At 60.9% G+C, this 113,095-nt stretch carries 112 protein-coding genes and 2 pseudogenes (2 of these 114 cut by a window edge); 61 read left to right on the forward strand and 53 right to left on the reverse strand.

Annotation, left to right across the window (positions count from 1 at the left end; all coding sequences use genetic code 11):
* The 3 genes in view from G9X67_RS27985 to G9X67_RS27995 are tightly spaced (at most 14 nt apart) and all read left to right on the forward strand, a layout consistent with a single transcriptional unit that may run on beyond the window.
* A protein-coding gene (locus tag G9X67_RS27985; protein WP_171600166.1) for an IlvD/Edd family dehydratase crosses the window boundary here: on the forward strand, positions 1-1,286 show its 3' portion. It extends 427 nt beyond the left edge of the window; the window shows 1,286 of its 1,713 coding nt (coding positions 428-1,713); its start codon lies off the left edge, out of view; the stop codon is at positions 1,284-1,286.
* Positions 1,283-2,152, forward strand: a complete 870-nt coding sequence (locus G9X67_RS27990) for an amidohydrolase family protein (RefSeq protein WP_171600167.1) — start codon at positions 1,283-1,285, stop codon at positions 2,150-2,152. Before G9X67_RS27985 ends, G9X67_RS27990 begins: the two co-directional genes overlap by 4 nt.
* 14 nt (positions 2,153-2,166) lie before the next feature.
* Positions 2,167-3,099 (forward strand): dihydrodipicolinate synthase family protein, encoded by a 933-nt coding sequence (locus tag G9X67_RS27995; RefSeq protein WP_171600168.1) that lies wholly within the window; start codon positions 2,167-2,169, stop codon positions 3,097-3,099.
* On the opposite strand, the gene G9X67_RS28000 is transcribed toward G9X67_RS27995, so the two are convergent.
* The gene (locus tag G9X67_RS28000; protein WP_171600169.1) at positions 3,080-3,577 is read right to left on the reverse strand and encodes a GNAT family N-acetyltransferase; all 498 of its coding nucleotides are present in this window, start codon (positions 3,575-3,577) and stop codon (positions 3,080-3,082) included. The genes G9X67_RS27995 and G9X67_RS28000 overlap by 20 nt on opposite strands.
* A gap of 14 nt (positions 3,578-3,591) precedes the next feature.
* Entirely contained in the window at positions 3,592-4,542 is a 951-nt protein-coding gene (locus G9X67_RS28005) for a GNAT family N-acetyltransferase (protein ID WP_171600170.1), read from the reverse strand.
* A 139-nt stretch (positions 4,543-4,681) separates the two neighbouring features.
* On the opposite strand from G9X67_RS28005, the gene G9X67_RS28010 reads away from it, so the two are divergent.
* Together G9X67_RS28010 and G9X67_RS28015 are read left to right on the forward strand one after the other, a co-directional pair.
* A complete protein-coding gene (locus tag G9X67_RS28010) occupies positions 4,682-5,617 on the forward strand; it encodes a tyrosine recombinase XerC (protein WP_171600171.1) in 936 nt (311 codons plus the stop codon).
* Between the two features lie 191 nt (positions 5,618-5,808).
* Positions 5,809-6,885, forward strand: coding sequence for a TraB/GumN family protein (locus G9X67_RS28015; RefSeq protein ID WP_171600172.1), 1,077 nt, complete (start codon positions 5,809-5,811; stop codon positions 6,883-6,885).
* A 12-nt stretch (positions 6,886-6,897) separates the two neighbouring features.
* Here G9X67_RS28015 and G9X67_RS28020 read toward each other — a convergent pair whose 3' ends face one another.
* From G9X67_RS28020 to sdhC, 18 genes are all read right to left on the reverse strand, one after another.
* The gene (locus tag G9X67_RS28020; RefSeq protein ID WP_171600173.1) at positions 6,898-7,398 is read right to left on the reverse strand and encodes a cytochrome b/b6 domain-containing protein; all 501 of its coding nucleotides are present in this window, start codon (positions 7,396-7,398) and stop codon (positions 6,898-6,900) included.
* Between the two features lie 103 nt (positions 7,399-7,501).
* On the reverse strand, positions 7,502-8,908 hold the full coding sequence (gene lpdA / locus G9X67_RS28025) for a dihydrolipoyl dehydrogenase (RefSeq protein WP_171600174.1): 1,407 nt from the start codon (positions 8,906-8,908) through the stop codon (positions 7,502-7,504).
* A 26-nt stretch (positions 8,909-8,934) separates the two neighbouring features.
* Positions 8,935-9,573, reverse strand: a complete 639-nt coding sequence (locus G9X67_RS28030; RefSeq protein WP_138331765.1) for a LysE family transporter — start codon at positions 9,571-9,573, stop codon at positions 8,935-8,937.
* 21 nt (positions 9,574-9,594) lie between these two features.
* Complete coding sequence (locus G9X67_RS28035) at positions 9,595-10,347, reverse strand: SDR family oxidoreductase (protein WP_171600175.1); 753 nt, start codon at positions 10,345-10,347, stop codon at positions 9,595-9,597.
* Complete coding sequence (locus G9X67_RS28040) at positions 10,344-10,874, reverse strand: hypothetical protein (RefSeq protein WP_171600176.1); 531 nt, start codon at positions 10,872-10,874, stop codon at positions 10,344-10,346. Before G9X67_RS28040 ends, G9X67_RS28035 begins: the two co-directional genes overlap by 4 nt.
* Positions 10,871-11,620, reverse strand: coding sequence for a DUF4241 domain-containing protein (locus G9X67_RS28045; protein WP_171600177.1), 750 nt, complete (start codon positions 11,618-11,620; stop codon positions 10,871-10,873). The genes G9X67_RS28040 and G9X67_RS28045 overlap by 4 nt, the downstream gene beginning before the upstream one ends.
* Positions 11,621-11,633: 13 nt before the next feature.
* Positions 11,634-12,896: a 2-oxoglutarate dehydrogenase complex dihydrolipoyllysine-residue succinyltransferase gene (gene odhB / locus G9X67_RS28050; protein ID WP_171600178.1), complete on the reverse strand. Its 1,263-nt coding sequence runs from the start codon at positions 12,894-12,896 to the stop codon at positions 11,634-11,636.
* A gap of 39 nt (positions 12,897-12,935) precedes the next feature.
* Entirely contained in the window at positions 12,936-13,244 is a 309-nt protein-coding gene (locus tag G9X67_RS28055; protein WP_033181816.1) for a YciI family protein, read from the reverse strand.
* Between the two features lie 14 nt (positions 13,245-13,258).
* Entirely contained in the window at positions 13,259-16,243 is a 2,985-nt protein-coding gene (locus G9X67_RS28060) for a 2-oxoglutarate dehydrogenase E1 component (RefSeq protein ID WP_138389501.1), read from the reverse strand.
* Positions 16,244-16,416: 173 nt separating this feature from the next.
* Positions 16,417-17,319 carry a succinate--CoA ligase subunit alpha gene (sucD, locus tag G9X67_RS28065; protein ID WP_020051980.1) on the reverse strand — a complete coding sequence of 301 codons (903 nt, stop codon included), beginning with the start codon at positions 17,317-17,319 and terminating at the stop codon, positions 16,417-16,419.
* 19 nt (positions 17,320-17,338) lie between these two features.
* Entirely contained in the window at positions 17,339-18,532 is a 1,194-nt protein-coding gene (gene sucC / locus G9X67_RS28070; protein ID WP_138389500.1) for an ADP-forming succinate--CoA ligase subunit beta, read from the reverse strand.
* Between the two features lie 36 nt (positions 18,533-18,568).
* Positions 18,569-19,531, reverse strand: a complete 963-nt coding sequence (gene mdh, locus G9X67_RS28075; protein ID WP_003543522.1) for a malate dehydrogenase — start codon at positions 19,529-19,531, stop codon at positions 18,569-18,571.
* Between the two features lie 177 nt (positions 19,532-19,708).
* Positions 19,709-20,872 (reverse strand): cell division protein ZapE, encoded by a 1,164-nt coding sequence (zapE, locus tag G9X67_RS28080; protein ID WP_171600179.1) that lies wholly within the window; start codon positions 20,870-20,872, stop codon positions 19,709-19,711.
* 47 nt (positions 20,873-20,919) lie between these two features.
* Positions 20,920-21,435 (reverse strand): protease inhibitor Inh/omp19 family protein, encoded by a 516-nt coding sequence (locus tag G9X67_RS28085; protein WP_011653815.1) that lies wholly within the window; start codon positions 21,433-21,435, stop codon positions 20,920-20,922.
* A gap of 385 nt (positions 21,436-21,820) precedes the next feature.
* Complete coding sequence (locus G9X67_RS28090; protein WP_003567268.1) at positions 21,821-22,600, reverse strand: succinate dehydrogenase iron-sulfur subunit; 780 nt, start codon at positions 22,598-22,600, stop codon at positions 21,821-21,823.
* 18 nt (positions 22,601-22,618) lie between these two features.
* On the reverse strand, positions 22,619-24,460 hold the full coding sequence (gene sdhA / locus G9X67_RS28095) for a succinate dehydrogenase flavoprotein subunit (RefSeq protein ID WP_028743656.1): 1,842 nt from the start codon (positions 24,458-24,460) through the stop codon (positions 22,619-22,621).
* A 6-nt stretch (positions 24,461-24,466) separates the two neighbouring features.
* Positions 24,467-24,847, reverse strand: coding sequence for a succinate dehydrogenase, hydrophobic membrane anchor protein (gene sdhD / locus G9X67_RS28100; protein ID WP_018448193.1), 381 nt, complete (start codon positions 24,845-24,847; stop codon positions 24,467-24,469).
* A 10-nt stretch (positions 24,848-24,857) separates the two neighbouring features.
* On the reverse strand, positions 24,858-25,253 hold the full coding sequence (sdhC, locus tag G9X67_RS28105; protein ID WP_138331774.1) for a succinate dehydrogenase, cytochrome b556 subunit: 396 nt from the start codon (positions 25,251-25,253) through the stop codon (positions 24,858-24,860).
* Positions 25,254-25,568: 315 nt separating this feature from the next.
* On the opposite strand from sdhC, the gene G9X67_RS28110 reads away from it, so the two are divergent.
* Positions 25,569-26,060 (forward strand): hypothetical protein, encoded by a 492-nt coding sequence (locus G9X67_RS28110; protein ID WP_171600180.1) that lies wholly within the window; start codon positions 25,569-25,571, stop codon positions 26,058-26,060.
* A gap of 128 nt (positions 26,061-26,188) precedes the next feature.
* On the opposite strand, the gene G9X67_RS28115 is transcribed toward G9X67_RS28110, so the two are convergent.
* The 6 genes from G9X67_RS28115 to G9X67_RS28140 all read right to left on the reverse strand — a co-directional run bounded on the left by G9X67_RS28115 (position 26,189) and on the right by G9X67_RS28140 (position 31,636).
* Complete coding sequence (locus G9X67_RS28115; RefSeq protein WP_138331776.1) at positions 26,189-26,542, reverse strand: RidA family protein; 354 nt, start codon at positions 26,540-26,542, stop codon at positions 26,189-26,191.
* Positions 26,543-26,668: 126 nt separating this feature from the next.
* Positions 26,669-27,526, reverse strand: coding sequence for a LysR substrate-binding domain-containing protein (locus G9X67_RS28120; protein ID WP_043294771.1), 858 nt, complete (start codon positions 27,524-27,526; stop codon positions 26,669-26,671).
* Positions 27,527-27,670: 144 nt separating this feature from the next.
* A complete protein-coding gene (locus G9X67_RS28125; RefSeq protein ID WP_138331777.1) occupies positions 27,671-28,735 on the reverse strand; it encodes an ABC transporter ATP-binding protein in 1,065 nt (354 codons plus the stop codon).
* 10 nt (positions 28,736-28,745) lie between these two features.
* Complete coding sequence (locus G9X67_RS28130; RefSeq protein ID WP_138331778.1) at positions 28,746-29,585, reverse strand: ABC transporter permease; 840 nt, start codon at positions 29,583-29,585, stop codon at positions 28,746-28,748.
* Positions 29,582-30,466: an ABC transporter permease gene (locus G9X67_RS28135; RefSeq protein ID WP_164048436.1), complete on the reverse strand. Its 885-nt coding sequence runs from the start codon at positions 30,464-30,466 to the stop codon at positions 29,582-29,584. Before G9X67_RS28135 ends, G9X67_RS28130 begins: the two co-directional genes overlap by 4 nt.
* A gap of 93 nt (positions 30,467-30,559) precedes the next feature.
* Complete coding sequence (locus tag G9X67_RS28140) at positions 30,560-31,636, reverse strand: extracellular solute-binding protein (protein ID WP_138331780.1); 1,077 nt, start codon at positions 31,634-31,636, stop codon at positions 30,560-30,562.
* 261 nt (positions 31,637-31,897) lie between these two features.
* On the opposite strand from G9X67_RS28140, the gene speB reads away from it, so the two are divergent.
* The 19 genes from speB (at position 31,898) to G9X67_RS28235 (ending at position 53,179) form a co-directional block, all read left to right on the forward strand.
* Positions 31,898-32,959: an agmatinase gene (speB, locus tag G9X67_RS28145; RefSeq protein ID WP_171600181.1), complete on the forward strand. Its 1,062-nt coding sequence runs from the start codon at positions 31,898-31,900 to the stop codon at positions 32,957-32,959.
* A gap of 84 nt (positions 32,960-33,043) precedes the next feature.
* Entirely contained in the window at positions 33,044-33,841 is a 798-nt protein-coding gene (locus tag G9X67_RS28150) for a transporter substrate-binding domain-containing protein (protein ID WP_171600182.1), read from the forward strand.
* 144 nt (positions 33,842-33,985) lie between these two features.
* Positions 33,986-34,654 (forward strand): amino acid ABC transporter permease, encoded by a 669-nt coding sequence (locus tag G9X67_RS28155; RefSeq protein WP_011653827.1) that lies wholly within the window; start codon positions 33,986-33,988, stop codon positions 34,652-34,654.
* Positions 34,651-35,298: an amino acid ABC transporter permease gene (locus G9X67_RS28160; protein ID WP_138331783.1), complete on the forward strand. Its 648-nt coding sequence runs from the start codon at positions 34,651-34,653 to the stop codon at positions 35,296-35,298. Before G9X67_RS28155 ends, G9X67_RS28160 begins: the two co-directional genes overlap by 4 nt.
* 156 nt (positions 35,299-35,454) lie before the next feature.
* Positions 35,455-36,426 carry an ornithine cyclodeaminase family protein gene (locus G9X67_RS28165; RefSeq protein ID WP_138331784.1) on the forward strand — a complete coding sequence of 324 codons (972 nt, stop codon included), beginning with the start codon at positions 35,455-35,457 and terminating at the stop codon, positions 36,424-36,426.
* A 278-nt stretch (positions 36,427-36,704) separates the two neighbouring features.
* Positions 36,705-38,555: a LysR family transcriptional regulator gene (locus G9X67_RS28170; RefSeq protein ID WP_171600183.1), complete on the forward strand. Its 1,851-nt coding sequence runs from the start codon at positions 36,705-36,707 to the stop codon at positions 38,553-38,555.
* A gap of 156 nt (positions 38,556-38,711) precedes the next feature.
* The gene (locus G9X67_RS28175) at positions 38,712-40,154 is read left to right on the forward strand and encodes a UbiD family decarboxylase (protein ID WP_171600184.1); all 1,443 of its coding nucleotides are present in this window, start codon (positions 38,712-38,714) and stop codon (positions 40,152-40,154) included.
* Complete coding sequence (locus G9X67_RS28180) at positions 40,151-40,726, forward strand: UbiX family flavin prenyltransferase (RefSeq protein WP_003543560.1); 576 nt, start codon at positions 40,151-40,153, stop codon at positions 40,724-40,726. Before G9X67_RS28175 ends, G9X67_RS28180 begins: the two co-directional genes overlap by 4 nt.
* Positions 40,727-40,834: 108 nt before the next feature.
* The gene (locus G9X67_RS28185; protein ID WP_171600185.1) at positions 40,835-42,445 is read left to right on the forward strand and encodes an ABC transporter substrate-binding protein; all 1,611 of its coding nucleotides are present in this window, start codon (positions 40,835-40,837) and stop codon (positions 42,443-42,445) included.
* 145 nt (positions 42,446-42,590) lie between these two features.
* Positions 42,591-43,529: an isocitrate lyase/PEP mutase family protein gene (locus tag G9X67_RS28190; protein ID WP_171600186.1), complete on the forward strand. Its 939-nt coding sequence runs from the start codon at positions 42,591-42,593 to the stop codon at positions 43,527-43,529.
* Positions 43,530-43,596: 67 nt separating this feature from the next.
* Complete coding sequence (locus G9X67_RS28195) at positions 43,597-44,592, forward strand: ABC transporter permease (RefSeq protein WP_171600187.1); 996 nt, start codon at positions 43,597-43,599, stop codon at positions 44,590-44,592.
* Positions 44,589-45,512, forward strand: coding sequence for an ABC transporter permease (locus tag G9X67_RS28200; protein WP_171600188.1), 924 nt, complete (start codon positions 44,589-44,591; stop codon positions 45,510-45,512). The genes G9X67_RS28195 and G9X67_RS28200 overlap by 4 nt, the downstream gene beginning before the upstream one ends.
* A 1-nt stretch (position 45,513) precedes the next feature.
* Positions 45,514-46,545 carry an ABC transporter ATP-binding protein gene (locus G9X67_RS28205; protein WP_138331790.1) on the forward strand — a complete coding sequence of 344 codons (1,032 nt, stop codon included), beginning with the start codon at positions 45,514-45,516 and terminating at the stop codon, positions 46,543-46,545.
* Positions 46,542-47,609: an ABC transporter ATP-binding protein gene (locus G9X67_RS28210; RefSeq protein ID WP_171600189.1), complete on the forward strand. Its 1,068-nt coding sequence runs from the start codon at positions 46,542-46,544 to the stop codon at positions 47,607-47,609. The genes G9X67_RS28205 and G9X67_RS28210 overlap by 4 nt, the downstream gene beginning before the upstream one ends.
* Complete coding sequence (locus G9X67_RS28215; RefSeq protein ID WP_171600190.1) at positions 47,609-48,205, forward strand: TIGR02444 family protein; 597 nt, start codon at positions 47,609-47,611, stop codon at positions 48,203-48,205. The genes G9X67_RS28210 and G9X67_RS28215 overlap by 1 nt, the downstream gene beginning before the upstream one ends.
* The gene (locus G9X67_RS28220) at positions 48,202-48,384 is read left to right on the forward strand and encodes a hypothetical protein (RefSeq protein ID WP_171600191.1); all 183 of its coding nucleotides are present in this window, start codon (positions 48,202-48,204) and stop codon (positions 48,382-48,384) included. The genes G9X67_RS28215 and G9X67_RS28220 overlap by 4 nt, the downstream gene beginning before the upstream one ends.
* Positions 48,381-49,994 (forward strand): histidine ammonia-lyase, encoded by a 1,614-nt coding sequence (hutH, locus tag G9X67_RS28225; protein WP_138331793.1) that lies wholly within the window; start codon positions 48,381-48,383, stop codon positions 49,992-49,994. Before G9X67_RS28220 ends, hutH begins: the two co-directional genes overlap by 4 nt.
* Positions 49,995-50,078: 84 nt before the next feature.
* Entirely contained in the window at positions 50,079-51,269 is a 1,191-nt protein-coding gene (locus G9X67_RS28230; protein WP_171600192.1) for an amino acid aminotransferase, read from the forward strand.
* Positions 51,270-51,376: 107 nt separating this feature from the next.
* A complete protein-coding gene (locus G9X67_RS28235) occupies positions 51,377-53,179 on the forward strand; it encodes an adenine deaminase C-terminal domain-containing protein (protein WP_171600193.1) in 1,803 nt (600 codons plus the stop codon).
* Between the two features lie 85 nt (positions 53,180-53,264).
* On the opposite strand, the gene G9X67_RS28240 is transcribed toward G9X67_RS28235, so the two are convergent.
* Positions 53,265-53,522 (reverse strand): CrpP-related protein, encoded by a 258-nt coding sequence (locus tag G9X67_RS28240; RefSeq protein ID WP_011653840.1) that lies wholly within the window; start codon positions 53,520-53,522, stop codon positions 53,265-53,267.
* Between the two features lie 222 nt (positions 53,523-53,744).
* Between G9X67_RS28240 and G9X67_RS28245 the strand changes: the two genes are divergently transcribed.
* The 4 genes from G9X67_RS28245 to G9X67_RS28260 all read left to right on the forward strand — a co-directional run bounded on the left by G9X67_RS28245 (position 53,745) and on the right by G9X67_RS28260 (position 57,855).
* Positions 53,745-54,743, forward strand: a complete 999-nt coding sequence (locus G9X67_RS28245; protein ID WP_138331797.1) for a TRAP transporter substrate-binding protein — start codon at positions 53,745-53,747, stop codon at positions 54,741-54,743.
* A gap of 93 nt (positions 54,744-54,836) precedes the next feature.
* Positions 54,837-55,301, forward strand: a complete 465-nt coding sequence (locus G9X67_RS28250) for a TRAP transporter small permease (protein WP_062941283.1) — start codon at positions 54,837-54,839, stop codon at positions 55,299-55,301.
* Positions 55,298-56,584, forward strand: coding sequence for a TRAP transporter large permease (locus tag G9X67_RS28255; RefSeq protein WP_171600194.1), 1,287 nt, complete (start codon positions 55,298-55,300; stop codon positions 56,582-56,584). Before G9X67_RS28250 ends, G9X67_RS28255 begins: the two co-directional genes overlap by 4 nt.
* A complete protein-coding gene (locus tag G9X67_RS28260; protein WP_171600195.1) occupies positions 56,557-57,855 on the forward strand; it encodes an aminotransferase class III-fold pyridoxal phosphate-dependent enzyme in 1,299 nt (432 codons plus the stop codon). Before G9X67_RS28255 ends, G9X67_RS28260 begins: the two co-directional genes overlap by 28 nt.
* A gap of 93 nt (positions 57,856-57,948) precedes the next feature.
* Here G9X67_RS28260 and G9X67_RS28270 read toward each other — a convergent pair whose 3' ends face one another.
* Both G9X67_RS28270 and G9X67_RS28275 read right to left on the reverse strand, forming a co-directional pair.
* The gene (locus G9X67_RS28270) at positions 57,949-58,806 is read right to left on the reverse strand and encodes a LysR substrate-binding domain-containing protein (protein ID WP_138331800.1); all 858 of its coding nucleotides are present in this window, start codon (positions 58,804-58,806) and stop codon (positions 57,949-57,951) included.
* Positions 58,807-59,121: 315 nt separating this feature from the next.
* Complete coding sequence (locus G9X67_RS28275; protein ID WP_171600196.1) at positions 59,122-59,805, reverse strand: FCD domain-containing protein; 684 nt, start codon at positions 59,803-59,805, stop codon at positions 59,122-59,124.
* A 112-nt stretch (positions 59,806-59,917) separates the two neighbouring features.
* Between G9X67_RS28275 and G9X67_RS28280 the strand changes: the two genes are divergently transcribed.
* From G9X67_RS28280 to G9X67_RS28315, 8 genes and pseudogenes are all read left to right on the forward strand, one after another.
* Positions 59,918-60,571, forward strand: coding sequence for an FCD domain-containing protein (locus tag G9X67_RS28280; protein ID WP_171600197.1), 654 nt, complete (start codon positions 59,918-59,920; stop codon positions 60,569-60,571).
* 115 nt (positions 60,572-60,686) lie between these two features.
* Positions 60,687-61,523, forward strand: a complete 837-nt coding sequence (locus tag G9X67_RS28285) for an ABC transporter substrate-binding protein (RefSeq protein WP_062941288.1) — start codon at positions 60,687-60,689, stop codon at positions 61,521-61,523.
* A 77-nt stretch (positions 61,524-61,600) separates the two neighbouring features.
* Positions 61,601-62,293 (forward strand): amino acid ABC transporter permease, encoded by a 693-nt coding sequence (locus G9X67_RS28290; RefSeq protein WP_138331804.1) that lies wholly within the window; start codon positions 61,601-61,603, stop codon positions 62,291-62,293.
* Between the two features lie 15 nt (positions 62,294-62,308).
* On the forward strand, positions 62,309-63,199 hold the full coding sequence (gene dapA / locus G9X67_RS28295) for a 4-hydroxy-tetrahydrodipicolinate synthase (RefSeq protein ID WP_105007601.1): 891 nt from the start codon (positions 62,309-62,311) through the stop codon (positions 63,197-63,199).
* Entirely contained in the window at positions 63,196-66,144 is a 2,949-nt protein-coding gene (locus tag G9X67_RS28300; RefSeq protein ID WP_171600320.1) for an FAD-dependent oxidoreductase, read from the forward strand. Before dapA ends, G9X67_RS28300 begins: the two co-directional genes overlap by 4 nt.
* Positions 66,141-66,869: an amino acid ABC transporter ATP-binding protein gene (locus G9X67_RS28305; RefSeq protein WP_171600198.1), complete on the forward strand. Its 729-nt coding sequence runs from the start codon at positions 66,141-66,143 to the stop codon at positions 66,867-66,869. The genes G9X67_RS28300 and G9X67_RS28305 overlap by 4 nt, the downstream gene beginning before the upstream one ends.
* A 157-nt stretch (positions 66,870-67,026) precedes the next feature.
* Positions 67,027-67,302 (forward strand): annotated as a pseudogene (locus G9X67_RS35150) (hypothetical protein); the annotation flags it as partial.
* On the forward strand, positions 67,299-67,712 hold the full coding sequence (locus G9X67_RS28315; protein ID WP_171600199.1) for a DUF3830 family protein: 414 nt from the start codon (positions 67,299-67,301) through the stop codon (positions 67,710-67,712). The pseudogene G9X67_RS35150 and the gene G9X67_RS28315, both read left to right, overlap by 4 nt.
* A 606-nt stretch (positions 67,713-68,318) precedes the next feature.
* Here G9X67_RS28315 and G9X67_RS28320 read toward each other — a convergent pair.
* The 6 genes from G9X67_RS28320 to tsaD all read right to left on the reverse strand — a co-directional run bounded on the left by G9X67_RS28320 (position 68,319) and on the right by tsaD (position 73,582).
* Positions 68,319-69,998: a glycoside hydrolase family 3 N-terminal domain-containing protein gene (locus G9X67_RS28320; RefSeq protein ID WP_171600200.1), complete on the reverse strand. Its 1,680-nt coding sequence runs from the start codon at positions 69,996-69,998 to the stop codon at positions 68,319-68,321.
* A gap of 80 nt (positions 69,999-70,078) precedes the next feature.
* The gene (locus tag G9X67_RS28325) at positions 70,079-70,771 is read right to left on the reverse strand and encodes a methyltransferase (protein ID WP_138331807.1); all 693 of its coding nucleotides are present in this window, start codon (positions 70,769-70,771) and stop codon (positions 70,079-70,081) included.
* The gene (locus G9X67_RS28330) at positions 70,768-71,199 is read right to left on the reverse strand and encodes an EVE domain-containing protein (RefSeq protein WP_138331808.1); all 432 of its coding nucleotides are present in this window, start codon (positions 71,197-71,199) and stop codon (positions 70,768-70,770) included. The genes G9X67_RS28325 and G9X67_RS28330 overlap by 4 nt, the downstream gene beginning before the upstream one ends.
* Positions 71,200-71,201: 2 nt before the next feature.
* Positions 71,202-71,495 (reverse strand): YciI-like protein, encoded by a 294-nt coding sequence (locus tag G9X67_RS28335; protein WP_138331809.1) that lies wholly within the window; start codon positions 71,493-71,495, stop codon positions 71,202-71,204.
* Between the two features lie 9 nt (positions 71,496-71,504).
* Complete coding sequence (locus G9X67_RS28340) at positions 71,505-72,488, reverse strand: NAD(P)H-dependent glycerol-3-phosphate dehydrogenase (protein WP_138331810.1); 984 nt, start codon at positions 72,486-72,488, stop codon at positions 71,505-71,507.
* Complete coding sequence (gene tsaD / locus G9X67_RS28345; RefSeq protein WP_171600201.1) at positions 72,485-73,582, reverse strand: tRNA (adenosine(37)-N6)-threonylcarbamoyltransferase complex transferase subunit TsaD; 1,098 nt, start codon at positions 73,580-73,582, stop codon at positions 72,485-72,487. Before tsaD ends, G9X67_RS28340 begins: the two co-directional genes overlap by 4 nt.
* Positions 73,583-73,654: 72 nt before the next feature.
* Between tsaD and hemC the strand changes: the two genes are divergently transcribed.
* From hemC to G9X67_RS28375, 6 genes are all read left to right on the forward strand, one after another.
* Positions 73,655-74,584, forward strand: a complete 930-nt coding sequence (hemC, locus tag G9X67_RS28350) for a hydroxymethylbilane synthase (protein ID WP_138389465.1) — start codon at positions 73,655-73,657, stop codon at positions 74,582-74,584.
* A 7-nt stretch (positions 74,585-74,591) separates the two neighbouring features.
* The gene (locus tag G9X67_RS28355; RefSeq protein ID WP_171600202.1) at positions 74,592-75,299 is read left to right on the forward strand and encodes a uroporphyrinogen-III synthase; all 708 of its coding nucleotides are present in this window, start codon (positions 74,592-74,594) and stop codon (positions 75,297-75,299) included.
* Between the two features lie 68 nt (positions 75,300-75,367).
* Positions 75,368-76,636 (forward strand): COG4223 family protein, encoded by a 1,269-nt coding sequence (locus tag G9X67_RS28360; RefSeq protein WP_171600203.1) that lies wholly within the window; start codon positions 75,368-75,370, stop codon positions 76,634-76,636.
* 4 nt (positions 76,637-76,640) lie between these two features.
* The gene (locus tag G9X67_RS28365) at positions 76,641-78,269 is read left to right on the forward strand and encodes a heme biosynthesis protein HemY (RefSeq protein WP_171600204.1); all 1,629 of its coding nucleotides are present in this window, start codon (positions 76,641-76,643) and stop codon (positions 78,267-78,269) included.
* Positions 78,270-78,286: 17 nt separating this feature from the next.
* Positions 78,287-78,772, forward strand: coding sequence for a TerB family tellurite resistance protein (locus G9X67_RS28370; protein ID WP_062941301.1), 486 nt, complete (start codon positions 78,287-78,289; stop codon positions 78,770-78,772).
* Complete coding sequence (locus tag G9X67_RS28375; protein ID WP_171600205.1) at positions 78,741-79,514, forward strand: glutamine amidotransferase; 774 nt, start codon at positions 78,741-78,743, stop codon at positions 79,512-79,514. Before G9X67_RS28370 ends, G9X67_RS28375 begins: the two co-directional genes overlap by 32 nt.
* 3 nt (positions 79,515-79,517) lie before the next feature.
* Here the strand turns inward: G9X67_RS28375 and G9X67_RS28380 are convergent, their stop codons facing one another.
* On the reverse strand, positions 79,518-80,765 hold the full coding sequence (locus G9X67_RS28380) for an MFS transporter (protein ID WP_171600206.1): 1,248 nt from the start codon (positions 80,763-80,765) through the stop codon (positions 79,518-79,520).
* Between the two features lie 139 nt (positions 80,766-80,904).
* Between G9X67_RS28380 and G9X67_RS28385 the strand changes: the two genes are divergently transcribed.
* Together G9X67_RS28385 and G9X67_RS28390 are read left to right on the forward strand one after the other, a co-directional pair.
* The gene (locus tag G9X67_RS28385; protein ID WP_018448228.1) at positions 80,905-81,195 is read left to right on the forward strand and encodes a YggT family protein; all 291 of its coding nucleotides are present in this window, start codon (positions 80,905-80,907) and stop codon (positions 81,193-81,195) included.
* Positions 81,192-81,503 (forward strand): DUF167 domain-containing protein, encoded by a 312-nt coding sequence (locus G9X67_RS28390; RefSeq protein ID WP_171600207.1) that lies wholly within the window; start codon positions 81,192-81,194, stop codon positions 81,501-81,503. The genes G9X67_RS28385 and G9X67_RS28390 overlap by 4 nt, the downstream gene beginning before the upstream one ends.
* A 4-nt stretch (positions 81,504-81,507) precedes the next feature.
* Here the strand turns inward: G9X67_RS28390 and ppa are convergent, their stop codons facing one another.
* From ppa to G9X67_RS28410, 4 genes are all read right to left on the reverse strand, one after another.
* Positions 81,508-82,041 (reverse strand): inorganic diphosphatase, encoded by a 534-nt coding sequence (ppa, locus tag G9X67_RS28395; protein ID WP_171600208.1) that lies wholly within the window; start codon positions 82,039-82,041, stop codon positions 81,508-81,510.
* A gap of 200 nt (positions 82,042-82,241) precedes the next feature.
* The gene (locus G9X67_RS28400; protein WP_003543622.1) at positions 82,242-82,748 is read right to left on the reverse strand and encodes a GNAT family N-acetyltransferase; all 507 of its coding nucleotides are present in this window, start codon (positions 82,746-82,748) and stop codon (positions 82,242-82,244) included.
* 248 nt (positions 82,749-82,996) lie between these two features.
* Positions 82,997-84,817, reverse strand: a complete 1,821-nt coding sequence (typA, locus tag G9X67_RS28405; RefSeq protein WP_062941305.1) for a translational GTPase TypA — start codon at positions 84,815-84,817, stop codon at positions 82,997-82,999.
* Between the two features lie 157 nt (positions 84,818-84,974).
* Complete coding sequence (locus G9X67_RS28410; protein ID WP_138331818.1) at positions 84,975-87,062, reverse strand: M3 family metallopeptidase; 2,088 nt, start codon at positions 87,060-87,062, stop codon at positions 84,975-84,977.
* Positions 87,063-87,290: 228 nt separating this feature from the next.
* On the opposite strand from G9X67_RS28410, the gene G9X67_RS28415 reads away from it, so the two are divergent.
* Complete coding sequence (locus tag G9X67_RS28415; protein ID WP_138331819.1) at positions 87,291-87,722, forward strand: hypothetical protein; 432 nt, start codon at positions 87,291-87,293, stop codon at positions 87,720-87,722.
* A gap of 26 nt (positions 87,723-87,748) precedes the next feature.
* On the opposite strand, the gene G9X67_RS28420 is transcribed toward G9X67_RS28415, so the two are convergent.
* Positions 87,749-88,390 carry a LysE family translocator gene (locus G9X67_RS28420; RefSeq protein WP_003543626.1) on the reverse strand — a complete coding sequence of 214 codons (642 nt, stop codon included), beginning with the start codon at positions 88,388-88,390 and terminating at the stop codon, positions 87,749-87,751.
* Between the two features lie 156 nt (positions 88,391-88,546).
* Between G9X67_RS28420 and G9X67_RS35155 the strand changes: the two are divergent.
* Positions 88,547-88,688, forward strand: a pseudogene (locus G9X67_RS35155) (integrase); the annotation flags it as partial.
* Between the two features lie 175 nt (positions 88,689-88,863).
* Here the strand turns inward: G9X67_RS35155 and G9X67_RS28425 are convergent.
* Positions 88,864-89,556, reverse strand: coding sequence for a helix-turn-helix domain-containing protein (locus tag G9X67_RS28425; protein WP_138331820.1), 693 nt, complete (start codon positions 89,554-89,556; stop codon positions 88,864-88,866).
* A 165-nt stretch (positions 89,557-89,721) separates the two neighbouring features.
* Between G9X67_RS28425 and G9X67_RS28430 the strand changes: the two genes are divergently transcribed.
* From G9X67_RS28430 to G9X67_RS28450, 5 genes are all read left to right on the forward strand, one after another.
* The gene (locus G9X67_RS28430; RefSeq protein WP_138331821.1) at positions 89,722-90,879 is read left to right on the forward strand and encodes an acyl-CoA dehydrogenase family protein; all 1,158 of its coding nucleotides are present in this window, start codon (positions 89,722-89,724) and stop codon (positions 90,877-90,879) included.
* Positions 90,880-91,487: 608 nt separating this feature from the next.
* Positions 91,488-92,618 carry a TRAP transporter substrate-binding protein gene (locus G9X67_RS28435; RefSeq protein ID WP_138331822.1) on the forward strand — a complete coding sequence of 377 codons (1,131 nt, stop codon included), beginning with the start codon at positions 91,488-91,490 and terminating at the stop codon, positions 92,616-92,618.
* A gap of 58 nt (positions 92,619-92,676) precedes the next feature.
* On the forward strand, positions 92,677-93,324 hold the full coding sequence (locus G9X67_RS28440; protein ID WP_011649261.1) for a TRAP transporter small permease subunit: 648 nt from the start codon (positions 92,677-92,679) through the stop codon (positions 93,322-93,324).
* Entirely contained in the window at positions 93,321-94,748 is a 1,428-nt protein-coding gene (locus tag G9X67_RS28445) for a TRAP transporter large permease subunit (protein WP_138331823.1), read from the forward strand. The genes G9X67_RS28440 and G9X67_RS28445 overlap by 4 nt, the downstream gene beginning before the upstream one ends.
* Before the next feature lie 34 nt (positions 94,749-94,782).
* A complete protein-coding gene (locus tag G9X67_RS28450) occupies positions 94,783-94,965 on the forward strand; it encodes a hypothetical protein (protein ID WP_025397033.1) in 183 nt (60 codons plus the stop codon).
* A 485-nt stretch (positions 94,966-95,450) separates the two neighbouring features.
* On the opposite strand, the gene G9X67_RS28455 is transcribed toward G9X67_RS28450, so the two are convergent.
* Positions 95,451-96,674: an argininosuccinate synthase gene (locus tag G9X67_RS28455; protein ID WP_138331824.1), complete on the reverse strand. Its 1,224-nt coding sequence runs from the start codon at positions 96,672-96,674 to the stop codon at positions 95,451-95,453.
* Between the two features lie 174 nt (positions 96,675-96,848).
* Between G9X67_RS28455 and G9X67_RS28460 the strand changes: the two genes are divergently transcribed.
* The 3 genes from G9X67_RS28460 to G9X67_RS28470 all read left to right on the forward strand — a co-directional run bounded on the left by G9X67_RS28460 (position 96,849) and on the right by G9X67_RS28470 (position 99,175).
* Positions 96,849-97,700, forward strand: coding sequence for an SDR family NAD(P)-dependent oxidoreductase (locus G9X67_RS28460; RefSeq protein WP_138331825.1), 852 nt, complete (start codon positions 96,849-96,851; stop codon positions 97,698-97,700).
* Positions 97,701-97,891: 191 nt separating this feature from the next.
* A complete protein-coding gene (locus tag G9X67_RS28465; RefSeq protein WP_017962425.1) occupies positions 97,892-98,533 on the forward strand; it encodes a LysE family translocator in 642 nt (213 codons plus the stop codon).
* 276 nt (positions 98,534-98,809) lie between these two features.
* Positions 98,810-99,175, forward strand: coding sequence for a hypothetical protein (locus G9X67_RS28470; RefSeq protein WP_138331826.1), 366 nt, complete (start codon positions 98,810-98,812; stop codon positions 99,173-99,175).
* A gap of 482 nt (positions 99,176-99,657) precedes the next feature.
* On the opposite strand, the gene G9X67_RS28475 is transcribed toward G9X67_RS28470, so the two are convergent.
* The 5 genes from G9X67_RS28475 to G9X67_RS28495 form a co-directional block, all read right to left on the reverse strand.
* Positions 99,658-100,452 (reverse strand): ABC transporter ATP-binding protein, encoded by a 795-nt coding sequence (locus G9X67_RS28475; protein WP_105007624.1) that lies wholly within the window; start codon positions 100,450-100,452, stop codon positions 99,658-99,660.
* Positions 100,449-101,327, reverse strand: a complete 879-nt coding sequence (locus G9X67_RS28480) for an ABC transporter permease (RefSeq protein ID WP_138331827.1) — start codon at positions 101,325-101,327, stop codon at positions 100,449-100,451. Before G9X67_RS28480 ends, G9X67_RS28475 begins: the two co-directional genes overlap by 4 nt.
* Before the next feature lie 129 nt (positions 101,328-101,456).
* The gene (locus G9X67_RS28485) at positions 101,457-102,410 is read right to left on the reverse strand and encodes an ABC transporter substrate-binding protein (RefSeq protein WP_171600209.1); all 954 of its coding nucleotides are present in this window, start codon (positions 102,408-102,410) and stop codon (positions 101,457-101,459) included.
* Positions 102,411-102,503: 93 nt separating this feature from the next.
* Positions 102,504-103,733, reverse strand: coding sequence for a 23S rRNA (adenine(2503)-C(2))-methyltransferase RlmN (gene rlmN / locus G9X67_RS28490; protein ID WP_138331829.1), 1,230 nt, complete (start codon positions 103,731-103,733; stop codon positions 102,504-102,506).
* A gap of 245 nt (positions 103,734-103,978) precedes the next feature.
* The gene (locus G9X67_RS28495) at positions 103,979-104,488 is read right to left on the reverse strand and encodes an invasion associated locus B family protein (protein ID WP_171600210.1); all 510 of its coding nucleotides are present in this window, start codon (positions 104,486-104,488) and stop codon (positions 103,979-103,981) included.
* Positions 104,489-104,824: 336 nt separating this feature from the next.
* Between G9X67_RS28495 and G9X67_RS28500 the strand changes: the two genes are divergently transcribed.
* On the forward strand, positions 104,825-105,385 hold the full coding sequence (locus G9X67_RS28500) for a sigma-70 family RNA polymerase sigma factor (RefSeq protein ID WP_025396333.1): 561 nt from the start codon (positions 104,825-104,827) through the stop codon (positions 105,383-105,385).
* A gap of 34 nt (positions 105,386-105,419) precedes the next feature.
* On the opposite strand, the gene G9X67_RS28505 is transcribed toward G9X67_RS28500, so the two are convergent.
* Entirely contained in the window at positions 105,420-105,812 is a 393-nt protein-coding gene (locus G9X67_RS28505) for a YkvA family protein (protein WP_138331831.1), read from the reverse strand.
* 80 nt (positions 105,813-105,892) lie between these two features.
* Positions 105,893-106,198, reverse strand: a complete 306-nt coding sequence (locus tag G9X67_RS28510) for a 4a-hydroxytetrahydrobiopterin dehydratase (protein ID WP_171600211.1) — start codon at positions 106,196-106,198, stop codon at positions 105,893-105,895.
* Positions 106,199-106,232: 34 nt separating this feature from the next.
* Here G9X67_RS28510 and G9X67_RS28515 point away from each other — a divergent pair, with 34 nt between their 5' ends.
* A complete protein-coding gene (locus G9X67_RS28515) occupies positions 106,233-106,733 on the forward strand; it encodes a low molecular weight protein-tyrosine-phosphatase (protein WP_171600212.1) in 501 nt (166 codons plus the stop codon).
* Here G9X67_RS28515 and thpR read toward each other — a convergent pair.
* Entirely contained in the window at positions 106,640-107,233 is a 594-nt protein-coding gene (gene thpR, locus G9X67_RS28520) for an RNA 2',3'-cyclic phosphodiesterase (RefSeq protein WP_003543644.1), read from the reverse strand. The two genes, G9X67_RS28515 and thpR, sit on opposite strands and share 94 nt — an antisense overlap.
* 68 nt (positions 107,234-107,301) lie before the next feature.
* Entirely contained in the window at positions 107,302-107,946 is a 645-nt protein-coding gene (locus G9X67_RS28525) for an arylesterase (RefSeq protein ID WP_138331834.1), read from the reverse strand.
* 72 nt (positions 107,947-108,018) lie between these two features.
* On the opposite strand from G9X67_RS28525, the gene G9X67_RS28530 reads away from it, so the two are divergent.
* The 4 genes from G9X67_RS28530 (at position 108,019) to G9X67_RS28545 (ending at position 112,843) form a co-directional block, all read left to right on the forward strand.
* Positions 108,019-108,726, forward strand: a complete 708-nt coding sequence (locus G9X67_RS28530) for an ABC transporter ATP-binding protein (protein WP_138331835.1) — start codon at positions 108,019-108,021, stop codon at positions 108,724-108,726.
* Positions 108,723-111,266, forward strand: a complete 2,544-nt coding sequence (locus G9X67_RS28535) for an ABC transporter permease (RefSeq protein ID WP_171600213.1) — start codon at positions 108,723-108,725, stop codon at positions 111,264-111,266. Before G9X67_RS28530 ends, G9X67_RS28535 begins: the two co-directional genes overlap by 4 nt.
* A 180-nt stretch (positions 111,267-111,446) precedes the next feature.
* A complete protein-coding gene (locus G9X67_RS28540; protein ID WP_012759353.1) occupies positions 111,447-112,175 on the forward strand; it encodes a Bax inhibitor-1/YccA family protein in 729 nt (242 codons plus the stop codon).
* A gap of 110 nt (positions 112,176-112,285) precedes the next feature.
* Positions 112,286-112,843 carry a GNAT family N-acetyltransferase gene (locus tag G9X67_RS28545; protein WP_138389445.1) on the forward strand — a complete coding sequence of 186 codons (558 nt, stop codon included), beginning with the start codon at positions 112,286-112,288 and terminating at the stop codon, positions 112,841-112,843.
* 6 nt (positions 112,844-112,849) lie between these two features.
* Here the strand turns inward: G9X67_RS28545 and G9X67_RS28550 are convergent, their stop codons facing one another.
* Positions 112,850-113,095, reverse strand: partial view of a DUF2794 domain-containing protein gene (locus G9X67_RS28550; protein ID WP_129422205.1) — the 3' portion only. 156 nt of this gene lie beyond the right edge of the window; the window shows 246 of its 402 coding nt (coding positions 157-402); the start codon falls outside the window, past its right edge — the gene reads right to left on this strand; the stop codon is at positions 112,850-112,852.

Genomic DNA, 113,095 nt, shown 5'->3' on the forward strand with positions numbered 1-113,095 from the left:
CGACCGGGCCGATGGCCGTCGGCCACCACAAGGGCGAACGGCTTGGCGCCTGCACGGATTGTCGCCGTTTCTGGGGACGCTTCCGCGCCGGAGAGATCGACGAGGCCGAGATCGCCGAGGTCAACAACAAGCTGGCCAGCTCGATCGGCACCTGCACGGTGATGGGCACGGCGAGCACCATGGCGAACCTGACCGAAGTCATGGGTCTCTGCCTCCCTCGCGCCGGTTCGGCGCCCGCCGTCGAATCCGAACGTGTCCGCCTCGCCGAGGAGACGGGGCGTGTGGCCGCGCGTCTCGCCATGGATGAGGCTGCCCCGACGGTGCGCGATATCCTGACGCCGCAGGCAATCCGCAACGGTCTCGTCGCGCTGCAGGCAATGGGCGGCTCGACCAATGCCGTCGTCCATCTTGCCGCAATCACCGGCCGCCTCGGCCTGCGCCTCGACATGGCCGAACTCGACCGGCTGGGCCGGAGCATTCCCCTGCTCGTCGACCTGCAGCCCTCCGGCCAGCATTATATGGAGCAGTTCCACGAGGCTGGCGGCGTCCCCGCATTGTTGAAGGCGGTGCGCCATGAAATCGACGGCAGCGCCCCGACGGTCTACGGCAGAACGATCGGCGAGATCATCGACGATGTCGTCGACGAGCCGGGCCAGACCATCATCCGCACCGTCGAGAAGCCGTTGAAGCCGATCGGAACGATCGCCGTCCTGCACGGCAATCTTGCGCCGCGCGGCGCCGTCATCAAACAATCGGCTGCCTCCAAGGAACTGCTGCAGCATATCGGACGCGCCGTCGTCTTCGATTCCGTCGAGGATATGACGCTGCGCATCGACAGCGACGATCTCGACGTCCATGCCGATGACGTTCTGGTTCTGCGCAATGCCGGACCAAAAGGTGCGCCCGGCATGCCGGAAGCCGGCTATCTACCCATCCCCCGCAAGCTCGCGCGGCAGGGTGTGAAGGACATGGTGCGGATTTCCGATGCCCGCATGAGCGGCACGGCCTTCGGCACGATCATCCTCCATATCGCGCCTGAGGCGGCCGATGGCGGGCCTCTGGCGATCGTCCGCACCGGCGATCGCATTCGCCTCGACGTCGAGGGCCGGCGTATCGATCTCGATATCGACCAGGCGGAATTCGATCGCCGCATGCTTGAAGTCGTCAACCGGCCCTCCCCGGCCCCGGCGCGCGGCTATGCGAAGCTCTACCAGGAGCGCGTGCTCCAGGCCGACGAAGGCGCCGACTTCGACTTCCTGCAAAGCGAGGAGCTCGACGCGCGATGAGCGCCGCTGAGATGGAGGCACCGCTTTGCCTGCCCCGCCGGCCGCTAACGCGGCTGCCGCGGGCAACACTGCCGCAAGGTACGGTCGATACGCATTTCCACGTCTTTCGCGCCGGCGCTCCGCTCAACACCCCACGCAGCTACACGCCTGACCTAGCGACGATTGCCGATTGGATCGAATTCTCCGGCAGTCTTGGCATCGCCAGGGGCGTATTGGTGCAGCCAAGCGTCTATGGCCTCGACAACAGGGTGCTACTCGATGCGCTGGCCGCCTATCCAGATCGGCTGCGCGGCATCGTCGTCATCGATCCCGAAACCGCAGAAACCGAGATAGAGCGGCTTGACCGGCTCGGCGTGCGCGGCGTGCGGATCAATACGCGCAACAAGGGCGGCCTCCCACTCGCCGCCGCCAGGACACTGGCGGAAAGCATTGCCCCTCTCGGCTGGTCGCTGCAGTTGCAGATCAATCCCGAACAACTTCCCGATATTGCGGCAACGCTGTCCGGCATCCGCCTGCCCATCATCATCGATCATCTCGGCTTCATTCCGCTTGCCAGAGAGACGAGATCGTTGCATGTCGATGCCCTGAAAAGGCTGATGGACAAAGCCGAGGCCTACGTCAAAGTGACCGCGCCCTATCGTCTGAAGGATGTGAATTACGACGGTTTCACCGAGGTCGGCCGCGCCCTTGCCGCCAGCCATACGGAAAGGCTGCTCTGGGGCAGCGATTGGCCGCACACCGAATTGTGGGACGGCATGCCCGATGACGCTGAGCTGATAGAAACCATGCAGGCCGCCATCGACGACTCCGCGATTGCCGAAAAGATTTTTGTTCGAAATGCCGAAGCGCTGTTCTTCGGCCGCTGAATTGGAGAGCACCAATGGCCAGACTGACTGAAGATGCCAAGGGCGTCTATGTGATCGCCGTAACCCCGTTCACCGATGACGGCTCGCTCGATCTCGCCAGCATCGACAGCATGGTCGATTTCTACGAAGGTGCCGGCGTTACCGGCCTGACCGTGCTCGGCCAACTGGGCGAGGCGCCGAAGCTGACGGCCGAAGAATCGCGAATCGTGGTCGAGCGCGTGCTGAAGCGCCTCGACGGGCGCCTTCCCGTCGTCGTCGGCGTGTCGGCGCCTGGGCTTGCGCCGATGAGCGAACTCGCCGAAGCCGTCATGGGCGGGGGTGCCGCCGGCGTCATGGTCGCGCCACCCTGGACCGTCAAGACCGACGATCAGGCTTTCGCCTTCTACCAGTCGGTCGGCGAGGCCCTGGGCGATACGCCCTTCGTGCTGCAGGATTATCCGCTCACCACCAACGTGACGATCGCGCCCAAGGTCATCGAGCGCATCGTCAACGAGGTACCGAATTGCGTCATGCTCAAGCATGAAGATTGGCCGGGGCTGTCGAAAATCTCAGCACTTCGCGCCGCCAGCGACAAGGGCGCCATGCGGCGTATCTCCATCCTCTGCGGCAATGGCGGGCTTTTCCTGCCCGAAGAGATGGGCCGCGGCGCCGATGGCGCCATGACCGGCTTTTGTTATCCCGAGATGATGGTTGGTGTCGTCGAGGCCTATGCAGCCGGAAATCCCGATCGCGCCCATGCGATCTTCGATGCCTATCTGCCGCTCGCCCGCTATGAACAGCAACAGGGCATCGGCCTTGCCTCGCGCAAATATGTGCTTGCCAAGCGCGGTGTGATCAAGTCCGCCACCCTGCGCAAGCCGGGCGCCAAGCTCTCGACACTGGATATTGCCGATGTCGAGCGCTTGCTGGCGCGCCAGGCCATCCGCCTCAAGGAGATCGGGGCGTAACGCGCTGACGCAAATCCGAAGCTGCTGGATCATCGCTACGACGCTGCAGCTCAAGCAGATGGGTATGTCCATCTCGTCCGTGGGGCTGAAACCCGAGCGATTCCCAGAACCTCGCCGCACCCTCGTTTCCCGCATGAACGGTGACGACAGTGCAGAAGGAACACGCGCGGTCAAGCAGAGCCATGGCAAGCATCCGGCCGATGCCGCGCCCGCGCATTGCGGGACGAATGTAGAAACGCCGCATGCGCAGCGCCCCTGATATGTCGGAGTCGACGGTCATGCCGCCGATGCCGACGAGCGCGTCATCGGCATAGGCGCCAAGCAGCCTTTCGCCGTCACGCTGGAACCTGTTGTCGCCGATCGACCATTCGTCGATAAGGCGGGCGACATGGCGATAGCCTTCCTGTCGAGCTTCGCTTTCGAGATCTGCGATCTCCCGCGGCAATCGATCGCTGAGCCTGCGGATATCGATTGTCATGGCGGTGCCGGTGGTTAGATAGCAGGAACCGGCATCTCGCGGTGCGTAGCCGCAACCGGCAGGCCGACCGGCACGAAACTCGCGTCACCATCTCTAGCCATGTCATGCACCGTATGTTTCTCCAGCGCCTTCGTCACCTCGTTGAGGTCGCCGTCCAGCTGTTCGGCCGGAATGAGATTGCCGATGACGAAATCGAAGCGGTCGCCGCGTTTGTTCAGCAGTTCGTGAAAGACCGTCATGTCGCGAAGCTCCGTCGACCATTTCGCCAGCCAGTAGAACAGGCCGGAATTGCGCGCCGTCATATGGACGGGAAGGATCGGCAGATTGTATTTGCGCGCCAGCCCGACAGCCGAGGTCTTCCATGGACGCTCATTCAGCCGGCCGTTCGCCCAATAGGCGATGCGGCCTGAGGGAAAGAGCACTGTCGCCTTGCCTTCCTTCACCGCATGGTTGGTTAGCTGCAGCGTTTCGCGCGCTTTCAGCTTGCTCTTATGCTCCTCCCGCCATTCGACGGGAATGATCATCTCGGCAAAGCGCGGATTGACGCGGATAGCATCGCGATTGGCAAAGAACATCATGTCCGGCCGGCGCGTTTTCAAAAGATCGAACACGGCAACGCCGTCGGCGATGCCGGTCGGATGGTTGCTGACGAGGATGAAGCCGCCGGTATCAGGAATGCGTTCGCCATTGGTGATGCCGATGTCGAGCTTCAGCACATCGCTCAGATATTCGAACGACTGGAAGCCCGGCATTTTGGCGACCGCATTGGCGAATTCGAGCGCCTTGTTATAGCGCAGCAGCGTGTAGAGGAACGGCCGCATAACCGGCCAAAGCGGATTTTTCACGATCCTCTGGCCGCGTTCAGCAATCAGCGTATCGACGATATGACCGGGCTTTCCCTGTGAAATGAGAGCGATCGCTTCCGCGAGCTGTCCGAAAGCCGTCATGGAATCGCGCCGTGCCATGAAAGATCCTGTCTATGGGGTATAAGCTATCGCAGTTGAATATGATCGAAGGATGACAAAGGCTTGGCCGGCATTATCAATTCCATAACTGTTCCTGCTCCAAATTGGCGGACTTGAAGGCAAAATCAAGGCCCGCAACGTGAACGAACTGCTTGTTATCGCCGATCAGCGCCTGATGGCGGAACGGGCCGCGTGGCTCGAAAACCTCGCGAGTGAGCGCCGTCTTTCCGAGCACACGCTCGACGCTTACGAGCGTGATACCCGCCAGTTCCTGACCTTTCTGACCGGCCATCTCGCCGGCCCGGTGACGCTTGGCGATATCAGGGAGTTGCGCTCCGCCGATTTCCGCGCCTTCCTGGCGGCCCGGCGCAAGCAGGGCTCCGGCGCTCGCTCGCTCGGCCGCAATCTCGCGGGTCTTCGTTCGCTGCTGCGCCACCTCGAAAAGAAAGGCTTGGTCAATGCCGCCGGCGCTGGCGCGGTGCGCTCGCCGAAACAACCGAAATCGCTGCCCAAGCCGCTGTCGGACACCCAGGCGATCACCGTCGTCAGCGACGACGCCCAGCTCCATGACGAACCCTGGATCGCGGCGCGCGACGCGGCGGTCATGACGCTGCTCTACGGCTGCGGCCTGCGCATCTCCGAAGCGCTGGATCTGACTCCCGCCGACCTGCAGAAGGGCGCGACGACGCTCCGCATCACCGGCAAGGGCAACAAGACGCGGCTGGTGCCGCTGCTGTCTGTGGTCTTCGATGCCGTCGAGAGATACCGAGCGCTCTGCCCATATCATCTCGAAAGCGGAGAACCGCTGTTTCGCGGCGCTCGCGGCGGCAAGCTGCAAGCGGCGATCATCCAGCGCACCATGCAGAAGATGCGCAGCGCCTTCGGTCTGCCGGAGACGGCGACACCGCATGCACTGCGCCACTCCTTCGCCACCCACCTGCTTGCCGGCGGCGGTGATCTGCGCACCATCCAGGAATTGCTCGGCCATGCCAGCCTGTCCACAACGCAGGTCTATACCGGCGTCGATGCATCGCGGCTGCTCGAGGTGTATGATCGGGCGCATCCGCGAGCGTAATGGATGTCGCCCAAAAGTGCGCAGCGGTTTTGGGGCAACGACATGCATAAACGATAGGCTTAAAGCGTATCGCATGGATGCGATTGAATGTGAGGCGCTTTAAGCTCTCGTTAAGGCATTCTCTTAAAGGAATATGCGCAAGCCGGGCGTAGAGCATGAAGCCTATAGAGCATGTGATCGGAACACCCATCATGACGACATCAATCGGCCGCCGGACGTCTTACCTCGCAGTGCCGGCCAATCTGTTGCTCTGGCTGATCGCAGCCTTTCACATGCTGCTTCTTGCCGCCCTGTTTGCCGCCTTCCTGACTGCAAGGCCGGCAGCGGCCGAAGACGTCGCCTGCACCGGCCGCAATCTGATGGTCGAGCTGCAGCAGAACGACCCTGCCCGCTACGCAGAGGCGCTGAAGGAAGCCGACGCCACGCCGAACGGCAAGGGCATCTTCTGGAAGATCGAGAAGCCGGGACTTGCACCGTCGTGGCTGCTCGGCAGCATGCATGTCACCGATCCGCGCGTGCTTGCCCTGCCGCCGCGCGCCCAGGCAGCCCACGACGCCGCCGACACGATCATCATCGAATCCGACGAGATCCTCGATGAGCGGAAGGCGACCGCCGCCCTGCTCGCAAAGCCGGAACTGACGATGTTCACCGACGGCACGACGATCGACAAGCTGCTTTCCCCCGAGGATTACACGCGTCTCGAAACCGGCCTCAAGCAGCGCGGTATCCCGATCAGCGCCGTTTCCCGGATGCGGCCCTGGATGATTTCCAGCGCCGTCGCCCTGCCGGCCTGCGAAATCGCCCGCAAGGCAAAAGGCGCGCAGTTCCTCGACCAGAAGATCGCCACCGATGCCATTGCTCAGGGCAAGCAGGTCAAGGGGCTGGAAACCCTTGCCGAACAGATCCAGGCCATGGCCGATCTGCCGGTCGAATTCCATCTGAAATCACTGATCGAAACGTTGGAACTCGGCGACAAGATGAGCGACGTCGTCGAGACGATGACCGACCTCTACCTCTCCGGCAACATCGGCATGACCATGCCGATGCTGAAAACCGTGACACCGGAGGAAGAAGGCGAAAACAGCGATTATGCCGCCTTCGAACAGCGCGTCATCCTTGACCGCAACAAGGTGATGGCTGAGCGCGCAGCGCCCATCCTCGACAGCGGCAACGTCTTCATGGCCGTCGGCGCCCTGCATCTGCCCGGCAAGGACGGTGTCATCGAACTGCTGCGCCAGCAGGGCTTCACCGTGACGGCGGTGAATTAAGGCCGCCGGGGGTCAGCCGAGCGTCATGCGGCGCAGAGCATTGCTTTTCCAATAGAACTGATGGACGAGGGCGCCGGCGACATGCGCCGCGATCAACGCCCAGACAATGATCTTCAGCACATCCGCGTGGAACGAACCGGCGGGATCGATACCGAAATAGTAGGCGGCGATGCCCGAAAGCGGCATCGCGAAGATCAGGATATAGAGGCCAGCATGGGCAAGCCTCGCTGCAAGACGGAAGATCGCCGGCTCCTGCGCGACCTCGTCCGGAACGCCCTTGGCAAAACGCAGCCCGAGCCTGAGGACGGCAAGCAGCAGGATGGCGATGCCGACATAGGCATGGATATTTGCCGACGAAATCTGCTCCGGTGTCGGTACCTGGCCTCTGCGCATCAGCCGATGCCAGATATTCATGCCGTCGGGAAACAGCAGGTTGAAGAAGATCAGCAGCGCTACGGCCCAGTGAAGAAGACGCTGGCTCAGGCTGTAACTCACGATGGACGGCTGCTGCATTTTCTGGACCTTCGCGGATGCTTGAACTCTATGATACGCAACAACTAAAACAGCCGCCTGCCTTCCGGCAAGCGGCTGTATGCTTTGTTACGGATATGTAAGATTACATATGGATCGGCTTGAAGAAGGTTGCGAGCGCAGCCTCTTTCACCGCTTCCGACATGGTCGGATGCGCGTGGCAGGTCCGGCCGAGATCTTCCGACGAACCGCCGAATTCCATCAGTACGGCGATCTCGTGGATCATCTCGCCGGCGCCGAAGCCGACGATATGGCCGCCGAGCACCCGGTCGGTTTCCTTGTCGGCAAGGATCTTGACGAAGCCGTCGGTCGCCAGCATCGCACGCGCCCGGCCGTTCGCCGTGAACGGGAACTTGCCGACCTTGTAGGCGACGCCTGCCGCCTTCAGCTCTTCCTCGGTCTTGCCGACGGAAGCGATTTCCGGCTGGGTGTAGACGACACTCGGAATGACCTCATAATTCACATGGCCATGCTGTCCGGCGAGGATTTCGGCAAGCGCCACGCCCTCGTCTTCCGCCTTGTGCGCCAGCATCGGACCCTTGACCACATCGCCGATCGCATAGATGCCGGCGACATTGGTCTTGTAGTGACCGTCGATCTCGACACGGCCGCGATTGTCGAGCGTAACACCGGCTTCTTCGAGGCCGAGGCCCGCCGTATAGGGCTTGCGGCCGGTGGCGATCAGCACGACCTCGGCGTCGAGCGTTACCTTGTCACCGCCCTTGACCGGCTCGAAGGTGACCTTGGCGCCCTTGTCACCCTTTTCGACGCCGGTGACCTTGGCGCTGAGATTGAAATCGATGCCCTGCTTGGCGAGCATGCGCTGGAACTGCTTGGAGACTTCGCCGTCCATGCCGCCAAGGATGGTGTCGAGATATTCGACGACGGTGACCTTGGCGCCGAGACGCGACCAGACCGAACCGAGTTCGAGGCCGATGACGCCGCCACCGACGACGATCAGCGTTTCCGGCACCTTCTCCAGCGCGATGCCGCCGGTGGACGAGATGATGGTCTTTTCATCGATCTCGACCTGTACGCCGGGAATGCCGGCGACGTCGGAGCCGGTGGCGATGACGATGTTCCTGCCCTCGATCTCCTGCACCTTGCCGTCATCGGCGGTGACGGAAACCTTGCCGGCCGAAACGACCTTGCCGATGCCCTGGAAGGTATCGATCTTGTTCTTCTTGAAGAGGAAGGCGACGCCGTCGACATTCGACTTCACCGTCGCATCCTTATGGGCCATCATATTGCCGAGATTGAGCGTCGGCGCCGGGACGTCGATACCGAGCGCGCTCATCCCGTGGCCGGCCTGATGGAACATTTCGGAGGCATGCAGCAGCGCCTTCGACGGAATGCAGCCGACGTTCAGGCAGGTGCCGCCATAGGTCGCCCGCTTTTCGACGACGGCGACCTTGAGGCCAAGCTGGGCCGCCTTGACGGCGCAGACATAGCCGCCCGGGCCGGTTCCGATAATGATCACATCGTAGGACATTGCTTCTTTCCCTTTGGATTTTTCGTTTAATCGGCCGCGCGCGACAAAGCGAGGCGGAAGCCGAAGCCGACGAGTGCCGCTCCGGTGATGCGGTTGAACCATTTGCCGCTGGCGATGAAGCGGTCACGGATCGCCTTGACCGTGAAGAAATAGGAGACGCCGGCAAACCAGGCAACCAGCGCCGTCGCCATGCCGATGCCGTAAGAGAACTGGATCAGCGCCGGCGTGTCGTGATGCACGAGCGTCGAAAACAGCGACAGGAAGAACAGCACCGGCTTCGGGTTCAGCGCATTGGTGATGAAGCCCATGCCGAGGCATTTCAGCATCGAGACCGGCTTGCGGTCCTCAGCCGTCACCTCGATATCCTGCACCTTGAAGCCCGGCTCGCGGAACGACTTGATGCCGAGATAAACCAGATAGGCGACGCCCGCCCATTTGATGGCGGCAAACAGCATCAGTGATTTCGACACGATCAGGCCGAGGCCGAGGATGGTGTAGCTGATGTGGAAGAGCAGGGAGAAGCCCATGCCGAGCCCGGTCATGATGGCGGCGCGTCGACCATGCACGATGCTCTGGCGCAGTATAACGGCAAAATCGGCGCCCGGCACGACGATGAAGATCGAAAAGACGGCCATCAGGCCGAGGAATTCGAGAATATATTGCATGCTGTTTTTCGCCCTGTCGATCTAGCGGCCGCCGCTCACATTGAGGATCGCGCCGGTTACATAGGAAGCCGAAGGTGACAGAAGATAGAGGATCGCATCCGCCACCTCCTCGGGCGTGCCCGCGCGCTGCATCGGGATCGACGGCGCCAGCTCGCGCGGCCGATCCGGCAAACCGCCGGAGGCATGCAGGTCGGTTTCGATGACGCCTGGCCTTATCGCATTCACGCGGATACCCTCGGCAGCGACCTCGCGTGCCAGCCCGACGGTGAACGTGTCGATCGCTGCCTTCGAAGCGGCATAATCGACATACTGCGTCGCCGAACCGAGAATCGCCGCCATCGACGAGATGTTGACGATCGCCCCGCCCTGGCCGCCATGCCGGCTCGACATGCGGCGTATGGCCTCTGCGGCGCAGAGTATCGAGCCTGTCACATTGACGCGCAGCATGCGCTCGATCCGCTCCACCGACATCTCGTCGACGCGCTGGGGATAGTCGACGATACCGGCATTGTTGACGAGCCCGTCGAGCCGGCCGAAATGCCGGTCGACTGCCGTAAACATCGAGACAATATCCGCAGCCTTGCCGACATCGCCCTGGATCGCCACGGCCTCGCCGCCATCCCCAACGACCGCCGCAACGACGGCATCCGCGGCTTGGCGGTTGGCGGCGTAGTTCACCGCGACACGCCAGCCCTGGCGCGCGGCGAGCCGTGAAGCCGCGGCGCCGATACCCCGGCTTCCGCCGGTAATGAGAACAACAGGTGCATCGCTCATGTCGCACACTCCTTAAATGTCAGCACGTCCCAGGGTGCCACCGTAGCCTTGCCCTCGCCCCAGGCGCTGGATTCGCGGATGGCAGGACCAAGGCCGGGAAGCACGAGTTTTTCAGCCGCCGCCGCACCTTCGGGCTGCAGATTGTCCATCTCGCCCTCGGCATCCATGCCATAGACGGCGCCCTGCCAGACCGTGCAGGCATTGAGATCGGCGCCGGTCGCATCACCCTCGGGACAGTTGAACATCAGGATGCCGATGGCGCGCACCGGATCTTCCGACGGCATGACATAACCTTCCATCACGACAGGTGTCTTCAGCGCGCTGACCTTGAACTGGTTGCTGGCGGCAGCCGATGGAGAATTCAGCGGTGAAAAGCGCGATTCATAGGCACCGTCGCGATCGGCGTAGACAGCCTGTTCCTGCTTGCATGCGGCACCGAAGGTGGACGCCGGAACGACAAAAAACGCGGCGGCTGCGATTGCAGCCACGCCTGTCCGTCTCGTCGTGATCCCGGTCCTTCCGCTCATTGCAGCTTCGGCTCCTTCCGCCCGTCGGCATTCTCGACAACGCTGAAATCCGTCAGCAGCACCAGCGCGCGGCCATCCCTGTCGAGCCCCCAGAAGACCGGATAGAAACCGTCGCCCCAGCCGCTCCAGAACACCGCGACATTGCCTCGTCTGCCGGCGACCGGCCGGTGCAGCGCATAGATGCCCTTGTTGGCGTCGAGGTCCGACGCCAGCACGTCGTCGTAATAGTTGACGTCGGAATCCGGTTTCTGCACCTGCACCTGGGCCTCACGCTCTCCGATCAAATCAAGCGTATCGGCATCCATGTAGCAGCCGAGGCCGGCATCGACGGGGTAGCCGAAGATCTCGCCGTCCTTCAGCGTCGCCAGGTCCTGCCCTGGCAGGACCGCAAGCTCCCAACGATCCGGCTTGCCCTCGGCAAACCGCATGCTGGCAGCGGCGATGCGCCCGAAGGCCTGGTAGAGCGTCACCGGATACTCGCCAGGCGCAACCGTTCTTGCGAGTGCCGGACGGTCGGGCTGAGCGAGGGGATCGGCTGCAACGATGCGCCCCGATGTCAGCTCGACATTGCCCATATGGATCACGCCGATCGACCGGCCGGAAAGCTCGGCATCACCAAGCGCCACCAGCTCGAAATTGCTGCTTGCCTTGGCGATATCCCAGCCGGCAGCCGATGCGGCGACCGGGACATGCGCGGCGGCAGCGCAAAGAAGAAGACGCGCCGCTCGCATGATCCGGTTCCGCATCGAAAGCGCTCCCTTAGAGATCGAGAACCAGACGTTCAGGATCTTCCAGGCTTTCCTTGACGCGCACGAGGAAGGTGACCGCTTCCTTGCCGTCGACCATGCGGTGATCATAGGACAGCGCCAGATACATCATCGGGCGGATGACGACCTGACCGCCGATCGCAACCGGCCGCTCCTGGATCTTGTGCATGCCGAGAATGCCGGACTGCGGTGCGTTGAGGATCGGCGAAGACATCAGCGAACCGTAGACGCCGCCATTGGTGATGGTGAAAGTGCCGCCCTGCATGTCGGCCATAGAGAGCGAGCCATCACGGGCTGCCTTGGCAAGACGGCCGAGCTCCTTCTCAATTTCGGCGATCGACATCTGGTCGGCGTCGCGGATGACGGGAACGACGAGGCCTTTGTCCGTGCCGACGGCCATGCCGACATGGCAGTAGTTCTTGTAGATGACGTCAGTGCCGTCAATTTCGGCGTTGACGGCCGGCAATTCCTTCAGCGCATGCGTCACCGCCTTGGTGAAGAAGCCCATGAAGCCGAGCTTGACGCCGTGCTTCTTCTCGAAAATGTCCTTGTACTTGTTGCGCAGGTCCATGACCGCCTTCATGTCCACCTCGTTGTAGGTGGTCAGCATGGCGGCGGTGTTCTGCGCATCCTTGAGGCGCTTGGCGATCGTCTGGCGCAGGCGCGTCATCTTCACGCGCTCTTCGCGCGAGGCATCCTCGACCGTCGACGGGCCGCGCGCGGCGGCAGGCGTCGCCGCAGGTGCGGCCGCCGGAGCGGAAATGCCCTTGGCGACGGCGGCGATGACATCGCCCTTCAGCACCTGGCCGCGCTTGCCGCTACCGTCGACCTGATCGGCGGAAAGGTTGTTTTCGGCAAGCATCTTCGAAGCCGCAGGCGCCGGCGGCATGGTGGAGACGGAGGCGCTCGATGACGACGCAGCGGCGGCGGCAACCGCCGGCTGGGCCGGAGCAGCAGCGGCCGGCTGGGCGGGAGCCGGAGCAGCAGGAGCGGCAGCCGGCGCGGCGGCAGCGGCGGCACCTTCGGCGATCTGGCCGAGCAGCGCGCCGAGGCCGACGGTCTCGCCGGCGGCAACGACGATTTCCGAAAGCGTGCCGGAGGCGGGTGCTGGAACTTCGATGGTCACCTTGTCGGTTTCAAGCTCGAGAATCGGCTCGTCGGCCTTGATGGCGTCGCCGACCTTCTTGAACCAGGTGCCGACGGTTGCCTCGCTGACGGATTCACCGAGAGTTGGAACGCGGATTTCTGTGGCCATTGTTCAGATCCTGATTTCGTGTGTTTTCGTTTATGCGTTTCAGACGGCGGGCGGCCGCGAGATGATCGAGGGCATCGGCAGGATATCGAAGCGGAAACCGAAACCGGAAGCGATGATCGGATCGCCGTCGGCAAGAAGCTGCGCCGCCGCCTGATCCTCGACCTCGACGATCGCCATGCCCCAGGCGCCTTCACCCTCGAAGACGGGGCCGACGATGATCGCCGATCCCGCAAGAGCGTTCCGATGCCAGTATTCGGCATGGCGTTTCATCGCCGCCATTTCCTCCCCGGTCCCGTCATGCGGGAAAGTGGGGCGCGGCGGCTGCAGTCTCAGAAAGAAATAAGCCATTGCGCCCCCTTGTTTTAACCGCCCAATGCATCCTCGAGGAATGCGGCGAGCTGCGACAGATGCTTGGACATCAGGCCCGTCGCCGGCGAGGCGGCGGCCGGACGGCCGGTATAACGGACGCGCTGGTACTTCGCGTCGATATGGGCGAGCACCCATTCGAGGAAGGGGTCGATGAACGACCATGCGCCCATGTTCTTCGGCTCTTCCTGGCACCAGACCATCTCGGCATTGCGGAAGCGCGACAGCTCGTTGATCAGCGCCTTTGCCGGGAACGGATAGAGCTGTTCGACACGTAAGAGATAGATGTCGTCGATGCCGCGCTTTTCACGCTCTTCGAGGAGATCGTAATAGACCTTGCCGGAGCACATGACGACGCGGCGGATCTTGTTGTCCTTTTGCAGCTTGATCGGGCCGTCCTTGATCACCTCGGCATCGTCCCAGAGAAGGCGATGGAAGGCGGATTCGCCGGCCATTTCGGCAAGCGTCGAGACCGCCCGCTTGTGGCGCAGCAGCGACTTCGGCGTCATCAGGATCAGCGGCTTGCGGAAGTCGCGCTTCAGCTGCCGGCGCAGGATGTGGAAGTAGTTCGCCGGCGTCGTCACGTTGGCGACCTGCATGTTGTCTTCGGCGCAAAGCTGCAGGAAACGCTCGAGGCGGGCCGAGGAATGTTCCGGACCCTGACCTTCATAGCCATGCGGCAGCAGGCAGACGAGGCCCGACATGCGCAGCCACTTGCGTTCGCCCGACGAGATGAACTGGTCGAAGACCACCTGCGCGCCGTTGGCGAAATCGCCGAACTGCGCTTCCCAGAGCGTCAGCGCATTCGGGCGGGCAAGCGAATAGCCGTATTCGAAACCGAGCACGGCCTCTTCCGAAAGCATCGAATTGATGACTTCGTAGCGCCCCTGCGTCGGCGAAAGATTGGCGAGCGGGATGTAGCGTTCTTCGGTTTCCTGATCATAGAGAACCGAGTGGCGCTGCGAGAAGGTGCCGCGTTCGCAATCCTGGCCGGAGAGGCGGATCTTGCTGCCTTCGACGCAGAGCGCGCCGAAGGAGAGCGCTTCGGCCATCGCCCAGTCGATACCCTCGCCGGTGGTGATCATATTGGCGCGGTTTTCCATGAAGCGCTGGATCGTCCGGTGCGCATTGAAGCCCGCCGGGATCTCGGACAGCTTGCGGCCGATCTCCTTCAGCGTCTTCATCGGCACAGCGGTCTTGCCGCGGCGCTGCTCGTCGGCATTGTCGGCCGTGCGCAGGCCCGACCACTCGCCGTCCAGCCAATCGGCCTTGTTCGGCTTGTACTGCTGGCCGGCTTCGAACTCCTGCTCGAGGTGGAGGCGCCAATCGGCCTTCATCTTCTCGACCTCACCTTCGGTGAGCAGGCCCTCGGCGACGAGACGGGCCGCGTAGAGCTGCAGCACGGTCTTGTGGGCGCGGATCACCTTGTACATCTTCGGCTGCGTGAAGGACGGTTCGTCGCCTTCATTGTGGCCGTAGCGGCGATAGCAGAACAGGTCGAGCACCACAGGCTTGTGGAACTTCATACGGAATTCGGTGGCGATCTTCGCCCCATAGACCACCGCTTCCGGATCGTCGCCGTTGACGTGCAGGATCGGCGCCTCGATCATCTTGGCGACGTCGGACGGATAGGGCGACGAGCGCGAGAAGGCCGGGTTCGTGGTGAAGCCGATCTGGTTGTTGATGATCACATGCATGGTGCCGGCGACACGATGGCCGCGCAGACCGGAAAGGCCGAGGATTTCGGCAATGACACCCTGGCCGGCAAAGGCCGCGTCGCCGTGGATCAGCAGCGGCAGAACCTTGGCGCGTTCGGAAAGCGGGATGATGTCACCGTCCCAGACCGTGGCATTCATGTCCTGCTTGGCGCGGGCCTTGCCCATGACGACAGGATCGACGATTTCGAGATGCGACGGGTTCGCCGTCAGCGAAACGTGGATCTTATTGCCGTCGAATTCGCGGTCTGAGGAAGCGCCGAGATGGTACTTGACGTCACCCGAGCCCTCGACCTCGTCGGGAGCGGCCGAGCCGCCCTTGAACTCGTGGAAGATCGCCCGGTGCGGCTTGCCCATGACCTGGGAGAGCACGTTCAGGCGGCCGCGATGGGCCATGCCGAACAGGGCCTCCTTGAGGCCGAGCTGGCTGCCACGCTTGAGGATCTGTTCCAGCGCCGGGATCAGCGATTCGCCGCCGTCGAGGCCGAAACGCTTCGTGCCCTTGAACTTGACGTCGAGGAACTGCTCGTAGCCTTCGGCTTCGACGAGCTTGGCAAGGATCGCCTTCTTGCCTTCCGGCGTGAAGGCCACACCCTTGTCCGGTCCTTCGATGCGCTCCTGGATCCAGGCCTTCTCTTCAGGATTGGAGATATGCATGAATTCGACGCCGAGCGTCGAGCAATAGGTGCGCTCGAGGATTTCGATCATCTCGCGGATGGTCGCGTATTCCAGGCCGAGCACGTTGTCGATGAAGATCTTACGGTCGTAATCGGCAGCCGTGAAGCCGTAATTCTCCGCCGAGAGCTCGTGATAGTCGTCAACGGGAGCGGCGATGCCGAGCGGGTCGAGCTTGGCGTGCAAGTGGCCGCGCATGCGGTAGGCGCGGATCATCATGATGGCGCGCACGGAATCGCGCGTCGCCTGCAGCACCTCGGTGCTGTCAGCAGGCTTGCCCTGAGCTTCGGCCTTGGCCTTGACCTTGGTCTCGATCACCTTCTCGACGATGCCCCAGTCGCCATCGAGAGCCGATACCAGATCGCCGCTTGCCTGAAGCGGCCAGTTCTTCTTGCGCCAGGAAGCGCCCTTGGCCGCCCTTTTCACATCGCTGGGATCCTCCTCCAGCGCCTTGAAGAAGGACCGCCACTGATCGTCGACCGATGCGGGATCTTCTTCGTACCGCGCGTAGAGCTGCTCGATATAGGCAGCGTTGGCGCCATCCAGAAACGAGGTGATCTGAAACTGCTCGTTGGCTTCTTGCCGTGCCATGGTGATATGCGGACGCTTCCGTCCGCCTCCTGACTTTGATGAATTTGCCGGCTTGATGGCCGGCTGCCGCATTCCGATTGCCGCCTGTCCGCGGCGCATCTGCTGAGTCTCGTGTTGTCGAGGCCGGGCGGAAGACGCAGATGCCGTTCCTCCGCCCGATCTATATAGGTGGCTTAGCCCTTAAGGACTTCAACCAGCGTCTTGCCGAGGCGGGCCGGAGAGGGCGATACTTTGATGCCTGCCGATTCCATCGCCGCGATCTTCGATTCCGCATCGCCCTTGCCGCCGGAAACCACAGCGCCGGCATGGCCCATGGTGCGGCCCTTCGGCGCCGTACGGCCGGCAATGAAGCCAGCCATCGGCTTCTTGCGGCCCTTCTTGGCTTCGTCCTTGAGGAACTGCGCTGCGTCTTCTTCAGCCGCACCACCAATTTCGCCGATCATAATGATCGACTGGGTCGCTTCATCGGCCAGGAACATTTCCAGGACGTCGATGAACTCGGTGCCCTTGACCGGGTCGCCGCCGATGCCGACGGCCGTCGTCTGGCCGAGACCTTCATTGGAGGTCTGGAACACGGCTTCATAGGTCAGCGTGCCCGAGCGGGAAACGATACCGACCGAACCCTTGCGGAAGATCGAGCCCGGCATGATGCCGATCTTGCATTCTTCCGGCGTCATGATACCCGGGCAGTTCGGACCGAGCAGGCGCGACGTGGAGCGGTCGAGGCGAGCCTTGACCCGCACCATGTCCATGACCGGGATGCCTTCGGTGATGCAGGTGATGAACGGGATCTCGGCGTCGATCGCCTCGATGATCGCATCGGCGGCTCCTGCCGGCGGAACATAGATGACGGTCGCGTTGGCGCCGGTCTTTTCCTTGCCCTCGGCAACGGTTGCAAAGATCGGCAGGCTTTCGCCCTTTGCGCCGGTCCAGGTTTCGCCACCCTTCTTCGGATGGATACCGCCGACCATCTGGGTGCCGTAGTAAGCAAGCGCCTGTTCGGTGTGGAACGTGCCGGTCTTGCCGGTCAGACCCTGAACGAGGACCTTGGTGTCTTTATTGACGAGAATAGACATTCTTTCAGATCCTTCAAAATTAGCCGTTGATCGCCGCGACGATCTTCTTGGCCGCATCGTCCAAGTCGTCGGCCGCCGTGATCGCCAGACCCGACTCGTTCAGGATCTTCTTGCCGAGCTCGACATTGGTGCCTTCAAGACGCACGACGAGCGGAACCTTGAGGCCGACTTCCTTGACCGCGGCAATGACACCCTCGGCAATGACGTCGCACTTCATGATGCCGCCGAAGATGTTGACGAGAATGCCTTCGACCTTGGGGTCCGCGGTGATGATCTTGAAAGCTGCAGCAACCTTCTCCTTGCCGGCGCCGCCGCCGACGTCGCAGAAGTTAGCCGGCTCCTTGCCGTAGAGCTTGATGATGTCCATCGTCGCCATGGCAAGGCCTGCACCGTTGACCATGCAGCCGATGTTGCCGTCGAGCGCGACATAGGCGAGGTCCCACTTCGAGGCCTCGATTTCCTTGGCGTCTTCTTCGGTCTCGTCGCGCAGCGTCTTGACGTCGTCGTGACGGAAGAGCGCATTGCCATCGAAAGACATCTTGGCATCGAGGACGCGCAGGTGGCCATCCTTCATGACGATCAGCGGATTGATCTCCAGCAGAGCCATGTCCTTCTCGCCGAAGGCCTTGTAGAGCAATGGGAAAAGCGTCTTGGCGTCTTCGGCGGCAGCACCCTCGAGCTGAAAAGCCTTGGAGATCGCAGCAACGTCGGCAGCCGTCACGCCGGCTTCCGGATCGATGGCGATCGTCTGGATCTTCTCAGGCGTGTCGTGAGCGACAGCTTCGATGTCCATGCCGCCTTCAGTGGAGACCACGAAAGCCACGCGACCGACCGAGCGGTCGACCAGCAGCGAGCAATAGAGTTCGCGAGCGATGTCGGCGCCGTCTTCGATGTAAAGGCGGTTGACCTGCTTGCCGGCTTCGCCGGTCTGCGCCGTCACCAGCGTGTTGCCCAGCATTTCCTTGGCATGGGCGACCACTTCGTCGATCGACTTGGCGAGACGCACGCCGCCCTTGGCTTCCGGCGACAGTTCCTTGAACTTGCCCTTGCCGCGGCCGCCGGCATGGATCTGGCTCTTGACCACGTAAAGCGGACCGGGAAGCGACTTGGCGGCAGCCTCTGCTTCTTCAACCTTGAGAATAGCGACACCTTCGGCAACCGGCGCGCCATAGCCCTTCAGCAGAGCCTTGGCCTGATATTCATGAATGTTCATGGGTGTATCCCTGTTTCGATTACTTCAGCCCATCGACTACTTGAGCGCAGGCGCGATGTTGATGCAGGCTTCGCAGAGACCGGCGACGGCGCCGACGGACTTGTCGAAGGCTTCCTTCTCGGTCTTGTTGAGATCGATCTCGATGATGCGCTCGACGCCGCCGGCGCCGATGACGGTGGGAACGCCGACATACATGTCCTTGACGCCGTACTGACCGGAGAGGTGGGCCGCGCAGGGCAGAACGCGCTTCTTGTCCTTGAGGTAGGATTCGGCCATCTCGATCGCCGAGGCGGCCGGGGCGTAATAGGCCGAGCCGGTCTTCAGCAGGCCAACGATTTCGGCGCCGCCGTCACGGGTGCGCTGGATGATCTCTTCGAGGCGCTCCTTGGTGACCCAGCCCATGGTGACGAGATCGGTGAGCGGAATGCCGCCAACCGTCGAATAGCGGGCGAGCGGCACCATCGTGTCGCCATGGCCGCCGAGAACGAAGGCCGTGACGTCCTGGACGGACACGTTGAATTCCTTGGCGAGGAAGAGGCGAAAGCGCGAGGAGTCGAGAACGCCGGCCATGCCGACGACCTTGTTGGCAGGAAGGCCGGAAAACTTCTGCAGCGCCCAGACCATGGCGTCGAGCGGATTGGTGATGCAGATCACGAAGGCGTTGGGGGCATATTTCTTGATGCCGGCACCGACCTGCTCCATGACCTTGAGGTTGATGCCGAGAAGGTCATCGCGGCTCATGCCGGGCTTGCGGGCGACGCCCGCCGTGACGATGCAGACGTCAGCGCCTTCGATCGCGGAATAGTCGCTGGCGCCTGTCAGATTGACGTCGAAGCCTTCGACCGGCGACGACTGGGAAATATCGAGACCCTTGCCCTGGGGAATGCCGTCCGCGATGTCGAAGAGAACGATGTCGCCCAGTTCCTTCAGGCCGGCGAGGTGCGCCAGCGTGCCACCAATCATGCCAGAACCAATGAGTGCGATCTTGTTACGCGCCATTTTCGCTGTTTCCTTTGCGATCAAATTCGTCGAACGGACGCGCAAGGCACCGCCCAATGACGCAATCGCATAGACCCAAAGCCAAAAAATGGCAATTCATTATTTTTGATGCAGCGTTTTCAATCGTTTAGATACAAAAATTCTTACGTAAACGTAAGGTATTCTGTCACCGAATTGTTACTCTGCGGCGCGTTTCTCATGGTGCAGCGCAAGATATTCCGCACTGCGCATCTCGAACAGGCGCGACGCCGTGCGGTCGAATTCGAAGCCCTCGGTGCCCCGACGTTGCAGCAGCAGTTCCTCCGGCATCGCCGCTGCGGAAATGTAAAGCCGCACGGCATGATCGTAGAACGTATCGACCATAATGATGAACCGTTTGATCTGGTTCCGCTTTTCCGGCCCGAGCAAGGGAATGTGATCGACGAAGACCGTATCGAAACGCTCGGCGATGGCCAGAAAGTCGACCGCCCCGAGCGGTTTGTCGCAAAGATCGGCGAAAGAAAACCGCGCCATGCGGTCGACGGCGAGCGGCACATGGATGTGGCGCCCCTTCATCGGGATATCCAGCGGCTGCGCCTTGCGCCCATGCAGCGCCTGCGTCCAGGACGCATCCATCGCCATGTCGTTATGCTCGTTGATCGGCACCAGATAGACCGGCTGGCTGCTCAGCCTCTCCATCCGGTAGTCGGTCGGTGAATCCAGGCTGACGACATCGACATGCTGCTTGAGCAAGGCGACGAAGGGCAGGAAGAGGCCGCGATTGAGACCATCCGTGTAGAGATTGTCGGGCTCGACGTTCGAGGTCGCGACCAGCACGCATCCGCGCGCAAAAAGCTCGGAGAACAGCCGCGACAGGATCATCGCGTCGGCGATGTCGGTGACCGTGAACTCGTCGAAGCAGAGCAGTTCTGCCTCGTCGTAAAGCGCTGCGGCGACCGGCGGCATCGGATCGGCCTGCCTCGTCTCGCCGTTCTTGAGCTTCAGCCGGTGCGCTGCAATGCGGTTGTGCACATCCGCCATAAATTGGTGGAAATGCGCCCGCCGTTTCTTCCTGCACGGCGCCATCGCGAAGAACATGTCCATCAGCATGGTCTTGCCGCGCCCGACGCTGCCGTGGATGTAAAGCCCCTTAATGCCGTCGGCGGATTTCTTCTTGGCGGCAAACAGCCAGCCGAGCGCGCTCGATTTTGCCGCCGGCCGCCGCTGCTTCAGGCCGGCAAGCACCCGGTCGAGGCTCTTTGCCACGTCCATCTGGGCGGAATCGACCTGGAGCGCGCCCGATGCGGTCAGCGCTTTAAGCTGTTCGCAGACGCTGAGCGCATAATCCGGCATTGGTTGCATGAGGGCATATCCGCCTGTCAGTCAACGGCGGAGACCCGCCGGAACATTTACCGGCTGAGACTGATCGACTGGCCTGTGCTCGTCTGTCCCTGGAAGCGGTTGTCGGCCGTCTTGTAGACGCTGCCGAGCTGGTTGCCCGAGCGGTCCTTGAGCAGCACCTGCTTGCCGGCGACCTCCCAGGAGCCCATCGCCGTCAGCTCGCCGACACAGCCACGCGTTCCGCCGCGCGAACCGCTGCCGAGATTGGTGAGCGTCAGGAACATGTCGCAACTGCCGTTAACACGCCAGCTTCCTACCATCGATTCCTTGGTGATATCGAGCGCATTCGCGGCCATTGCACCAGGCTCAGCGCCCGGCATCGGCGCCGTCGTCGTCGGCGCGGCCGGAAACTGCGAGCCGCCGGTCGGCGGCGGAAGCTGCCCGCCCTGCACCGAGGGCACCGGCTGCGCCGTCAACGGCGCCGGGCCGGCACTGGCGTTGGAGCTGTAATCATATGCCGTACGCTGACAACCGGCTAGCGACAGAACCACCACCAGACCTGTCATCGCATATCGCAACTGCATCATCATACTCCTGAATTCGGCTATCGCCGTAGAGAAACGGGCGTGAGACAAGTCCGATTATCGTAATTCGATTTGGTTAATCAAGTCGTGCTGCATAAATTGCCCGTGACAACAACTAACCGAAAAACGATACAGTTCAACTGTCCCGCTGCAAAACTTCCTGCACACAGAATTTGTCAGCAAGGTGTTATGCGCGTTCATCTCTATCAGTATCCCTGTCGAACTCGCGCAATGTCTCGGAATAGCGCTCCGGGCGAACCCCGCCGAAGGATTGCACCAGCACCGATGCGGAGGCCCTGCTCGCGCACCGAGGCGAGCCTCGACCTGATCTCGGTGACGGCTTCGGGATCGAAGCCGTCTATTCCGCCATCGGTACCGAGGCTGATCAAACCCGGCGCTCGACCATCATCTTCTTGATTTCGGCGATCGCCTTGGCCGGGTTGAGGCCCTTCGGGCAGGTCTGCGCACAGTTCATGATCGTGTGGCAGCGATAGAGGCGGAACGGGTCCTCGAGATTGTCGAGGCGCTCGCCGGTCGCCTCGTCTCTGGAATCGATCAGCCAGCGATAGGCCTGCAGCAGAACGGCCGGGCCGAGATAACGGTCGCCATTCCACCAGTAGCTCGGACAGGAGGTCGAGCAGCAGGCGCAAAGGATACATTCATAGAGGCCGTCCAGCTTCTGCCGGTCCTCGTGGCTCTGCTTCCACTCCTTGGCGGGCGCCGGCGACACCGTCTTCAGCCATGGCTCGATCGAACGATGCTGGGCATAGAAGTTGGTGAGGTCGGGAACCAGATCCTTGACGACGGGCAGATGCGGCAACGGATAGATTTTCACCGCGCCCTTGATATCGTCAAGGCCCTTGGTGCAGGCGAGCGTGTTCGTGCCGTCGATATTCATCGCGCAGGAGCCGCAGATGCCCTCGCGACAGGAGCGGCGCAGCGTCAGCGTCGGGTCGATCTTGTTCTTGATGTAGAGAAGACCGTCGAGCACCATCGGCCCGCAATCGTCGACATCGATATAGAAGGTATCGATCGACGGGTTCTGACCATCGTCCGGGCTCCAGCGGTAGACGCGGAACTCGCGGGTGTTTTTGGCACCCGCCGGCTTCGGCCAGACCTTGCCTTCGCGCATCTGAGAATTCTTGGGGAGAGCGAGTTCAACCATGTCCGGTTCCTCTTGAGATCAGTACACGCGAGCCTTCGGCTCGATCTTGTGCGGATCGATGCCTTCGGCAATGAGCTCGGTGTGAACAGGACGATAGTCGAGTTTCACATCGCCTGCCTCGTTCACCCAGGCGAGTGTGTGCTTGCGCCAGTTGACGTCGTCGCGGCCAGCGAATGCACCCTCGGTATAGTCTTCGCGGGCATGCGAACCGCGGCTCTCCTTGCGGGCCTCGGCGCCGTAGATCGTCGTGATGGCGTTGGCCATCAGGTTCTGCAGCTCCAGCGTCTCGACCAGATCCGAGTTCCAGATCATCGAGCGGTCGGTGACCTTGATGTCCTTCATCTCGCCCCAGATTGCCGAGATGCGCCGGCAACCGGATTCCAGCGATTCCTGCGTCCGGAACACCGCGGCGTCTTCCTGCATGGCGCGCTGCATCTTCTCGCGCAGTTCCGCCGTCGGCGTGCCGCCGCTGGCGTGACGCAAACCGTCGAAACGGTCCATGATCTTGTCGCAGGCTGCGACGTTGAGATGTGGGATCGGCGCTGCGCGGTCGATCACCTCGCCGGCACGGATCGCAGCGGCACGGCCGAAGACCACAAGGTCGATCAGCGAATTGGAGCCGAGGCGGTTGGCGCCGTGCACCGAAGCGCAGCCGGCCTCACCCACAGCCATCAGGCCGGGGATGATCCGTTCCGGATTGGCGCCGTCGGCGTTCAGCACTTCGCCCCAATAATTCGTGGGAATGCCGCCCATATTGTAGTGAACGGTCGGCAGAACCGGGATCGGTTCGCGCGTGACGTCGACGCCGGCGAAGATCTTGGCGCTCTCGGAAATCCCCGGCAGGCGTTCATGAAGAACGGCCGGATCGAGATGGTCGAGATGCAGGAAGATGTGGTCCTTCGCCTTGCCGACACCGCGGCCCTCGCGGATTTCCAGAGTCATGCAGCGCGAAACGACGTCGCGCGAGGCAAGGTCCTTGGCCGAAGGCGCGTAACGCTCCATGAAGCGCTCGCCCTCGGAGTTGACGAGATAACCGCCTTCGCCGCGCGCTCCTTCGGTGATCAGACAGCCCGAACCATAGATGCCGGTCGGGTGGAACTGAACGAATTCCATGTCCTGCAGCGGTAGGCCGGCACGCGCCACCATGCCGCCGCCGTCGCCGGTGCAGGTATGGGCTGACGTTGCCGAGAAATAGGCGCGGCCGTAGCCACCGGTCGCCAGCACCACCATCTTGGCGGCGAAGCGATGGATCGTGCCGTCATCCAGGCACCAGGCGATGACGCCGGTGCAGCGGCTGCCGTCTTCCGACATGATCAGGTCGAGCGCAAAATACTCGATGAAGAACTCGGCATTGTTGCGCAGCGACTGGCCGTAGAGCGTATGCAGGATGGCGTGGCCGGTACGGTCGGCAACGGCGCAGGTGCGCTGTACCGGCGGGCCTTCGCCGTAATTCTGCATATGGCCGCCGAACGGGCGCTGATAGATCTTGCCTTCCTCGTTGCGCGAGAACGGCACGCCGTAATGCTCGAGCTCATAGACCGCCTTCGGCGCTTCCATGGTGAGATACTGCATGGCGTCGACGTCGCCGAGCCAGTCGGAACCTTTGACGGTGTCGTAGAGGTGCCACTGCCAGCTATCCGGCGTCATGTTGCGCAGCGAGGCGGCGATGCCGCCCTGGGCGGCGACCGTATGCGAGCGGGTCGGAAATACCTTGGTGATGCAGGCCGTGCGGAAACCCTGCTCGGCCATGCCGAGCGTGGCGCGCAGCCCGGCGCCGCCGGCGCCGACGACGATCACGTCGTAGGAGTGATCGACATATTTGTAGGCTTTGCCATTCTGGGCGGGTGAAGTCGGTGCCATGTCAGTCTATCCTACGAATGCGATTTTCAGAATGGCGAAGAGACAGAGGCCGGCAATCAGGATCGCAAAGAACGTGTTCAGCATCAGGAGAACGATCTTGCCGAATTCGCCGTGCACGTAATCCTCGATGATGACCTGCATGCCGAGCTTCATGTGGATGACGCCCGAGATCACCATCAGCCCCATGACGACCGCGACGAAGGGGTTCGACAGCGCGCGAACCACATCCGCATAGGGCGCGCCGGCATAGGCGAGCATGAAGATGACGAAGAAGAGGATGAGCGGAACATTGGCGACGGCCGTCAGCCGCTGGCGCCAGAAATGATCCGTGCCGTCCTTGGCGGAGCCGAGCCCGCGAACCTTGCCGAGGGGGGTGCGCATATCCATGAGAGGACCTTCAGAAGCGAATGAGGAAGCCGATCACCCAGACCAGCACGGTCAGACAGAGCGACCCGATGATGTTGGCGATGGCGAGCTTGGTCGAGAACTCTTTCCCGAAGCCATAGCCGAGATCCCACATGAAGTGGCGGAAGCCGCCGAGCATGTGGTGCATCAGCGCCCAGGTATAGCCGAGAAGCACGAGCTTGCCGAGAAGGCTGCCGAGCACCCAGTTGGCCCAGTCATAGGAGCCCTGGCCACTTGCCGCCGCGATCAGCCACCAGGCGACGAGCAGCGTGCCAACGTAGAGCGCGCCACCGGTGATGCGGTGGACGATGGACATGACCATGGTGGGGATAGGTTTGTAGATTTGCAGATGCGGCGATAGGGGCCGGTTATTTGTCACGTTCGCCATCAGAACCTCGCGGCGGCTTCTCTGCGCTCCCGGATTTCGGAGCATGCTCAGTCAACCACACGAATGACAAAATTCTCTGTGTGCGTTGCATCAATTGCGACGTTTAATCACCGGAACCGCCGACGACAAGCACAATCGCTGTCTGCTTTTAATTTAATCGATTCGCGTTACCGGGAAGTTTGCAGGCTAAAGAAACTGGTCTCTTCCGCTCAAATTTTGTGCCGGTTGTCCGACCTGAATGGACAAGCTCCGCCTTTTGGCGCAATCTGGCGTTAACGATTTGTTAGGGATCGGAATTCCGGAGGCCGGCTACCCATGTTTCGCAGTCTGTCCGCAGTCGCCCTGCTTGCCCTGTCCGCACTCGCTGCACTTCCCGCCGAAGCCGGCGACCGCCGTCATGATCGTCGCTTTTCCGACCATCGCCATGCTTTTCATGGCGGACTGCTTCTCGACGAGCGTGTGAACTGGCGCAATCGCAGCATCCGTTTCGACAACGCCTATCGATATCGGAGCCGCAAAGAACGGATGCCGTTCCTGAAACATTTTTCATCGCCGGCGACCAATCGCGTCACCCGCAACAATATCATCGTCGTCGCACCCCAGGCGCAGAGTGACGGTGGCGACACCTATGCCGGCACGTCTTACGTCTATCAGGCCGATGGCGGAACCTATGTCGGCGGCGAGCGCTACGGTTTTTATCCTCCCGCGCGGCCTGAGCCGCTAGCCCCGAAAGCGAAAGTCATCGATATTGCAGTGCAGGACGATCCCTGCGTCTATGAGGCCAATGTCTGCGTCATCCGGCCTTAGAGCATGTCGCGCAAAAGTGTGCCGCGGTTTTGCGACAACGACATGCGTAAAAACAAAGGCTTAAAGCGCGAGGAGCGAGTCTGAAAGATCGCGACGCGCTTTAGAGCATGATGCCGAACGCAGGCGGCTCAAATTTGCCCGGTCCCACGCTTTCGCGACGCGGCTACGTCAATACGGACGGCGCACATCGGCGGGAGATTCTTGTCCTCAAACGTCGCCCGCCGTGGCGTTCCGCTATCCGGCATCCAAGCATCCCAGGCTCTGTTCATTTCCTCGAATGAGGCAAGGTCCCTGAGCCAGATATTGGCGAGAATGATCTCTGACTTGTCAGTACCTTCGCGCAGTAGCATGTCATTGATGCGCTCCAGTATTTCGTTGGTCTGCGCCGTCACGCTCGCTCCCCTCGTCAGGTTTGCGACCTGGCCGGGCAGATAGGCGGCATCTGCGAGGAGAGTTTCGTCAACTTTGGCTTGCCCCATCATCGTATTCGCAGACTTCCATCAATGCTTGAGATTGGGTCGTCGACCCTCATGGATCACTGTGGGGCTTCGCTCGCCACTCCGGTAGAGGGAATTAAATTGACCCGATATAATGGAAGCTGAACGCTCCTAGCTGGACAATATGGCCGTATGCCGCGAAATGAAGTCCACAAGGTAGCGCGCACCTTCGGCCGTCTCGGGTTGAGCATAGAGACCGATCTCGATACGCACCGGACCGGGCAGATCCGCCGATCTGTCAAGCGTCCGGCAACCCTCCGGTTTCGTGGTGAGCATCATTGGCGCGATACCGATACCGACGCGAACCGCGGTCGCCATGGCCACCAGCGTCGATGCGACGCACGCCGTCTTCCACTTGACGTTCCGCTGGGACAGAGCCGCAATCGTCGGGAGCGTCCAGGGACACTCCTCCTCGAACATAATGATGGGAAGCGGTTTTTCCGCATCCACCACGAAGTCGGATCTGACCGTCCACATCAAATATTCGGTCCAGATCAGGGTCGGTTTTCGCGAGAGGCAGGTGATGTCGCAAACCACGAGATCCAGCTTCCTGTCTTCAAACAGTTTGGCGAGGCGGCGATTCGGCTCGACAATGATGTCGATCTCGACCTTCGGGTTCTGGGCTCTGAAGGCACTAAGAATGTCGATCAGGTGGCCGGCTGCGAAGTCCTCAACGACGCCGAGGCGAATGCGGTCCTCGATCATCTTGCCTGTCAGCCTTTTCCCGACCTCGTCGCTGAGGGCGACCATTTCGCGGGCATAAGCCAGCATGATCTGCCCATGGCTCGTGAGCTCGAGGCCCTTTGACGAACGCGAAAACAGCGTAACGCCGACAAGCTCCTCCAGCTTGCGGATCTGCATGCTCACGGCCGCCTGCGTTCTGTTCAGCTTGACGGCAGCTCCATTGACGGTGCCGATCTCCGCGACGGTCAGAAATGCACGCAGCAGATAGGAATCAAGATCAAGCATCAAAAGCCCGCATTCCATACTTTGTGTCGCTCGAGAGCCGAGGGCCTCTCCGCCTTTGAGCGGATATTGGACGAACCATGTCCTTCCGGCAACTGGTGACCCTTAGCCCGGGCGCAGTGCAGGCTGCGCCCCATCAATGCCAGCTTATCGCGCGAAGAGAACGCATGCCTCGGGTGGAATGGAAACGCTGATCTCCTGCCCGCGAGCGAAAGCTATGTCTGGACGATTCGGGCAAGCCGAGATTATGCGGTCGCCACTGGCGAGGTCCAGAACGATATGCCTGAAGGCGCCGAGCGTCACGACGTCGGCAACACGTCCGGGCATGGCTCCAACAGCCGGAGCGCCGGACGACATCTCGACGCTTTCCGGCCTCACGCAAATCTCGGCGGCGCCTGAAAGACTTCCCGTGGACGCGACCGGAAACTCCCAGCCGGATTCGGAGCGAAATTTCCGGACCGTTCCGCCCGCAGCCGAAATCGAGCCATGAATCCAATTCGTCCGACCCATGAAATCCGCGACGAAATGCGAGTCTGGACGCCAATACACATCATCCGGTCTGCCGGATTGCATGATTGCTCCACGGTTCATCACGAATATGCGCTCTCCCAGGCTCATCGCTTCCTCCTGGTCATGGGTTACCACGATGGCGGTCGAGCCGACCGCGGCGAGCACATCCTTCAATTCGGTGCGCAGCTCATGGCGAAGCTTGGCGTCGAGGGCCGACAGGGGCTCATCCAGAAGAAGGAGGCTCGGATGGGTGGCGAGCGCCCGCGCAAGCGCAACACGCTGCTGCTGGCCGCCGCTCAACTGGTGCGGCCGCCGCTGTCCGAAACCGGTGAGCCGGACGAGCTCAAGCATCTCGGCAATGCGGCGCGGTATTTGCCCCGGCGGATGGTTGCGATGGCGAAGTCCGTAGCCGATGTTCTGTTCGACGGTCATATGCGGGAAAAGAGCGTAGTGCTGAAACAGCAGCCCGACATTGCGCTCATAGGGTTTCAATCCCGCCATCGGCTCGCCGTCGATCAGGATCGAGCCTTTGTCGGGCCGCTCGAATCCGGCAATGAGCCGAAGAATGGTGGTCTTGCCGCAGCCGCTCGGTCCAAGCAGTGCGATTGTTTCACCTGGGTTCACCGAGAAGGAGATATCACCGAGGGCGACCGTTTCGCCGAAGCGCTTGCTGACCCCTCGAAATTCCACGGCAGAATTCATCGTATTGTCCTCATGAACGAAACAGACCCTGGCCGACGACGGTATCGAAGCCGACGACACGGTCCAGCACGACGATCAGCAACGCGGTGACGGCAATCAGGACCACGGCCGCCGCGGCGATCGTCAGATCGAAAGCCGCCCGCATGTTGCTGACCAGCGTAACAGGCAAGGTTGTTGCGGACGGATCGCTCAGAAAGAGACTGATCGATACGTCATCCATCGAAATTGCGAAGGCGAAGATCGCGCCGGTGACGACGCCGGTCCGCATGAGCGGCAGGGTAATGGTCCAGAAGGCCTGGCGCTCGGTGGCGCCGAGAACCATTGCGGCTTCCGTCAATCGTTGGTCGCTGCCGAGAAGGCTGGCGAGACTGGTCCTTATGCAATAGGGCAACGTGATGATCACGTGGCCGAGGAGCAGGCGTGCCATACCATTTGTGATACCGGCCTTGGAAAGGAAAAGCAGCAGGCCGAATCCAATCACGACCGGCGGGACGATGAGTGGCGAGAGAAAGGCCGAAGTCAGCGCTGCCTTTCCTGGAAAATTGCCCCGGGCAAGACCGACAGCCGCCGCAGTTCCGATGGTGACGGACAGAACCGTCGTGAGTACCGCCAAGATGAGGCTGGTGCGCAGGCTGGCAAGGATATCCGCCTGGGAGACGAGCCGTTCGAACCAGTGAAGCGACAGCGTAGGTGGCGGCATCGGGCCGAGGTAGGTCCTGGCGTCGAAAGCCATGAGGCAGGTTATCACCAACGGGATGGCGAGGAACGCCAATCCAAGGCCGATGACACCGTAGGCAAGGGAAGCGGCGATCCGGTCTCCGGTTCGCGCTGCAAGAGACTGTCTGCTCATCGGGAAACCTTCCAGGCCTGCGCAAACGTTATGACAGCGACGACCGCCAAGGCCGCGGCAAGCATGACGAGCGAGATCGCCGCGCCGCTCGGATAGTTGGCGATATCGCTGAACCGGGTGTAAATGACGTTCGACATGAAAAGCACCCTGCCCCTCCCGAGCACCATGGGGATGACGAAGGCGCTGATCGCGAAAGTCAGCGACACAAGCGTGCTTGAGATCAGAGCCGGGAAGCTCAGGGGAAGCGTAATCGACAGATGGGCTTTCCATCCCGGCGCGCCCAGCGACTGGGCCGCATCGAGCAGACGCGGATCGATCGATTGCATCGCGCCAATCAGCGTTAGCGTTGCGACCGGTATGATCGAGTGAACCAGACCCGCAATAACGACGATATTGATATATTCGCGGCTGTTGGGAGAAAGGCCAAGTGTCAAGAGGAAGGGGCGGAAGATGCCGACCGACCCGAAGGTCAGTTCGATCGCATATGTCTTGATCAGGACGCTGGAAAGAACAAGCGTAATCAAAAAGCCGAGGGTGAGCGTGCGCATCCGCGGCGAAATGCGCCGCACGATGAAATAGGCCAGCGGGAATGCCACAAGCTGGCCGATGATCGCGGCAACTCCACCGATCCAGAAGGTCGTCAGCAGGACACTTGCAAACGCCTGGTTTGCAAGCTCGTAATAGTTCTGGACCGTTGCTGCGGCATTTTCAACGGAGCCGACGCGCCCCGGCGTAAACTCCTTCAAGCTTTCGATTGCCAGGTTGATGAGCGGTGACAGAAAACCGAATGCGAACACCAGGAGGGCTGGCCCCAGCGTCAGGGCCGCATCTCGGCGATCCGGAATAGAAATGGCAACGGGTTGCCGCCTTACCTTGGTCATGGTGGAACAGCCTTTTCCTCGCCCTTGCGGGCCATGAGAAAGGGAGATTGCCGAAGCCGCGCCCGCGCCTTCGGCAACCTGCCGCGACACGCTTTAGAGCAACGGGGCGATGTCCTGCTCCCAGCGCTTGGACCAGGCATCCTGCTGTTCGAGAACGACATTGTAGTCCGGCACATAGACGAAGCTCGAAAACTCGTCCGACGTGAAGGACAGATGCTTGAGGTTGTCGGGCGTGACCGCCTTGCTGTTCAACGGCGCTTCGCCAGCCACCTTGGCGTAGAGCGAATTCATGTCTGGGCTGATCGCGAAGTTGACGAAATCGAGCGTTGCCTTGGTGCTCGGTCTATTCTTCAGCACGCCGAAACCGCTCTGGTAGAGGAAGGCCTTGAAGTTGCTGTCCTTGGTGAAACGCGTAACTGGGAAGTTCTTCGCCACGGCCGCCCAGCCGGGCTCAGCGAAGAAGCCGACGGAGGTCTCGCCCGACGTTAGCGAATTGGTGAAGTCAATATCGGTGATGGCGACGCGGCCGATATTGCCGGATTTCGCCAATTCCGTCATGAGCTTCCACCCGGGTTCCATATTCGTTTCACTGCCGCCGGCGTGAAGGGCGAGCGCGACAATCTGGAGCATCATGCTCTGTGTCGGGCCCGGCCAGCAGATCGCACCCTTGAGATCGGGGCTCAGCAGATCATCGATGGTCTTCACAGCGATCGGAGCCGTGTCGGTTCGGGCGCCGAAATACATGCCGCCAACTGCGCGCGGGACCGCTTTGATGTTGCCCTTGCCGTCACGAATGATGATTTTCTCGGGAATATTCGCAAGATTGGGAATATCGGCAGGATTGATGGTCTCGAGCCAATCCTCCTTCACCATGCTGTTGAACGAGCCTTCCCAGCCGGCGACGTAGTCGTAGTCGACATTCGGCCAGACGGCCTTGATCTTTGGCAGGATCGCGCCCGCGCCGCCCTGATGAAGAACCCAGTTGAATGTCGCCGCATTCTGGTCGGCGGCAATCTGTTTCATCGCTTCGACGACATCGCCGCCCCATTCGACGGCGGTCAGATTGCCGCTGCCGGCTGCGGCGGATCTCGCAAACCCGGTCATCGTGCCGGCAATCCCCGCGGCAGCGGCGGATCCGAGGAAGCGGCGGCGTGTCATATCGTGCAACATGGTAGGTCCCCTTTGTTGTCGGCCCTCTGCCGGACCGTTCGCATCGGAGACTGCTTGGAGGTTACCAACCGCGGTAGTGGGAAAATTCTCGCCGGGTTATAAAGTTTTCTGAACGTCCGGATGAACGCACTACCCGCTTCGCGGAGCCTCGGCAGGCCTGGTCTATCAAGAATCGTTATATCCCCTCTCGAATTTTCGCGGTTCCAAGAGAAGCGGGCGGCGCCGATGATGATGGCAGCATCAATACCGTGGGAGCCTGCCTTGACCATTGACCGGGATTTTCTGGAAGACTTGAGAAAGCGCTTCGGCAGCGCTGCAGGCGGGGAGATGGAAGATCCGCACTTCCGCGCCGTGGCGGCGAGCGTATTCAAGGACGGCGACAGCCGCAAATGGCCCTTCGCCGATCCTGCGACCTTTCTGGATGCCCGTTTCATCGAGAACGGCTTGCAGCCCGAGGTGCTTGAGGCGCTTGACGTGGCTTTGATCGGCGTGCCGATGGACCTCGGCGTCACCAATCGCGCCGGCGCGCGGCTGGGGCCGCGGGCCGTCCGGGCTGTCGAGCGTATAGGCCCTTACGAGCATGTTCTGCGTGTCGCGCCAATGGGAGGGCTAAAGGTCGCCGATGTCGGCGACGTGCCGATGCGCAGCCGGTTCGACCTGGCCGAATGCCATGCCGACATCGAGGCCTGCTACCGGATGATCGCGGCAACCGGGGTCATCCCGCTGTCGGTCGGCGGCGACCATTCGATCTCCGGCGCCATCCTCAAGGGCCTGGCGGCCGGCCAGCCGGTAGGCATGATCCACATCGACGCTCATTGCGACACCGCTGGTCCCTATGAGGGCTCGAAGTTCCATCACGGCGCGCCCTTCCGCGAGGCGGTTCTGGCGGGTGTGCTCGATCCGAAGCGTACGATCCAGATCGGCATCCGCGGCGGCGGCGAATATCTCTGGGAGTTCTCCTTTGCCTCCGGCATGACCGTCATTCACGCCGAAGAGGTGGTGGAGATGGGGCTCAAGGCGGTGATCGCAAAGGCTCTGGAGGTTGTCGGTGCCGGTCCGACCTATCTCAGTTTCGACGTGGACAGCCTCGATCCGGCCTTCGCCCCGGGAACCGGCACGCCGGAAGTCGGCGGGCTTCAGCCGAGGGAGGCCCTGACCTTGCTGCGCGGCTTCAAGGGCATCAACCTCGTCGGTGGCGACGTCGTGGAAATCGCGCCGCAATACGACAACACCACCAACACCGCGCAGATCGCCGCCCAGGTCCTGTTCGAACTCCTGTGCCTCGCGATGTTCAGTCCCGCGGTCAGGACAAGGCTGACCTGAGAACCAGCTCCACAATGGCAGCGGGCCTCGCGCCCGCTGCCATCCATCACCTGTCGCACAACACGTCTCAAAAAGGGGAACGACATGACTGCTCTTATGAAATTGCGCTACACCGCCACCGCGGCAATTGCCGTATTCGGCATCCTGGCAGGGGCCGCGCAGGCCGACGAACTTGCCGATATCAAGGCCGCAGGCGAGATCAACATCGGCATCTTCTCCGATTTCCCGCCCTTCTCTTCGGCAAGCGCCGATATGAGCATCAAGGGCTATGACGTCGACGTCGCCCAGAAGATCGCCGACGGGCTCGGCGTGAAACTCAATCTCGTCAGCGTTACTGGCCAGAACAGGATCGCCTACCTGAACGACGACCGCGTCGACCTGCTGATGAGCGTCGGCTATTCGAAGGAGCGCGCCGAGGTTATCGATTATGCCGCCCCGTACGCCCCCTACTATATCGCCGTCATCGGTCCGGCTGCGCTGAAGGTGAGCGGCAAGGAAGACCTCGCCGACAAGACCGTTGCCGTCAATCGTGGGACGCTCGAAGACACGTCGCTGACGGCCGTCGCCCCCGGCTCGGCTGCGATCCAGCGTTTCGAGAACTATAATTCGGTCATCCAGGCCTTCATCTCCGGCCAGACCCAGCTGATGGTCGTCGGCAACGATGTCGGCGCGCAGGTTCTGGCACGACAGGACGAGCTGAAGCCGGAGCAGAAGTTCCAGCTCCTCAGCTCCCCCTCGCACATCGCGCTCCGCAAGGGCGAGGAAGGCCTGAAGAAGGTCGTCAATGACAGCGTCGCCGCAATGATCGCCGATGGTTCGCTCGACGCAAGCTCGAAGAGCTGGCTGAAAGCGCCGCTCAACCCTGAAAACCTGAAGGACTGACGAGCACGGCCTCCCACTCACCAGAGCATGATGCCGAAAGCCGTAAGCGATTGCGGTGGCATCATGCTCCAATTCTTTGGTTGAGAGGCGGATCGGGATTTCGGGCCGACCCGGCCCGGATCATCCGGCTCCAAAGGACAAGCGATGAGATACAGCCTCGATTTCAATTGGCTTTGGGACGGAATGGGAGCTCTGGCTTATGGCGCAGGCACGACGCTTGCACTGACGGTCTCCACATCGGTCCTCGGGATCGTTCTCAGCATTCTCGGCGCAGCCGCGCGCCGGGGACCTTATCCTTGGTTGCGCAAGCTCGTCGGCCTGTATGTGGAAATCATGCGCAACACGCCATTCCTGGTGCAGCTGTTCTTCATCTTCTTTGGCTTGCCTAGTCTCGGCATTCGCCTCGATCCGATCACTGCCGCCGTCCTTGCCATGACCCTCAACATGGCGGCCTACACGATCGAGGTGGTCGGGGCCGGGCTCGATGCCATACCGAGAGGCCAGAAGGAGGCGGCGCAGGCACTCGGCCTCAGGCCTCGGCTGGTGTTCTTCAAGATCATCCTGCCGCAGGCGATCGCCATCATTTTTCCGGCGCTGACGAGCCAGATCATCATCATGATGCTGGAATCGGCGGTTGTTTCGCAAATATCCGTCCGCGAGCTGGCGCAGGAGGCCGATCTGCTTCAGTCGCGCACCTTCCGCTCCTTCGAGACCTATCTGGTGGCGACGCTGATCTACCTTTCGATGTCCGCCGCACTTCGCCGGCTGCTTTTCGCCGGAAAGCGCCGTTTTCTGGGAGCCGGCCTGGCATGATTGAGTTCACCTTCTGGGACATTCTGCGCAATCTTGTCTTCGCGACACGCTGGACCCTGCTGCTTTCGCTCGCAGCCTTTGCCGGCGGCGCCATCGTTGGCCTGGCGATCCTGTCTGCGCGGATATCGAAAACACGCTGGCCGCGCCGCTTCGCGTCCGGCTACATTGCCCTGTTTCAGGGAACGCCGCTCCTGATGCAGCTGTTTTTGATGTTCTTCGGCCTACCGATGCTCGGTTTCCGGATCGAGTCATGGACCGCCGCCGTCTGCGGCCTGACGTTCTACGCCAGCGCTTATCTTGCCGAAATCTGGCGGAGCGGCGTCGAGGCGGTGCCGCGCGGGCAATGGGACGCTGCAGCCAGCCTGGGCTTGCATCGTCTCCTCGAACTTCGCCTTATCATCCTGCCGCAGGCTTTCCGGATCACCCGCGCGCCGACCGTCGGGTTCTTGGTCCAGTTGATCAAGAGCACCGCACTGGCCTCGATCCTCGGCTTCGACGAACTGCTGAAAACCGCAAACGCCATCAACAACGCGACCTTCGAACCTTTCAAGGTCTACGGTCTCGTCGCAGTGATCTTCTTCGCCCTGTGCTATCCGCTGACGCAATACGCCAGATTTCTGGAGAAGAAAGCGACGTTTGGCTGAGCGGTGTTCAATGCTCCGCATTCCGATCGCAACGACGTGTCCAAAGGGCCGATGCCGGTTGAAAGCTGGTACGCCGCGCAGCGGCGGCGCCGCTCTCGTTCAATCACAGAGAATTCGCCTTATCCAGCAGCCAGAACTTATCGGGAGATCGTTTCAATGACCGACACACAAATCCGTATTCTCGATGCCCGGACAACGGGCGAGCTCCTCCCTTTCGGTGCGCTGGTCGCGACCCTGCGGCAAGCATTCGCCGAAGGCTGTGTCGTGCCGGTGCGGCATCACCACACGATAGCCAATAGCGGCGAGCCGGATGCGACGCTGCTTCTGATGCCTGCCTGGCATGAAACGCACCGGTCGGAGCGCTACCTTGGCATCAAGATCGTCACCGTCTTTCCCGGCAACACGGTGCGCGGCATTCCCGGTTTGACCTCGACTTACATGCTCTATGATGGTCGGACCGGGATGCAGCTTGCGCTACTTGACGGAAACACGATCACCACGCGCCGCACGGTAGCGGCATCGGCCCTTGCCGCGGATTATCTTGCCCGAAAGGACGCCCACCGTCTGCTGGTGATCGGCGCAGGCCGCGTCGCGAGCCTCATACCCGATGCCTACCGCGCCGTCCGGCCGATCGCGCATGTCGATATCTGGGATATCGATCCCGCCAGCGCCGAACGACTGGCGCAGAGCCTCCGGCAACGTGGGCTCCAGGCCACTGCCGTCACGGATCTGGAAGCAGCAGTGCGGCAGGCCGATATCGTCAGTGCGGCGACGCTGGCGACAGCACCGCTTATCCGCGGCGCATGGCTGCGGCCGGGCACCCACGTCGATCTGATCGGCGGCTTCACCCCGGCGATGCGCGAGGCCGATGACGAGGCGCTTCGGCGCTCGTCTGTCTATATCGACACGCACGAAGCCCTTCACGAAGCAGGCGATCTGGTTCAGCCGATCAGGGCCGGCGTCATTGCTGCAGATGCGGTGCGTGCGACACTTGACGAGTTGTGCCGCCGGGATGTTCCAGCGCGAACGTCCAATGACGAGATCACTCTCTACAAGGCAGTCGGAACGGCGTTGGCTGATCTTGCCGCCGCGACAATGGTGTATGAGGCAGTCTTGAGCGCAGGCTGACGTCTTTTGATCCGGGCGATCGCGAATGATCGGGACGGGAGATTCTCGATTTTTCTAAGGAGGAATGAGCACCCTCAATAGACGGGCTCCCGGTTCGACGCTCCTGGCATGTCCAGGGATTCGATCGCCAGTGCTGCGCCCGACCAAAGTCCGAAACCGACCTATGTCGGTTCGGTGGGCGAAGGGGAAGCAACGGGCCGGCGCTGATATTCGTGCGGTATAGTGCTTTGTGTGCCATAGTCGGGTAAGCTCCTTGTGCAATCCGATATAGACCCGCAGTGAATACAAATCCGCCGCGCATCGAAATCCAGCAACTGGCCCATTTCGTGCTGGCCTGTCAGAGCCCGACGCTGGCAGAGACCGCGCGCGAGCTTGGGATTGCTCCTTCGGCGCTGACATCAAGTCTGCGTACTTTGGAAAATGAACTTCAACTCAAGCTCTTCATCCGGAAAAGCGGTCACCTCAGTCCTTTACCGGCAGCCTTCTGGCTGTTTCAGCAGGCAACGGCCATCCTTCATCGCGAAAGGTTCGTGCGCCGGATGAGGAATGGGGACACGGACCATCTTCGCATCGATATTCGTCTCGATCTCAGTTTCTCCATCGGTCGATTTTCGAAGGCGATCGGACGTACCGTCGAAGATATGGAACGCCAGCGGCCCGACCTGCTGATCGACGTGATATTTGCAGACGGGCGAGGAAAATCCCTTGTTGATGACAGGGCCGCGGAAATCCCCGGCAGCACGGGTTCGATGGAAATCGAAGTCGGCTATATGACCGGCGTGCCATCTGCGAACCTGCCTGCGATGACGCCCTTTTACGATGAGGTCTGGTTTTCCGTCGGAACGGCGGAGGCCGCGGTTGATCTTCACTCCCCCAATCAGAAATTTGTCGTTTTGAAAATGCGTCAGGCACTTCGCGATGCCGTCATCCGATATGCGGACGAGCATGGCATCCGCGACCGCATGATCCTGATGGATGAGGAGCCGGCAGACCTTCATCGACTGCTCAACGAGTTTCCGCAAATGCGGTTCCTGATGCCCCGCAGTATGGTCGCCGACCGGCTCGGACTTGCGCGCCTGCATCTGGAGCCCCTCGATCCGCCTTTGTCGAGCACCTTGGGCGTGCGCGCAAACGGGCCGGACCAGGAGGTCGTGTCCGCCCTGCTTTGTAGCCTCAAGAAAAATCTGGAGGCAACGGAGGCCAATATCGTCTTTCGACCGCAGTTGACGGCACGTCAATTGCACTACTTCAACCTTGCGCATCTCAGCGGAGGTATTTCGGCGGCGGCGCGCGCGGCGCATATTACGCAACCTTCCGTTTCGACTCAGATTCAGAAGATCGAGGCAGTTGTCGGGCAATCCCTGTTCGAACGGCGGCGCAACGGTGCCGAGAGCACGAAGGCCGGCAAGGCATTGCTTCCCTTCACCCTGGAGATCGAAGAGCGCATCGATAGCCTCGTTCGGGCTAGTCTGGATATTGCCGCCCACACACAGGCGACCATCTCAATCGGCATGCTGCCGAGTTCGGGGCATGACAGCGTCATGACCGACAAGGTGGCGCAGGCACTGACGGCAACCCGCCTTGGCCATCCCGAATACCGGCTGAGAATCATCGAAGGTTCCAACGCTGTGCTTCACGACCAGGTACGTGCGGGAGAGCTCAATCTGGCCATTGTCGGTGCCGTCCAGACGCAGATGACCCGGATCCATCTCGGGCCGAGCGAGCGCCTGTCGGTCATTGCCAATCCGGCCTTGGACCTTGCTGGTCGAACGGAGATTCCACTGGCCGAAGTTTGCGGATTTCCGCTGGTTCTCGGAATCAAGCATCTCAGTATCCATCAGGCGTTCATGGCAGCCGCCAGCGCGCGGCATCTGCGTGTCGAGCCGGTCATGGACGTCGGTTCTCTGCCATTGGCCATCGCCATGGTCCGCCGTTTGCCGGTCTGTACGGTCCTGCCGGTGTCCTCGGTCCAGCAGGATATCGACAGCGGGCGCCTCACCGCGGCGCCAATTACGGAAGACGTCATCGCCGGAAACCTCTCGGTGATTTTCTCCGGCGAAAGGACGCTGTCCGAGGCCGAACGGACGATGATCCAGTCACTCGTTGCCGTCTTCGGCCGACAGGTGTGATCTAAAAACATATCGTGTCGAATCGCGCTCATGCGCGGAGCATTCTGATTTTCCTATCCTCCAATTCATGATTTTCGAGCTACCCAGCCTCCGGCCTGCGGCTGATACTTGCCTCATCAAAACAGCCCTCGAAAATGACTTTCACAGGATTGCCGGATGAATGATCACCCTGATCCGCTTGAAAACGCGGCCATGACATCCAGGACGGCCGGCGCTGCAATGCCACGCAGCGAAAGCGATCAGTCGTGTCGGGGCATTCTTCAGGAGCTCGACCGTCGCGGTCGGCTGCTGGTGATTTCGGAGGAAGTCGACCCGATCCACGACGTATCGGCCATTCTTTCCATCGTCGATGAAAAGGCGGCGGTGCGGCTCGACTGCATCAAAGGTCACGACATGCCGATCTTCGGCAACATCCTGTCGGATCTCGATCGTGTCGCCCTGGCGCTTGACGTTGCGAAAAGCGATATCCAGGAAAAGCTGCTGTCCTCGATCGCGTCTCCGGTGCCGCCGGTATTCGTGGACGATGCACCGGTACAGCAACAGCTCTTCCAGGACGACGTCCTGACCCGGCTTCCGGTCCCGACGTTCTTTTCCAAGGAGACCGGTCCTTACATTACCGCGGGTCTGATCGTGGCGCGCGACCCTGAAACGGGCCTGGGCAACGCGTCCTATGCCCGTATCAAGGTGCTTGGTCCGAATGAGGCGATGATCGGAATTGCACCGAACCATCATCTCGCCATCATGGCCCGCAAGGCGGGCGCCAAAGGCGAGCCGCTCCCCTTCGCCGTCGTCCTCGGCGCGCATCCCGCCATTCAGCTTGCCGCCTGCTTCTATCTGGGGCTTGGTGACGATGAAATGCACTGCGCCGGATCGCTGCTCGGCGAGCCGGTGCGGCTTGCCCGCTGCAAGTCTGTCGATCTTGCCGTGCCTGCAGAGGCGGAGATCGTGCTCGAAGGTCATATTCATATCGACGAGCCGATCCTCGAAGGATTGGTCTCAGAATATCACGGCATGTACGAGGATTACGGTTCCGGGGTGCGCGTCAGATTTGAATGCATGACTTGCCGCTCCGACGCGATGTTGCAGGTGATCGAGCCCGGTTACCACATGGAGCACCTCTATCTCGGCGCGGTGCCGATCGCTGCCAGCCTCAAGGCCGTCATCCGGCGGTCCGTTCTCAATGTCGGCGAGGTTGCCGTCACCGCATCAGGCAGCGGACGGAACAACGTGGTCGTGCAGATCGATGCGCCCCGTCCGGGACAGGCACGCCGCATCATGTCGATCTGCTGGGGTGCGGTCAGCATCGTCAAGAACATCACAATCGTCGACAGCGATGTCGACCCTTGGGATCTCGATGCCGTCGAATTGGCAAAGATGACGCGCATGCGCGCGGAGCGCGACATTCTCATCGTCACGGACCTTCCGGCAGACCGGTCCGAACCTCAGGAAGACGGCGGCGTGATCACCAAGGTCGGTTACGACGCCACGATGAAGGCGGGCGATCGAAGGGAAGGGTTCGACAAGGCGCTTCCGCCGCCGGATTCCTACGAACGGATGCGTCAGCTGCTGTTGCGCGTCAAGCCGGAGATACTGATTTGAGACGATTGATCATCGGCATATCAGGGGCTTCCGGTGCAATCTACGGACTGCGTGCGCTGGAAATGCTCCGGGATTTCGACGATGTCGAGACGCATCTCGTCATATCGCCCTCGGCGATCCGCACGGCACTGGCCGAAGGGACGGGAAAGACTGCGGACGAAATCCGTGGCCTCGCCGACCGGGTCTACAGCCACGGGGATATCGGCGCCTCAATCGCCTCCGGCTCCTTCCGGTGCGACGGCATGCTGGTTGCGCCATGCTCGATCAAGACGCTGAGCGGGATCGCGCATTGTTATGCGGACGATCTGATCGTGCGCGCCGCCGATGTCTGCCTGAAGGAACGCCGCAGGCTGGTGCTGATGGTGCGGGAAACGCCGTTGCATGCGGGCCATATCGCGCTGATGGACCAGGCAACACGCAACGGCGCCGTCATCATGCCGCCGGTGCCGAGCTTTTACACGCTGCCGAAATCAATCGCCGAAATGGTCGACCAGACCGTGGGGCGTGCGCTGGATCAATTCGGGCTTCATCATCCGACGGTCCGACGCTGGACGGAAGATCATAACGACTGAGCCATGAAGAGCAGCGCTGAAAGCTGCCGGGCCATGATGTCAACCGCATGCAAAACAACGACGCACAATCACTCCCCCAGGGGAACTCAAAAAAAAGGAGATAGAGTGATGTTGTCAGACAATCGTTCCAGAAGGTTGCAGAGCCTGTTCATGCGCGGCGCCGCCGCGTTGCTATTGTCGCTGATGGCGGCCGCACCCGTGATGCTCACCGCGTCTCACGCGGGTGCGCAGACGGAAAAACCCGTCAGCGGCGGCGCGATGACCATCATCAACGGTTCGGACATCAAGAGCTGGGATCCGGCAATCACCGCCGGCACCTATCCCGGCGGCCCGATGGATGTGCTCGACGCCGTCTACGGCTTTATCGTCTACGTCAACGACAAGGGCGTCGTGACCGGCGGCATGGCCGAAAGCCTGACCAGCACAGACGCCGTGACCTGGACCTTGAAGCTTCGCAAGGACATGAAGTTCACGGACGGTACGCCCTATGATGCGGAAGCCGTCAAATACAATTGGGACCGCGCCGCCGATTCCGCCACGCTTTCACCGGCGCAGCCGTTCATCTCTTCCTGGAACAAGGCGATCACCGTCGTCGATCCGCAGACGCTGACGATCAAGCTGCCCTCCCCGAACGCCAATTTCGCAGCCCAGGTCGCCGAGCTGTGCCCCTTCATCGCCTCGCCGGCAGCATTGAAGGCCGCCAAGGAAAAGACCGACATCAAGCCGGTAGGCGCCGGCGCCTTTACGCTGACCGAGTGGAACCAGGGCATATCGATGACCATGGCCCGCAATCCCGGTTATTGGGATCAGCCGCGCCCTTATCTGGATACGATCAAGTTCGCGATCATTCCCGAAACCAACAGCCGCATCGCCACCGTCGTGCAGGGCGGCGCAACGATGATGGCCGGTTATCCCTATCAGTTCGGCTCGAACGCAACGGCGCCGGGGGTTGCGACCCGCGAGATCCCGATCCGCGGCATCAACCGCGCCTATCTCAACCAGGCCAAGGGTATCTTCACGGATGTTCGCGCCCGCGAGGCCTTCTATTCCGCCATCGACCGCGCGCGGCTGATGCAGGCTTTCACGCAGATGCCCGGATACAAGGCACCCAGCAATTACTTTGGAGAGAATTCGCCCTATTTCGACAGCGCTTCATCTCTTCCCGCCTATGATCCGAAGAAGGCGCAGGAACTGTTCGATGCTCTGAAGGCGGACGGCAAGCCGTTCTCGATCAAGATCGTCACCTATACCAACTCGGACCTGAAGCGTCTTGCCGCCTACATTCAGCAGGTGCTGACCGGCTATGAAGGCGCCTCGGCTGAGATCGTCGAGGTCGACCAGGCCTCCCTGATCCAGCGGTGCAAGACGCAGCTCGACTTCGACATCTGCGTCGAAGGCGGGGTGCTGGTGTCGAACGGTGCAGAGCCGAACATTTCCAATCTGCTGAGTTCCGGCGGAGCTTTCAACTGGGGACAGTACAAGAGCGCCGAGATGGACGCTGCATTGAAGGAGGCCAGCTCCACCCTCGACCCTGCTTCTGTCAAAGCCGCCTATGTCAAGGTTCAGAAGCTCGTTGCAACCGAAATGCCGGTCTACATCTTCGGGGAACAGACGCGTTCGCTGCTGCTGCGCGACGATACCGGCGGCGTCGTTCCCTCGAATGGCGGCATCCTGCAAAAGCAGTTCCTCTACGTTTGCACGGATACCTGCCAGAAATAGCTGGCTCCAGATCACGACGCATAAGCTCGTCCGGAAGATCCGGGCGGGCAGGGAAGGGCCGGTCGATGGGCTGGACGACCGTACACGCCAGAGACGTTAAGACGACAGAATGAGCCCTGCGACGCGGGGCGATCGGAAAAGGTGGATGACGATGATCGGCAATCGCGAGAAGGTGAAGTTTCGGGACCTGGTTTCCCGCAAGCAGGTGTTCACTCCCTGCGTCTGGGATTGCTACTCCGCAAAGGCGGCGGAAATGGCCGGCTTCGAGGCGATCCTGCTCAGCGGCGCCTCACTCGGATTCAGCATGTCCGGCGTGCCGGATCTCGGCCTGCACAATCAGGAGGAACTGGTCTACGCGACCGACCGCATCGCCGACTACTCGCCTTTGCCGCTGGTCATCGATGCCGATGACGGCTTCGGCGATGTCGTCCAGACCTTCCGCACCTGTTATCGTCTCGCCAAAGCCGGCGCCGGAGCGATCCTGATCGAGGATACGCCCAATGAACGCGGCTATGCGCGGTTCGGCCGCGCCATGGAGGCGGCGACGCTTGCCGGCAAGGTCGATGGCAACGTGCCGCATGAAGTCGTCTCGCAGGAGCTCTGGCTCGCCAAGATCAAGGCCTCGATCGAAGCCTGTCAAGGCAGCGATTGCGTGGTGATAGCGCGCACCGAATCCAAGCTCGAAAAGGGGTTGGACGATGCTATCGAACGCTGCGTGCGCGCCGCAGCACTCGGTGCTGAAATGACCTATGTGCACGGCCTGCGCACGCTGGAGGAATGCCGGAAGGTGGCCAAGGAATTGCCCGGCTGGAAGATGTTCGGCGATGTCGCGACCGTCAACGGCGTGCCCTTCGTCCGGCTTGAGGAAATCGAGGCGCTCGGCTTCAACCTGGTGACCATGCACTATCTCGAGAAGGGATCGATGTATGGCATGATGGATTACGGTCGGCATGTCTTCAAGGACAGCAGCACGCGCTATGCGGACGAGCATAGCATGGGCGGCATGACGCCTGCCGAGCAGAAAGCCTCGCTGGAGCGGGACAGCGGCTGGCTCGATGCCGAGGACAGATGGAAGGCGCTCTGATCCCGGAGACCGGCCGCTCTGCCGTCTCGTTTTGCGAAATCCGGATGCCGGTCCAGTCCGGCATCGGATGCTCCACCTAACAATCGGAGTCCGATCGTTGCGAATTGCCAAGCTCTCCTATCTGAAAGCGGTTGGCGTCCGGCTTCTGGCCGGCATTCCGGTCTTCCTTCTGGTGACGTTCTCGGCGACGGCTCTGTCGAGCCTGATGCCGGGGTCGGCGGCGCAGCTCATCCTTGGAGAGAACGCGACGCAGGCGCAGATTGATGCGCTGAACAGCCGTTACGGTTACGATCTGCCGGTCTGGGAACGTTATCTCGGCTGGCTCGGGCGGCTTCTTCAGGGAGATCTCGGGCAGACCATGTTCAGCCAGCAGTCCGTGGCAAAACTCCTGGTCGACCGGGCGGCGGTGACGTTCGAGATTGCGCTGCTTGCGATGTTCGTCTCGCTAGTGATCGGCGTGCCGCTCGCCATGTATACGGCCAGCCGGTCGGGCGGCATCGTCGATACGGTGCTGCGGGCGGTCTCCTCGGTCATGCTGTCGATCCCGACTTTCGTCATCGTGGTTCTGCTCGGCTTCGTCTTCGCAATCGTGCTGCGCTGGCTGCCGGCGACCGGCTGGGTCACCTTCAGCGACGATCCGATCGGCAATCTCTATTACGTCGCCTTGCCGGTCATGTGCCTCAGCGTGCACCAGGCAGCCTATTTCTACAGGGTGAGCCGCAGCGAATTCGTCGCGATCCTCCAGGAGGACTATGTCCTCGTTGCCAGAGCCAAGGGCCTGCCGACGCGTTACATCCTGATGCGCCACGTGCTGCGCCCGGCCTCTCCCCAGGTGCTGACGGTGATGGGCCTGTCCATGACCTATCTGCTCGGCGGTTCCTTCATCGTCGAGAGCTATTTCGCGGTGCCCGGCATCGGCTGGACCGTTCTCAATGCGGTCAGCAGCCACGACCTGCCCGTCATGCAAGCCATTCTGTCGCTGACAGTGGTGATCTTCGTCGTGATCTTCATCCTGGTCGATCTCGGTTACGCGCTTATCGATCCGCGGGTGGACGTGTCATGAGCCGCCTCCAGCCAACACAAACGGACCTCGTGCCCGGCGAAACGGTCGCATTGGCAGAGACGTTGAATGCCGCGATGCCGAAGACCGCGCGTTTCCGCATGCCGAGCGGCCATCCGATGGAATGGTTCGCCTTCGTGTTCCTGGCGGCCCTGATCGTCTCCTCGGTTTTCGTGGAGTTCATTCCGGGTCTCGTTCGGGCAAGCTTCCCCTATGGCGATTTCTCGCAAGGCCCGGAATGGAGCCTGAACGGCCTGTTCGGAACCGATGCGCTCGGGCGCAGCATCCTGTCCCGCGTGCTTTACGGTGCGCGAACGACGCTCGCCATCGTCTCGGTCGCGACGCTGATCTCGCTGGTGATCGGCATGATCCTCGGAATGCTGGCCGGCTTCTATCGCGGCCCGGTCGAGCGGATCGTCGATCTCTATGCCAATTCCATGGCGTCGCTTCCGCCGATCCTCGTCATCCTGGCGCTGATATCGGTGACCGGAAATTCGGTTTTCACGATGATGCTGGCGCTTGGCCTGCTCGACATCGGAACCTATGCACGCATCGCCAAAGGCGGCGTGATTGCCCAGAACGACCGTGATTACGTGTTGGCAGCACGCGCCATGGGCGCGTCGGACATGCGGCTTCTGCTGCGCGAGATCCTGCCCAATCTCGTTCCGGCGCTGACGGCCATCGTTCCGCCGCTGATGGCGGGGCTGATCATCACCGAGGGATCGCTGAGCTTTCTCGGTTACGGCATTCCGGCGCCGGCGCCGAGCTGGGGCGGGATGATCGCCAGCTCGACCGACCTGCTCAGCCGCTTTCCACTGCTGATCTTCGGACCGATCGTCGCCATCGTGCTGACGGTCTATTCGCTCAATACGGTCGGGGATTGTCTGGCCCGTCGCATGAACCATCGCGGCAGGGAACTCTGATATGAATGAGGCAGCGAACACCACCCCGGTCCTCGATTGTCACGAGCTCTCCTGTCATTTCAGGTCGCCGTTCGGGCCGATCCGCGTACTGCACGACGTGAGCTTCAGCATCCCGCCGCGCACGACGCTCGGCATCGTCGGAGAATCCGGCGCGGGCAAATCCATGCTGGTCAAGACGATCATGGGCATTGCGCCGGAGGGCATGAAAACCAGCGGTCGCATCCTCGCCGACGGGACCGATCTGTCGACGCTTAACGAGACGAAACGCCGCGCCTTTCTCGGCCGCAAGTTCGGGATGGTTTTCCAGAACCCGATGACATCCCTCAATCCGTTCGTGCGGGTGGGGCGGCAGATCGAAGAGGCGAGCCGCTTCCATCTGCGGCTTGGAAAGGCGCAGGCGAAGGCGCTCGCGATCGAACTGCTGGCAAGCGTCGGCATTCCCGATGCCGCGGAATGTTACGGGCATTATCCGCATCAGTTTTCGGGCGGCATGAAGCAGAGGATCATGATCGCCACGGCACTTGCCTGCCAGCCGGATCTGCTGATCGCCGACGAGGCGACGACCGCGCTGGATGTGACGGTTCAGAAGGAAATTCTCGATCTGCTGCAGGTTATCCAGCAGCAGCGGCAGATGTCGATGATCCTGGTGACGCACAATCTGGGCGTCGTCGCAGGCCGCACCGACGACATCCTCGTGCTCTATGGCGGGCATGTCGTGGAATACGGTCCGACGGACACCGTCTTTTCCCATCCGCGCCATCGCTATACCGAGGCTCTGCTTTCGGCGATGCCGCGCATGGACCAGCCGGCTCATACGAAACTGCGCACGATCCCGGGCCGTCCGCCCGATCTTGCCAACCCCGCGCCGGGATGCCCGTTCGCACCGCGCTGTCCCGCCGCCGAGGCCCGCTGCCATGTCTCGATGCCGCCGATGACGACCAGTGCGGACGGCAAGCACCGCTTCGCCTGCTATGTGCCTGTTCAAACCGGCGATGCAGCCGACACTGCGGTCGAAAGGAGGGCATTGTCATGAATGACGAGGCTTCCGGCCAGGCCGTCGATACAAGTGCCGCAACGCATGCCTTCGCTGCTTTCCTGCGCGACGACGCGCTTTTGAAGGTACGCGATCTCTCGGTCAGATACCGGCGCGGCGGCAAGATCTTTGTTGCGGTCGACGGCGTCTCCTTCGACGTGGCTCCTGGGGAAACGCTCGGTCTCGTCGGAGAGTCGGGCAGCGGCAAGACGACCATCGGCCGTGCCCTCCTGAAGCTTCTGCCGAAGGCGGACACGCGTATCGACGGCCACGTCGAATATGACGGCCTGAATCTTGCCGACCTGTCTGCTTCCGATCTTCGCGCCATCCGCAGCAAACTGCAGATGATCTTCCAGGACCCGATTTCTTCTTTCAATCCCCGCCGCAAGGTGCAGGATATCGTCGGAGAAGGCCTCGAGATCCAGGGCATCCGCAAAGCGGAAAGACTGGAAAGGGTCGATCGTGCGCTCAACGATGTCGGCATGAGCCGGACGATGGTGGAGGGCCGCAGGCCGCATCAGTTTTCCGGCGGCCAGTGCCAACGCATTGCGATCGCGCGGGCGCTCGCCGTTGGGCCGGAGCTGATCGTCTGCGACGAGCCGGTTGCATCTCTTGATGTGTCGGTGCAGGCGCATGTGATCAATCTTCTGCAGGATATCCGCCAGAAGCGTAACCTGGCGCTGATCTTCATTTCCCACGATCTCGCCGTCGTGCGCAATGTCAGCGACAGGGTCGCCGTCCTCTACATGGGCAGGATCGTCGAGATCGGAACCGGCGATGCCATCTATCAGCGTCCGGCGCATCCCTATACCCGCATGCTGCTGGAAGCAGTCCCGGTTCCCGATGCCAGCCGGAAGATCGTGCCGAGCGCAACCCCGACGCAGGCCTTGTCGCGGAGCGCGCCGCCATCAGGTTGCCGGTTCCGCCTGCGTTGCCCACGCGCTCAGGCGATCTGTGCGGGAGAGGAACCAAAGCTTACGGCGATGCCGTACGGCCAATTCGCGGCCTGCCACTTCCCTCACGACGAACCGGCGCCCGGAATGAAGACGGCGGAACAAGCGTGATGGAAAAAGCCCCTGATGCATTCGAAGAAAAAATGCTGGCAAGCGGCAACGCGCGCTCGGACCAGGATAGCGGAGATGCGAAGCGCGCTGCTTTCTGTGCCAATGTGTTCGATGTCATGGTCCGGCTCTACGGCGAGCCCGGCATCGCGTCCTGGTGCCTCGAAGCCCAGACACGTCATGCGGTGGACGTGCCGTCTCTGCTGTTCTTCGCTCTTGCAGATAGTGACGGACACGGCGCGGATGACGGCGACATGAAGCGGCTTCTGGAACGTGCCGGCGAATGGCGTTCGCTTGTCGTCCTGCCGTTGCGACATCTTCGGCTAACCTTGCGTCAAGGCCGCAGGAACGTGGCAGAGATTGAATTTTACGAGAAGATCAAGGCAGCGGAGCTGGACGCGGAACGGTTGCAGGTCCGGCGCCTGGCCGACGACTTTCTCCCCCTCGAAGGGTCGGGCGGGCTGGCAGCCCGTTATCTCGAAACGATTTCCATGCCGGAATCCGAAGCAGGGGCGTTGGTCGGGCGGCTTCGAGACGCCACCAAAGCCAAGTGCCACGGCTTCCCCATCATGTGCACTGAGGATCTGAAGACATCATGAGCGATTTCGACGTCCTTATCACAGGAACCATCGTCATCGAAGAAGGTGTCGCGGAAAACTCCGTCGCCGTCACTGGCGGCATTACCGCTGCGATCGAGACAGGCTGCGCTCCCGGCGCGCGTGTTCGATTTCGGCACTTACCTTCTCACACCTATCGAGCTTCAAGGACATCGAGATGAACGCCATAATTCTAGACGGTGACAGCCTGACGATCAAAGATACCGTTCGCATCGCGCGCCAGGGCGCCAAGGTCGCGCTCGCCGACGCAGCGCGCGCCGAAATCATCAAGGTGAGAAACTATATCGAGGAAAACTGGCTGACCGAAAACGCGCCGCCAACCTACGGCTTCAACACCGGCGTCGGCAAGCTCAAGGATTATGCCATCAACCAGGCCGACAACGACCGCTTCCAGCGCAATATCGTGCTCTCTCATTGCTCCGGCATCGGAGAACCGGCGTCGGAAGAAATCGTCCGCGCCATGATGGCCGTCCGTATCAACGCCTTCTGCCTCGGGGTTTCCGGCCTGCGGATCGAAGTGGTCGATCGTCTCGTTGAGATGCTGAACCGCGGCGTTCACCCTGTGGTGCCGATCCAGGGGTCGGTCGGCGCGTCCGGCGATCTGGCGCCGCTCGCCCACATGGTTTCGGTGCTGATCGGCTATGAGGAGGCGGAAGCCTATTACCAGGGCGAACGCATGCCAGCGCCGCAGGCTCTGGAAAAGGCCGGCATCTCCCCGATTGCTTTCGATCTCAAGGCGAAGGACTGCCTTGCCCTCATCAATGGCAACAGCCTCTGCGCGGCCATGGCGGTTCTCAACCTCCACGACGCCGAGATGCTGATGAAGACCGCCGATGCGGCCGGCGCGCTCAGTCTGGAGGCGATCCGCGGCGAGCAGGCGGCATTCGATCCCCGCATTCATCTCGTGCGCAAGCAGCCCGGGCAGATCGCGACTGCGGAAAATATTCGTCGCATTATCGAGGGCAGCCGTCGCACGACCGAGGCAGCACGTGCGGTACGCCTCGAGGACGATATCCTACATCCGAAACACACCGCCCGGATCCAGGATCAGTATTCCTTCCGTTGCCTGCCGCAGGTGCATGGAAGCTGCCGCGACCAGTTGGAGCACGCCAAGGAGTTGATCACGCGCGAGCTCAACGCCGCGACCGATAATCCGCTCGTCTTCTGGAACGAACTCGGCGCGCTGGAATTCCTGTCCGGCGGCAATTTTCATTGCGAACCCATCGCTTTTGCCATGGACATCCTGACGATCGCTTTGGTGGAAATCGGCAATATTTCCGAGCGACGCCTGTTCTCGCTCTGCGACACGACGTTGAACTACGGCCTGCCGCCGAACCTTGCCGGCAAGCCGATTGGCCTGAATTACGGCTATGGCATCATCTCGACGGCTGCGGCGTCCGTCGCATCGGAAAACAAGACGCTGGCTTTCCCCGCCGTTGCCGATACCATCCCGACCAAGAGCAGCCAGGAAGACCATGTTTCGATGGCGACATGGGCATGCCGCAAGACGCGTCAGGTGGTCGACAACATGCCGAAGATCCTTGGTGTCGAATGCCTGCTTGCGGCCCGCGCCATCTTCCTGACCGAAGAGGCGCTCGGCGGCTACAAGCTCGGAGCCGGCAGCCAGGCGCTCTATGACGCGCTTCGCGACGCGATCCCGTTCCAGCAGGAGGACAGCTACATGCCCAAGCAGACCACACCGGCTCTCGAGATCGTGCGGTCCGGCGCATTTCTCGAGGCCATCGAGAACAAGATCGGCGCGCTGAAATAGGCGGGCCGGCTGATTTGGGCTGCGGCCGCATCATGAGGCGCCGGCATTTCATCGCCGCCTGCAATTCCCTGACCGGAGAGAACCATGTTCGATGATCTGATAATGCCGCCAGCCGACAAGATCCTGTCGTTGATGCCGATTTTCCGGCAGGACAGTCGTTCGAACAAGATCGATCTCGGCGTCGGAGTCTACCGGGACGCCTCCGGTACGACGCCGATCCCGCGGGCGGTGAGGGAGGCAGAAAAGCGAATCCATACCGCGCAGACGACCAAAGCCTATGTCGGCCCGGCCGGGGATTCTGTTTTCTGCGATCTCATCGGCAGGCTTGTCTTCGGCGAGGCGGCGCCGTGGGAGCGAATTCGCGGTATCCAGACGCCGGGCGGAGCGGGCGCCTTGACGGTGCTCGCCGGCCTGATCTCCCTGGCGCGCCCGGGTGCTGCGGTTCATGTGCCCGACCCGACCTGGGTGAACCATGTGTCGATCCTCGAAGACAACGGGCTTCGGGTCGTCACTTACCCATACCTCGACAGCCGAACAGGCGAGGTGGACTTCGACGCCCTGCTCGATCACTTTTCGCGGTCGGAGCGGAGCGACATCGTTTTGCTGCACGGCTGCTGCCACAATCCGACTGGCGCCGACCCGAGCCCTTCGCAATGGCAGGCGCTGGCAGAGATCATCGCCGAGCGCGGGCTCGTTCCGCTGGTCGATATCGCTTATCAGGGGTTTGGCGAGGGTCTCGAGGACGACGCCTTCGTCGTGCGGTTGCTCGCCGGCACGGTTCCGGAAATGCTCGTCTCCTCGTCATGCTCGAAGAATTTCGGAATCTATCGCGAGCGTACAGGTGCCGCATTCATTCTCGCCGCCAACGCGGATCGGGCGGATGCAGCCAAGGCGCAACTCACGGTGCGAGCCCGTGTCGTCTATTCGATGCCGCCGGATCATGGCTCGGCTATCGTTCGCACCGTTCTGGAAGACCCGGCACTCGCGGCCGACTGGCGCGCCGAACTGGACGGTATGCGCTCCAACATTCTGTCGCTGCGCCAGGGGCTTGCTGCCTCGTTCCGGCGTTTCACCAATGGCAGCGACTACGATTTCCTCGCCAAGAACAAAGGCATGTTTTCGCTGATCGGTCTGACACCCGGGGAAGCTGTGATGCTGCGCGAGCGCCACGCCATCTATATCGTCGAGGACGGACGCATCAATGTCGCTGGGCTGCAGGCCAGCCAGATCGACACCTTTGCGGAAGCCGTTCTGGCAGTTCGCGGGAAACGCTGATTGGCATCCGTTTGAGGCCAGAGACAAGAACTATTCGTGCTTCCTTCCGCCGACGGCGTTCCTTACAATCTTGCCTGTCCTCCCCGAGCCCTGGAAATGAGGTTTTCATGAGCACGCTTACCCGCTTCTCCGTTCAGCCGCTCTCGACCATGACCCGCCGTCTTGCCGATGTCGCCTCCACTCGTCGCGAACCCGACCTGGTCATCCAAGGCGCACGCGTCTTGTCCACCTATTCGGAGCGCTTTCTCGACGGACGCGAAGTCTGGATTTCGGGTGGCCGCATTGCGGCCGTGAAGCCGGCCGGCAGCTACAGAGGCGGGAGCGCCAAGCTCTACGACGCCAGGGGCGGCATCATCGCCCCGGGCCTGGTCGATCCGCATATCCATATCGAATCCTCGATGGTGACGGCCTGCGCCTATGCGGAAGCGGCGCTCCTCAACGGCACGACGACGATCTTCTGCGACAGCCACGAGATCGGCAATGTCATGGACGTCGCCGGCGTCGAGGCCATGCTCGAAGATGCACGGCAGGCGCCGCTGTCGATCTTCCTGACCGTGCCGAGCACCGTGCCGGCGACGACGCCTGATCTGGAAACAGCCGGCGGCGACCTGACGCCGGACAAGATCGCCGCCCTGTTCGACAAATGGCCGGAAGCCGTGGCTCTCGGTGAGAAGATGGATTTCGTCCCCGTTGCGATGGGCGACGAGCGCAGCCACGCGATCCTGGCTGCAGCACTTGAGCGCGGCAGGCCGGTGTCGGGCCATGTTTACGGACGAGAGTTCGTTGCCGCCTATGCCGCATCCGGCGTTACCGACACGCATGAAGCCATCGACCGCGACATTGCCGACGACCTGCTGGAAGCCGGCGTGTGGCTCTTCCTGCGCGGCGGCCCGCCGACGACTCCCTGGCATTCGCTGCCGCAGGCGATCAAGACGATCACTGAGCTCGGCGCCTCCCACAAGCGCGTCGCCGTCTGCACCGACGACCGTGATGCCGAAGATCTGCTCGCCTTCGGCCTGGACTGGGTAACGCGCGAAGCCGTGAAATACGGCATGAGGCCGGAAGAGGCCTGGGCGATGGGTTCGCTGCACGGCGCGACGCGGTTCGGCATGGAAGGCGAAATCGGCGGTCTGGGCGGCGGACGCCGCGCCGACCTAGTGCTTCTCAGCGACGACCTTACGCCGGTCAGCACCTGGTATGGCGGCGAGCTCGTCGTCGACGGCAAGAAGATCACGCCGATCCTCGACGAAGCCCTGTCGAAACCGTACCGCTATCCGGATGCTGCCTACCACACGGTCAAGCTGCCAAAAAATCTCAAGCTGACACCGGACCTGCCGACGGAGACGGTCGTCGCTCATACGATCAAGACGGAGCTGCCTGGCATTACCCTCGGTCATGTCACCGTCACGCTGGAACCGGCCAATGACTGGCAAGCCCATTTCGACAAGCACGACCTCTGCTTCGTGACGGTGGTGGAACGCCACGGCAAGTCTGCCGGCAATGTCGCCCACGGACTGCTCAACGGCTTCGGGCTCAGACAAGGCGCTGTCGCATCCTCGGTCGGCCACGACAGCCACAACATCATCGTTGCCGGCACCAATGCCGCGGACATGCAGGTGGCGCTCGACGCGATCGAAGAAAAGCAGGGTGGCGTCTGTGTCGTCATGGACGGCAAGGTGACGGCCATGGTGCCGCTGCCGATCGCCGGGCTTTTGTCCGACAAGCGCGTGCACCAGGTCGCGGACGAGGTAAAGGTCTTGAAGCTCGAATGGGAAAAGGCAGGCTGCACCATCGCCTATATGGGCTTCAACCTTATCCCGCTGTCGGTCATCCCGGAAATCCGGATAACCGACAAGGGCCTGGTGCTGGTGCCGGAAATGGTGATCTCACCGCTCTTCGAAAAGGCCTGAACGCTGGCAATCCGATGGTGAAAGAGGTTCGCCGTGACGGGGCAAGAAAACCGAACGCGTCGCGAGCGAACCACCATCAATAACGTTAGGCATCGAGCGCACCTCGTTTGGCAATCGAGATCAGCTCCTTGAAGTGCGTAACAATTCTACCTTCGCGGCTAGCGTCCTCCGCTTCCCAACCGAACTTCCACGCGTCGTGGCGCGCAAGCCAATCTCCGAGGGCGCCGGTATCACCAGTAGGCATCCTATGGGCGGCGAGGTATGGGTTTTCGTGGGCCTTCAGGCCGAGCACCCGCGCCCTTGAGCCTGCTTCCTGCAGATCGATCAGCTCTTCAATTGTCATACGCGATCCCCCATGATGTCGGCGACGGTAGCATCGTGGTCCGCGCATGCAAGTGAATGCTAATTAATGGGTTAATTTGGGACAGTTGCGTGACAAGCTGCGCAGCATAACGATCTGATATAGCAACATAACGTTTCCTGATCGAAGACGTTGCTTTACCGATTGTACCCCTGAGAAAGGCCGCACATACTCTTGGTCATAACAAATGACAAAGAGGGTAACATGTTAGAATTCAATATCATGCGGGCTCACGCCGGTCGCCTTTCCATGTCCACCATCGCCGGCATCCTGTTGCTTTGCACCGGCCAAGCGAATGCCGAAACTCTTCGACTCGCCCACGCATCAAGCTCGAAAAGCCTCATTCAGGAGGCTGTCGTCATGTTCGCCGACAAGCTCGCCGGCGAAACCAAGGGCGGCCTCACCGTCCAGATTTTTCCAGATGGTCAGTTGGGCGATGAGGGACCGATCGCCGATGGTGTCGGCTCCGGCTCCATCGATATCGGCCTAGGCGGCGTTGCGGATGCGATCGATCCGAAGCTCAATGTCGTCACCTTGCCGTTCTTGTTTTCCGATGCAAACGCGGCTCACACCTTTCTCGACGGACCAGTCGGGAAGAAAGTCTTCGACACGGGTGCCGACAACGGCTTCAAGATGCTGGGAGCGCTTGATTCCGGTTTCCGTCAATTTGCAACCGTCAGCAAATCAATTGCCACACCGGAGGATATCAAGGGTCTGAAGCTGCGGACACCGCCCAACCCCGTCATTCTTGCAACCATCGAACAGCTGGGCGCCCTGCCGCAATCGATTCCATTCGGGGAGGTCTATACCTCGCTGCAATCGCATGTGGTCGACGGCGTGGAGCCGGAAATACGCGATTTCGCGGATCAGAAATGGTATGAGAGCGCGAAGTTCCTATCGGTCTCGAACTATATCTGGACGCCGAATTACTGGTTCATGAACAAGGAGCGCTTCGACGCTCTGAGCCCGGAAAACCAGGCTGCGGTGACCAAGGCAGTCGAAGAGACGACGATCTGGTACCGCGGAAAACTTGACGAGGTCTATGCCCAGGTCATCGAGGACCTCAAGTCGAAGGGCGTCACCGTAACGACGGTGGACACGACACCCTTCCGTGCGATGGTTGATCCTGTTTACGCGAAATTCGGGGCGGAATGGGGGGACGATCTGGTGTCGTCCGTGCGCTCGGCAGCAGCCGGAAAATAGGCAATGCCTACGGCGAGGATGCGATCGGTCCTCCGACGTGTCCTTGCCGCATTCGTTGCTCGTGCACCACTTCCTCCTTTGATGGAAAGCCCCATGAAACGCCTGGCTTCTTCAGCGGTCTTCGTGATGACGATCGTTGGTGTCCTCGTTGTCGTCGCCCTAATCCTTTCTACCGGGCTTGGCGCCGTGGGCCGCTATCTCGGTCTCTCCGGAATCACTTGGTCATTTGAAATGGTCGGCATCCTGTTTTTGTGGACGACCGCGATCGGTGCTGTTCTGTCGGAGGTCGCCGGCGAAAATGTTTCCATCGACGGCAACACGTCCACCAGTGGTCGGAACCGCTGGTTTCGCATCTATCACAATCTCATCCTGCTCACCGTTGCCGCCGCCTTTCTGTGGAGCGGCAAGGCCATGCTTGCGCGCACGGGATTTGTTCCCACTCCCGTCATGCGCGCGCCGAGTTGGACCGTTCAGAGCATCATCGTCTTCATGGGCGCCACTCTGGCTGTCATTGCGATTGCGCGCATCGTTTCAGCATTCCGGGAGCGTGGCCAATGACGCTTCTGGTTCTCTTCGGCGTCTTCGCCATCACGCTCTACACTGGTGTGCCGGTCGCATGGTCGATCGCGTTTTCCACTCTTGTCGTCATTTATTTCGGTCTGGTTCCGCTCCCACCCTCCTGGTTTGCGCAACAGGTCTATATGGGAGCCGATTCCATTTCATTGGCGTCCATCCCGCTGTTTCTCGTCGCCGGCGGCATCATGAACGAGGGTGGCCTGACACGCCGGATCATCGACCTTGCCAATGACATGGTCGGATGGGTGCGAGGAGGATTGGGTGTCGTCAATGTCGCGACCTGCATGATCTATGGCGGAATTACCGGATCGGCCACGGCCGACACGGGTGCTGTCGGCGCCATCATGATCCCGGCGATGGCCGAACGAGGCTATCCAAGAGACTTCGCTGCAGCAGTTACGGCCGCAGCCGGGACGCTCGGCATCATCCTGCCGCCGAGCGTTGTGATGATCATGTACGGGGTCATAACGGATACATCAATCGGTGGGCTATTTGCAGCAGGCATCATTCCGGGTCTTATGTTGGCGGTCACATTCATGCTCACGGCCTGGTGGGTCGGGGTGAAGGAGAACTTTCCAAAGTCGGAGACCCGTCCGACCGTAACAAGCTTCAGCAAGCACCTTTTGCGGGCACTTCCTGCGTTAATGATGCCTATTGCGGTTCTCAGTTCCATGCTGAGTGGGCTTGCGACAACGACGGAAGCTGCATTCGTCGCAGTGGTCTGGGCTCTTCTGGTTGGAGGTGTTCTCTACCGCGAAATCACCTTGGTCGGTCTTTGGAAGATCGGAGTGGAGACGGTGCGCATGACCGGCGCCATTATGATCATCATGGCTGTCTCGGTTCCATTTTCCTGGATATTGACCGTCGAACAGATACCGCAATGGACCGCCGGGCTCCTTCATGCCTGGGGAGCCGGTCCGACCATCACGATCCTGCTCATCCTGGCGCTTTTGACCTTCGTCGGGACCTGGGCGGACCTTGGGCCTTCGCTGATCATCCTTGCACCGATCGTTCATCCGATCGGCGTCGAAGCCGGGCTTCAGCCCTATCAACTTGGCCTGATCTTCACGATGGCGTTGGGTATCGGTTTGTTCACGCCACCGGTGGGCACCAACATCTTCGTCGTCTGCAACGTCGCCAAGGTCGGAGTGAACGCGGTTACGCGCAGGCTCATTCCGTTCTTCATCACCAGCAACATCTGCCTTTTGCTCGTCGCCTTCATTCCGGAGACGACGGAATGGCTGCCGCGCTACTTCGGGTTCTAGCAACCGTCCGTGGCCGCAACGAATGGACAAATACGATGACGACACATCTGGTTGGGGGAATCTCCAGCGCCGGGCGGGCTCTGCCACCCTTGGACGGCAAGCCATTTATTACCGAACGATCACAAGGGGCCTATATCTGGGACGATAGACAGCGCCAATATATCGATACGGCGCTCGGATTTGGGGCGACGGTGATCGGCCATGCGAATCCGCTGGTTGTCGAGGCAGTCACTGCCGCCCTGCGCAATGGGCCGATGCCGGCCTTTGCCCATGATGGAGAGGAGGAAGCTGCCAGCGTGCTGACCGCTGCGACGCAGCATTTGTCGCGGGCGATCTTTACCAATACCGGTAGCGAGGCTGTCCATCTCGCTTGCCGTCTCGCACGCGCTGCCACAGGCCGTTCCTATATCGCAAAAATGGCTGCCGGCTATGATGGCTGGTATGACGACGTCACGCTAGGCCAGGCGGGATCCGCCGATGCGGCAATGCTCACAAACGCAAGGCCGGTGCACGAGCGAACCACGCTGCTGCGCTTCAACGACTTCGATGACGTCGATCAACTGTTCTCGGAAAACAGTGGCATCGCTGCCGTCATCCTGGAACCGATGCTGGCCAATGCGGGATGCATCCCGGCAGCGCCCGGCTATCTTGCTCATGTGGAAGCGACGGCGCGGCGCCATGGCGCGCTTGTCATTCTCGACGAAGTGCTGATGGGATTTCGCACGCGATTCGGGCTGACGGGGCATAGCATGGAGGTGGAAGCAGATCTGGCCACCGTCGGCAAAGCCATCGGCAGTGGCGTCGCAGTGGCCGCTGTCGTCGGTCGACCCGACCTCATGGCGCTTGCAGAAGAGGGTACAGTCAACCGCGCCGGGACTTACAGCGGCAATCCTGTGGCCACAGCCGCCGTCACCGCAACGTTTCAGGTTCTGAGAGACCTCGATTACGCCGCCTTGCTGGCGCGCGGCGAGCGGTTAAGGCATGGCATAAATTCAGCTTTTGCCAGTTATGGTAGGGCGGTTACGACCTCGGGGGAAGGCTCTGTATTTACCATCTGGTTTGCCGATAGCCCGCCCTCGAATTACGCAGAGACACTGGACAGGGCAAATGCCGTCATGACCCTCAAACTTCATGAGGCGCTACGCCGCCGCGGGCTGTTGATCATGCCGTTTGCCTTCGGTCGTCTCTATCTTTCCAATGCCCACACCGATGGCGTTATCGACGACATGATCGGTATTTTTGAAGACGCCGCAAGAGACATGGCGGCTTAGCCAATTTCCTGTTTTGGGATCCTGAAAACCATATGCCTTGCAACTGGCCGTTTACCGGATCGCGACCCTGATCACGGCGACCAGTAGATAGTGTCAAAGCTGCTGAAAATGCGAGCGGACGAAGCTGGCGACCGTGCGAACAGCGGCGCGCGCGCCATGTGGAACGAGAAGGGCGATCTCAAGCGGTTTCAGCGACGGCAGGCCGTCGTCTTCCGCGGTCAGACGGCGGTGTCGCGAAGCGACAACCGAGGCCGGCAAAGCTGTAACCGCGGCACCCGCATCCAGCGCCGCCTGAATCGACGGCAGATGTGAGGATGTCCATGCCGCTCGCCATCCGATGCCGGCCTGGGTGAGAGCGTGGACGATATGGGGCCGTGCTCGACAATCCTTCTCTGGAAACAAGGCAAGAGGCAGGGGGCGCTGCCGCTCAATCTGCCCATCCGGAGGTCCGCACCAGACCAGCGGCTCGCGACGCAGCAACTCGCCGACGATTGAATCCGGTGCACGAGTGATGATAGCGAGATTGATAGTGCCGTGTTCGACCATCGCCTCGAGGGAGCGGGAGAAGTCGCACTGGATCTCGACCTGGATACGGGGATTGGCGCGCGAAAACTCTTCGATCAAAGGCTTGCCAAACAGCTCGATATAGTCGTCCGGCATTCCAAGACGGACATAGCCGCGCATGGCACCTGGATCGAGCGCTGCCAGCGCCTCGTCCTCGATCGCAATGATACGGCGGGCATAGCCAATCAGGATCTCGCCTGTTTCCGTCAGGTGCACGCCGCGTCTTGTCCGGTCAAATAGCTTCCGCCCGATCTGTTCTTCAAAACGGGCGATGATGAGACTGACGGCCGCTTGTGACTTGCCGATCCTCATCCCTGCTGCAGTAAAGCCACCGGCGTCGGCCACTGCCACGAAAGTCGCGAGCGCATCTGTGTCGAAGTGCTGCATTTTGAACCTTGGAACTCGCTATGGGACGCGCGGCAATCTGATAGTTCCGACTAAGCGAGCTTCACCAAAAGACCACCAGACTGCAGATATCATTCTCCCTTTCCTCAAGTGAGTAAAGCGCTGGCCATGATGCGAACACGCCGATCTGGCCAGCCAATGTCTCAAGGGCATGGACACACACGATGTCGCACAAACCAGCCGCGTCCCAATGACCGCGCCCCAAAATAGCCTGTGCCACCGCGGGCCGGTGTCGCCTGCCGCCTCCGCCCGCATCCAACCCGTCTTGCCGTGACACACAAAAATGCAACTGCAATACTAAAGGTCGGCGACTTGTAGATGCATTCGCGTAAATGCGATTAGGCTTTCGATGTGTTGGGCGACAGCTCGGCGCGTTTCCTCGACGTCGCCCCGGTCGATCGCCTCGATGATAACGAGGTGTTCTGTGGAGTCCGGCTTCAGGCGATCTTTCAGGCGGTCGATTTCGAAGAGACGCGTGGTCGCCCGAAGCTCCCGCAGTACCTTTGCCATGACCGCGTTGCCGCAATGATCGATGATCATATTATGGAGATTGTCGTCCGAGAACCAGTGCGCGTCTGTGTGATACGCCGTCGCATCCAAAAGGTCGTGGATTTCCTGCCGGACGCTCATCAAAAGCCGCCGCGGAATGGCGTTGATCGACAATACCGCCGCTTCAGGTTCGATCAACAACCTCAGTTTCAAGCTTTGAAGATACTCGCCGACATCCACCTGTCGCACGACGTAGTTTCGGCCGTCGCCCTTGCGAACCAGGCCTTCGCCTTCTAACCTCTGCAGCGCTTCGCGCAGCGGTGTCCTCGAAATCCCGAGTGTCTCGGCAAGCCTTGCCTCAACGATGACATGCCCGCCTTTCAGCCGGCGATGCCGGATCATGTCGGACACGGCCTTGTAGGTCAGCGATGCAAGATTATGCTGCCCTTTCTCGGCCATTCTCCGACCCGGGGCCGCTAAGGCGTCTGTCACCGTTTGCTATTTCCTTGTTCTTTAGGGCGTTGGCCGCTCGACGCGGCACCGCGCTTTCCTTACGCGATCACTTGTTACATATGATAGCCGATTTGGAAAAGGACTGGAACGAGTGCAGATGGACGATGGTCTGAATGAAGTTGGCGACTCCAGCCTTGCTGACGAAACCTACCGTTCCCTGCTGGCCGATATTCTATCAGCCAGGCTCGCGGGGGGATCGGTCGTCCAGCAACGCCGCCTGGCGACGAAACATGCTGTTTCGCGTTCTCCCATGCGCCACGCGCTGGGACGTCTTGAAGGAGAGGGACTACTTGTCAGAAACGAAAAAGGCGTTCTCTCGGTCAGGGTCATCAGTCTCAAGGATTACCTTGACAGTCTCACCATGAGGATGCTGCTCGAACCAACTGCGGCCGCGCTCGCCAGTCCCCATGTTTCGCGACTTGAACTGGACCCTTTGACAAGCATGCTTGACGAGATCGAGGCCGACCCCGAACCTGACCCTGAGGTGGTCTGGGCGTTTGACGATGCGCTTCACAACTATATCGCAAGCGAAAGCCGCAACCCCTTTATGGCAACCACTATCGGGGAGATGCGGCGCTATACAACGATATTCGAGCGGCAGCTGCCTGTGGTGCGCGCAAAGCCGGGCGTGCGAGAACATCGAGCGATCCTGCTTGCCTTAGCCTCCAACGATGCCGAGGCGGCTCGCCGAGCCATGGCCGATCATCTCGAAGTCGTCCGTCAGGGCGTGCTTGCGAACTACTGAATCGATGAGTTGAGAATGCACTTGCATCTACGTACGACTTTTGTATAAAAGTGGGATCCCACTTGAATGCACGATCGGGATCCAACGATAAAGAATCGAACTCCAGAGGCTCTCCATGCTCCGTTCACATTTCTCTCGCAGCGTTCTTGCCGCGTCCTTCCTGTCGGTCACAGCGTCTTTTGCCTTCGCTCAATCCTGCGAACCCAAAGTGGCGGCAGGCGAGTTGATCAAGCCCGGCACGCTCGTCATGTCGACCAATCCAACGCTTCCGCCGCTCCAGTTCATCGACTCCACGGGCGATCTGAAGGGCATGCGCATCGACCTCGGCAAAGAGATCGCCAAGCGCCTTTGCCTTGAGCCCGAATATGTCCGCATCGAATTCTCCGCGATGGTTCCCGGTCTGCAGGCTGGCCGCTGGGACATGATCAACACGGGCATTTTCTTCACCGAAGAACGCGCCAAGATCATGCAGATGATCCCCTATGAAGATCAGGCCATCAGCGTCTCCGTGGCGCCGGATTCGAAGAAAAACGTCGCCACAAAAGATGATCTGGCCGGCATGACGATCGGTGTCGAAATCGGTGGTTTCGAGGAAACAAAGACACGCCTTCTCGACAAGGAACTGCGTGACGCGGGCAAAGAAGGCTTAACCGTCCAGACGTTCGATAATTTCGCCTTGGCCTTCCAGGCTCTGCGGGCAGGCCAGGTCCAGGGTGTCGTGTCGATCGACGCGGTTGCCAAGGAGTACGATTCTCGCGGGGACTTCAAACGGGCAATCAGCGGCCTCTACCCCGCTCCGGTTTCTGTCGCATTCAAAAGCCCGGCTTTGGCTGACGCCGTGTCTGCGACGTTGAAGGACATGAAGGCGGATGGATCTCTGAAGGCGCTCTTTGACAAATACGGCCTGCCGATGGTCGCGGGTGACTATTCGGTCAAAGGTCCCGGTCGCTGAACTGATTTCAAAGATCGTTTAGAGATGAGGCGGGGCGCGACCACGTCGCGCCAAACCTCTTGCAGAAAGTCGTCTTCATGTCGCTTTGGAACTGGTCTGGCTTTTTCGGTTATCTGTTCAACCCCTTTATACTTGGCGGGGTGTTCACGACCGTTTGGCTCACCGTCGTCTCGTTGATTGCGGGGCTAATTCTGGGCTTTGCTCTTGCATTGATGCGGCGATCGTCGCGGCGGGTGCCATACTACATTGCCAAGGCGTATATCTGGCTTTTTCGCGGCACGCCGCTTCTTGTACAGTTGATTGCGATCTACACGGCGCTTCCACTGTTCGGCATCAAGTTCACCGTCATAGAGGCGGCGTTGCTCGGGTTGGCTCTCAACGAGGCGGCCTATCTCGCGGAGATCATTCGCGCCGGTATCGAAGCCGTGCCGGAAGGCCAGACCAGGGCAGCGCGCGCGCTCGGCATGACGGAGCGTCACATCATGCGCTACATCGTGATGCCGCAAGCCTTCAAAGTTATCGTTCCGCCTCTCGGCAATTCGGTGAACGGTCTCTTGAAAACGACCTCTGTCACCTCCGTCATTTCGGTCGAAGAACTCCTTCGCCGGACCCAGGTTCTCATCCAGGAGCGGTTCATGGTGCTCGAACTGTTTGCTGTCGCGGCGATTTATTACCTCCTCCTCACAACACTCTGGGACTTCTTCCAGAGCCATATCGAAAAGCGCCTTGGTCAAGCCGGATCTCGGCTTTCCATTAACGAGAAGCGCTAGAACCAGGATTTTCAAATGCAGAAGACATTCCGCGGTGTCTACACCGTGATGATTACTCCGTTGGATCCCAGCGGCGCGGTCGATCTGAAGGGGCTGGCTGCCTTTACCGACTGGCAGGTCAAGGAAGGTATCCATGGCCTGATCCCTCTTGGATCGACGGGTGAGTTTCTATCGCTCAGCGAGGAAGAGCGCGATAGTGTGGCGAGGACCGTCATCGAAACTGTCGCGGGACGGGTGCCTGTTCTGATCGGCACGGGAGCGGAAGATACGCGGGAGTCCATTCGCCTTAGCGTCAAGGCCGAGGCAATGGGAGCTGACGGCGTCATGATTATTCCGCCGTTCTATTCCACCCCAACGGATGACGAACTCGTTCATCACTACAAGAGCATTGCGTCTGCCGTGGCCATCCCGATTATGGTCTACAACAATCCCGCGACCGCAAACGTCGACCTGACGCCGGAGCTGGTCAAGCGCATCGCCGAAATCGACGGCTGCGACTATATCAAGGAGTCCACTCTCGAAGTGACGCGCGTGCGCGATATCATCCGGCTGGCTGGCGACGATATGACTGTGTTCGGGGGTATTCTCGGGTTCGAGTCTTTCGTCATGGGTGCGCAGGGCTGGGTGGCAGTGGCTTCAAATGTTGCGCCAGGACCGATGGCGCGGATCTTCGAACTCGTCGCAAATGAGAAAAAGTTCGACGAGGCAAGAGAGCTTTACCTCAAATGGCTGCCTGTCATTCAGGCGGTCGGGGGCCAGGCCTATGTCGCAGGAACGAAGTCACTGCTGACCCACATGGGATTTGGCGCAGGCCTGCCGCGTCCGCCGCGCCTGCCGTTGCCGCCCGCGCAGGATGCCGCCATGAAGAAGCTGGTGGCCGATTTCGGTCTGACGTTCGGCGCCTGAGGAATTCCATGATGCCCGTCGCTTCCATAAACCAGAGCTTGAGGCCCGACGATGCACGGGTCAGGCTCTCGGTCGACGGTCTGCAGATATTTGCCGAAAAGGGCATGTCTGTTGCCGCCGCCATCGAGGCGACGGGGCGGCATGAATTTTCCCGAGGCATCAAAGGCGACGGCCGTGGCCTCTTCTGCGGAATGGGTGTCTGTCACGATTGCCTCGTGACGATCGACGGAAAAGTCAGCCAGCGGGCCTGCATGACCATCGTCGAGGATGACATGCAGGTCCTGCGTCCTGCTGCGCGGCCCGACCTTGCCACTGGTCAGATTGCCGATCTCTGCAGTGTGGCGCATTCCTTGACGACAAGGACGATGGACGTTCTCATCGTCGGAGCGGGGCCCGCGGGGCTTGCCGCCGCGCAGGTCCTTGCTGCGGCCGGCGCCAAGGTGACTGTCATTGATGAACGGCCGTCTGCCGGCGGGCAGTATTTCAAACAGCCCTCGACACGGAGCGCCGCCGAGCGATTGAGTGGTGACGAGCAGGCTTTATCCGGCGCAGCGCTTATAGGGGACGTGCGCGACCATGGCGTGACATTTCTAAGTGCTACAGTGGTGTGGGGTGCCGCACGTGACGACGACGGTTCGCTTATTATCGCCTGCTATGGGTCCGGCCATGCGTTTTACTGCAAGCCGAAAATACTCATCATCGCGACGGGGGCCTACGAACGCCCAACGCCGTTGAGGGGTTGGACACTTCCTGGTGCGATGACAACAGGGGCCGCCCAGACGTTGCTGAGGAGCTATGGCACCGTTCCCGGCCGAAGGATCATTGTCGCCGGAAACGGTCCTTTGAATATGCAGGTCGCAAACGAACTTCGAAAGGCAGGAGCCTCCATAGTCGCCTTGCTGGAAGCAGCCCCGCCACCCTGGTCTCGGCCGCTGGCAGCCCTCGGCCTCCTGACAACGGATCCCGCCCTCGCCCGCCACGGATTGCGCCAGATATCGACGCTGAGGTCCGCGGGCGTCAAGATAGGCTGGAATAGCGTGCTCACCTCGATCAACGGCTCGGAGCGTGTGGAGAGCGTCACGTTCGCCGGACCAGGCGGTGAGACCAATCTCGATGCTGACACCGTCCTTATCGGCGGTAATTTCACATCCTCCAATGAGCTGTCCCGGCTACTCGGCTGCAACCATGAGGTCATCGACGGCGATCTGCGGGCAGTGCGAGGTCTCGACGGTCAGACAACGCTTGCAAACGTGCATATTGTCGGTGAAGCGGCGCGTTTCGGCGGCGCGCATGTTGCGATGGCGGAAGGGCAGATCGCCGCCGCCGCGATTGCGCGAAAATTGGGCCTCCTTGTCCAATCCGACGAAAGCACAGCGAAAAGGCTCGCCCGCCATAGACGGTTTCAGGGGGCGCTTTGGCAGGTCTTTGCGCCGAAGGACGATGCAAAGACAAAGACGGCAATTCCGCCAGATGATGCATTGATCTGCCGTTGCGAAGGGGTGACTCACGGTGTCTTGAGGACGCTCAGCGCAGATAGTGCGCAGGACGTTTCGACATTAAAGCGCCTGTCGCGTGCAGGCATGGGGCGGTGTCAGAGCCGCTACTGCGGCAAAGCGATCGCTGACGTCGTCAAAGAACGGCACCTCACTGGCGAAACAAGCGGTTTTCTGGCTCCACAAATGCCACTTCGACCTATTCCGCTGGCGGCGCTTGCGGTCGAAAAGCCGGAATGGGGCGGCCACAAGCGCGCACTTTTGCCGGAAAAACCCCCAGTGGCGAATCCTCAAGCTTTGCCGGTGGCGGAAACATCCACGCTGGTAATCGGCGCAGGCATTGCAGGCCTTTCGACGGCGCTCTTCCTTGCCAGGGAAGGCGAGGACGTTGTGGTGGTGGAGCGCGCTTTTGCGAACTCGCTGGCGTCTGGAGGGAATGCAGGAAGCCTTCATGCCCAGCTGCTTTCCTTCGACCACGGTGCCCGTGCCGAAGGTGGCGGCGGAGCGGCCGCTCAAACACTTCCCCTCCAGCGTGATTCAATCGCTCTTTGGGCGGCGCTGCAAAGCGAGCTCGGACAGGATTTCGAGATGAAGGTCACAGGCGGCCTCATGGTGGCCGAAACCGATGACCACATGCGTTTTCTGGCGGAAAAGGTCGGGGTGGAGTGCGCGGCCGGGATCGATTGCCGCTTGATCGGGCAAGAGGAACTGCGCTCCCTGGAGCCTGCTCTGTCTTCTCACTTCGTCGGCGCTGCCTACTGCTCCCAGGAGGGCAAGATCAATCCTCTCGTCGCGACGCAATATATATTGGAGGCGGCACGGCGAGACGGCGCTCAACTCTTCGAAAATTGCGAGGTCACCGGGATAAGGACCTCGGACGACGGGTTCGAGGTCAAGACATCGAGGGGCATAGTGCGGGCAAAACGGATCGTCAATGCAGCCGGAGCCTTCGCTTCAAGGATCGGCGCGATGCTCGGTGTCGACGTGCCGGTATTCGGTGCTCCGCTGCAGATGGTGGTTACCGAGGCCGCAGCACCTTTGATCTCGTGTCTCGTCGCCCATGCCGACCGCCATTTGACACTCAAGCAGGCGGCAAACGGGAACTTCATTATCGGCGGCGGCTGGACCGCAGGCCTCGATCCCGTCCACCAACATCCACGCCCGCTACTGTCGAGCCTTGAGGGGAACCTTTGGGTTGCCCAGCACGTCGTTCCCGCTCTGCGCAAACTTCACGTCATCCGAAGCTGGGCGGCGATGAACATCAACATCGACGGTGCGCCGATCCTCGGTGAACATCCGTCAATGCCCGGGTTCTTCAACGCCGTCACTTCAAACGGCTATACGCTCGGCCCGATCGTCGGCCAGTTAACATCCCGGCTCGTTCTCGGTCGCGAGACCGATCGAGCCTTGCAACCCTTTTCCATCGCGCGTTTCCAGAAAGGCCGGGCATGATTGAGATCACTGGCGTTACCAAATATTACGGTCAGTTCGCTGTCCTTAAGAACTGCTCGGTGAACGTTGAGCGCGGTGAGGTCGTGGTTGTCTGCGGTCCCTCGGGGTCGGGCAAATCGACATTGATCAAATGCGTCAACGGGCTTGAGCAGTTTCAGGAAGGTTCGATCCGGGTGCATGGTATCGAAGTCGGCGACCCGATGACCGATCTGCCAAACCTTCGCACACGGGTAGGCATGGTCTTCCAGAACTTCGAATTGTTTCCGCATCTGACGATCATCAACAATATCATGCTGGCGCAGAAGATTGTCATTGGCCGCAGCGAAACGGCAGCCCACGCCAAGGCCATGGCGCTTCTTGATCGCGTCGGGCTGACGGACCACGCGAAAAAATATCCAAGCCAACTCTCCGGCGGGCAGCAGCAGCGCGTGGCGATCGCGCGGGCGCTGGCGATGGATCCGCTCGCAATGCTCTTCGACGAGCCGACCTCCGCGCTTGATCCAGAGATGATTTCCGAAGTGCTCGAAGTCATGACCGGACTGGCAAAGGACGGCATGACGATGATGGTCGTCACCCATGAGATGGGATTTGCCCGCCGGGTGGCGACACGCGTGATTTTCATCGATCAGGGCGAGATCGTCGAGGATCGTCCGAGCGAGGAGTTTTTCGCGGGAAAACACAATCCGCGGACCGAAGCTTTCCTTGGCAAAATCCTGCAACACTGAAGGTCAGGCTTGTGAGCAACTACGATCTCATCATCCGGAACGGCACGGGTTGCGACTGCTGCGGAAGTTTTCCAGGCGGATATCGGCATTAAAGACGGCAAGATTGTCCAGATCGGGCAGAGCCTGTCGGGTGCTGCGCGCACGATCGACGCCTCGGGCGGATGCGGACATCGCGATCTGGGATCCAGCCATCGAACGGACCATCCGTCATGCGGAACTGCATGATGGCGCAGACTATTCGCTCTACGAGGGGATCGAGATCACCCTCTACGAGGGGATCGAGATCACCGGCTGGCCGATAACGACAATTGTCGTCGGAAAGCCTGTCGTCGAAAACGGCGTCCAGGTGGGTACCAAGGGCCACGGGCAATATCGGAAAGCCGCGGCGAGACAAATCAACAAGCAGTCAAATCTAACAAGAGCGACATCATGAAACTGAAAATTACAGCAGGGCCTTTCATCTTCGACGCTGTCCTGGAAACTGCCAGAGCGCCCAAAACCTGTGAAGCATTCATCAAGCAGATGCCGTTCGATGGTAAAATCGTCCACGTTCGCTGGTCTGGCGAGGGCGTTTGGATCCCGCTTGGCGACCATGATTTCGGCGTCGGTTATGAGAACCATACGAGCCATCCGGCCCCCGGTCATATCATCCTTTACCCGGGAGGCATCAGCGAAACGGAAATCCTGCTTGCCTACGGAGGCGTCGATTTTTCATCGAAAATGGGCCAACTGGCTGGCAATCATTTCATCACAATCACATCCAATCTCGACCAACTCGCCGAAATAGGGCGCCTCACGCTGTGGGAAGGCGCGCAATCCATTCGATTTGAGGCCGAATCCTAGAGCATGATGCCGAAAAGTGTGGGCGGTTTTCGGCTGAGATCATGCTCTAACTATATAATTTAGAACAGGATTCAGATTTTAGGCCGACCCGGCCTAAAATCATCCTGTTCTAGGCGCAATAGCGCGAGGCGACAGGGTTGACGCCGGCGTGCCGGCACCGCCTGACGCTGCGGTTGGCACGTTTCCTGCATTCTAGTCTTCGAGATTTTCTTCGAGATTTCCAAATGGTGGACGAGGCCCGAAATGTCTTTTGATTTTGACTTCGAACTTGCGAAAAGAGCGGCGCAAGAACTGCCTCCGTCGCAGAAGCAGCCCAAAACGCGTAAGATGTCTCTTCTGCAGAGGCTCATGGCTTCGCCGCCAATTCCTCCTCGTCCGTCTCTCAGCATTCTGCGCACATATAGAGGTGGTGATGCGCAATGACGCTGTGATAGCCCTGTCGAGCAGGTAAGGCGGTGCTGTGCCGACGGTTCTATTCCCGTCGAGGCGGCGTCATTTCTACGGATGCGGTGCGTGCGACACTTGACGAACTGTGTCGCCGGGATAGTCCATTGGAACGCGCCTGTTGCCCCGTTCCAATAGGCCGGCAGCCTGCTCCCAACGACTTCAATATCGCGCATCTTCAAGGCCACAGAAAGGGTCTACCGGATTGGTGCCGAGGAAGGGCTTGCGACCGAGCATACAATCAACGACGGCTTCCTGGACGCTGTCCATGGTGGAGTACGCATTGATATAGGCCGGTACACGCGGCGCATCGTAGAGGTGATAGGGGTGCCCAAAGGAGATCATTACGGAGGGAATATTCGTCCAGGGTCGGTACATCGCCTTGAAAAGGCCCCCACCACCCATCCTATGCCAGTCGACGAATATCCGGCCTCGCACGAGCAGCGACTCGTCGCCTAGCGCGTAGAGGACGAGGTCGAAGTCGTCGGGGGTCGGCACGATGTCCGGTCGGTCGATCGAGATTTCGAAACCTTCCTTCCGCAACAGCGCGGGTAGTAGGAATTCCAGTGGCTGCGGCATGAGTGGATGAATGATGCCGCCGTCGACCAGCAGCACGCGCTTTGTTTTCGCCGGATCGAGCGGAAAGATACCATTGACGTCCTTCACAAGCGTAGGCGAGCGGCCGATGTATTCCCTTGATGCAGCGACATTGTCTGGATGCGCAAGCAGGTGGCGCGCTTCCGCCGCATCGGGGAGGACGTCTGACGGTTGAAAAAGTTTGAGATGCGCCTTGAGCGCCAGCACGCGAAGAACCGCTTCCTCAAGTCGCTCCTGAGTAATTCGCCCATCTTCGACGGCAGCCTTGACCGCCGCTATATCCTCCTCAGGTGCATCGCTGAAGAGGATCATGTCGCAGCCATTCGCGATGATATCAGGCAGCGTATCGAGGTGATGGCCCCAGGCGGACAGCCCTCCCATGGGTGTCGCGTCAGAGACGATGATGCCATTGAAGCCGAGTTCGTCTCGGAGAAGATCAACGTTCAGTAACCGTGAAACCGAGGCCGGTCGGAAGGCTTCAAGCCCGGCATCTGGCATCTTCGATCGAATATAGGCCGGAAGGGAAATGTGCCCGCTCATTATTGCCAACACGCCTTCGGTGATCAGCGTTCCGTAGAGCCGACCGAAGGTTTCCTTCCACTCGTCCATGGAAAGCGGATTGGTCGTCGTAACGAGGTGCTGATCGCGGTCGTCGTATCCCTCGCCCGGCCAGTGCTTTGCGGTAGCGGCAACGCCATTTCGTTGGAGACCGTGAACATGGGCAACCGCGTGCCGCTCAATCTTGTTGACATCGGAGCCGTATGAGCGCGTACCGACAATCGGCGATCGGAACGCGGCATTTATGTCGATGACTGGCGTGAAGGACCAACGCACGCCCATCGCGCGGCCCTCGCGCGCCAGGATTTCCGAACTTTTCTCGGTCGCCTGAACGTCGTCGACGGCGGCAAGACCAAGTTGGCCCAGCACCGGAGTGCCGAAAGCGAAGGAATGACGGCTGCCTTCGAGGTCTGCGCTGATGATGGGCGGGACTTTGCTCTTGGCCACGAGGTCAGAGATGACCCGCCGCTCGAACTCGAGGTCAGCCGTGAAGAAGCGCGTTACGCCGCCCGGCCTTAGTGAAGCAATGCGTTTGAAATCCTCCTCATCCGTCCCGATCATGATCAAGGTGAAGAGTTGGCCGATCTTGTCATCGAGATCGAGCGAGGCATAGACGTCCCGGATCCAGGATATCGCCGCGTCGTCGAGGTTGAACGGCGCTTTGCGAAGCTCGTCGTAGATCGTCATAAGTTCCCCCGTTGATCAACGCTCTGCGGATAGCCCGTGTGAATATGCACGCTATCCCGTCATAAGCCAGCGCGGTGATGTCAGGTTAAGTTCGTCGGGAACATTTTGGATATCTCGTGCCGCGTCGAAATAGCGAAACGCCACACTGTCGTCTTCTTGATTTCGCTGTCCTCCAGCGCCCGCGTCACCGGCACCTCATAAACCGCGCAGAATTCCAGCCGATCCCGAGGCAGGTAACTGCGTCCGGGATCACCGACCAGCACCCTCTTGCCGTCGGCTGCGAGCTTTGCGAACCAGGGAACGAGCGCATCGGCGAACGCGCGATCGTAGAAGACGTCGCCGGCAAGCACGACATCCGCATCGACCGCCTGCCCGATCAGATCGGCGCCGGTAAATCCGAGCGAAACGCGATTGGCCTCGGCATTCAGCCGGACTGCTGCCTCCGCCCAGGGATCGATATCGCTAGCCATGACCTCCCGGGCGCCGGCCATCACAGCCGCAATGCCGACAAGGCCGGAACCGCTGGCGAAATCCAGCACGCGCTTGCCGCGCACCGTCTCGGGATGATCGAGAACATAGCGCGCCAGTCCCTGGCCGCCCGCCCAGGCAAAAGCCCAGAAGGGCGGCGGCAGGCCGATCGCTTCCAGCTCCTCCTCCGTCTTCAACCAGAGCTCATGCGCCTCGCTTGCCAGATGGAGCGAAATCTCCGGCACATGCGGCGGTGGCATCAGGCTGGTATTGGCGCGGATGAAAGCTTGCGGGTCGGTCTTCAACGCGGCGGATTGTCCAGTCCGCCCATGCGGCAGACTTCGAGATATTCCTCCTCGGTCACCGGCTGCACCGAAAGCCGCATCGAGGTGACGAGCGCCATCTTGGCGAGCTTCTCGCTCGCCTTGACATCCTTCAGCGTCACCGGCTTCGGCACGTCCATGACGGCGCGGATATCGACGCAATCCCACTTCGGATCGCCCTTGGCGGAAGAATCGGGATGCGACAGGGCGCAGACTTCGACGATGCCGACGATCTCCAGCCCGTCATTGGAATGATAGAAGAAGCCTTTGTCGCCGATCTGCATCGCCCGCATGTTGTTGCGCGCCAGATAGTTGCGGACGCCAGTCCATTCTGTGCCCTTTTCGCCGGCAGCCTTCTGCTGCTCCCAGGACCAGGATGCGGGTTCGGATTTATAGAGCCAGTGCACCATGCTCACGCCTCCGGTTTGTTGAAGACCCAGTTGTAGGCCTTGACGTCGACGCTTTCGAATAGTCCGGCCTTGGCATAGGGATCGGCATCGGCAAGCGAACGCGCCGCCTCTTTCGATTCCGCTTCGACGATGATCAGGCTGCCGCAGGGCTTGCCGTCGTCATCGAGAAACGGGCCGGCGATCTTCAGCGTGCCCTCGGCATTCAGCTTGTTCAGATATTCGATATGCGTCGGACGCGTATCCATGCGCACGTTCAGATGTCCCGGTTTGTCCTTGCAGAGAAGGGCGAAAAGCATGTCTGTCTCCTATTCGGTGGTGATCGGACGCGTCATCAGCTGCTCTATCGCCTCTGATATATCGAGCTTGCCGTCGATGATGGCGGAAATGGCATCGGTGATCGGCATGCTGACCTTCAATTCCGCCGCAAGCCGCGAGGCGACGGAGGCGGCAAACGCGCCTTCCACCAGCGCACCCTGCAGGGGGTCGGTCTTTTCGCCGCGCCCGAGCGCGATGCCGAAGCGCAGGTTTCGCGATTGATGGCTCGTTGCCGTCAGCACCAGATCGCCGAGGCCGGAAAGCCCGCGCACCGTGTCCGCCTGGCCGCCCTTGGCGACGACGAAACGCGACATTTCCGCAAGCCCGCGCGCAATCAGCGCCGCGCGCGCGGAATCGCCGATGCCACGGCCTTCGACGATGCCGCAGGCGATCGCCAGCACATTCTTCAGCGCGCCGCCGAGCTGCACGCCGATCCGGTCGTTGGAAGCGTAGAGCCGGAAGGTCCGCCCGGAAATCGCCTGAGCGAGCCGCTCCGCAATTTCCATGTCGGCTGCAGCAATCGCCATCGCCGTCGGCAGGCCCTTGGCGATATCAGCGGCAAAACCCGGACCGGAGAGCACGGCGACGGAATGGTCCGGCAGTTCCCGTTCCAGCATGTCGGTCAGAAGATTGCCGGTCGCCCGTTCGATACCCTTAGCACAGGTGACGACGACAGCATCCTTGGAAAGATAAGGTCCGTATTGCCGCGCCGCATCGGCCTGGGCCTGCGACGGCATTGCAAAAAGCACGATGGAGGCACCAGTGATCGCATCCGCCTCGGCAGAAAATTCCAGCGTATCGGGCAGGAGAATGCCGGGCAGTACCGCATCATGCAGCCGTTCGGACTTCAGATCGGCAATCAGTGACGGATCGCGCCCGACGAGTGTCACGGCGCTGCGACCGGCAAGCGCGATGACCGCGGCAAGCGCCGTGCCGAAAGCCCCCGATCCGACGACGGCGATGTTTTCGCTCATGCCTTGGCCCCTCGTTTTCCGAAACCGATCAGCGTTTCCGCATTGGAATCGAGCGGCCAGCGCGAGCGCGGCTGCACGTCGAGCGCATCCGGTGCGGCGCCGGTCGCCATCCGCTCCAGTCCCGCCCAGGCGATCATCACGGCATTGTCGGTGCAGAGCCTGAGCGGCGGCGCGACGAAGCGGAAGCCATTCTTGTCGCACAGCGCCTGCAGCGTGCCGCGCAGTTCGAGATTGGCGGCGACACCGCCGGCAACGACGAGCGCCGGCTTTTCGCCAGTCGCTGGAAATTCCGTCTTGAATCGCTGCAGGCCACGGCCGATACGGTCCTTCAGCGTCCGCGAAACCGCCTTCTGGAACGAGGCGCAGATATCCGCGACGTCCTGATCGCTAAGCGGCGCGATATCCTGCGCCGCCTGCCGCACCGCCGTCTTCAGGCCGGAGAAGGAAAAGTCGAGCCTTGCCTCGCCGACCAGCGGCCGCGGAAAGTCGAAGCGATCGGGATTGCCGGCCTGCGCCATCCGCTCCACCGCCGGGCCGCCGGGATAGGGCAGGCCGAGCAGCTTTGCCGTCTTGTCGAAGGCTTCGCCAAGCGCATCGTCGATCGTCGTGCCCCAGCGTTCGTATTGCCCGACACCACGCACCAGGATGAGCTGGGTATGGCCGCCGGAGACGAGCAGCATCAGATAGGGAAAGGACAGCCCGTCCGTCAGCCGCGCCGTCAACGCATGGCCCTCGAGATGGTTGATCGCATAGAGCGGCTTGCCGGCGGCTCTGGCGATCGCCTTCCCGGTCATCAACCCCACCAGCAGCCCGCCGATCAGCCCCGGCCCCGACGTGGCGGCGATGGCGTCGACATCATCGAGCGACACATTGGCGCGCTTCAGCGCTTCCTCGATCAGCTCGTCCAGCGCTTCGACATGGGCGCGTGCGGCAATCTCTGGCACCACGCCGCCATAGGCGCTATGTTCTTCGAGCTGGGAAAGCACCACGTCCGACAGCACGTTGGAATGCCCCTCCGCATCGCGCTCGACGACCGCGGCGGCGGTCTCGTCGCAGCTCGTTTCGATGCCAAGGATGCGCAGAAAGGGAACCATGAAACCTGTTCGTTGATTGCGATGGGATGGAAACCCGTTTACGAGAACTCCGGTAACAACGGAATAGAACGGATGCAAACAAAACCTTTCCGGATCGGCACGCGAGGCAGCCCGCTGGCGCTTGCCCAGGCGCATGAAGCCCGCGACAGGCTGATGGCGGCGCATCATCTGCCCGAGGACATGTTCGAGATCGTCGTGCTGACGACCAAGGGCGACCGCATCACCGACCGGTCGCTGGCCGAGATCGGCGGCAAGGGCCTGTTCACCGAGGAGCTCGAACAGAAGCTTACCGCCGGCGAGCTCGATTTCGCCGTGCATTCCGCCAAGGATATGGCGACGAAGCTGCCCGAGGGGCTTTATCTCTCCGCCTATCTGCCGCGCGAAGATATCCGCGACGCCGTCATCGGCCGCACCGCGCGCAAACTGATCGACCTGCCGCATGGCGCCACTGTCGGTTCCTCATCGCTCCGCCGCCAGGCGCTGATCCGCCGGATGCGGCCGGATATCAATGTCATCACCTTCCGCGGCCTGGTCGAAACCCGCCTGCGCAAGCTCGAAGAGGGCGAGGTGGATGCGACCCTGCTGGCGCTTGCCGGCCTGAAACGCCTCGGCAAGGTCGACGTGCTGACCGATATCCTCGACCCCGACACCTTCCCGCCGGCGCCGGCGCAGGGAGCGATCTGCATCGAAAGCCGCATCGGCGATGCCAGGGTCGACGATCTGCTGGCGCCGGTCAACGACGCGCCGACTTTCGACACCGTCTCCTGCGAACGCGCCTTCCTCGCCGCACTCGACGGCTCCTGCCGCACGCCGATCGGCGGTTATGCCGTCTGCGAAGGCGACCTGATCCGGTTCTCCGGCCTCATCATCACACCCGACGGCCGCAGCCAGCATGCGGTGACGACCGACGGCCACCGCCGCGATGCGGCAGCACTCGGCACCCGCGCCGGCCAGGACGTGCGCGCCAGGGCCGGCAGCGCCTTTTTCGACGACTGGCACTGAAGCGGCCATGCGCGTGCTCGTCACCCGCCCCGCGCATTCGGCGACTAGAACCGCACAACGTCTGCGCGATATGGGCTACGAGCCGCTGCTGCTGCCGCTGCGTCAGCCGCTGCACGACAGCGATGCCGCCGCGGACGCGCTAACCATCACCAGTGGCGCAATCGCGGTGACCAGCGCCGAAGCCATCAGGGTCCTCTCCGCGCTCGGCGAGCAACTTCACCCGCATCTTGCCCGTCCGCTTTTTGCGGTCGGCGAAACGACGGCGCAAGAGGCGCGCAGCCTCGGCTTCCGATCGGTCGCCTCATCCCAGGGCAACGGCCGTGATCTCGCCGATCTCGTCGCGGCGCGGGGCGCCGACGGGTTGCTCTATCTTGCCGGCTGGCCCCGCGCCGAAACTTTCGAATCAGGTTTGCGCGAACTCGGCATCCATTTTTCCGTCGCCGAATGCTACCGCATGCAGCCGACCGCCCCCGATCCCGCCGAGATCGACGCGATCTTTGCTGACGGTTACCCGGACGCCATCCTCTTCTATTCCCGCCAGACGGCTGAGGATTTTTTTCGTCTGCCGGAGCCGCGGTTGGCGCCGCCGGAACACAGCACAGCCCGCCTTCTCTGCCTCAGCGAGGCGGTGGCGCAAGCCATCCCGACGGCTCTGAAAAAAAGCGTCGAGATTTCACCGATGGCGGATGAGAAAAGTCTTCTGTCGCTGCTTTGAAGGCTCTAGCCGCCCAAATTTGATCTAACCTCTTCCCTTAACTGGCATCACTGTCTAGTTTCGTTGCAATGCAGGATAAAGAGGACCTCATGGTATCGGGAAACCCGCCACGCCATTCGAAGAGCGCCGACGAACCGGTCACGATCGACCTCGATGCACAGGAATTCGCCGCTGCAGCCGATACCGAAAAACCGGTAGACAATGAAACCGGCGATGCCGACAGCACCACCGGCGATGTCGGCCTGGCGCCCGAAACCGAGACTGCGTCGCATGCCGAACATGAAGAGAAGCCTGTGATGGATGCGCCGGAGGAGGAACCGGCAGCTCCAGAACCTTCCTTCACCCCTCCTCCTGAACAGCCCGCGCCGAAGAGCGCCGGCACCTCCGGCCTCATTGCCGCCGGCATCTTCGGCGGCCTCGTGGCGCTGCTTGGCGCCGGCGCCATCCAGTATGCGGGTTACCTCCCGGGCTCCTCCGCGCCGCAGACGACCTCGCCGGAGACAGCCGATCTTGCCGGTGAGATCGACGGCCTGAAACAGGCCGTCGCCAACCTTGCCGCCAATCCGGTGAGCACAGATGACGGCGAGCTTGCGAAACGCGTCGCTGTGCTGGAAACGGCTGCAAAGGCTCCCGCGGCCGTCGCGCCGGCCGATTCTGTCAATGTCGATGCACTCAACCAGAAGATTGCAGAACTGACCGGTCAGGTCGACCAACTGCGCTCGACGCTTGCCCAGTCTTCCGAGCAGCAGACGACGAACGGCGCCGATATCGCCAAGCGCCTCGAAGAGGCCGAAAAGAAGCTGAACGAGCCGCGCGAGGACGTCGCCGTTGCCCGGGCGATCGCCGCTGCCGCCCTGAAGGCGGCGATCGATCGCGGTGGCCCGTTCCTGGCCGAACTCGACACCTTCGCCGGCGTCGCGCCTGACGATCCAGCCGTCGCCGACCTTAGAGCCTTTGCCGAGACCGGCATTCCCTCACGCACCGAGCTGGTGGGCGAGGTTCCCGATGTCGCCACCGCGATCGTCGAAGCCGTCAACCAGCCGGATCCGAACCAGAGCTGGTCGGACCGGCTGATGTCGAGCGCCAAGTCGCTGGTGAGTGTCCGTCCCGTCGGCAATATCGAGGGCGAAAGCGTCGAAGCCATCGCCGCCCGCATGGAGGAGAAGGTGAAGAACGGCGACCTGCCCGGCGCATCCGCCGAATGGAACAGCCTGCCTGCCCTCGGCAAACAGGCGTCCGCCGCCTTCAAACAATCCCTCGAAGCGCGCATCCGCGTCGAGGAACTGGTCGGCGGGGCGCTGTCGAAAGCGGTCTCCGGCACCGGCAAGGAGGGGTAAGACCATGCTGATCCGCCTTGTCGTCTTCGCCCTCTTCGTGCTGCTTCTTGCCTATGGCTTCTCCTGGCTCGCCGATCGTCCCGGTGACCTCTCGCTGATCTGGGAGGGCCAGATCTACCAGACGAAGCTGATCGTCGCCGCCAGCGCGATCATCGCCCTCGTCGCCGCCGTGATGATCGCCTGGTGGTTCGTCCGCCTGGTCTGGACCTCGCCGCATTCGGTGACGCGTTATTTCCGCGCCCGCAAGCGGGACCGCGGTTATCAGGCGCTGTCGACCGGCCTGATCGCCGCCGGCGCCGGCAACGCGCTGCTTGCCCGCAAGATGGCCGCCCGCTCGCGCGGCCTCATCCGCGCCGATCAGGAACCGCTGATCAACCTGCTCGAGGCCCAGGCCGCCCTGATCGAAGGTCGCCATGATGAGGCGCGCGCCAAGTTCGAGGCCATGGCCAACGATCCCGAGACGCGCGAACTCGGTCTGCGCGGCCTCTATCTGGAAGCCCGCCGTCTCGGGGCCAACGAGGCCGCCCGCCAATATGCCGAAAAGGCAGCCGACAACGCGCCATATCTGCCCTGGGCCGCACAGGCGACGCTCGAATATCGCAGCCAGGCCGGCCGCTGGGATGATGCGATCCGCCTGCTCGAACAGCAAAAGGCCGCCCGCGTCGTCGAAAAGGCCGAAGCCAACCGTCTGCACGCCGTCCTCCTGACGGCGCGCGCCGGCGAGAAGCTGGAAAGCAACCCGACGGGTGCCCGCGACGACGCTCTGCAGGCGCTGAAGCTTGCCGCCGATTTCATTCCGGCAGCCCTTATCGCCGCAAAGGCGCTGTTCCGCGAAGGCGGCGTGCGCAAGGCCGCCTCGATCCTCGAACAGGCATGGAAATCGGCACCTCATCCCGAGATCGGCCAAGCCTATGTCAGGGCCCGCAGCGGCGATTCGACGCTCGACCGGCTGAAGCGCGCCGAGCGGCTGGAAGGGCAGCGCCCGAACAATGTCGAATCCCTTCTCGTCGTCGCCCAGGCAGCCCTCGACGCGCAGGAATTCGCCAAAGCTCGCGCCAAGGCGGAAGCGGCGGCGCGCATGCAGCCGCGTGAAGCCGCCTACCTGCTTTTGGCCGACATCGAAGAAGCCGAGACCGGAGACCAGGGCCGCGTGCGCCACTGGCTGGCCCAGGCGCTCAAGGCGCCGCGCGATCCGGCCTGGGTGGCAGACGGCTTCGTATCCGACAAGTGGCTGCCGGTGTCGCCGGTGACCGGCCGTCTCGACGCCTTCGAATGGAAGGCGCCCTTCGGCCAGATCGAGGGTGCACTCGAAGACGGTTCGGCGCCAGCCTCGATCGAAACGGCCTTGAAGACATTGCCGCCACTGCGTGACGTTAAGCCGGAAAGCCCGGTCAACGACCATCGCATCATTGAGCTGGAACGCGCCGCGACGATTGCCGAGGCTGTGCGCCCCACGCCTGCACCGGCACCAGCACCGACATCGGCAAAACCGAAACCCGTCGAACCGGCCGGGAGCGATAAAGCGCCGGCGCCAAGCGAGGCGAAACCTTTCTTTGGCGGACTGCCGGATGATCCCGGCGTTCGCGATCCCAGGGTGGAACCGGAACCCAAGACACGGCTCCGCCTTTTTTGAAATGGAACGAAAACCGCATGTTCGAACGCTTTCAGGCATTTTTCCAGAAGCTCACCGCCGACAACCCGAAGAAAGGTTTTGCCCCTGACGATCCGCGCATCGCAGTGGCAGCGCTCTGCATGCAGGTCATGGAAGCCGACGGCCAGATCAAAGCCAGCGAGAAGAAACGGTTGCGCAAACTCCTGAAGGAGCAGTATGCGCTCGATGGCAAGCAGCTCGATGCTCTGATGGCCGCCGGCCTCGAGGCAGAAAGCTCCGCCGTCGACTATTATCGCTTTACCGCCGACCTGAAGCGCCATCTCAATACCGAGCAACGGCTGGAGCTGATCGGCATCCTCTGGGACATCGTCTATGCCGATGGCGAACGCAGCGAGATGGAAGACCATGTGATCTGGCGTATCGCCGATCTGCTCGGCGTCTCCTCGCGCGAGCGCATCCAGAAGCGCCAGGAGGCCGCCGCCAGGGTGACAGATGTCCAGGTTGCGCAAGATGATGCCGACTGAGCAAAACCCGAACCGCGACAGCCGCCCGATCCTCATCGTCCTGCATCAGGAGCGATCGAGCCCCGGCCGTGTCGGCCAATTGCTCGTCGAAAAGGGCTACCGCCTCGATATCCGTCGCCCGGTTCTCGGCCAGCCGCTTCCGACAACACTGAAAGACCATGCCGGCGCCGTCGTCTTCGGCGGGCCGATGAGCGCCAATGATCCCGATGACTTCGTCAAGAAGGAGATCGACTGGATCGACATTCCGCTGCGGGAAAAGCGCCCCTATCTCGGTATCTGCCTCGGCGCGCAGATGCTGGTCCGTCATCTCGGTGGCAAGGTGCAGTCGAATGCCGACGGCTCGACGGAGATCGGCTGGTATCCGCTGCACCCGACCGAGAAGGGTCGCCTGCTGATGCACTGGCCGAAGATGGTCTACCATTTCCACCGCGAGGGATTCGAGCTGCCGCGCGGCGCCGACCTGCTGGCCGAAGGCGACGCCTATCCGAACCAGGCCTTCCGCTACGACGGCAACGCCTGGGGCCTGCAGTTCCACGCCGAACTGACCCGGGTGATGATGCATCGCTGGGTCGTGCATGGCGCCCATCGCTTCATCCTGCCGAACGCCCAGCAGGGCCGCGAACATCTCGAAGGCCGCATGCTCTTCGACGCGCCGCTGAAAGCCTGGCTGACCGAATTTCTCGACATCGTCTTCGAAGGAAAGACAGCAAAGGCGACGTCTTCTATCGCCCTTCGCGCTTAATCCTTAAATCGATTGCGCTGGGGTAGGTGCGTCGAGCGTATCGATCCGGCGCAGTTTGGGGAAACTCGACGCCCAGATCGCCGCCACGACAAGCGTTCCGATCCCGCCGATGACAACCGCCGGCACCGCGCCGAAGATCGCCGCCATCGTGCCCGCCCTGAATTCCCCGAGTTCGTTCGAAGCGCCGACGAAGACCATATTGACCGCATTGACGCGGCCGCGCAGCTGATCCGGCGTCCAGAGCGCAATCAGGCTCTCGCGCACATAGACCGACACCATGTCGGCCGCTCCCATCAGCGCCAGCGCAGCGATCGAGACCTCGGTGTTGGTCGATATGCCGAAGATGATCGTTCCGATGCCGAACAGGGCAACGCCGATGAACATGTAGATGCCGGCGCGATGTCTGAGCGGATAGGCGGCAAGAAAGATCGCCATGACGATGGCGCCAAGTCCCGGTGCGGCGCGCAGCAGTCCGAGGCCCCAGGGACCGAGGGTGAGGATATCGCGTGCGAAGATCGGCATCAGCGCCGTGGCCCCGCCGAGCAGCACGGCGAAGAGATCGAGCGAGATCGCCCCGAGCACCACCTTTTCGGTGCGGATGAAACTGAAGCCGCCGAGGATCATCGCCCAGCTCTTGGTCTCGCCCGTCGTCTTCTGCACCGGTTTCGGGATCATGTAGAGAAGGGCGGCACCGAGCACGGAAAAGATCACCGCCACCGTATAGGCAGTCGGCGCACTGACACCGTAGAGCAGGCCGCCGAACACCGGCCCGGTGATTGCCGCGAGCTGCCAGGACGACGAATTCCAGGCGATCGCATTGGAGAGTGCCTCCTCCGGCACCAGATTGGGCGCCAGCGACTGCACTGCCGGCGACATGAAGGCGCGCTCGATGCCGAAGATCAAAAGCACCGCGAAGACAGGCAGCGGCGTGAAGCTTCCCATCAAAGTCATGACGAGCAGCGCCAGCGTGCAGAGCGCGCTCACCAGCGAGCAGAGGGAGGCGATCGCCCGGCGATTGTACCGGTCGGCCACCGAACCGGTGACGAGGATGAGCAGCAGCGACGGCAGGAACTGCACGAGACCGATCAAGCCGAGATAGATCGCACTGCCCGTCTGGTCGTACATCTGCCAGCCGACCGCGACGCTGACGATCTGCTGCGAGAAGGAAAGCAGGAAGCGCGCGAAGAAGAACCGCGTGTAGGACGAATGCCGGAACGCGGCAAAACGGTCTCCGGTGGGCGAAAACGACATGGATGTTTTCCGAGGAGACGGGCGCCGGAAGAGCTGCAAAGCCGCCCGTTAAACATGATTCACCGTGCGTTTCCACACGGCACTTGCCCGTTTAGTCGCCAATGTCTACATGTCTGTCAACAACGAATTGGAGACGATGATGTTTGCGCTGTTTCAAACCATTGATTTGGCTTTGAATATTTACACCTGGATCCTGATTGCCAGTGCCATTTTTTCCTGGCTCTATGCTTTTAATGTTATCAATTCCAGCAATCAGTTCGTCAATTCGGTCGGCACATTCCTCTATAATGTCACCGAACCGGTGCTGAAGCCGATCCGCCGCCTGCTGCCGAACCTTGGCGGCATCGATATTTCGCCGATCATCCTGCTGCTGATCATCTTCTTCCTGCGCACCCTGCTTTGGACCACGCTGTACCCGCTGGTCGCTTGAGCCGTCCCTGGAGCCTTTTCTATGACCATCTGCGCCTCGCCGTCCGGTTGACGCCGAATGGCGGGCGTGATGCTCTCGACGGCGTTGAGGCTGACGGCGAGGGCGAAGCTTTCCTGAAGGCACGCGTCACTGCCGTGCCCGAGAAAGGCAAGGCCAACAAGGCGCTCATCCTTTTGATCGCAAGATCCCTGCGCATTCCCAAATCCAGCGTCAGCCTCATCTCGGGCGAGACCGCGCGCAAAAAAAACCTCCGGATCGACGGCGATCCGGAGGATTTGGTAAAAAAGCTCGAGATATTTTTAGGCTGAGCGATCAGCCTTTCTTCTTGGCGCGCTCGACGGCTTCGAGGATGAGTTCGCCTGCTTCCCTGGAGTCGCCCCAGCCGAAGATCTTCACCCACTTGCCGGGTTCCAGATCCTTGTAGTGCTCGAAGAAGTGCTCGATCTGCTTCAGCGTGATCTCGGGAAGATCGGTGTAGTCCTTCACCTTCTCATAGCGCAGCGTCAGCTTCGGCGACGGCACGGCGATGATCTTCTCGTCCTTGCCGGAATTGTCTTCCATCTTCAGGACGCCGATCGGGCGCACATTGATGACGCAGCCGGGAACCAGCGGGCGGGTGCTGGCGATCAGCACGTCGATCGGGTCGCCATCTTCCGACAGCGTATGCGGCACGAAACCATAATTGCCCGGATAGGTCATCGGCGTATAGAGGAAACGGTCGACCACCAGCGTGCCGGCTTCCTTGTCCATCTCATACTTGATGGGATGACCGCCGACCGGAACCTCGACGATAACGTTGACGTCCTCAGGTGGATTATTACCGATTGAAATGGCGTCGATGCGCATAAGAAACTCCCGCGAGGTTGAATGTGCTGGCAGCCAGATAATCAGTTTCATGTGGCAACGCAACATCGCACAGCGCCAATGCTTGACTGCACTGGCCCACATTCACATCAAAAGTTTCCAATAGGAGATAGGCGAACGCCGACTCCAGTACCGCGCGTCTTTTCAGACGCCGAGGGCACTGTGGCACCTTGAATGGCCGTTCAGCTCCAGATGAAGCCGATCTTCTTCAATTGCCTGTGGTCGAAACTTTCCATGCCTTCGCAGAAATCGACGCCGCCATGATTGCGGTAGAAGTGGCTGGCGGTCTCGTTATCCTCGAGGCACCAGACGACCAGCCCGTTGCAGCCGAGCGACTTCAAGAGCCGGCGCGCCTCGCCGAACAGCATCCTGCCAAGGCCGATGCCCTGATACTCAGGCCGAAGATAAAGCTCGTAAATCTCGCCTTCCTGCGGCAGAGCGCGGGCGCGATTGAGGCCGAGCGTCGCGTAGCCGGCGACTGTCCCGGCAACATCGAGAACCAGCAGCGTCGCCGGTCCGCGCGTTGCCTTGCGCCACCAGCTTTCGCCGCGCCGCTCGATCATCTGCGTCAGTGCGCGATGCGGAATGATGCCTGCATAGGTGTGTTGCCAGGCAAGCCTATGTGTTTCCGATATGGCTCGGGCATCTTGCGGCTCGGCCCGCCGGACATCGATCGACAACGTCTTCATAACGTTTACTCTGGTCCCGCCGAAGGCAACTAACCATATGCACAGAGGCATTGTGATCGATTGCCCACAGACTTGATATGTGGACGACGATCAAAAGTTAACGCTTTTTTAACGATTGTCACAAGACGGAATCGACGCGGCGCACAATAAAAAAACCCCGGCGCGAAGGCCGGGGTTTTTAAGGATTTCTCTCCAGCGCCGCGCCTCTTTTCGAGAGACCCAAGACGCTGCAGCACTTTGAATGGCGCTCAGAGAGCCGCCTTCGTCTTTTCGAAACGCTTGCGATCGTTTGCGTCGAGATACATCTTGCGCAGACGAATATTCTTCGGTGTCACTTCCATCAGCTCGTCATCCTGGATCCAGGAGAGCGCGCGATCAAGCGTCATGCGGATCGGCGGCGTCAGCTTCACCGCTTCGTCCTTGCCGGCGGCGCGGATGTTGGTGAGCTGCTTGCCCTTCAGGACGTTGACTTCAAGGTCGTTGTCGCGCGAATGGATGCCGATGATCATGCCGGCATAGACCTTTTCGCCCGGCTCGATGATCATCGGGCCACGATCTTCCAAATTGAACATCGCATAGGCGACGGCTTCGCCGGGGGCGTTGGCGAGCAGCACGCCGTTGACGCGGCCACCGATCACACCCTTGTAGGGCTGGTAGTCGTGGAACAGGCGGTTCATGATCGCCGTACCGCGCGTATCCGTCAGCAGCTCCGACTGGTAGCCGATCAAGCCACGGGTCGGCGCGTAGAAACGCAGGCGGAGACGGTTACCGCCCGACGGACGCAGCTCGACCATTTCGGCCTTGCGCTCGGACATCTTCTGCACGACGACACCGGAATGTTCTTCGTCGACGTCGATGACGACTTCTTCGACCGGCTCCAGAAGCTGGCCGCTTTCATCCTTGTGCATCACGACGCGCGGACGCGACACAGCAAGCTCGAAGCCTTCGCGACGCATGGTTTCGATGAGAACGGCGAGCTGAAGTTCGCCGCGGCCGGACACGTAGAACGAATCCTTGCCTTCGGCTTCTTCGATCTTCAGGGCGACGTTGCCTTCCGCTTCCTTGAAGAGACGGTCGCGGATGACGCGGCTCGTCACCTTGTCGCCTTCGGTGCCGGCCAGCGGGCTATCATTGACGATGAAGGACATGGTGACGGTCGGCGGATCGATCGGCTGCGCCGGCAGCGGTATTGTGATCGAAGGATCGCAGAAGGTGTCGGCGACCGTGCCCTTGGAAAGGCCGGCGATCGCGATAATATCGCCCTGATGCGCTTCGTCGATTGCCGTGCGCTCGATGCCGCGGAAGGCGAGGATCTTGGAAATACGGCCGGTTTCGATCGTCTTGCCGTCGGCGTGGAGAACCTTCACGGCCTGGTTCGGCTTGATGGAACCGGAATTGATACGGCCGGTGATGATGCGGCCGAGGAAGGGGTTGGCTTCGAGAATCGTGCCGATCATCGTGAACGGACCTTCGTGGACGGTCGGCTCCGGAACATGCTTGAGCACCAGGTCGAGAAGCGGCGTAAGACCCTGATCCTTCGGACCTTCCGGATTGACGTTCATCCAGCCGTCGCGGCCGGAACCGTAGAGGATCGGGAAGTCGAGCTGCTCGTCGGTCGCGTCGAGATTGGCGAAAAGATCGAAGACTTCGTTGATGACTTCCTCGTGGCGGCCATCAGGACGGTCGATCTTGTTGATCGCGACGATCGGACGAAGACCGACCTTCAACGCCTTGGAGACAACGAACTTGGTCTGCGGCATCGGGCCTTCAGAGGAGTCGACGAGAACGATCGCGCCATCCACCATCGAGAGAATGCGCTCGACTTCACCGCCAAAGTCGGCGTGGCCGGGGGTGTCGACGATGTTGATGCGGACACCCTTCCATTCCACCGAGGTCGCCTTGGCGAGAATGGTGATGCCGCGTTCTTTTTCGAGATCGTTTGAGTCCATCACGCGTTCAGCGACACGCTGATTTTCGCGGAACGAGCCGGACTGCTTGAGAAGCTCATCCACCAGGGTCGTTTTGCCATGGTCAACGTGCGCGATGATCGCGATATTGCGAAGTGACATATGTGAAATCTCTGAGGCTGGGGCGCACGCTCTAGAGGACGCGCCTATTAGTTTGGGGCGTCCATACAGTTTTTTTTGCGTTTGCGAAAGGGGGGAACGCGCAAAAGCTGCGGCAAGGCTGTCGCCCCGCCGCATCATAGCGTGTCATCAAATTGTCTTAGGCGTCGCTGCCTGTCAATTCCTCGAAGGTCGAAAGTCCCTTTTTGACGAGCATCGCATCCGGGCTCGGCAGCTTGCCGCGGAAGGCCCTGTACGCGTCTTCCGGATCGACCGAACCGCCGACGGAATAGATATTGTCCTTGAGCTTGCGCGCCATCTCGCTGTTGAAGGCGTCTCCCGTCTCCTCGAAGGCGGCAAAGGCGTCGGCGTCGAGCACCTCCGACCACATGTAGGAGTAATAGCCGGCCGAATAGCCGCCGGAAAAGATGTGCTGGAAGTGCGGCGTCGCATGGCGCATGACGATCGATTTCGGCATGCCGATCTCGGCCAGCACCTCGCCCTGCACCGCCATCGGGTCCTCGACGGTCGTTCTCGTGTGAAACGCCATGTCGACCAGCGCCGACGAGGTGAACTCGACGGTATTGAAGCCGGCATTGAAGGTGCGGGCGGCAAGCACCTTGTCGAGCAAGGCCTGCGGCATCGGCTCGCCGGTTTCGACATGCACGGCATAACGCTTCAGAATATCGGGCACCGTCAGCCAGTGCTCATAGAGCTGCGACGGCAGCTCGACGAAATCGCGCGAAACGCCGGTGCCCGCAACCGAGGGATAGGTGACGTTCGAAAGCATGCCGTGCAGCGCATGGCCGAATTCGTGGAACAGCGTGCGGGCATCGTCGAGCGACAGCAGCGCCGGCTTGCCTTCAGCCGGCTTGGCGAAGTTGCAGACATTATAGATGATCGGCAATTCGCCGTGGCGGCCGTTCTTCAGCTCCAGCCTGTGCTGCGATTGCAGCGAGCTCATCCAGGCGCCTGATCGTTTCGAACTGCGGGCGAAATAATCGCCGAGGAACAGGGCGACGAGCTTGTCTTCGCGGTCCCTGATTTCGAACACCCGGACATCCGGGTGATAGGCGGCCACGCCCTTCTTCTCGACGGCCCGGACGCCGAACAGCCGGCCGGCGACGTCGAAGCACGCTTCGATAATCTTCTCGAGCTGCAGGTAGGGCTTTAGTTCGGTTTCGGAGAAATCGAACTTCCGCGCCCGGATCTTTTCGGCATAGTGGCGCCAGTCCCAGGGCATCACCTCGTGGTTCCGGCCCTCCTCGGCGATCAGTGCCGCGATATCGGCCTCTTCCTCGCCGGCGCGTTTCACCGCCCGCGCCCAGACGGCCTTCAGCAGGTCGTTCACCGCATCCGCCGTCTTCGCCATCGTGTTGTCAAGCTTCAGCTCGGCGAAATTACCGTAGCCAAGCAGCGTCGCCACCTGATGGCGGAGCGCCAGCGTTTCCTTGATGACAGCGCGGTTATCCGTCTCACCGTCATTTTCGCCGCGCGCCACCCACGCCTTGAAAGCCTGCTCGCGCAGATCGCGGCGCTCCGAAAAGGTCAGAAAGGGCTCGATGATCGAGCGTGACAGCGTCACGGCATATTTGCCCTCCTCGCCGCGTTCGCGCGCTGCCGCCGCCATCGCGTCGCGAAGGAATTCCGGCAGGCCCTCGAGCTCGGCGCTGTCCGAAAGGACCAGTGCCCAGGCCTTTTCGTCGGCCAGCACGTTCTGGCCGAATTGCGTGCCGAGGCCGGCAAGCTTTTCATTGATCGCGGCGAGTTTTTCCTGCTCGGCCTTTTCAAGCTTGGCGCCCGATTTGACGAAGCCTTTCCAGTGGCGTTCCAGCACGCGTGTCTGTTCGAGCGTCAGGCCGAGGCTCTCGCGGCCCTCCCAGAGCGTGTCGATGCGGGCAAAAAGCGCTGCATTCATCCCGATCTTCGAATAGTGGCGCGACATCTTCGGCGAGATTTCCCGCTCCAGCGCCTGGATCACATCATTGGTATGCGCGCCTGCCTTGTTCCAGAACAGCGCCGAGACACGCGACAGCGCATCGCCGGCAATCTCCAGCGCCACGACCGTATTGTCGAATGTCGGCGCATCGCCGTTTCCGGCGATCTCGTCGATCTCCCTTTCATGCGCGGCAAGAGCGGCTTCGAAGGCGGCGGCAAAATCACCGTCATCCAGGGCATCGAAACGCGGCAAGCCGTGAAGACCGTCCCAGGTCACCAGCGCCGGATTGAAATCATGTGGAGAAGGCATCGGAGAATTCCTTTTGGCATGCAGATGGATCGTCAATATAGGAGAGCCGTCATAGAATTGGTATGTTGCCGGGAAGGACCTTTTGCCTCGCCTGCCAAATCTGGCGGGCGCCTGCCAAATCTGGTGGACAACAATTGATACGTGAAAATTAACCAATCGTTAACGATTGACGCGAATCACGCGCAAGCGCTAGTTTCCAGGTGATCTTCTTGTAAGGGGACATGCGCCATGGAAATTTTTTCTGTGCGGTCTTCTCAGAGTTTGCTTTTTAAAAACAATCCTAATAACGCAAAAAGTTCGAAGACCTCTGATATTCAAATCGAGACCAGAGCTCCCGCCCCGGCCTCGTTCCAGATCGAAGACGATGTTGGCGAAGGCCCGGATTTCACCGCGGTCAGCCCTGGAGAACTGCGCAATTACGCACGCCAAGGTTTCGACAGTGGCCTGATCGATCAAAGCACCTACGCCGCGATCTCCGAACCGCTGCCGATGCATGCGATCGATCCGCTCGGCAATATCATCGATCTCTCCAGCGTCACCGACGGCACCAGCTTCAATTTCCTCGACTATTACAAAAATCAGCTGCAGATCGCCATGTCGATCGGCGATCCCAATGAGGTCCAGACGCTGAAATCGATCGTCAATTTCCTGGATGGCTGATCGGAGCATGATGCCGAAAATCTAGGTCAGGCTTTGCGCCAGCCGAGCAGGCCGGGCGTTGCATGCCAGAGCGCCTGGGCGGCAAATCCCATGAAAAGCACGCCGGAGCAGCGCACGATCAATCGCTCATGGGCACGATAGAAGCGCCGCACCGTACCGGCGCCGATGATGCCAATCAGGATGATGTCGGCAGTCACGAAACCGACGAATGACACGACAAGCAGCACCGGCAACGCCTCGAAATCGAGCGCGCCGGCCGAGCCTGCAACCAGTGCGGTGAAGGTGGCGAGCGCCACCGGATAACCCTTCGGATTGGTGACGCCGAAGATCAGACCGCGGCGAAACGGTCGCTCGACCACCACCAGCGCCTGTCCCTCCGCTTTCGGCTTGGCATTGACGGCGCTCCAGCCGATCCAGGCGAGGTAGAAGCCGCAGGCAAGGCCGAGCAGGTCGAAGACCAAGGTTCCGATCGTCTTTGCGCCGACAATCGCGATCAGCGCCAGCGACGACCAGATGAGGTCCCCGACCAGATGCCCCATCATGAAGAAGGCGCCGGCCTTGCGGCCCTGCCCGGCGCCAATGCCGAGCAGTTGCAGGAAGGCGGGGCCTGGAATGAGCACGTAGAAGAGGGCCGCCAGAAAGGCGCCGAAGAGCAAAGACTGCGTCATGGAAATGCTCCGGAGGATGATGACAGCAGACTAAGCGATCACGGCCGTCCGTCAAGGGTGGTGCACTGCCACGAAGAGTGGGATTAGGTAGCAAACGCTACCGGAGGCGGCTTTCGACCCGAGGCGGACATCTGTTCGTTGTTGAAGGATGCGGCTGCCGCGATGATCTACAAAGCGACGGGCAATCTTCGAGCAATCCAGATCCTGCTCGGACATACCAAGATCGAGAACACGGTTCAGGTATCTTGGTGTGGACATCGAGGATGCGTTGGAACTAGCGGAGCATACAGAGATTTGACAGAGTGCGGGGCCGTGCCTCTTAGGGAAAACGTTTCCGGTTTTAGCAGTTCGATTGAGCGGCTATGCGCCAAGAGCGGGGATCGGCTTCTGCAGGAGTGCGTGCCAATTTTCCGGCTGGGTGACGGGTCTTCGTTGCTGGGCTGTATCCGTCAGAACCACTCGCCTTCGATGGTTCAAGCCCTCATCCGGGGGGTTTTGGCAAACACACTAAGACCGAGCCATTCCTGCATGTCGCGCGCGAGGACCCTGTCCCCTTCAAGTTTCAGCGTTTCTGCATCGGTTTCCTGACGTATGGTCGTGAGGCCCATCCAAATTGCGGTCATCGAACGGAGCGACCCTTCAACGAGAAGGTCTACATCATAGCCCGGATCGAAGTTGCAGAGATCGACTTTTCCGTTTTCGACCACAAGCCACCATCTCTTTTGCGCGGCCGAAAGTTCCGGGTACAGAAACTGTATCGTACAACGGTGGGTCGGAAGTCTTCTTGTATCGAGGCTCCGCCGCATGTCCCACATGAGCAGAGAAGGGTCGAGATTCTTCAAGGAAAGTCGCGATTCCATCCACCGTTGAGCCCAATTTCCGAGACCTATGATCAGAGGTCTCAATTCTTCGCCCGCTGCCGTGAGTTGGTAATCGGTAATGCCGTTCGCACTCCTTGTCACCGTGATGACGCCCGATTGTTCCAGTTCTTTCAGTCGTTTTGATAGGAGTGCCGGAGACATTTTTGGTAGACCGCGACGCAACTCATTAAAGCGCGTCGATCCGCAAAGGAATTCGCGGACGACCAAGGTCGTCCACCGCGAGCAGAGGATTTCCGACGCCATTGATACTGGACAGAATTGCCCGTAGCCGTCACGCTCTACCATAAGGACCTCCACCGGTCTGGATCAGGCACAATATTGCAAAACAACCGGTCCGCCAAATGCTCCTTGCCTGGCCATACGGCGGCGGCGTTCAGTACAGTTCGTGTACTAGCCGCAATTGTGAAACGAGCGCAGAGTTTCAATCCTCACGAGATAGGAGGCATTGATATGCTCGGGCTTACAGAACCAAAACAGAACATTGCCGGCGGTCGGACCATTGTCGAACTAACCAATTCGGTCCTGCCCACCATCGCGCAACGCGCCGCATCGATCGACGAGAGCGACACCTTCGTCGGCGAGAATTACGCACTTCTAAAGGAATCTGGACTCGTGCGGGCAGGCGTCCCAATCGAATTGGGCGGGCTGGGCGCGGAAGCGCCCGAACTTTCTGAGATGCTCAAATCCATTGCTCGTGCATGTGGGTCCACTGCGCTTGCCTTTTCCATGCATACCCATCAAGTCGCCATCCCCGCCTGGCGCTGGCGGCATCAAAAGGTGGCCGCGGTGGAGCCGCTCCTGAGACGTGTTGCATCGGAGCAAATCATATTGCTCTCGAGCGGCGGATCGGACTGGATCGGCGGATCGGGCAAGGCCATGAAAGTTGATGGCGGATACCGGATCACCGCGCGTAAACGCTTCACTTCCGGCGCGGCGGCAGGAAACATCCTGATGACCGGTGCCGTTTATGAAGAACAGGACGGCGCGCGCTCCGTCATTCATTTCGGCGTTCCCATGGCATCGCCAGAGGTTTCGATAGAGGATACGTGGCGAACACTTGGAATGAGGGGAACCGGGTCAAACGATATCATCATCGAAAACCTCTTCGTGCCGGATGCGAGTGTCGCATTTTCCAGAAGCGCGGGGCAATGGCATCCAGTATTTCAAGTCATCGGCATGATCGCGTTTCCTCTGATCTACGCGGTCTATCTTGGCGTCGCCGAGAGCGCCCGCGACATCGCAGTCAAGATGGTCCGTAGCAAGGCCAACAGCGATCATGTGATCGGGTTGGTCGGGCGCATGGAAACGTCTCTGAGGGCCGCGCAGATCGCGCATCGCTGGATGTTGGAGGTAGTTGCTCGAAACGAACCGTCCGCGGAAACCGTCAACGAGGTTATGATCGGCCGTTCCTTGGTCGCACGGCACGCTATCGAGGTGACGGAGCTTGCAATGGAGGTCGCAGGCGGCGCGGCATTCTATCGAGAGAACGGGCTGGAGCGCTGCTTCCGTGACATACAGGGCGCTCGCTATCATCCGATGCAGCCCGGAGCCCAGGCGCAATATGCGGGTTCATTCGCGCTCGGACTTCCCACTGAGAAGATTTTCTAGCGCCTGGCGCAACGACGAACTCCGCGGAATCATAGGCTAGGTGGGTAGTTTGACGTCCAGAATTCGAATGGACGAGCCCCGCCAGCAAGGACGACAGAGCAACCTCTTGTGCGCTTTGGGCCGATATGCGACCTCGACCACGGCAGCAATGCGCCTCTTCTCGGTCATAGAGGCAATTGTTGCCGCTCCCCGAAAGCGGCCATAGCATTGGTTTGACGAGACGACATCTGTGCGCCATGTGTGGACGTCGGCTCTTGTCGGCTTAATCGACTTGGGACGAAGGCGATCAAGAACGAGCACATGGTTCCAGTTCAGCACATGGCTCCAGTTCATCGTCGACGGGCGAAAGCAGCTTTTTCTTTCTAAGCTGAGGTAGTCCGGACAACGCGGAGCAGCGGTACTGTGCCTTGGCCGTTGGACCACAGCCCCAAGCTGCCATCAACAACACTTGAACGTCTGTCAGAATTGCAAAAAGTGTGCATAATTGACAAATGAGAACAATCAGTTGTTGATACTGATCGCGAAGAGGTTGGGAGCCCTCTTCTTCAACTTGGCAGACTACCAGGAAATGCAGGGAGAATTCGACAACAATCCAGGGAGGAAGAACAATGAACAAAAAGGCAGTATCGCGTCGAGAGTTGCTGGGAGCATCTACGCTCGTTGGAGTAACCGCAGTTGGGGCTCTTGCCGCCCCGGCCGTGCTGGCCCAGGCACCCACCGTCATTAAAATGCAAACATCCTGGCCCGCGTCGGACATCTGGATGGATTTTGCCCGCCAGTACGTCGAACGGGTCGAACGAATGTCCGGCGGACGCCTGAAGTTCGAACTAATGCCTGCCGGTACGGTCGTCGGCGCGTTTCAGGTGCTCGACGGCGTCAACGATGGCGTGATCGACGCAGCCCACACCGTTCCCGTCTATTGGTACGGAAAGCACAAGGCAGCTTCCCTCTTCGGTACCGGGCCGGTATTTGGCGGCAGCGCAACCACCATGCTCGGATGGTTCCATCAAGGTGGCGGCAAGGATCTCTACCGAGAACTCACCCAGGACATCATGGGGCTGAACCTTTACGGCTTCTATGGCTTCCCGATGCCCGCGCAGCCGTTCGGCTGGTTCAAGAACCAGGTCGCGACCGTGAACGACGTCAACGGCCTCAAATATCGTACGGTCGGGCTCGCCGCCGATCTCATGCAGAATATGGGCATGAGCGTCGCTCAACTTCCGGGCGGCGAGATCGTGCCGGCAATGGAGCGAGGTGTCATCGACGCCTTCGAGTTCAACAATCCCTCCTCTGACATACGGTTTGGTTCGCAGGATGTCGCCAAGAACTACATGCTGTCGTCCTACCATCAAGCGAGCGAATCTTTCGAGTTCCTCTTCAACAAGGATGTGTTTGACGACCTTCCCGACGATCTGCAGGCGATCCTGGAATATGGCGTGGAGGCAGCAAGCACGGCGAATACAGCGTCCGCGATGGACAACTATTCAAGCGACCTTCGAAAACTCCAGGCCGAACATGGCGTGACCGTGCACCGTACTCCAAAGGAAATTCTGGATGCGCAACTGAAGGCCTGGGATGAGATCATCCCCACGCTTGAAGCGGATGCGTTCATGAAGAAGGTGCTCGACAGTCAGCGGCAGTGGGTGGAGAGGGTCGTGTACTACGAATTGATGAACTCCGCCGATCTCGCACTCGCCTATGAGCACTATTTCCCTGGAAAATTGAACCTCGGAAAATAGATGGTGAAGGCCCGGTATTTCCGGGCCTCGTCCCTCATCGAGGTAGGGAGGCGCTTGCATGCTCCGTTACATTGCATTCGCCGACGATTTGTCGGCGTGGTTCGGCAAGGTGTTCGCGTGGGGGATACTCATCATGGCCTTCGGCGTCGGCTATGAGGTTGTTGCACGCTACCTCTTTCGCGCGCCGACCCCCTGGGCCTTCGATCTGAGCTACATGCTCTATGGAACGATCTTCATGATGGCGGGAGCGTATACCCTCTCGCGTGATGGCCATGTGCGCGGCGACTTCATCTACCGGCTCTGGAAACCGCGCACGCAGGCCAGGCTGGAACTGGTGTTGTACTTCATCTTTTTCTTTCCCGGTATAACCGCGCTGGTGTTCTCGGGCTGGAAATATGCCGCACGCAGTTGGGGCTACCTGGAGGTCAGTTCCAACAGTCCCGCCGGTGTGCCGATCTTCCAGTTCAAGGCCGTGATCGTCGCCGCCGGCATTCTCCTGTTCCTGCAGGGCGTGGCGCAGGTCTTCCGCTGCATTCTCTGCATAAGGACGGGCGAATGGCCGAAGCAGGCCGAAGATGTCGAAGAACTCGAAAAGGTACTACTGGAAACAAAAAGCCTGGACGTGCTCAAGTCCGAGGACGAGGGTTTCCTTCCGTCGCGGGAACTTGACGCTGGACGTGAACCACGGGATCGGGACGCTCAATGACGGATGCACATATCGCCGTCGGGATGCTCCTCATCCTGATCCTCACCATCTTCCTCGGCTTCCCGGTGGCGTTCACCTTGATGGCTCTGGGTGTCGGCTTCGGATACTATGCCTATTTCGATGCCGGCCGCATGTGGCGCGGCTATGACCGCACGCTCGAATCCGGCGGCGATGCCTTTACACTGGCGGAGACCTGGATCGGCGGTTTCTTCAACAACCGGATCTTCGATCTGTTCGTCAACCAGACCTACTCGGTCATCCAGAACGACGTGCTGACGGCTATCCCGCTGTTCCTGTTCATGGGCTACATCGTCGAGCGAGCCAACATCGTCGATCGGCTGTTCTCGACGCTATTCAGCGTCACGCGCCGGGTGCCCGGCTCGATGGCGGTCGCCGCCCTGGCCACCTGCACACTCTTTGCCACGGCAACCGGCATCGTCGGGGCCGTGGTGACGTTGATGGGACTGCTCGCCCTACCAGCGATGCTGAAGGCAAAGTATGACGTGCGCTACGCGACGGGCGTGATCTGCGCGGGCGGCACGCTCGGGATCCTGATCCCGCCTTCCATCCTGCTGATCGTCTATGCGGCCACCTCCGGGATCTCGGTTGTCCGAATGTATGCGGCGGCGCTCCTGCCCGGCCTCGCCCTGGCCGGGTTTTATCTCATCTATGTCGTGGTGCGAGCAATCCTGCAGCCGCAACTGGCGCCGCGGCCAACGAAAGAAGATGTGGGCGAGCACACGCCGGTCCAACTCGCCTGGATGATGCTTACATCCTTCGCGCCGCTCGCCTTTCTGATTCTTGCGGTGCTGGGTGCCATTCTCTTTGGCCTGGCAACGCCGTCGGAAGCCGCCGCAATCGGCGCATTGGGGGGACTGGCGCTTGCTGCGGCCTATCGGGCGCTGACCTGGCAGCGACTGAAGGAGTCGGTGTATCTGACGGCGCGAACGACCGCGATGGTCTGCTGGTTGTTCGTCGGTTCGGCGACCTTCGCATCGGTATTCGCCTATCTCGGCGGCCAACAGTTCATCAGTGACTTCGTGACCGGCCTGGACATGTCGCCGCTGATGTTCCTGATCCTGGCCCAGATCATCATCTTCATTCTCGGCTGGCCTCTGGAATGGACTGAAATCATCGTCATCTTCATCCCGATCTTCATTCCGCTGCTGCCGCATTTCGGGATCGATCCGCTGTTCTTCGGTATCCTCGTGGCCATCAACCTGCAGACGGCCTTCCTATCACCACCCATGGCGATGTCGGCATACTACTTGAAGGGCGTCTCGCCTCCGCATGTCAAACTGACCGACATCTTCCGCGGCATGATGCCGTATATGTTGATCGTCATTCTCTGCATGGTGGTCATCTATCTGTTCCCGAGCATCGTCTACATGCTGCCGAATCTACTCTATGGAGTACAGAGATGACGCAGTGTCTGGCCCATTCCGAAAGGATAGACCGATGAACAGAAGCCGGTTTTTTGCAATATTTGCATTCGTGACGCTTGTCGCGTTCTGCGCGGTCATCCTGGCGTTTGTTCCACGGTTCGATTTGGCCGCTGCACTGCTGATCGGGATTGTCCCTGCGGGGTACGACATCTGGGATCAGCTCTTTCGGCGCCGCCCGTCGAAATCGTCTGGATAGACTGCAATCGTTCAACCGCCGCCCTTTCGTGACGGCAATCCGCTGCAAAAAGCCCGTTCGTCCATCGACCTACGGGCTTGGCTTGGAAATTGATCACCCATGGCCCCTCCCTGTGAAAGCGAGAGGCACCGTCGTTACGCGAACTTCCGGTTAACTCGCGTCGAGAAGGCGTCGGTGCGCAACGTCCGCGATGAGCGCCAAATCGAGCCGTACGTCATACTCGTGGTCTACGACTGATCCGGACCGATCCCGGACCTTCGCACCGAGGCCTCGCATGTCCGCTTTCGTGCTAGGTGTCCTCGCAGCGGACGGTCCGCCGTCGGCCCCGTAGCGGTCGTCTATCCAAGCCGAGCCGATGTCCGTTGTTGTTGCAATCCAGCCATCCAGAACGCTCTAGAGTTTGGTGGCGTTTGCCACCTCACTCCACGAAAAAGCCCGCGCGGCAATACCGGCGGGCTCATATCCAGTTCAAAAGCGAACCGTGATTACTTCACGAGGTTGCGCTTGGCGAGCGTGCGCAGGCGCAGCGCGTTAAGCTTGATGAAGCCGGCCGCATCCTTCTGGTCGTAGGCGCCCTGATCGTCCTCGAAGGTAACGAGCTTGTCGGAATAGAGCGACTTTTCGCTTTCACGGCCGATGACCATGACATTACCCTTGTAGAGCTTCAGCGTTACTTCACCTTCGACATGCTCCTGGCTCTTGTCGATCAGCGCCTGCAGCATCTCGCGCTCCGGCGAGAACCAGAAACCGTAATAGATCAGCTCGGCGTAACGCGGCATGATCTCGTCCTTGAGATGGGCGGCACCGCGGTCGAGCGTGATCGATTCGATGGCGCGATGCGCCGAAAGCAGGATGGTGCCGCCTGGTGTCTCATAGACGCCGCGCGACTTCATGCCGACGAAGCGGTTCTCGACGAGGTCGAGACGGCCGATACCGTTGTCGCGGCCATAATTGTTGAGCGCAGCCAAGAGCGTCGCCGGGCTCATGCGCACGCCGTTGATCGAAACCGCATCACCCTTTTCGAAACCGACCTTGATGGTCGTTGCCTTGTCGGGTGCAGCCTCAGGCGAAATGGTGCGCATATGCACATATTCAGGCGCCTCCTGGGAGGGGTCCTCAAGAACCTTGCCCTCGGAGGAGGAATGCAGAAGGTTGGCATCGACGGAGAACGGCGCCTCGCCCATCTTGTCCTTGGCAACCGGGATCTGATGCTGTTCGGCAAAGGCCAGCAGATCGGTGCGGCTCTTGAACGCCCAGTCGCGCCACGGCGCGATGATCTTGATGTCGGGGTTCAGGGCATAGGCGGACAGTTCGAAACGGACCTGGTCGTTGCCCTTGCCGGTCGCGCCGTGAGCGATCGCATCCGCACCCGTCTTGCGGGCGATATCAATCAGATGCTTGGAAATCAGAGGACGGGCGATCGAGGTCCCGAGCAGGTAGACGCCTTCGTAGACGGCATTGGCACGGAACATCGGGAAGACGAAATCGCGGACGAATTCCTCGCGCACATCCTCGATGTAGATCTCCTTGATGCCGAGCATCTCGGCCTTCTTGCGCGCCGGCTCCAGCTCTTCGCCCTGGCCGAGATCGGCGGTGAAGGTGACGACTTCGGCGCCGAGCTCCGTCTGCAGCCACTTCAGGATGATCGAGGTGTCGAGGCCGCCGGAATAGGCGAGAACGACTTTCTTCACGTCTTTGTATGATGCCATGATGATGAGGTCCGTTGCATAAGGCCGGCAAAACCCGGTGTCGCGGCACTTTTAGCGAGATTGGCGCGTGACGCAAGACCAAGTGCGACGGCGATGGTGCCGATACCGTTTGACACCGCGAAAGCAGAGCCCATATTCGCCAGCGTCCGCAAATGCTCGAGGAGAGGCTGCCCCGTGACGAATATTCAAGACATTTTCAAGAAATCCAATGTTGCCGTCATCACCGGCGGCGCCTCCGGCATCGGCCTTGCCGCGGCGAAATATTTCGCCGGACGCGGCATGAGCGTCGCCATTGCCGATCTCGGCGGCGATCGGCTGGCCGACGCCGCCAACGAACTCAAGGCCATTGCCGGCGAGGAAAATGTGATGGCGGTCGAGACCGACGTCGCAGTCAAGGAATCTCTGGAAGCGCTCGAACGCGCCGTGCTCCAGCGTTTCGGCCGTGTGCACGTGCTGATGAACAATGCCGGCATCGGCCCGGAAACCTCGATCTTCAGCCCGCAGGCGAACTGGGACAATATCTTCGCCGTCAATCTGATGGGCGTGATCAACGGCACGCGCACCTTCGGCCCGAAGATGCTGTCGCATGGCGAGCCGGGCCTGATCATCAACACCGGATCCAAGCAGGGCATCACCACACCGCCCGGCAACCCCGCCTACAACATCTCCAAATCTGGTGTGAAAGTCTTCACCGAAGCGCTGCAGCATGAGCTTCGCAACACCGAAGGCGGAAAGATCTCCGCCCACCTTCTGATCCCCGGCTTCGTCTTCACCGGCCTTACCAAGGGCGACCGCGCCGAAAAACCGGCTGCCGCCTGGACGCCGGAACAGACCGTCGATTTCATGGTCGAAAGCCTCGAACGCAGCGATTTCTATATTCTCTGCCCCGACAACGACGTCGCGCGTCCGGTCGACGAGCGCCGGATGGCCTGGGCGGCCGGCGATATCATCGAGAACCGTCCGCCGCTGTCACGCTGGCACAAGGACTACGCCGACAAGTTCAAGGCCTTCCTCGACCAGAAGTAATCGGCGCCAGAGCATGATGCCGAAAAGTGTGCGCGGTTTTCGGGTAACATCATGCTCTACTTCTTGACTTAGATTCGAATGATTTTAGGCCGATCAGGCCTAAAATCATTCGAATCTAGAAGGTTTGATTGGTAATTTTCTGAAAGCCGGGTAAGAGATCCCCAGATCCTCTCCGGCTTTCAGAGTGTGTCATGGATTTTCTGCCCAGCCTGCCGACCCTTCTCGCCTTTGCCGCCGCGACGCTGCTGCTTGCGGCAACCCCCGGCCCCGACATGACGCTGTCGATCAGCCGTGCGCTGGCCCAGGGCAAGAAGGCGGCCCTCTTCGTCGTCGTCGGCACCAGCCTCGGCATCGTCGTCCACACCATGCTGGTCGCTTTCGGCATTTCGGCGCTGATCACCGCCTCGCCGACCGCCTTCCTGATCCTGAAGACCGGGGGTGCCGCCTATCTGCTCTGGCTGGCGGTGCAGGCGATCCGCTTCGGCTCGAAGCTCACCGTCGCCAAGGTCGAGGAGCAGAAGGGCACCGCCCTTTCGAACATCTCGTCAGGCTTCTGGGTCAATCTTCTGAACCCCAAGGTCATCATCTTCTTCATGACCTTCCTGCCGCAATTCGTCAGCGCCGGCGATCCCGCCGTCACCCAAAAGCTGCTTTTCCTCGGCTTCTGCTTCATCCTGATCGGCATGCCGGTCAATGCCAGCGTCGTCTTTGCCGCCGACTGGCTGGCCTCCTGGCTGCAGAACAACAAGAAAGTGCTGCGCGGCATGGATTACACCTTCGCCGGCGTCTTCTCGATCTTTGCCGCGAAGATCCTGCTCACCCAGGCGAGATAGCCGCGGTTGCGAAGCAATCCGCCCGCGGTCGGCTAATCGATCCGCCCGCGGTCGTGAACCGATCCGCCGCCAACGACACCAATATTCGCGAGACGCCATGCCGGAGCAGGCAGTGACCGCGAATTTCGTCGTCTTCCAAAATTATTCCATGCCTTTCGCGCGATTACTTGTGATCAACATATGATCGTAAGTCGGCAATTGTGGCTAGGCCACGCCACCTTCGCTGCCCACATATCCTTTACGGCTCACGAAGAGATACCTTGAAAGGATAAGTCAATGATTACGTTCCGCAATATCATAACAGCAGGGGTTGTTGCGCTGACGTTTGCCGCCACGTCCCTTACAGCGACAACACCTGCCTTAGCTCACGGCGGCGGAGGCCATGGCGGTGGCGGCTTCTCGCGTGATGGCGGCCACTTCGGCGGCGGTTCCCATATGGGCGGCGGCAATTTCGCCGATCGCGGCTTCGGAGCGCATAATTTCGGCGGAGCCGGCCCTTTTGGCGGACACCGCGACGGCCGTTTCGCCTTCCATGATAGAAATCGTCTGTTCTTCGGCAATGACGACTATTACCCGGAACAGTGCCAACCGGAATGGCTCAACCAGTACGGCCATCGCGTGCTGGTGGAAGTCTGCTCTTGATGACGGTCCCCTAGAGCCTTTCCGGGTTAGATTGAATCATTCTGCCGGAGCAGGTTTTCGTCAGGGCAGAGGCGATTGGCGAAGGGCATACCCCTTGGTACGTCCGAGCCGATCGCCTCTGATCCTGGCGCAAAGATGCCCGGCCCTTCGGGTTGGCTGAAACGGGCCGCCTGATCGACCGGCCGGCTTGGCCGTAGAGCTTGGCTACGACGCGCGCCATCCGGTCGACCATCCGACTCCGTTTGAGCCAACAGAATGCTTCAATCTGACCAGGAAAGGCTCTAGCCTCTGAGGACGAGCGGCATATGATCACCGATATCATCTTCTTTCAGCAGAAGATTTGATATTTGGATCGCAGCGCCGCTCGTGTTTCAGCAGCAATCCGCCCGCGGTCGTTTGATCGATCCGCCCGCGGTCGGTTGATCGATCGGCCCGTGGTCGTGAAACGGTCCGCCCGCGGTCGTGAAATGATCAGCTGCCCGCTAACCGATCAGCAACGCATCGTCATCCAGCGTCTGGCCGCGCATCTTGCGGAACATCGCGATCAGATCCTCGACCTGCAATGTCTTGCGGCTGTCGCCGGCAACGTCGAGCACGATCTCACCGCCATGCAGCATCACCGTCCGGTGGCCATAGTCGAGCGCCTGGCGCATCGAATGCGTCACCATCAGCGTCGTCAGCTTGCGCTCGGAAACGATTTTCTGGGTCAGGCCCATGATGAATTCTGCCATCCCGGGGTCGAGGGCCGCCGTATGTTCGTCGAGCAGCAGCACCTCCGAGCCCGCCAGCGTCGCCATGACAAGCGAGACCGCCTGCCGCTGGCCGCCGGAAAGCAGGTCCATGCGGTCCTTCATGCGGTTCTCGAGCCCGAGATTGAGCTCGGCGATCCTCTCGCGAAAATGGTCGCGCCGTTTTGCGCCAAGCGCCGAAACGAGCCCGCGCCGTTCGCCGCGGCGCGCCGCAAGCGCCAGGTTCTCCTCGATCGACAAGGCACCGCAGCTTCCGGTCAGCGGGTCCTGAAAGACACGGGCGACAAGTCCGGCGCGCGCCGCCGTCGTCTTGCGCGTCACGTCGCTATTGCCGATCAGCACCTGTCCTTCGCTTGCCAGCACATCGCCGGCGAGCACGCCGAGCAGCGTCGATTTGCCGGCGCCGTTCGAGCCGATGACGGTGACGAAGGAGCCTTCCTCGATCGTCAGGCTGACACCCGAGAGCGCCTGCTTCTGCAGCGGCGTGCCGCGCCCGAAGACGACCTTGATGTTCTTGAGGTTGATCACGACGCGGCACCTCCGCGCAAACGGGGAAGGATGAGCGCCACGGTCACCAGCACGGCGGTGACGAAATTGAGGTCGGACGCCTGCAGGCCGATGACGTCGCTCGAAAGCGCCAGCTGGATTGCGATGCGATAGAGGATCGAGCCAAGCACGCAGCCGATCAACGCGATCAGCAGACCGCGCCGCCCAAGCAGCGTCTCGCCGATGATAACGGCAGCGAGACCGACGACGATCGTGCCGACGCCTGAGGTGACGTCGGCAAAGCCGTTCGTCTGGGCAAAAAGGGCGCCACCGAGCGCCACCAGCGCATTCGAGATCGCCATGCCGAGATAGATCTGCCGGCTGGTATCGACGCCCTGGGCCCGCGCCATCCTTGGATTGGCGCCGGTCGCCCGCATTGCCAGGCCGGCATCGCTTTCCAGGAAACGCCAGACCAGGATGAGCGCGACGACGACGAGAACACCGACGAAGAGCGGCCGCACGTAGAAATCGCGAAGGCCATGGCCGAAGAACGGGCTGATCATCGTGTCGGCATTGATGAGGGCGACATTGGGTTTGCCCATCACGCGCAGATTGACAGAAAACAGTGCGATCATCGTCAGGATCGAGGCAAGCAAATTGAGGATCTTGAAGCGCACGTTGAGCAGTGCTGTCACCATGCCCGCGGCGGCACCGGCGGCCATGGCGATCAGAGCCGCAAGCCAAGCATTGACACCGGCAATGATCAGCACGGCCGTCACCGCTGCACCAAGCGGAAAGGAGCCGTCGACCGTCAGGTCGGGGAAATCCAGAACACGGAAGGCGAGATAGACCCCAAGGGCGACGAAGGAATAGACGAGTCCGAGTTCGACGGCCCCCCAGAATGCGATTTGGCTCAAGGCTTCCGCCCCTCTTCTGTCCGTTTCCGCTCCGCGCCCTGCGCGAAACATCAGGCTTTTAATACCATCAGCCGCCCCCGTGTGGAACGGAGCGGCTGCAAACTCGATCAGCGACGGCAGTCGCCTTGTTTATTCGATGACTTTGGTAGCGCGGGAAAGCACGCTCTGCGGCAGGGTGACGCCCATCTTCTCGGCCGCGGCCTTGTTGACGACGAGGTCGCTGCCGGCGGCAGTCTTGACCGCGGTATCGCCCGGGTTCTCGCCCTTCAGCACGCGCACGACGATCTCGCCGGTCTGCTTGCCGACATCATAATAGTTGAAGCCGAGGGCGGCGATCGAGCCGCGCGAAACCGAATCCGTATCGGCGGTAAAGAGCGGCAGCTTGCTCTCTTCGGCCACCGCGACAGCGCCTTCGAGCGCGGAGATGATCGTGTTGTCGGTCGGAATGTAGATCGCGTCGGCGCGGCCGACGAGCGCGCGTGCCGCACCCTGGACCTCGGCCGACTTGGTGGCGGCCGATTCGACCACCTTCAGGCCAGCCTTTTCGGCTTCAGCCTTCAGCACGGCGAGCAGCGAAACGGAATTCGCCTCGCCGGAATTGTAGAGATAGCCGATGGTTTTCACATCGGGCAGGATTTCCTTGATCAGCGCAAGGTGCTCGGCGACCGGCGACATATCGGAGAGGCCGGTGACATTGCCGCCGGGCTTGTCCATGTTCTTGACGAGCTGGGCGCCGAGCGGATCGGAGACGGCCGTGAAGACGACAGGAATGTCACGCGTCGAGGAAACGACCGCTTGGGCTGATGGCGTCGAGATCGGCACGATGACATTGGGCTCGTCGCCGGCGAACTGGCGGGCGATCTGGGCTGCCGTCGCCGGATTGCCCTGCGCCGATTCGAACACGAATTTCAGGTTCTCGCCTTCCTTGTAGCCGGCGGCCGTCAGCGCATCGAGAACGCCCTTGCGCGCTGCATCCAGCGCCGGATGTTCGACGATCGCCGTCACGGCGACGGTGACGTCTTCAGCCTTCGCAGGCAGGGAAAGGGCCAAAGTGGCAGCAAGAGCGAGTAAAATCGGGCGCATGGGGATCCTCCTGAATGATTTTGGGGGCACTTTTAGGAAAAGCGCCCCCTGAAATCAATCGCGGAGAATTGTAGCGAGGATCAAACTTGCTGATCAGTCGTCGGCGCCGTGATTGGCGATCATCATCGCCTCGAAGGCCAGGCGCTCGGTCTTGCGCATGCGTTCGGATTCCGATTTCAGCTGGCCGCAGGCAGCAAGAATGTCGCGGCCGCGCGGCGTGCGGATCGGCGAGGCATACCCTGCTGAATTGATGAAATCGGCGAACTTCTCGATCTGCTCCCAGTCGGAACACTGATAATTGGTGCCGGGCCAGGGATTGAACGGAATGAGGTTGATCTTCGCCGGCACGCCCTTCAGGAGCTTGATCAGCCCCTTGGCGTCTTCCAGGCTGTCGTTGACATCCTTCAGCATCACATATTCGAAGGTGATGCGCCGCGCGTTCGAAAGGCCAGGATAGGTCCGACAGGCTTCGATCAGTTCCTTCAGCGGGTACTTCTTATTGATCGGCACCAGAAGGTCGCGCAGATCGTCGCGCACTGCATGCAGCGAAATCGCCAACATGACGCCGATTTCCTCGCCGGTGCGGAAGATCTCCGGCACGACGCCTGAGGTGGAAAGCGTCACGCGACGCCTGGACAGCGACAGGCCGTCACCATCCGTGGCGATCAGCAATGCCTGCTTGACGGCATCGAAGTTATAAAGTGGCTCACCCATGCCCATCATGACGATGTTGCTGACCTTGCGGCCCTCGGCAGGCATGATCGTACCCTGCGGCGCTTCACGGTCCGGGAAGTCCCCAAGCCGGTCGCGGGCAAGCAGCAGCTGCGAAAGAATTTCCTCCGCCGTCAGATTGCGCACCAGACGCTGTGTCCCGGTGTGACAGAAGGAACAGGTGAGCGTGCAGCCGACCTGGCTGGAAAGACAGAGCGTGCCGCGGCCCTCTTCCGGAATGTAGACGGCCTCGATCTCGACGGGACGCCCGGCGCCCCGCGGCGGAAAGCGCAGCAGCCATTTGCGCGTGCCGTCGTTGGAGACCTGCTCCTCGACGATCTCGGGACGCGCGATGGTGAAATGCTGCTTCAGCATCTCCCGCATGTCCTTGGCGACATTCGTCATATGGTCGAAGTCGGAGACCCCTCGCACATAGATCCAGTTCCAGAGCTGCGAGACGCGCATCTTGATCTGCTTCTCGGCCACACCCTTTTCCCGGAGTGCCGCGCCCATCTCCTCACGCGACAGCCCAATCAGGGACGGCTTCTCGACGCCGGAAGCGGCGCGGGGCGCCTGAGGCTTGATGACATCAATCGCATCCATGACGGACATAATCTTTCATCCCGAATTCGAACACGTAACCGCCCCGCAAACCCTGCGAACTTCAGGGCTAAGCCGGAAGACTGGCGGGTGCATGACGGCACATTGGCAGAAATTGAATGGCGGAACGGCGACGGATATCGCGATCTGTCCGCTGTTGCGCGGCCTTTAGCATCATTTTGCCCGCGCGTCACTATAGATGGAAACGACGAGAGCCGGCGCAAGGCCGGCCCTCGAAGCTCTGAGAACAAAAAAAGCTACTTGCAGGTTTCGATCTGCTTCAGCGCAGCCGAGATACCCGAAAGCGAATAGCTGTAGGAGGTGCCGGTGCCCTTGCGCGAAACGGCATTTACCGTCATCGAATGACCGGTCTTCATCGCGGCGACGAGGGCCGGCTCCTGCGCCGCGTTCTCGACCCATCCGGCCTTGTCCTTGGTGAACATCACGAAGGTCTTGTTGTCGATGACGACGTTGATCTTCGAATTTTCCTTGACCGTGTAGCCCATCATCGCCTGCGGCTCGTAGGAGATGTTCTGGCCCGGACGCTGAGAGACGATGAAGAAATTGTCGCCGTGGTCGACGCTTGCCGGCTGCTTTGCCGTCGGAACGGAAAGCACGTAGCAGACGGTGCTGCTGCCCGACTTGTAGGAGTAAGCGCCCCATGCCTGGAACTGCTGGATGCGGTTCGGCGCGGGCTGCTGCGCTGTCGCAACTCCGGCCAAAACTAGGGTGAGTGCGAGAGCGGATACGATACTTTTTACAAACATGGATTCCTGCCGGTTCTTGCGATTCAAGGCCCGAAGCGATCATAGCGGGCGCCGCATAATCACGATCTGCTTTATTTTGACTTAATTCAGGTTACCAAATGGTCAACAATAGCTGCGATTTGTATCTGCCTGTGTCATTTCAGCTCGAGTGTCAATTTTCGTCCCTTTAACGGTATCGGCCGCGACACCGTGCCCCAATGGCACTGGCCCTCCGTTCGGCTGAATTTAAGACACAAAGATTCAGGCAAGAGTTTGACCTTTCCCAAATCCGTTGTACCTCAGTAAGACTTGGAAATCCGGGACGAAATTATTGTCGCAGGGGGCTGGTGAGGAGATATGGATGCCGAGGAAAGACAGCGTTTCGCTGCCCTCGCGAAGGCCGTCGCGGACGATCGCGACCAGCAGGCCTTCTCCATCCTGTTCGACTATTTCGCACCCCGCCTGAAGGCCTGGCTGATGCGCCAGAGGATGACATCAGGCGAGGCTGAGGAACTGGTCCAGGAAATCATGATCGTGCTCTGGCACAAGGCAGAGCTCTACGATGCCACGCGATCTTCCCTCTCTACCTGGCTTTTCCGTATTGCCCGCAACCGCCGCATCGACATGCAGCGCCGCGCCAACACCCGCATCTTCGATGAGACTGATCCGGCCCTGCAGCCGCCGGCCGATATCGGCGCGGAAGAAATCATCGCCAATGACGATCGCGACGCCAAGATACGCGCCGCCGTCGGCCAATTGCCGGAGGAACAGCGCGACATGCTGCGCGCCGCCTTCTTCCTCGGACAATCGCATTCGGAGATCGCGGAAGCGACCGGCCTGCCGCTCGGCACGGTAAAGTCGCGTATCCGACTTGCCTTCGGCAAGCTCCGCAAGGTGCTGGAACGCGAAATCGCCTGATGCGATCTCGCCAAAAGGCTCGCCGCGATGCGCTTTAAATCGTCTTCATCGCTTCTTCCGGCCGATCGGCGAGAACGCGGTCGGCGGCTTCATAGTGGACCGGTCGGATGTGGCCGCGCACCATGGCGAAAGCGGCCGAAAGCACGGCGATGTCGTCGGAAAAGCCGATGACGGCGAAAATATCCGGGATCATGTCGATCGGCATGACGAAATAGGCGAGTGCTGCAAGCAGCACGCCGCGCACCTTCGTTGGCGTCTGCGAATCGAGCGCGCAATAGAAACCGGCGACCACATCGCGCGAGAACGGGATCTGCCGCACCGCCCGCCGGAACGTCGGCCAGAATTTCTGCCTTACGGTTTTCTCGCGCCGGCTCTGGGTGTCCTCGTCGCCCGGCAACAGGATTTCCCCAAATTTGACCTCGTCCATCCCTGCATCCCTTTTGTCCATGCGAACATATGGTGACGGCGCCCAGTCTTTCAATCGGCCCCTTTCAATCGGCCTGGCTTTCAATCAATACGGCGCGCCGCAGCCTTTTCCATGGCTTTGGCGAGCTTGAAATCCAGCTCCGTCAACCCGCCGGCATCATGCGTGTTCAGCGTCACATCCACCCGGGAATAGACATTGAACCATTCGGGATGATGGTTGAGCTTCTCGGCCGCAAGCGCTGCCTGCGTCATGAAGCCGAAAGCCTCGACGAAATTTGCGAACTTGAACGTCTTCGATATCGACGAACCCGCATCATTGAGCACCCAGCCCGAAAGCTCGGCCAGTTGCGCCTCGGCTGCCGTCCGTTCCAGTTTTTCCATTTTCATGCCATGGTCCTCTTCTCTGTCAGACAGGTTACCGATGAAACGCATCAGCATCCTCTTCGTTTGCATGGGCAATATATGCCGTTCTCCGCTTGCGGAGGGAATTTTTGGCCATCTCGTTGCCGAGGCAGGCTTGACCGGCGATTTTACCATCGCTTCCGCCGGCACCGGCGGCTGGCATGACGGCGATCCGCCCGACCGGCGTTCGATCGCCACCGCGAAAAACCACGGCATCGACATATCGGGGCAGCGCGCCCGGCGCATTCAGTCGAGGGATTTCAGGGATTTCGATCTGATCCTCGCCATGGACCGCGACAACCTGGCGGCGCTCAAAAAGAGCGCGCCGCATGAAGCGAATATCCACCTTTTCGGTGATACCGCACTGGGAACGGGAGAGGATATTCCCGATCCCTATTATGGCGGCCCTGATGGTTTCGAGCTGGTCTACACCAGGCTCTTGACCGGCTGCTGCAGGCTGCTCGAAACGCTGGGCGTCGAGCGTGCCTCGTGCAGCGGGAACACTTCCTCGGTGAGGTAAGGCCCTCCACCGACCGATTCGCGCGACGAAAGCAGCACGAAGCGCGGTGCGGTGAAGGTTGCTGTGTGGAAGTTGCCGCGTCCGGCCAGATATTGCACGACATCGTCGAGCCGCGAGGATTTGAGCCGCGCCAGCGTCACATGCGGCATGAATTTGCGGGGATCCGGCGGCAGGCCGATGCGCTGGCAGATGCGCTCGATCTCCCCCTGCAGGGCATACATTTCAGGCGATTGCGAGACGCCGGCCCAGACCGAATGTGGTTTCTTCGAGCCGAAGGAACCGATGCCTTCCAGCCGGAACTGGAATTCCGGCCGGTCGATCCGGTCGAGGCGTTCAACGATTTCATCGGCCGTCCGGCCATCGACATCACCGATGAAGCGCAGGGTGATGTGGTAATTCTCCACATCGATCCATCGTGCTCCGGGGAGGCCACCGCGCAGCAATGAAAGACTCATCGCCGCATTGCGCGGAATTTCGAGGGCGGTAAACAGTCTCGGCATCACGAGCACTCCCCGAATCTTTTGCAGGTGCTCACACGGAATCATGCAATCAATAACCGCGCAAGCCCCTATTTCTTCACAGAAGAAATCGTTTCGACGAAATTTGTGACAGCAGGCTCCATCTTTTCGACCATGACGTCGACACCTTTCGCATTTGGATGCATGCCGTCTTCAAGCTTCAACCCGGCCTCCAGCGCGACGCCGTCGAGGAAGAAGGCATAGAGTGGAAGCTTATGTTTTTCCGAGAGTTTCTGATAGATCGGGTTGAATCGTGCGGCATAATCCGCTCCCATGTTCGGCGGCGCTATGATACCGGCGAGCAGCACGGCAATCCCGCGCGCCTTTAGCCGGGTAATCATCTGATCGAGATTCTTCTCGCTCTCCTCCGGCGGGATACCACGCAACGCATCATTGGCGCCCAGCTCGAGAATGACGCCATCGGTGCCGTCGGGCACCGACCAGTCGACGCGCGCAAGCCCTGCTGTCGTCGTGTCGCCGGAGACCCCGGCATTGGCAATGGTGACATCGAGCCCCTTCGCCTTCAGGGCCGCCTGCAGCTTTTCTGGAAAGCCGTCGCCGAGCGGCAGCTGATAGCCCGCCATCAAACTGTCTCCAAAGCCGACGAGATTGATTGTCCGGGCATTGGCTGCAGTGGCAAGGATCAGCGAGACGGCGATGACGGTGAATTGAAGGGCGGCAACTTTAAATCTCATGCTAGCTTCCCTAGATTGGCGAAGTGCCGTTATGCGGCCATTCGATTACGGACATATATAGGGCGATTTCTGTTGGCAAAAACCATTATCGAGTTGAAGGGCGCCGATCTGACCCTTGGTAGCGCAGCCGCCTCCGTCCATGTGCTGAAGGGCATCGATCTCGATATCGCGGCCGGTGAATCCGTCGGCATCGTCGGCCCTTCCGGTTCCGGCAAATCGACCCTGCTGATGGTGCTTGCCGGGCTGGAAAGGCTCGACAGCGGTGAAATCAACATCAACGATACGCCGCTCCATAGCCTCAGCGAGGACCAGGTCGCCGATTTCCGCGGCCGCAACATCGGCATCGTCTTCCAGTCCTTTCACCTGATCGCCAACATGACGGCGCTGGAAAACGTCGCCGTGCCGCTCGAGCTCGCCAATGTCAGCAACGCCTTCGAGATCGCTCATCGCGAGCTGAAATCGGTCGGGCTCGGCGAACGGCTGCACCACTATCCCGGTCAGCTTTCCGGCGGTGAACAGCAGCGCGTGGCGATTGCCAGGGCGCTCGCCCCCTCGCCTGCCCTGCTGATCGCCGACGAGCCGACCGGCAATCTCGACACCGAGACCGGCCGCCAGATCGCCGATCTTCTGTTCTCCAAGCAGGCTGAACGCGGCACGACCCTGCTTCTCGTCACCCACGACGTCTCGCTCGCAAACCGATGCTCGCGCCAGATTCGCGTCCGCTCCGGCAGGATCGAAGGCGACAGCGCCGCCCGCCGCAGCGAAGCGGCGATCGCATGAGGATCATCACGCCACGCGTCTCGCTCGCTTTTCGCCTGGCGCTGCGCGAGCTGCGCGGCGGCATCCGCGGCTTCTACATCTTCCTTGCCTGCATCGCGCTCGGCACCGGCGCCATCGCCGCTGTCAATTCCGTTTCGCAGTCGATCACCGACACGATCGCCTCGCAGGGGCAGGAACTGCTGGCTGGCGACGTCCGTTTCGAACTCAACAATCGCGAAGCCACACCTCAGGAAATAGGTTTCCTCGAAGGCCTCGGCACCGTTTCGGTGTCAACAGGCCTGCGCTCGATGGCCCGCAAGCCCGACGGTTCCGATCAGGCGCTGGTCGAGGTCAAGGCCGTCGATGACGCCTACCCGCTCTACGGCAAGTTCGTGGCCGAGCCGGACTATCCGCTTGCGGCACTGCTTTCGGGCCAAGGCGGCACCTATGGTGCGGTCGCAGCCCCGCTGCTTCTCGATCGGCTCGGGCTTGCGGTCGGCGACGAATTGCTGCTCGGCAACGTCAAGCTCAGCATCACCGGCACGGTGAAAACCGAGCCGGACGCACTGTCGGAAGGTTTTGGCTTTGCGCCGCGTCTGCTCGTCAGCCGCCAGGCGCTCCAAGCCTCCGGGCTGATCCAGACGGGAAGCCTGGTCGAACACGCCTACAAGATCCGGCTGGACGACAAGGCCGCGATGTCGGGCATCCAGGCGCGCGCCTCGAAGGAATTCCCCTCCGCCGGCTGGGCGATCCGCACCAGCGACCGCGCCGCGCCCTCGCTCACCGAAAACATCACCCGCTTCTCGCAGTTCCTGACCCTGGTCGGCCTCACCGCGCTGATCGTCGGCGGCGTCGGTGTCGCCAATGCAGTGCGCGCCTTCCTCGATTTCAAACGCACCACCATCGCCACTTTCAAATGTCTCGGTGCGCCGGCGCAGGTCGTCGTTCTGATCTATCTCTTCCAGATCGCCATCATCGCTCTCGGCGGGATCCTGATCGGCCTCGTCATCGGCGCCCTGTCGCCGATGCTTGCCGCGCAATTCCTGGCACAATTCCTGCCGGTCTCGACCGTGCCGACCCTCTATCCCGGCGCCCTGCTGCTGGCGACGCTCTTCGGCATCCTGACGACGCTCGCCTTTGCCATCCTGCCGCTCGGCCACGCTCGCGAAGTGCCTGCGACCGCGCTGTTCCGCGAGCAAGGCTTCGAGGCCCGCCACCTGCCCTCCTGGCCCTACATCCTGCTAGCCGCCCTGTTCATGGCCGCCCTTGCCGGCCTTGCCATCCTCACCGCCTATGACCGCTTCATCGCCGTCGTCTTCGTCGGCGCGATCGTTTTCGCCTTTGTCGTCCTGCGCCTGGTCGCCGCGCTGATCGCCTGGCTCGCGCGCCGCAGTCCGCGCGTCAATTCGCCGGCGCTGCGGCTTGCGATCGGCAACATCCACCGCCCCGGCGCACTGACGCCCTCAGTCGTGCTCTCGCTCGGCCTTGGCCTCGCATTGCTGGTGACGCTGACCCTGATCGACGGGAACCTGCGCCAGCAGCTGACCGGCCGCATGAACGAGGGTGCGCCGAACTTCTTCTTCGTCGATATCCAGAGCGCCGAGGTCGGCGCCTTCCGCGATCTCGTCCAAGGCCAAGCGCCGCAGGGCAAGCTCGTCGAAGTGCCGATGCTGCGCGGCCGGATCATCGCCTTCAACGGCGAGGACGTCACCAAGATGAACGTGCCGGCCGCCGGCCGCTGGGTGCTGAACGGCGATCGCGGCATCACCTATGCCGAAAACCTGCCGGAGAACGCCGCCCTCACCGAAGGCAAATGGTGGGACAAGGATTACAGCGGCGAGCCGCTCGTCTCCTTCTCCTCGGAAGAGGCGCATGAACTCGGTCTCAAGCTCGGCGATACGGTGACCGTCAACGTGCTCGGCCGCAACATCACGGCGAAGATCGCCAATCTGCGCCGCGTCGAGTGGGAATCGCTGTCGATCAATTTCGTCATGGTTTTCTCGCCGAATACCTTCCGCGGCGCCCCGCATGCGTGGCTGGCGACGCTGACCGATCCCTCTTCGACACCGGCCGAAGATGCGGCGATCCTGAAATCCGTCACCAACACCTATCCGACGATCACCAGTGTGCGCGTCAAGGACGCGATCGATATCGTCAACCAGCTGGTCGCACAGCTCGCGACCGCAATCCGCGCTGCGGCCTCGGTCGCCCTGATCGCCTCGATCCTCGTCCTTGCCGGCGCGCTTGCCGCCGGAAACCGGGCGCGCACCCACGATGCGGTGGTGCTGAAGACGCTCGGTGCCACGCGCGCCATGCTGATCCGCGCCTTCAGCTACGAATATCTGATCCTCGGCCTCGCGACTGCGATCTTCGCGCTGATCGCCGGCAGCGTCGCCGCCTGGTTCATCGTCGCCCGCATCATGCGTCTGCCGTCGACCTTTCTGCCCGACGTGGCGGGACTGACGCTTGTGACCGCGCTCGTCCTGACCGTCGGCATTGGCCTTATCGGCACCTGGCGCATCCTCGGGCAGAAGGCGGCCCCCGTCTTGCGCGAGCTTTGACCGGGCAGCGGCACCCAAACCCTTCACCTTACGGCGATTTAACCGACCGAGCCTTTGCAAGCCTCTTGTTTGCAAAGGGCGAAAGCCTCATATTATCCGCAGGCATGCTGGAGCTCCGCAGCGGCGCCCGGGTCGAAAACCCCGACACCGTATTTCCATCGGAGCTTGTAAGAGGAAACTATGGCTGATCTTCGTAACTATCAAAGCCGCGCTCAGACCGGCGAGATGATTGATCAAGGCCTGCGCGCTTATATGCTCAAGGTCTACAACCTGATGGCGCTGGGTCTGGCGATCACCGGTGTGGCCGCATATCTGTCGTTCCAATTCGCCTTCGCCAATGGTGAGCTGACCGCTTTCGGTCAGGCGATCTATGTGAGCCCGCTGAAGTGGGTGGTCATCCTGGCGCCGCTGGCTCTGGTGTTCTTCCTGAGCTTCCGGATCAATACGATGACGGTGGCCGCCGCCCAGACGACCTTTGCGGTCTACGCTGCGCTCGTCGGCCTGTCGCTCTCGTCGATCTTCCTGATCTACACGGGCCAGAGCGTCGTTCAGACCTTCTTCGTCACCGCCGCCTCCTTCGGCGCGCTGTCGCTTTACGGCTACACGACGAAGCGTAACCTGTCGGCGATGGGCTCGTTTCTGATGATGGGTCTGTTCGGCCTGATCATCGCCTCGATCGTCAACATCTTCCTGGCGTCGTCTGCCGTGCAGTTCGCGATCTCGGTGCTCGGCGTGCTGATCTTCGCAGGCCTCACCGCCTACGATACGCAGCGGATCAAGGAATTGTACCTGGAAGCCGATGACGTCGCCGTGGCCGGTCGCAAGGCGATCATGGGTGCGCTGACGCTCTATCTCGACTTCATCAACCTCTTCATGTTCCTGCTGCAGTTCATGGGCAACCGTAAATAAGCAGGGCAGACTGAGATCGAAAAGGCGGCTTCGGCCGCCTTTTTTGTTGCGTAGGCTTTCACGGAATGGTTTTAGAAAGCCCTTGCCGCCCTTATGGATATGCTGCTGAAATGTCCTTCCTCCTGCGCGATGCTTCGAACGCCGATATTCCCGCCATTGCCGATATCTATCGCGAATCGGTCCTGAACGGCGTCGCGAGCTATGAGATCGTGCCGCCCTCCGAGGCCGAGATGGCGCAACGCTTTGCGGCCATCGTCGGCCAGCAATATCCCTATATCGCAGCCATCGGCACGGACGGGGCCTTGCTCGGCTACGCCTACGCCTCGGCCTTCCGCACGCGTCCTGCCTATCGCTGGCTGGTCGAGGATTCGATTTATCTGGCGCCGCAAGCCCGCGGCCGCGGCATCGGCAAGGCGCTGCTCGCCGAACTGATCATCCGTTGCACCACCCTCGGCTTTCGTCAGATGGCAGCCGTCATCGGCGGCGCCAGCCCCGCCTCGATCGCGCTTCATCGCACGGCCGGCTTCGAGGAGGTTGGTCTGATGAAGGGCACCGGCTACAAGCACGGCCGCTGGCTGGATACGATGTTCATGCAGCGCGCCCTCGGTGAGGGTATGAGCACAGATCCGGACCCGTCGACCTATCCCGGCACGCTGTTTAACGGCTGATATGGTTTACTTGTCGACGAGCTTCAGGGCCTTGTCGAAGACCTTCAGCACCTGGTTCAGCTCGTGACCGCGCTTCAGGATCGTGCCGTTGACGCTGATCACGGAATAGGCGCCCTGCTTGGCGGCGAGCTTCGGGTTTTTCTCGATGCGGAAGAGCGGCATTTCGCCGGAACGCTTGAAAACGGAAAAGACCGCCCTGTCCTTCAGGTGATCGATGGCGTAGTCGCGCCATTCACCATCACCAACCATCCG

The sequence above is a fragment of the Rhizobium sp. WYCCWR 11152 genome (assembly GCF_013087615.1).
Lineage (GTDB): Bacteria > Pseudomonadota > Alphaproteobacteria > Rhizobiales > Rhizobiaceae > Rhizobium > Rhizobium indicum.

Excerpts from the sequence above, each read along its gene's own strand:
- G9X67_RS28150 (WP_171600182.1), top strand. The coding sequence starts at position 33,044 with ATGACTGCTCTTATGAAATTGCGCTACACCGCCACCGCGGCAATTGCC.
- G9X67_RS28000 (WP_171600169.1), bottom strand. The coding sequence starts at position 3,577 with ATGACAATCGATATCCGCAGGCTCAGCGATCGATTGCCGCGGGAGATC.
- G9X67_RS28230 (WP_171600192.1), top strand. The coding sequence starts at position 50,079 with ATGTTCGATGATCTGATAATGCCGCCAGCCGACAAGATCCTGTCGTTG.
- G9X67_RS28255 (WP_171600194.1), top strand. The coding sequence starts at position 55,298 with ATGACGCTTCTGGTTCTCTTCGGCGTCTTCGCCATCACGCTCTACACT.
- G9X67_RS28430 (WP_138331821.1), top strand. The coding sequence starts at position 89,722 with ATGCTCGGGCTTACAGAACCAAAACAGAACATTGCCGGCGGTCGGACC.
- G9X67_RS28250 (WP_062941283.1), top strand. The coding sequence starts at position 54,837 with ATGAAACGCCTGGCTTCTTCAGCGGTCTTCGTGATGACGATCGTTGGT.
- zapE (WP_171600179.1), bottom strand. The coding sequence starts at position 20,872 with ATGCAACCAATGCCGGATTATGCGCTCAGCGTCTGCGAACAGCTTAAA.
- G9X67_RS27990 (WP_171600167.1), top strand. The coding sequence starts at position 1,283 with ATGAGCGCCGCTGAGATGGAGGCACCGCTTTGCCTGCCCCGCCGGCCG.
- G9X67_RS28210 (WP_171600189.1), top strand. The coding sequence starts at position 46,542 with ATGAATGACGAGGCTTCCGGCCAGGCCGTCGATACAAGTGCCGCAACG.
- G9X67_RS28235 (WP_171600193.1), top strand. The coding sequence starts at position 51,377 with ATGAGCACGCTTACCCGCTTCTCCGTTCAGCCGCTCTCGACCATGACC.
- sdhD (WP_018448193.1), bottom strand. The coding sequence starts at position 24,847 with ATGGATATGCGCACCCCCCTCGGCAAGGTTCGCGGGCTCGGCTCCGCC.
- G9X67_RS28485 (WP_171600209.1), bottom strand. The coding sequence starts at position 102,410 with ATGCGCCCGATTTTACTCGCTCTTGCTGCCACTTTGGCCCTTTCCCTG.
- G9X67_RS28360 (WP_171600203.1), top strand. The coding sequence starts at position 75,368 with ATGCAGGATAAAGAGGACCTCATGGTATCGGGAAACCCGCCACGCCAT.
- sdhA (WP_028743656.1), bottom strand. The coding sequence starts at position 24,460 with ATGGCACCGACTTCACCCGCCCAGAATGGCAAAGCCTACAAATATGTC.
- G9X67_RS28085 (WP_011653815.1), bottom strand. The coding sequence starts at position 21,435 with ATGCAGTTGCGATATGCGATGACAGGTCTGGTGGTGGTTCTGTCGCTA.
- G9X67_RS28110 (WP_171600180.1), top strand. The coding sequence starts at position 25,569 with ATGTTTCGCAGTCTGTCCGCAGTCGCCCTGCTTGCCCTGTCCGCACTC.
- G9X67_RS28135 (WP_164048436.1), bottom strand. The coding sequence starts at position 30,466 with ATGACCAAGGTAAGGCGGCAACCCGTTGCCATTTCTATTCCGGATCGC.
- sdhC (WP_138331774.1), bottom strand. The coding sequence starts at position 25,253 with ATGGCGAACGTGACAAATAACCGGCCCCTATCGCCGCATCTGCAAATC.
- G9X67_RS28015 (WP_171600172.1), top strand. The coding sequence starts at position 5,809 with ATGACGACATCAATCGGCCGCCGGACGTCTTACCTCGCAGTGCCGGCC.
- G9X67_RS28005 (WP_171600170.1), bottom strand. The coding sequence starts at position 4,542 with ATGGCACGGCGCGATTCCATGACGGCTTTCGGACAGCTCGCGGAAGCG.
- lpdA (WP_171600174.1), bottom strand. The coding sequence starts at position 8,908 with ATGTCCTACGATGTGATCATTATCGGAACCGGCCCGGGCGGCTATGTC.
- G9X67_RS28385 (WP_018448228.1), top strand. The coding sequence starts at position 80,905 with ATGTTTGCGCTGTTTCAAACCATTGATTTGGCTTTGAATATTTACACC.
- G9X67_RS28200 (WP_171600188.1), top strand. The coding sequence starts at position 44,589 with ATGAGCCGCCTCCAGCCAACACAAACGGACCTCGTGCCCGGCGAAACG.
- G9X67_RS28030 (WP_138331765.1), bottom strand. The coding sequence starts at position 9,573 with ATGCAATATATTCTCGAATTCCTCGGCCTGATGGCCGTCTTTTCGATC.
- G9X67_RS28285 (WP_062941288.1), top strand. The coding sequence starts at position 60,687 with ATGCTCCGTTCACATTTCTCTCGCAGCGTTCTTGCCGCGTCCTTCCTG.
- G9X67_RS28185 (WP_171600185.1), top strand. The coding sequence starts at position 40,835 with ATGTTGTCAGACAATCGTTCCAGAAGGTTGCAGAGCCTGTTCATGCGC.
- G9X67_RS28195 (WP_171600187.1), top strand. The coding sequence starts at position 43,597 with ATGCTCCACCTAACAATCGGAGTCCGATCGTTGCGAATTGCCAAGCTC.
- G9X67_RS28525 (WP_138331834.1), bottom strand. The coding sequence starts at position 107,946 with ATGAGATTTAAAGTTGCCGCCCTTCAATTCACCGTCATCGCCGTCTCG.
- G9X67_RS28270 (WP_138331800.1), bottom strand. The coding sequence starts at position 58,806 with ATGCAGCACTTCGACACAGATGCGCTCGCGACTTTCGTGGCAGTGGCC.
- G9X67_RS28115 (WP_138331776.1), bottom strand. The coding sequence starts at position 26,542 with ATGATGGGGCAAGCCAAAGTTGACGAAACTCTCCTCGCAGATGCCGCC.
- G9X67_RS28470 (WP_138331826.1), top strand. The coding sequence starts at position 98,810 with ATGATTACGTTCCGCAATATCATAACAGCAGGGGTTGTTGCGCTGACG.
- G9X67_RS28190 (WP_171600186.1), top strand. The coding sequence starts at position 42,591 with ATGACGATGATCGGCAATCGCGAGAAGGTGAAGTTTCGGGACCTGGTT.
- G9X67_RS28020 (WP_171600173.1), bottom strand. The coding sequence starts at position 7,398 with ATGCAGCAGCCGTCCATCGTGAGTTACAGCCTGAGCCAGCGTCTTCTT.
- G9X67_RS28455 (WP_138331824.1), bottom strand. The coding sequence starts at position 96,674 with ATGGCATCATACAAAGACGTGAAGAAAGTCGTTCTCGCCTATTCCGGC.
- typA (WP_062941305.1), bottom strand. The coding sequence starts at position 84,817 with ATGTCACTTCGCAATATCGCGATCATCGCGCACGTTGACCATGGCAAA.
- G9X67_RS28315 (WP_171600199.1), top strand. The coding sequence starts at position 67,299 with ATGAAACTGAAAATTACAGCAGGGCCTTTCATCTTCGACGCTGTCCTG.
- tsaD (WP_171600201.1), bottom strand. The coding sequence starts at position 73,582 with ATGGTTCCCTTTCTGCGCATCCTTGGCATCGAAACGAGCTGCGACGAG.
- G9X67_RS28415 (WP_138331819.1), top strand. The coding sequence starts at position 87,291 with ATGGAAATTTTTTCTGTGCGGTCTTCTCAGAGTTTGCTTTTTAAAAAC.
- G9X67_RS28510 (WP_171600211.1), bottom strand. The coding sequence starts at position 106,198 with ATGAAAATGGAAAAACTGGAACGGACGGCAGCCGAGGCGCAACTGGCC.
- G9X67_RS28215 (WP_171600190.1), top strand. The coding sequence starts at position 47,609 with ATGGAAAAAGCCCCTGATGCATTCGAAGAAAAAATGCTGGCAAGCGGC.
- G9X67_RS28035 (WP_171600175.1), bottom strand. The coding sequence starts at position 10,347 with ATGAGCGATGCACCTGTTGTTCTCATTACCGGCGGAAGCCGGGGTATC.
- G9X67_RS28420 (WP_003543626.1), bottom strand. The coding sequence starts at position 88,390 with ATGACGCAGTCTTTGCTCTTCGGCGCCTTTCTGGCGGCCCTCTTCTAC.
- G9X67_RS28505 (WP_138331831.1), bottom strand. The coding sequence starts at position 105,812 with ATGGACGAGGTCAAATTTGGGGAAATCCTGTTGCCGGGCGACGAGGAC.
- thpR (WP_003543644.1), bottom strand. The coding sequence starts at position 107,233 with ATGCCGAGACTGTTTACCGCCCTCGAAATTCCGCGCAATGCGGCGATG.
- G9X67_RS28240 (WP_011653840.1), bottom strand. The coding sequence starts at position 53,522 with ATGACAATTGAAGAGCTGATCGATCTGCAGGAAGCAGGCTCAAGGGCG.
- G9X67_RS28290 (WP_138331804.1), top strand. The coding sequence starts at position 61,601 with ATGTCGCTTTGGAACTGGTCTGGCTTTTTCGGTTATCTGTTCAACCCC.
- G9X67_RS28165 (WP_138331784.1), top strand. The coding sequence starts at position 35,455 with ATGACCGACACACAAATCCGTATTCTCGATGCCCGGACAACGGGCGAG.
- dapA (WP_105007601.1), top strand. The coding sequence starts at position 62,309 with ATGCAGAAGACATTCCGCGGTGTCTACACCGTGATGATTACTCCGTTG.
- G9X67_RS28400 (WP_003543622.1), bottom strand. The coding sequence starts at position 82,748 with ATGAAGACGTTGTCGATCGATGTCCGGCGGGCCGAGCCGCAAGATGCC.
- G9X67_RS28425 (WP_138331820.1), bottom strand. The coding sequence starts at position 89,556 with ATGGTAGAGCGTGACGGCTACGGGCAATTCTGTCCAGTATCAATGGCG.
- G9X67_RS28220 (WP_171600191.1), top strand. The coding sequence starts at position 48,202 with ATGAGCGATTTCGACGTCCTTATCACAGGAACCATCGTCATCGAAGAA.
- G9X67_RS28515 (WP_171600212.1), top strand. The coding sequence starts at position 106,233 with ATGAAACGCATCAGCATCCTCTTCGTTTGCATGGGCAATATATGCCGT.
- G9X67_RS28380 (WP_171600206.1), bottom strand. The coding sequence starts at position 80,765 with ATGTCGTTTTCGCCCACCGGAGACCGTTTTGCCGCGTTCCGGCATTCG.
- G9X67_RS28260 (WP_171600195.1), top strand. The coding sequence starts at position 56,557 with ATGGCTGCCGCGCTACTTCGGGTTCTAGCAACCGTCCGTGGCCGCAAC.
- G9X67_RS28160 (WP_138331783.1), top strand. The coding sequence starts at position 34,651 with ATGATTGAGTTCACCTTCTGGGACATTCTGCGCAATCTTGTCTTCGCG.
- G9X67_RS28245 (WP_138331797.1), top strand. The coding sequence starts at position 53,745 with ATGTTAGAATTCAATATCATGCGGGCTCACGCCGGTCGCCTTTCCATG.
- G9X67_RS28535 (WP_171600213.1), top strand. The coding sequence starts at position 108,723 with ATGAGGATCATCACGCCACGCGTCTCGCTCGCTTTTCGCCTGGCGCTG.
- G9X67_RS28465 (WP_017962425.1), top strand. The coding sequence starts at position 97,892 with ATGGATTTTCTGCCCAGCCTGCCGACCCTTCTCGCCTTTGCCGCCGCG.
- G9X67_RS28155 (WP_011653827.1), top strand. The coding sequence starts at position 33,986 with ATGAGATACAGCCTCGATTTCAATTGGCTTTGGGACGGAATGGGAGCT.
- G9X67_RS28440 (WP_011649261.1), top strand. The coding sequence starts at position 92,677 with ATGCTCCGTTACATTGCATTCGCCGACGATTTGTCGGCGTGGTTCGGC.
- G9X67_RS28540 (WP_012759353.1), top strand. The coding sequence starts at position 111,447 with ATGGCTGATCTTCGTAACTATCAAAGCCGCGCTCAGACCGGCGAGATG.
- G9X67_RS28140 (WP_138331780.1), bottom strand. The coding sequence starts at position 31,636 with ATGTTGCACGATATGACACGCCGCCGCTTCCTCGGATCCGCCGCTGCC.
- G9X67_RS28445 (WP_138331823.1), top strand. The coding sequence starts at position 93,321 with ATGACGGATGCACATATCGCCGTCGGGATGCTCCTCATCCTGATCCTC.
- G9X67_RS28370 (WP_062941301.1), top strand. The coding sequence starts at position 78,287 with ATGTTCGAACGCTTTCAGGCATTTTTCCAGAAGCTCACCGCCGACAAC.
- G9X67_RS28450 (WP_025397033.1), top strand. The coding sequence starts at position 94,783 with ATGAACAGAAGCCGGTTTTTTGCAATATTTGCATTCGTGACGCTTGTC.
- G9X67_RS28045 (WP_171600177.1), bottom strand. The coding sequence starts at position 11,620 with ATGCGGAACCGGATCATGCGAGCGGCGCGTCTTCTTCTTTGCGCTGCC.
- G9X67_RS28090 (WP_003567268.1), bottom strand. The coding sequence starts at position 22,600 with ATGGTTGAACTCGCTCTCCCCAAGAATTCTCAGATGCGCGAAGGCAAG.
- hutH (WP_138331793.1), top strand. The coding sequence starts at position 48,381 with ATGAACGCCATAATTCTAGACGGTGACAGCCTGACGATCAAAGATACC.
- G9X67_RS28545 (WP_138389445.1), top strand. The coding sequence starts at position 112,286 with ATGTCCTTCCTCCTGCGCGATGCTTCGAACGCCGATATTCCCGCCATT.
- sucC (WP_138389500.1), bottom strand. The coding sequence starts at position 18,532 with ATGAACATTCATGAATATCAGGCCAAGGCTCTGCTGAAGGGCTATGGC.
- odhB (WP_171600178.1), bottom strand. The coding sequence starts at position 12,896 with ATGGCCACAGAAATCCGCGTTCCAACTCTCGGTGAATCCGTCAGCGAG.
- G9X67_RS28130 (WP_138331778.1), bottom strand. The coding sequence starts at position 29,585 with ATGAGCAGACAGTCTCTTGCAGCGCGAACCGGAGACCGGATCGCCGCT.
- rlmN (WP_138331829.1), bottom strand. The coding sequence starts at position 103,733 with ATGTCCGTCATGGATGCGATTGATGTCATCAAGCCTCAGGCGCCCCGC.
- ppa (WP_171600208.1), bottom strand. The coding sequence starts at position 82,041 with ATGCGCATCGACGCCATTTCAATCGGTAATAATCCACCTGAGGACGTC.
- G9X67_RS28040 (WP_171600176.1), bottom strand. The coding sequence starts at position 10,874 with ATGAGCGGAAGGACCGGGATCACGACGAGACGGACAGGCGTGGCTGCA.
- G9X67_RS28305 (WP_171600198.1), top strand. The coding sequence starts at position 66,141 with ATGATTGAGATCACTGGCGTTACCAAATATTACGGTCAGTTCGCTGTC.
- G9X67_RS28320 (WP_171600200.1), bottom strand. The coding sequence starts at position 69,998 with ATGACGATCTACGACGAGCTTCGCAAAGCGCCGTTCAACCTCGACGAC.
- G9X67_RS28500 (WP_025396333.1), top strand. The coding sequence starts at position 104,825 with ATGGATGCCGAGGAAAGACAGCGTTTCGCTGCCCTCGCGAAGGCCGTC.
- mdh (WP_003543522.1), bottom strand. The coding sequence starts at position 19,531 with ATGGCGCGTAACAAGATCGCACTCATTGGTTCTGGCATGATTGGTGGC.
- G9X67_RS28330 (WP_138331808.1), bottom strand. The coding sequence starts at position 71,199 with ATGGTGCACTGGCTCTATAAATCCGAACCCGCATCCTGGTCCTGGGAG.
- G9X67_RS28410 (WP_138331818.1), bottom strand. The coding sequence starts at position 87,062 with ATGCCTTCTCCACATGATTTCAATCCGGCGCTGGTGACCTGGGACGGT.
- G9X67_RS28495 (WP_171600210.1), bottom strand. The coding sequence starts at position 104,488 with ATGTTTGTAAAAAGTATCGTATCCGCTCTCGCACTCACCCTAGTTTTG.
- G9X67_RS28375 (WP_171600205.1), top strand. The coding sequence starts at position 78,741 with ATGTCCAGGTTGCGCAAGATGATGCCGACTGAGCAAAACCCGAACCGC.
- G9X67_RS28435 (WP_138331822.1), top strand. The coding sequence starts at position 91,488 with ATGAACAAAAAGGCAGTATCGCGTCGAGAGTTGCTGGGAGCATCTACG.
- G9X67_RS28340 (WP_138331810.1), bottom strand. The coding sequence starts at position 72,488 with ATGAGCGAAAACATCGCCGTCGTCGGATCGGGGGCTTTCGGCACGGCG.
- G9X67_RS28205 (WP_138331790.1), top strand. The coding sequence starts at position 45,514 with ATGAATGAGGCAGCGAACACCACCCCGGTCCTCGATTGTCACGAGCTC.
- sucD (WP_020051980.1), bottom strand. The coding sequence starts at position 17,319 with ATGTCTATTCTCGTCAATAAAGACACCAAGGTCCTCGTTCAGGGTCTG.
- G9X67_RS28060 (WP_138389501.1), bottom strand. The coding sequence starts at position 16,243 with ATGGCACGGCAAGAAGCCAACGAGCAGTTTCAGATCACCTCGTTTCTG.
- G9X67_RS28365 (WP_171600204.1), top strand. The coding sequence starts at position 76,641 with ATGCTGATCCGCCTTGTCGTCTTCGCCCTCTTCGTGCTGCTTCTTGCC.
- G9X67_RS28175 (WP_171600184.1), top strand. The coding sequence starts at position 38,712 with ATGAATGATCACCCTGATCCGCTTGAAAACGCGGCCATGACATCCAGG.
- hemC (WP_138389465.1), top strand. The coding sequence starts at position 73,655 with ATGCAAACAAAACCTTTCCGGATCGGCACGCGAGGCAGCCCGCTGGCG.
- G9X67_RS27995 (WP_171600168.1), top strand. The coding sequence starts at position 2,167 with ATGGCCAGACTGACTGAAGATGCCAAGGGCGTCTATGTGATCGCCGTA.
- G9X67_RS28355 (WP_171600202.1), top strand. The coding sequence starts at position 74,592 with ATGCGCGTGCTCGTCACCCGCCCCGCGCATTCGGCGACTAGAACCGCA.
- G9X67_RS28125 (WP_138331777.1), bottom strand. The coding sequence starts at position 28,735 with ATGAATTCTGCCGTGGAATTTCGAGGGGTCAGCAAGCGCTTCGGCGAA.
- G9X67_RS28120 (WP_043294771.1), bottom strand. The coding sequence starts at position 27,526 with ATGCTTGATCTTGATTCCTATCTGCTGCGTGCATTTCTGACCGTCGCG.
- G9X67_RS28055 (WP_033181816.1), bottom strand. The coding sequence starts at position 13,244 with ATGGCTTATTTCTTTCTGAGACTGCAGCCGCCGCGCCCCACTTTCCCG.
- G9X67_RS28335 (WP_138331809.1), bottom strand. The coding sequence starts at position 71,495 with ATGCTTTTCGCCCTTCTCTGCAAGGACAAACCGGGACATCTGAACGTG.